Source organism: Streptomyces sp. HNM0645, from assembly GCF_030056615.1.
In the GTDB taxonomy this organism is placed as follows: Bacteria; Actinomycetota; Actinomycetes; order Streptomycetales; family Streptomycetaceae; genus Streptomyces; species Streptomyces marianii.
Window position 1 is genome coordinate 1 of the sequence record NZ_JASHLT010000006.1, and the last position, 115,343, is coordinate 115,343.

Annotated in this window: 93 protein-coding genes, 2 tRNA genes and 4 pseudogenes; 39 read left to right on the plus strand and 60 right to left on the minus strand. The window is 69.4% G+C overall.

Features of this window, described 5'->3' with window-relative positions; all coding sequences use genetic code 11:
- Both QMZ92_RS36270 and QMZ92_RS04995 read right to left on the minus strand, forming a co-directional pair.
- The coding region (locus QMZ92_RS36270) for a transposase (RefSeq protein ID WP_502961999.1) at nucleotides 1-108 on the minus strand (108 nt) is incomplete at its 3' end.
- 148 nt (nucleotides 109-256) lie between these two features.
- Nucleotides 257-502 carry a hypothetical protein gene (locus tag QMZ92_RS04995; RefSeq protein ID WP_283296019.1) on the minus strand — a complete coding sequence of 82 codons (246 nt, stop codon included), beginning with the start codon at nucleotides 500-502 and terminating at the stop codon, nucleotides 257-259.
- 1,405 nt (nucleotides 503-1,907) lie between these two features.
- Here QMZ92_RS04995 and QMZ92_RS05000 point away from each other — a divergent pair.
- From QMZ92_RS05000 to QMZ92_RS05010, 3 genes are all read left to right on the plus strand, one after another.
- On the plus strand, nucleotides 1,908-4,172 hold the full coding sequence (locus tag QMZ92_RS05000) for an NACHT domain-containing protein (RefSeq protein ID WP_283296020.1): 2,265 nt from the start codon (nucleotides 1,908-1,910) through the stop codon (nucleotides 4,170-4,172).
- Between the two features lie 88 nt (nucleotides 4,173-4,260).
- Nucleotides 4,261-4,404 carry a hypothetical protein gene (locus QMZ92_RS05005; RefSeq protein ID WP_283296021.1) on the plus strand — a complete coding sequence of 48 codons (144 nt, stop codon included), beginning with the start codon at nucleotides 4,261-4,263 and terminating at the stop codon, nucleotides 4,402-4,404.
- Entirely contained in the window at nucleotides 4,401-4,595 is a 195-nt protein-coding gene (locus QMZ92_RS05010) for a hypothetical protein (RefSeq protein WP_283296022.1), read from the plus strand. The genes QMZ92_RS05005 and QMZ92_RS05010 overlap by 4 nt, the downstream gene beginning before the upstream one ends.
- Here the strand turns inward: QMZ92_RS05010 and QMZ92_RS36275 are convergent.
- Both QMZ92_RS36275 and QMZ92_RS05015 read right to left on the minus strand, forming a co-directional pair.
- Nucleotides 4,564-4,704: a transposase gene (locus tag QMZ92_RS36275; RefSeq protein WP_502961991.1), complete on the minus strand. Its 141-nt coding sequence runs from the start codon at nucleotides 4,702-4,704 to the stop codon at nucleotides 4,564-4,566. The genes QMZ92_RS05010 and QMZ92_RS36275 overlap by 32 nt on opposite strands.
- 154 nt (nucleotides 4,705-4,858) lie before the next feature.
- Nucleotides 4,859-5,038, minus strand: a complete 180-nt coding sequence (locus tag QMZ92_RS05015) for a hypothetical protein (RefSeq protein WP_283296023.1) — start codon at nucleotides 5,036-5,038, stop codon at nucleotides 4,859-4,861.
- Between the two features lie 213 nt (nucleotides 5,039-5,251).
- Here QMZ92_RS05015 and QMZ92_RS05020 point away from each other — a divergent pair.
- Nucleotides 5,252-6,252, plus strand: a pseudogene (locus tag QMZ92_RS05020) (tyrosine-type recombinase/integrase); the annotation flags it as partial.
- A 47-nt stretch (nucleotides 6,253-6,299) separates the two neighbouring features.
- Here the strand turns inward: QMZ92_RS05020 and QMZ92_RS05025 are convergent.
- The 11 genes from QMZ92_RS05025 to QMZ92_RS05075 all read right to left on the minus strand — a co-directional run bounded on the left by QMZ92_RS05025 (nucleotide 6,300) and on the right by QMZ92_RS05075 (nucleotide 23,593).
- A tRNA-Thr gene (locus QMZ92_RS05025) sits at nucleotides 6,300-6,376 on the minus strand.
- 141 nt (nucleotides 6,377-6,517) lie between these two features.
- The gene (locus QMZ92_RS05030) at nucleotides 6,518-8,080 is read right to left on the minus strand and encodes an alpha/beta hydrolase (protein ID WP_283296024.1); all 1,563 of its coding nucleotides are present in this window, start codon (nucleotides 8,078-8,080) and stop codon (nucleotides 6,518-6,520) included.
- 185 nt (nucleotides 8,081-8,265) lie between these two features.
- On the minus strand, nucleotides 8,266-9,471 hold the full coding sequence (locus tag QMZ92_RS05035) for a DNA polymerase III subunit delta' (RefSeq protein ID WP_283296025.1): 1,206 nt from the start codon (nucleotides 9,469-9,471) through the stop codon (nucleotides 8,266-8,268).
- Between the two features lie 618 nt (nucleotides 9,472-10,089).
- Nucleotides 10,090-13,218, minus strand: a complete 3,129-nt coding sequence (tmk, locus tag QMZ92_RS05040; protein WP_283296026.1) for a dTMP kinase — start codon at nucleotides 13,216-13,218, stop codon at nucleotides 10,090-10,092.
- Nucleotides 13,219-13,383: 165 nt separating this feature from the next.
- A complete protein-coding gene (gene topA, locus QMZ92_RS05045; RefSeq protein ID WP_283296027.1) occupies nucleotides 13,384-16,236 on the minus strand; it encodes a type I DNA topoisomerase in 2,853 nt (950 codons plus the stop codon).
- Nucleotides 16,237-16,472: 236 nt separating this feature from the next.
- Nucleotides 16,473-16,670 (minus strand): hypothetical protein, encoded by a 198-nt coding sequence (locus QMZ92_RS05050; protein WP_283296028.1) that lies wholly within the window; start codon nucleotides 16,668-16,670, stop codon nucleotides 16,473-16,475.
- A gap of 549 nt (nucleotides 16,671-17,219) precedes the next feature.
- The gene (locus QMZ92_RS05055; RefSeq protein ID WP_283296029.1) at nucleotides 17,220-18,737 is read right to left on the minus strand and encodes a DUF7059 domain-containing protein; all 1,518 of its coding nucleotides are present in this window, start codon (nucleotides 18,735-18,737) and stop codon (nucleotides 17,220-17,222) included.
- Between the two features lie 340 nt (nucleotides 18,738-19,077).
- Nucleotides 19,078-19,752 carry a small secreted protein gene (locus QMZ92_RS05060; RefSeq protein ID WP_283296156.1) on the minus strand — a complete coding sequence of 225 codons (675 nt, stop codon included), beginning with the start codon at nucleotides 19,750-19,752 and terminating at the stop codon, nucleotides 19,078-19,080.
- 233 nt (nucleotides 19,753-19,985) lie between these two features.
- Nucleotides 19,986-22,382: a sodium-translocating pyrophosphatase gene (locus tag QMZ92_RS05065; RefSeq protein ID WP_283296030.1), complete on the minus strand. Its 2,397-nt coding sequence runs from the start codon at nucleotides 22,380-22,382 to the stop codon at nucleotides 19,986-19,988.
- A 272-nt stretch (nucleotides 22,383-22,654) separates the two neighbouring features.
- Nucleotides 22,655-23,104, minus strand: a complete 450-nt coding sequence (locus QMZ92_RS05070; protein ID WP_283296031.1) for an ATP-binding protein — start codon at nucleotides 23,102-23,104, stop codon at nucleotides 22,655-22,657.
- Nucleotides 23,105-23,239: 135 nt separating this feature from the next.
- Nucleotides 23,240-23,593 (minus strand): STAS domain-containing protein, encoded by a 354-nt coding sequence (locus QMZ92_RS05075; protein ID WP_003967428.1) that lies wholly within the window; start codon nucleotides 23,591-23,593, stop codon nucleotides 23,240-23,242.
- 78 nt (nucleotides 23,594-23,671) lie between these two features.
- Between QMZ92_RS05075 and QMZ92_RS05080 the strand changes: the two genes are divergently transcribed.
- A complete protein-coding gene (locus tag QMZ92_RS05080) occupies nucleotides 23,672-26,287 on the plus strand; it encodes a DEAD/DEAH box helicase (RefSeq protein ID WP_283296032.1) in 2,616 nt (871 codons plus the stop codon).
- A 142-nt stretch (nucleotides 26,288-26,429) separates the two neighbouring features.
- On the opposite strand, the gene QMZ92_RS05085 is transcribed toward QMZ92_RS05080, so the two are convergent.
- The 7 genes from QMZ92_RS05085 to ssd form a co-directional block, all read right to left on the minus strand.
- Nucleotides 26,430-26,807: an Rv3654c family TadE-like protein gene (locus QMZ92_RS05085; protein WP_283296033.1), complete on the minus strand. Its 378-nt coding sequence runs from the start codon at nucleotides 26,805-26,807 to the stop codon at nucleotides 26,430-26,432.
- The gene (locus tag QMZ92_RS05090; protein ID WP_283296034.1) at nucleotides 26,804-27,220 is read right to left on the minus strand and encodes a TadE family type IV pilus minor pilin; all 417 of its coding nucleotides are present in this window, start codon (nucleotides 27,218-27,220) and stop codon (nucleotides 26,804-26,806) included. Before QMZ92_RS05090 ends, QMZ92_RS05085 begins: the two co-directional genes overlap by 4 nt.
- On the minus strand, nucleotides 27,207-27,344 hold the full coding sequence (locus QMZ92_RS05095; RefSeq protein WP_283296035.1) for a DUF4244 domain-containing protein: 138 nt from the start codon (nucleotides 27,342-27,344) through the stop codon (nucleotides 27,207-27,209). Before QMZ92_RS05095 ends, QMZ92_RS05090 begins: the two co-directional genes overlap by 14 nt.
- Before the next feature lie 272 nt (nucleotides 27,345-27,616).
- Nucleotides 27,617-28,408 (minus strand): type II secretion system F family protein, encoded by a 792-nt coding sequence (locus QMZ92_RS05100; RefSeq protein WP_283296036.1) that lies wholly within the window; start codon nucleotides 28,406-28,408, stop codon nucleotides 27,617-27,619.
- Nucleotides 28,401-29,252, minus strand: coding sequence for a type II secretion system F family protein (locus QMZ92_RS05105; protein WP_283296037.1), 852 nt, complete (start codon nucleotides 29,250-29,252; stop codon nucleotides 28,401-28,403). Before QMZ92_RS05105 ends, QMZ92_RS05100 begins: the two co-directional genes overlap by 8 nt.
- Nucleotides 29,249-30,397 (minus strand): TadA family conjugal transfer-associated ATPase, encoded by a 1,149-nt coding sequence (locus QMZ92_RS05110; RefSeq protein ID WP_283296038.1) that lies wholly within the window; start codon nucleotides 30,395-30,397, stop codon nucleotides 29,249-29,251. Before QMZ92_RS05110 ends, QMZ92_RS05105 begins: the two co-directional genes overlap by 4 nt.
- Complete coding sequence (ssd, locus tag QMZ92_RS05115) at nucleotides 30,394-31,464, minus strand: septum site-determining protein Ssd (RefSeq protein WP_283296157.1); 1,071 nt, start codon at nucleotides 31,462-31,464, stop codon at nucleotides 30,394-30,396. The genes QMZ92_RS05110 and ssd overlap by 4 nt, the downstream gene beginning before the upstream one ends.
- A gap of 621 nt (nucleotides 31,465-32,085) precedes the next feature.
- Here ssd and QMZ92_RS05120 point away from each other — a divergent pair.
- Nucleotides 32,086-32,931, plus strand: a complete 846-nt coding sequence (locus QMZ92_RS05120) for an HAD family hydrolase (RefSeq protein ID WP_283296039.1) — start codon at nucleotides 32,086-32,088, stop codon at nucleotides 32,929-32,931.
- A gap of 368 nt (nucleotides 32,932-33,299) precedes the next feature.
- On the opposite strand, the gene QMZ92_RS05125 is transcribed toward QMZ92_RS05120, so the two are convergent.
- Nucleotides 33,300-34,124: a Fic family protein gene (locus tag QMZ92_RS05125; protein WP_283296040.1), complete on the minus strand. Its 825-nt coding sequence runs from the start codon at nucleotides 34,122-34,124 to the stop codon at nucleotides 33,300-33,302.
- A 102-nt stretch (nucleotides 34,125-34,226) separates the two neighbouring features.
- On the opposite strand from QMZ92_RS05125, the gene QMZ92_RS05130 reads away from it, so the two are divergent.
- A complete protein-coding gene (locus QMZ92_RS05130; protein WP_283296041.1) occupies nucleotides 34,227-35,222 on the plus strand; it encodes an ATP-binding protein in 996 nt (331 codons plus the stop codon).
- On the opposite strand, the gene QMZ92_RS05135 is transcribed toward QMZ92_RS05130, so the two are convergent.
- Entirely contained in the window at nucleotides 35,200-36,681 is a 1,482-nt protein-coding gene (locus tag QMZ92_RS05135) for a polysaccharide deacetylase family protein (protein WP_283296042.1), read from the minus strand. The genes QMZ92_RS05130 and QMZ92_RS05135 overlap by 23 nt on opposite strands.
- A gap of 497 nt (nucleotides 36,682-37,178) precedes the next feature.
- Here QMZ92_RS05135 and acs point away from each other — a divergent pair, with 497 nt between their 5' ends.
- The 5 genes from acs (at nucleotide 37,179) to QMZ92_RS05160 (ending at nucleotide 42,605) form a co-directional block, all read left to right on the plus strand.
- Entirely contained in the window at nucleotides 37,179-39,134 is a 1,956-nt protein-coding gene (acs, locus tag QMZ92_RS05140) for an acetate--CoA ligase (RefSeq protein WP_283296043.1), read from the plus strand.
- A 212-nt stretch (nucleotides 39,135-39,346) separates the two neighbouring features.
- A complete protein-coding gene (nhaA, locus tag QMZ92_RS05145; RefSeq protein WP_283296044.1) occupies nucleotides 39,347-40,744 on the plus strand; it encodes a Na+/H+ antiporter NhaA in 1,398 nt (465 codons plus the stop codon).
- Between the two features lie 39 nt (nucleotides 40,745-40,783).
- Entirely contained in the window at nucleotides 40,784-41,287 is a 504-nt protein-coding gene (locus QMZ92_RS05150; protein ID WP_502961992.1) for a phage holin family protein, read from the plus strand.
- Complete coding sequence (locus QMZ92_RS05155; protein WP_283296045.1) at nucleotides 41,284-42,246, plus strand: alpha/beta fold hydrolase; 963 nt, start codon at nucleotides 41,284-41,286, stop codon at nucleotides 42,244-42,246. The genes QMZ92_RS05150 and QMZ92_RS05155 overlap by 4 nt, the downstream gene beginning before the upstream one ends.
- A gap of 179 nt (nucleotides 42,247-42,425) precedes the next feature.
- Nucleotides 42,426-42,605, plus strand: coding sequence for a hypothetical protein (locus QMZ92_RS05160; protein WP_093653883.1), 180 nt, complete (start codon nucleotides 42,426-42,428; stop codon nucleotides 42,603-42,605).
- A gap of 413 nt (nucleotides 42,606-43,018) precedes the next feature.
- On the opposite strand, the gene QMZ92_RS05165 is transcribed toward QMZ92_RS05160, so the two are convergent.
- The 3 genes from QMZ92_RS05165 to nth form a co-directional block, all read right to left on the minus strand.
- Complete coding sequence (locus tag QMZ92_RS05165) at nucleotides 43,019-44,218, minus strand: MarP family serine protease (RefSeq protein ID WP_283296046.1); 1,200 nt, start codon at nucleotides 44,216-44,218, stop codon at nucleotides 43,019-43,021.
- 115 nt (nucleotides 44,219-44,333) lie between these two features.
- Nucleotides 44,334-45,029 carry an NUDIX hydrolase gene (locus QMZ92_RS05170; protein ID WP_283296047.1) on the minus strand — a complete coding sequence of 232 codons (696 nt, stop codon included), beginning with the start codon at nucleotides 45,027-45,029 and terminating at the stop codon, nucleotides 44,334-44,336.
- A 210-nt stretch (nucleotides 45,030-45,239) separates the two neighbouring features.
- Nucleotides 45,240-46,283, minus strand: a complete 1,044-nt coding sequence (gene nth / locus QMZ92_RS05175) for an endonuclease III (RefSeq protein WP_283296048.1) — start codon at nucleotides 46,281-46,283, stop codon at nucleotides 45,240-45,242.
- A 325-nt stretch (nucleotides 46,284-46,608) separates the two neighbouring features.
- Here nth and QMZ92_RS05180 point away from each other — a divergent pair, with 325 nt between their 5' ends.
- Nucleotides 46,609-47,283, plus strand: coding sequence for a Crp/Fnr family transcriptional regulator (locus QMZ92_RS05180; protein WP_017947815.1), 675 nt, complete (start codon nucleotides 46,609-46,611; stop codon nucleotides 47,281-47,283).
- 226 nt (nucleotides 47,284-47,509) lie between these two features.
- Here QMZ92_RS05180 and QMZ92_RS05185 read toward each other — a convergent pair whose 3' ends face one another.
- From QMZ92_RS05185 to sp36, 5 genes are all read right to left on the minus strand, one after another.
- Entirely contained in the window at nucleotides 47,510-48,394 is an 885-nt protein-coding gene (locus QMZ92_RS05185) for a prohibitin family protein (protein ID WP_283296049.1), read from the minus strand.
- A gap of 270 nt (nucleotides 48,395-48,664) precedes the next feature.
- Nucleotides 48,665-49,495: an MBL fold metallo-hydrolase gene (locus QMZ92_RS05190; protein ID WP_283296050.1), complete on the minus strand. Its 831-nt coding sequence runs from the start codon at nucleotides 49,493-49,495 to the stop codon at nucleotides 48,665-48,667.
- The gene (locus QMZ92_RS05195) at nucleotides 49,492-50,379 is read right to left on the minus strand and encodes an NUDIX hydrolase (RefSeq protein WP_283296051.1); all 888 of its coding nucleotides are present in this window, start codon (nucleotides 50,377-50,379) and stop codon (nucleotides 49,492-49,494) included. The genes QMZ92_RS05190 and QMZ92_RS05195 overlap by 4 nt, the downstream gene beginning before the upstream one ends.
- 233 nt (nucleotides 50,380-50,612) lie before the next feature.
- Nucleotides 50,613-51,083, minus strand: a complete 471-nt coding sequence (locus QMZ92_RS05200) for a RidA family protein (protein WP_138053938.1) — start codon at nucleotides 51,081-51,083, stop codon at nucleotides 50,613-50,615.
- Nucleotides 51,080-51,238, minus strand: coding sequence for a Sp36 family protein (sp36, locus tag QMZ92_RS05205; RefSeq protein ID WP_017947820.1), 159 nt, complete (start codon nucleotides 51,236-51,238; stop codon nucleotides 51,080-51,082). The genes QMZ92_RS05200 and sp36 overlap by 4 nt, the downstream gene beginning before the upstream one ends.
- Before the next feature lie 137 nt (nucleotides 51,239-51,375).
- Between sp36 and bagA the strand changes: the two genes are divergently transcribed.
- Together bagA and bagB are read left to right on the plus strand one after the other, a co-directional pair.
- A complete protein-coding gene (bagA, locus tag QMZ92_RS05210) occupies nucleotides 51,376-52,368 on the plus strand; it encodes an ATPase BagA (RefSeq protein ID WP_283296052.1) in 993 nt (330 codons plus the stop codon).
- A gap of 13 nt (nucleotides 52,369-52,381) precedes the next feature.
- Entirely contained in the window at nucleotides 52,382-53,671 is a 1,290-nt protein-coding gene (gene bagB, locus QMZ92_RS05215; protein WP_283296053.1) for an ATPase BagB, read from the plus strand.
- A 532-nt stretch (nucleotides 53,672-54,203) separates the two neighbouring features.
- Here the strand turns inward: bagB and QMZ92_RS05220 are convergent.
- Complete coding sequence (locus QMZ92_RS05220; RefSeq protein ID WP_171052979.1) at nucleotides 54,204-54,548, minus strand: WhiB family transcriptional regulator; 345 nt, start codon at nucleotides 54,546-54,548, stop codon at nucleotides 54,204-54,206.
- A 361-nt stretch (nucleotides 54,549-54,909) separates the two neighbouring features.
- On the opposite strand from QMZ92_RS05220, the gene QMZ92_RS05225 reads away from it, so the two are divergent.
- Nucleotides 54,910-57,153: a transglycosylase domain-containing protein gene (locus QMZ92_RS05225; protein WP_283296054.1), complete on the plus strand. Its 2,244-nt coding sequence runs from the start codon at nucleotides 54,910-54,912 to the stop codon at nucleotides 57,151-57,153.
- Nucleotides 57,154-57,471: 318 nt separating this feature from the next.
- On the opposite strand, the gene QMZ92_RS05230 is transcribed toward QMZ92_RS05225, so the two are convergent.
- Nucleotides 57,472-57,936, minus strand: coding sequence for a GatB/YqeY domain-containing protein (locus QMZ92_RS05230; protein WP_283296055.1), 465 nt, complete (start codon nucleotides 57,934-57,936; stop codon nucleotides 57,472-57,474).
- Nucleotides 57,937-58,624: 688 nt separating this feature from the next.
- Here QMZ92_RS05230 and QMZ92_RS05235 point away from each other — a divergent pair.
- The 8 genes and pseudogenes from QMZ92_RS05235 to QMZ92_RS05270 form a co-directional block, all read left to right on the plus strand.
- Nucleotides 58,625-59,281, plus strand: a pseudogene (locus QMZ92_RS05235) (polyprenol phosphomannose-dependent alpha 1,6 mannosyltransferase MptB); the annotation flags it as partial.
- A 194-nt stretch (nucleotides 59,282-59,475) separates the two neighbouring features.
- The gene (locus QMZ92_RS05240) at nucleotides 59,476-60,828 is read left to right on the plus strand and encodes a glycosyltransferase 87 family protein (RefSeq protein ID WP_283296159.1); all 1,353 of its coding nucleotides are present in this window, start codon (nucleotides 59,476-59,478) and stop codon (nucleotides 60,826-60,828) included.
- Nucleotides 60,711-61,652, plus strand: coding sequence for a metallophosphoesterase (locus tag QMZ92_RS05245; protein WP_283296056.1), 942 nt, complete (start codon nucleotides 60,711-60,713; stop codon nucleotides 61,650-61,652). Before QMZ92_RS05240 ends, QMZ92_RS05245 begins: the two co-directional genes overlap by 118 nt.
- 260 nt (nucleotides 61,653-61,912) lie before the next feature.
- Nucleotides 61,913-61,986 (plus strand) — tRNA-Pro (locus tag QMZ92_RS05250).
- Between the two features lie 243 nt (nucleotides 61,987-62,229).
- Complete coding sequence (locus tag QMZ92_RS05255; protein ID WP_283296057.1) at nucleotides 62,230-62,910, plus strand: DUF488 family protein, N3 subclade; 681 nt, start codon at nucleotides 62,230-62,232, stop codon at nucleotides 62,908-62,910.
- 86 nt (nucleotides 62,911-62,996) lie between these two features.
- On the plus strand, nucleotides 62,997-63,815 hold the full coding sequence (locus QMZ92_RS05260) for a DUF8758 domain-containing protein (protein WP_283296058.1): 819 nt from the start codon (nucleotides 62,997-62,999) through the stop codon (nucleotides 63,813-63,815).
- 164 nt (nucleotides 63,816-63,979) lie between these two features.
- On the plus strand, nucleotides 63,980-66,652 hold the full coding sequence (locus QMZ92_RS05265) for an ATP/GTP-binding protein (RefSeq protein ID WP_283296059.1): 2,673 nt from the start codon (nucleotides 63,980-63,982) through the stop codon (nucleotides 66,650-66,652).
- Between the two features lie 56 nt (nucleotides 66,653-66,708).
- Entirely contained in the window at nucleotides 66,709-67,605 is an 897-nt protein-coding gene (locus tag QMZ92_RS05270; RefSeq protein WP_283296060.1) for a phosphorothioated DNA-binding restriction endonuclease, read from the plus strand.
- A gap of 224 nt (nucleotides 67,606-67,829) precedes the next feature.
- Here QMZ92_RS05270 and QMZ92_RS05275 read toward each other — a convergent pair whose 3' ends face one another.
- The 4 genes from QMZ92_RS05275 to QMZ92_RS05290 all read right to left on the minus strand — a co-directional run bounded on the left by QMZ92_RS05275 (nucleotide 67,830) and on the right by QMZ92_RS05290 (nucleotide 70,852).
- Entirely contained in the window at nucleotides 67,830-68,282 is a 453-nt protein-coding gene (locus QMZ92_RS05275; protein ID WP_283296061.1) for a hypothetical protein, read from the minus strand.
- 303 nt (nucleotides 68,283-68,585) lie between these two features.
- Nucleotides 68,586-70,103, minus strand: a complete 1,518-nt coding sequence (locus tag QMZ92_RS05280) for a LacI family DNA-binding transcriptional regulator (RefSeq protein ID WP_283296062.1) — start codon at nucleotides 70,101-70,103, stop codon at nucleotides 68,586-68,588.
- 39 nt (nucleotides 70,104-70,142) lie between these two features.
- The gene (locus QMZ92_RS05285; RefSeq protein ID WP_247192272.1) at nucleotides 70,143-70,469 is read right to left on the minus strand and encodes a helix-turn-helix domain-containing protein; all 327 of its coding nucleotides are present in this window, start codon (nucleotides 70,467-70,469) and stop codon (nucleotides 70,143-70,145) included.
- Between the two features lie 125 nt (nucleotides 70,470-70,594).
- Complete coding sequence (locus QMZ92_RS05290; RefSeq protein WP_283296063.1) at nucleotides 70,595-70,852, minus strand: helix-turn-helix domain-containing protein; 258 nt, start codon at nucleotides 70,850-70,852, stop codon at nucleotides 70,595-70,597.
- A gap of 475 nt (nucleotides 70,853-71,327) precedes the next feature.
- Here QMZ92_RS05290 and QMZ92_RS05295 point away from each other — a divergent pair, with 475 nt between their 5' ends.
- The 6 genes from QMZ92_RS05295 to QMZ92_RS05320 all read left to right on the plus strand — a co-directional run bounded on the left by QMZ92_RS05295 (nucleotide 71,328) and on the right by QMZ92_RS05320 (nucleotide 77,007).
- Nucleotides 71,328-72,182 carry a helix-turn-helix domain-containing protein gene (locus tag QMZ92_RS05295; RefSeq protein WP_283296064.1) on the plus strand — a complete coding sequence of 285 codons (855 nt, stop codon included), beginning with the start codon at nucleotides 71,328-71,330 and terminating at the stop codon, nucleotides 72,180-72,182.
- A 7-nt stretch (nucleotides 72,183-72,189) separates the two neighbouring features.
- The gene (locus tag QMZ92_RS05300; RefSeq protein ID WP_283296065.1) at nucleotides 72,190-72,876 is read left to right on the plus strand and encodes a zinc finger domain-containing protein; all 687 of its coding nucleotides are present in this window, start codon (nucleotides 72,190-72,192) and stop codon (nucleotides 72,874-72,876) included.
- A gap of 310 nt (nucleotides 72,877-73,186) precedes the next feature.
- Nucleotides 73,187-74,104 carry a DUF2637 domain-containing protein gene (locus QMZ92_RS05305; protein WP_283296160.1) on the plus strand — a complete coding sequence of 306 codons (918 nt, stop codon included), beginning with the start codon at nucleotides 73,187-73,189 and terminating at the stop codon, nucleotides 74,102-74,104.
- Between the two features lie 325 nt (nucleotides 74,105-74,429).
- Complete coding sequence (locus QMZ92_RS05310) at nucleotides 74,430-74,834, plus strand: plasmid mobilization protein (protein ID WP_283296066.1); 405 nt, start codon at nucleotides 74,430-74,432, stop codon at nucleotides 74,832-74,834.
- A 4-nt stretch (nucleotides 74,835-74,838) separates the two neighbouring features.
- On the plus strand, nucleotides 74,839-76,503 hold the full coding sequence (locus QMZ92_RS05315; RefSeq protein WP_283296067.1) for a relaxase family protein: 1,665 nt from the start codon (nucleotides 74,839-74,841) through the stop codon (nucleotides 76,501-76,503).
- A gap of 111 nt (nucleotides 76,504-76,614) precedes the next feature.
- Nucleotides 76,615-77,007: a hypothetical protein gene (locus QMZ92_RS05320; RefSeq protein WP_070204410.1), complete on the plus strand. Its 393-nt coding sequence runs from the start codon at nucleotides 76,615-76,617 to the stop codon at nucleotides 77,005-77,007.
- Nucleotides 77,008-77,130: 123 nt separating this feature from the next.
- Here the strand turns inward: QMZ92_RS05320 and QMZ92_RS05325 are convergent, their stop codons facing one another.
- The 3 genes from QMZ92_RS05325 to QMZ92_RS05335 form a co-directional block, all read right to left on the minus strand.
- The gene (locus QMZ92_RS05325; RefSeq protein WP_283296068.1) at nucleotides 77,131-77,829 is read right to left on the minus strand and encodes a hypothetical protein; all 699 of its coding nucleotides are present in this window, start codon (nucleotides 77,827-77,829) and stop codon (nucleotides 77,131-77,133) included.
- Between the two features lie 96 nt (nucleotides 77,830-77,925).
- On the minus strand, nucleotides 77,926-78,384 hold the full coding sequence (locus QMZ92_RS05330) for a hypothetical protein (protein ID WP_502961993.1): 459 nt from the start codon (nucleotides 78,382-78,384) through the stop codon (nucleotides 77,926-77,928).
- Nucleotides 78,385-78,489: 105 nt separating this feature from the next.
- Nucleotides 78,490-79,176: an SPDY domain-containing protein gene (locus QMZ92_RS05335; protein WP_283296069.1), complete on the minus strand. Its 687-nt coding sequence runs from the start codon at nucleotides 79,174-79,176 to the stop codon at nucleotides 78,490-78,492.
- Between the two features lie 614 nt (nucleotides 79,177-79,790).
- Between QMZ92_RS05335 and aspS the strand changes: the two genes are divergently transcribed.
- On the plus strand, nucleotides 79,791-81,101 hold the full coding sequence (aspS, locus tag QMZ92_RS05340; RefSeq protein WP_283296070.1) for an aspartate--tRNA(Asn) ligase: 1,311 nt from the start codon (nucleotides 79,791-79,793) through the stop codon (nucleotides 81,099-81,101).
- A 47-nt stretch (nucleotides 81,102-81,148) separates the two neighbouring features.
- Here aspS and QMZ92_RS05345 read toward each other — a convergent pair.
- Nucleotides 81,149-81,295: pseudogene (locus tag QMZ92_RS05345) on the minus strand (flavoprotein); the annotation flags it as partial.
- Between the two features lie 99 nt (nucleotides 81,296-81,394).
- On the opposite strand from QMZ92_RS05345, the gene QMZ92_RS05350 reads away from it, so the two are divergent.
- Complete coding sequence (locus QMZ92_RS05350; RefSeq protein WP_283296071.1) at nucleotides 81,395-82,252, plus strand: hypothetical protein; 858 nt, start codon at nucleotides 81,395-81,397, stop codon at nucleotides 82,250-82,252.
- Here the strand turns inward: QMZ92_RS05350 and QMZ92_RS05355 are convergent.
- The 5 genes from QMZ92_RS05355 to QMZ92_RS05375 all read right to left on the minus strand — a co-directional run bounded on the left by QMZ92_RS05355 (nucleotide 82,240) and on the right by QMZ92_RS05375 (nucleotide 85,436).
- On the minus strand, nucleotides 82,240-83,097 hold the full coding sequence (locus tag QMZ92_RS05355) for an aldo/keto reductase (protein ID WP_070204405.1): 858 nt from the start codon (nucleotides 83,095-83,097) through the stop codon (nucleotides 82,240-82,242). The genes QMZ92_RS05350 and QMZ92_RS05355 overlap by 13 nt on opposite strands.
- Nucleotides 83,031-84,227, minus strand: coding sequence for a JmjC domain-containing protein (locus QMZ92_RS05360; protein ID WP_283296072.1), 1,197 nt, complete (start codon nucleotides 84,225-84,227; stop codon nucleotides 83,031-83,033). The genes QMZ92_RS05355 and QMZ92_RS05360 overlap by 67 nt, the downstream gene beginning before the upstream one ends.
- Nucleotides 84,228-84,312: 85 nt before the next feature.
- Nucleotides 84,313-84,480: a hypothetical protein gene (locus QMZ92_RS05365; protein WP_167307964.1), complete on the minus strand. Its 168-nt coding sequence runs from the start codon at nucleotides 84,478-84,480 to the stop codon at nucleotides 84,313-84,315.
- Nucleotides 84,481-84,627: 147 nt separating this feature from the next.
- Nucleotides 84,628-84,900: a hypothetical protein gene (locus QMZ92_RS05370; protein ID WP_283296074.1), complete on the minus strand. Its 273-nt coding sequence runs from the start codon at nucleotides 84,898-84,900 to the stop codon at nucleotides 84,628-84,630.
- A 44-nt stretch (nucleotides 84,901-84,944) separates the two neighbouring features.
- The gene (locus tag QMZ92_RS05375) at nucleotides 84,945-85,436 is read right to left on the minus strand and encodes an ATP-binding protein (RefSeq protein WP_070204403.1); all 492 of its coding nucleotides are present in this window, start codon (nucleotides 85,434-85,436) and stop codon (nucleotides 84,945-84,947) included.
- A gap of 252 nt (nucleotides 85,437-85,688) precedes the next feature.
- On the opposite strand from QMZ92_RS05375, the gene QMZ92_RS05380 reads away from it, so the two are divergent.
- Together QMZ92_RS05380 and QMZ92_RS05385 are read left to right on the plus strand one after the other, a co-directional pair.
- On the plus strand, nucleotides 85,689-87,032 hold the full coding sequence (locus tag QMZ92_RS05380; RefSeq protein WP_283296075.1) for an NsdA family TPR-like regulatory protein: 1,344 nt from the start codon (nucleotides 85,689-85,691) through the stop codon (nucleotides 87,030-87,032).
- A 72-nt stretch (nucleotides 87,033-87,104) separates the two neighbouring features.
- Nucleotides 87,105-88,277, plus strand: a complete 1,173-nt coding sequence (locus tag QMZ92_RS05385) for a serine hydrolase domain-containing protein (protein ID WP_283296076.1) — start codon at nucleotides 87,105-87,107, stop codon at nucleotides 88,275-88,277.
- 78 nt (nucleotides 88,278-88,355) lie between these two features.
- Here QMZ92_RS05385 and QMZ92_RS05390 read toward each other — a convergent pair whose 3' ends face one another.
- The 3 genes from QMZ92_RS05390 to QMZ92_RS05400 form a co-directional block, all read right to left on the minus strand.
- Complete coding sequence (locus QMZ92_RS05390; protein WP_283296077.1) at nucleotides 88,356-90,041, minus strand: TIGR04141 family sporadically distributed protein; 1,686 nt, start codon at nucleotides 90,039-90,041, stop codon at nucleotides 88,356-88,358.
- 109 nt (nucleotides 90,042-90,150) lie between these two features.
- On the minus strand, nucleotides 90,151-90,531 hold the full coding sequence (locus QMZ92_RS05395) for a hypothetical protein (protein ID WP_283296078.1): 381 nt from the start codon (nucleotides 90,529-90,531) through the stop codon (nucleotides 90,151-90,153).
- On the minus strand, nucleotides 90,528-93,002 hold the full coding sequence (locus tag QMZ92_RS05400) for an AAA family ATPase (protein ID WP_283296079.1): 2,475 nt from the start codon (nucleotides 93,000-93,002) through the stop codon (nucleotides 90,528-90,530). Before QMZ92_RS05400 ends, QMZ92_RS05395 begins: the two co-directional genes overlap by 4 nt.
- A gap of 315 nt (nucleotides 93,003-93,317) precedes the next feature.
- Between QMZ92_RS05400 and QMZ92_RS05405 the strand changes: the two genes are divergently transcribed.
- Both QMZ92_RS05405 and QMZ92_RS05410 read left to right on the plus strand, forming a co-directional pair.
- Nucleotides 93,318-93,974 (plus strand): DUF433 domain-containing protein, encoded by a 657-nt coding sequence (locus tag QMZ92_RS05405; protein ID WP_283296080.1) that lies wholly within the window; start codon nucleotides 93,318-93,320, stop codon nucleotides 93,972-93,974.
- Entirely contained in the window at nucleotides 93,964-94,350 is a 387-nt protein-coding gene (locus QMZ92_RS05410) for a PIN-like domain-containing protein (protein WP_283296081.1), read from the plus strand. Before QMZ92_RS05405 ends, QMZ92_RS05410 begins: the two co-directional genes overlap by 11 nt.
- Before the next feature lie 39 nt (nucleotides 94,351-94,389).
- Here the strand turns inward: QMZ92_RS05410 and QMZ92_RS05415 are convergent, their stop codons facing one another.
- The 4 genes from QMZ92_RS05415 to QMZ92_RS05430 are packed head-to-tail and all read right to left on the minus strand — an operon-like array spanning nucleotide 94,390 to nucleotide 102,710.
- The gene (locus QMZ92_RS05415; RefSeq protein WP_283296082.1) at nucleotides 94,390-97,650 is read right to left on the minus strand and encodes a type I restriction endonuclease subunit R; all 3,261 of its coding nucleotides are present in this window, start codon (nucleotides 97,648-97,650) and stop codon (nucleotides 94,390-94,392) included.
- Complete coding sequence (locus tag QMZ92_RS05420; RefSeq protein ID WP_283296083.1) at nucleotides 97,647-98,858, minus strand: restriction endonuclease subunit S; 1,212 nt, start codon at nucleotides 98,856-98,858, stop codon at nucleotides 97,647-97,649. The genes QMZ92_RS05415 and QMZ92_RS05420 overlap by 4 nt, the downstream gene beginning before the upstream one ends.
- Complete coding sequence (locus QMZ92_RS05425) at nucleotides 98,851-100,491, minus strand: class I SAM-dependent DNA methyltransferase (protein ID WP_283296084.1); 1,641 nt, start codon at nucleotides 100,489-100,491, stop codon at nucleotides 98,851-98,853. The genes QMZ92_RS05420 and QMZ92_RS05425 overlap by 8 nt, the downstream gene beginning before the upstream one ends.
- 41 nt (nucleotides 100,492-100,532) lie before the next feature.
- Nucleotides 100,533-102,710, minus strand: coding sequence for a hypothetical protein (locus tag QMZ92_RS05430; RefSeq protein WP_283296085.1), 2,178 nt, complete (start codon nucleotides 102,708-102,710; stop codon nucleotides 100,533-100,535).
- Between the two features lie 423 nt (nucleotides 102,711-103,133).
- Between QMZ92_RS05430 and QMZ92_RS05435 the strand changes: the two genes are divergently transcribed.
- The 3 genes from QMZ92_RS05435 to QMZ92_RS05445 are packed head-to-tail and all read left to right on the plus strand — an operon-like array spanning nucleotide 103,134 to nucleotide 107,305.
- On the plus strand, nucleotides 103,134-104,645 hold the full coding sequence (locus tag QMZ92_RS05435; RefSeq protein WP_283296086.1) for a hypothetical protein: 1,512 nt from the start codon (nucleotides 103,134-103,136) through the stop codon (nucleotides 104,643-104,645).
- Nucleotides 104,638-106,308 carry a phospholipase D-like domain-containing protein gene (locus QMZ92_RS05440; protein WP_283296087.1) on the plus strand — a complete coding sequence of 557 codons (1,671 nt, stop codon included), beginning with the start codon at nucleotides 104,638-104,640 and terminating at the stop codon, nucleotides 106,306-106,308. Before QMZ92_RS05435 ends, QMZ92_RS05440 begins: the two co-directional genes overlap by 8 nt.
- A 37-nt stretch (nucleotides 106,309-106,345) precedes the next feature.
- Nucleotides 106,346-107,305 (plus strand): hypothetical protein, encoded by a 960-nt coding sequence (locus QMZ92_RS05445; RefSeq protein WP_283296088.1) that lies wholly within the window; start codon nucleotides 106,346-106,348, stop codon nucleotides 107,303-107,305.
- Nucleotides 107,306-107,463: 158 nt separating this feature from the next.
- Here the strand turns inward: QMZ92_RS05445 and QMZ92_RS05450 are convergent, their stop codons facing one another.
- The 6 genes and pseudogenes from QMZ92_RS05450 to QMZ92_RS05475 form a co-directional block, all read right to left on the minus strand.
- Nucleotides 107,464-111,225, minus strand: coding sequence for a CHAT domain-containing protein (locus QMZ92_RS05450; RefSeq protein WP_283296089.1), 3,762 nt, complete (start codon nucleotides 111,223-111,225; stop codon nucleotides 107,464-107,466).
- 133 nt (nucleotides 111,226-111,358) lie between these two features.
- A complete protein-coding gene (locus tag QMZ92_RS05455) occupies nucleotides 111,359-112,294 on the minus strand; it encodes a hypothetical protein (protein WP_283296090.1) in 936 nt (311 codons plus the stop codon).
- Nucleotides 112,294-112,689, minus strand: coding sequence for a hypothetical protein (locus tag QMZ92_RS05460; RefSeq protein WP_283296091.1), 396 nt, complete (start codon nucleotides 112,687-112,689; stop codon nucleotides 112,294-112,296). The genes QMZ92_RS05455 and QMZ92_RS05460 overlap by 1 nt, the downstream gene beginning before the upstream one ends.
- Before the next feature lie 516 nt (nucleotides 112,690-113,205).
- Nucleotides 113,206-114,168, minus strand: a complete 963-nt coding sequence (locus QMZ92_RS05465; RefSeq protein ID WP_283296092.1) for a site-specific integrase — start codon at nucleotides 114,166-114,168, stop codon at nucleotides 113,206-113,208.
- A 24-nt stretch (nucleotides 114,169-114,192) separates the two neighbouring features.
- Nucleotides 114,193-114,585, minus strand: a pseudogene (locus tag QMZ92_RS05470) (replication initiator); the annotation flags it as partial.
- A gap of 27 nt (nucleotides 114,586-114,612) precedes the next feature.
- Nucleotides 114,613-115,005 carry a hypothetical protein gene (locus QMZ92_RS05475; protein WP_283296093.1) on the minus strand — a complete coding sequence of 131 codons (393 nt, stop codon included), beginning with the start codon at nucleotides 115,003-115,005 and terminating at the stop codon, nucleotides 114,613-114,615.
- Nucleotides 115,006-115,343: the final 338 nt, after the last annotated feature.

Genomic DNA, 115,343 nt, shown 5'->3' on the forward strand with positions numbered 1-115,343 from the left:
CTCCCGGGCCACCTCGGTGACGGTCCTGCCGGAGGAGCGGACCAGCGCGACCGCGTCGCGCTTGAACTCCTCCGAGTACCGCCTGCTGCGGTTGCTCTTGCTTCCCACCTGGCACTACTTCCTCTGGAACCTCACGTCCCAGTCTCCAGGTGTCCAACATCAAGGGGAAGCTTCACAACGACGGTCCACCGCGGAGTGGTGCAATCTGAGTCCCCCAGAAGGCGCGAGCCTCCTGGGGGCCGGACCAACTGCTCATTCACATGCGGCCGTTGGTGACTTCCTCATTAACTGCCTCGACTGAGGCGCAAGCGGTGATCACCTCGGCGCGATGCTCTGCCCGGACGCCGTGCAGTGCAGTCCTCAGCCGCACTGTGCGCCCGCGCTCGGCTGCGACCGCCCGTCGATACTGGAACCATGCCTTTAGGACACTCGCCGCAGGCAGGATCAGTAGCACGCCGAGGATCCGTGCGTCCTCCAAGATCGTCATCAAGTCCGGTCCCATGCTGGCGTTCCCTCCCCACTGCCCCCGGTTGGGAGCGATGTAAGAGAAGCGTCACGCAACCGGGCAGTTTCCCTCTACGGTGAAGAAACTCGGTGAAACTCGACTTACTGGAGGACCCGTGCCAGGAGGACGCCCGCCGCGTACCCAACGCGGGAGCTACCCCGAACTGGCCGAACTGGCCGCATGGTTCCACCAAGCCCTCAGTGAGTGTGGCCACTCCAGCATCAACGCCTTCGTACAGCAGCACACGCTGGACAAGAACAAGGTCTACGAGGTCTTCAACGGCACTGTGCTGCTCTCGTTGCAGTCCACTAGAGCGCTGGCGCAGCTCCTCAGACGGGATCCCGCGGAGGTGGAGCCAATCTGGCTACGTGCTCGCGAGGCCATGGACCTTCGACTCATGGCGGACGAGGACGGGGGACGACCAGCCGTCACATCGTGGGCTGAGATTCCTAGGCCCGAACTTGCTCTCCGTAACGTCCTGGATGCTCTTACAAGCGCGGTGGAACAGTTGCCATACCGACTGCTTGGTATCGCGCCACCCCCGCTTTCCGCAGTATACGTGCGCCAACACCTCCGTAGAGGTTCAGCGGAAGCTGACCCTAACTCGGATAAGAACCGAGATCGAGAGGAAGTTAGGCACGACCGCGTGGAATCATCCGGCGCCGACATGCCAGTTACCGTAGCGGAGGCCCTGAACCACAGTGAGCACCTTCTGATTACTGGTGAGGCTGGTGCCGGAAAATCAACGCTCGGACATCAGTTGATTCGGCAGCTCGCTCAAATTTGGCTCCGGCGGGAAAGCGCAGCGAATCCTCCCCTGTCTGAGCCCGTGGTTCCGCTGCGAGTGTCGGCCCGATCCCTAATAGGCGAAGGATCTTGGAGTACCGTACTCGCTGAAGCGACGCGTCGTGCACTGGGTCCGTACCTAGTGACGGAACCCAGTCAACACCTCTTCGCTGGCCGCACCCACGGAGCCAGATGGTTGATCGTGGTAGACGGACTTGACGAGATCCTTGATCGACCCACGAGAGCTTCAATCATTCGTGCAATTGGTCAACATACGCGACCAGGAGGCGACTACCGGTTCGTTGTAACGAGCCGTCCACTCCCGGACGAAGAACTGGCTCCTTTGCGAGGTGGACATATCGGAGTATGTCGAATTGAGCCTTTCAAAGAGGAAGAGTTGAGGCTTTTTGCCGAACGTTGGTTTATGGCCCAGGATCCAATCACAGCTCAGCAGAGAGCTTCTCAGTTTATCCGCCAAGTAGAAGACAGCAGACTGAAGGATCTGGTCCGTAACCCGCTTCTCGCCACAATCGCCGCCCTAGCTGATACTCGAGAGCCTACACGAGCGCTCCCCACCAACAGAGTCGACCTCTACCAGCGATTTTACGAGTACCTGGTGACCGACGAAGAAGCCAGCGGGCGTGCCACCCTATCGGAACTTCGCCGCCTACGAGAGGAGCAACCCTCACGATATCGGCTCTTCGAATGGATCCATAGCCGGCGGACGGAAATCATCGAGACAATGGCCGAGGAGCGTCTATCGACAGAAAGTTCTTTGACCGAAGTGGCATACGCATGGGTGCAAAACAATGCACCTGAGGGGGTCGAGCTGCCCCCTGGGTGGGAAAAGGATTTTGATCGACTCCTAATCGACACTGGCTTGTTTGTTTATGAAAGCTCCGGGGTCCGATTCCTGCACCACACCTTTGCGGAGTTCATCGCAGCACGCACATACGCTGTGAAGATCCCTCCAGACTTCCCAGACATGGAGGACTGGATCAATCGCGGTATTAAAGAGACCCAGCGAAACTTCGCCTTACTCACCATGGTGCTGTGGGGGCGAGTGCAAGGGAACGACGTAGCGCTCATCCTGGCGCGCCTCGTCGATGGTGACACTAAACAAGCAATTCTCGCCGGACAACTCCTGGCGGAGAGCGACGCGGCGGAAGATGTTGAATCCCGAGCAGTAGTAGACAGACTGATTAACCTCGGCCTGGGAAATTGCCGAGAGGGACGAGAATCGATTTTCTCGCAGCAATCCGTCTTGCGTCGACCTATCTCCCGTTTCTCGGCCGCCGAGGACACATTCGAAGTACTTGGGGTGCTCACAGGTAACCGGTACGCAGAGGAACGACTGCGTCGTATACTCGCAAAATCGGAAATTCCCTTCGAGATCCGCGCTTTGGCACTGGAGGCCCTGAGTCGCATAATCCCCGACACAGAGGCGCTGTCACTTCTCAAAGATCTCTCAAAATTCGCGTCAGACTCAAGGGACATCGCAATCTTCGCGGCTGGATGCGTCGAACTTGAAAAAGAGATGTCCGAGGAGACGAGGTCAGTGCTGCTGCATGTCGCCTCCGACCCCCTGACTGACGCAGAAGCCAGATCCGCTATTGCAGAGAAGCTGTTCGAAGCAGGCGAAAACACCGCTGCCACGGCAGCGGCTTTCAGAGTTCTTGCGGATCCCGATTCAGACAACTTCGATTTGCGATCCGCAGTCAAGCTCATCCTCAAGAATTCCGTCGGCGCTCATAGCGTGAATGAGCTCATCGGAGCATTGCCCGATAGCGCTCCCGACAAGATGGCGGAGGTCGCAAAGGAGCTTCTCAGCGCTGGTTACACAGAAGACGCTGCACGCATTTTGCGTGGTATTTTGGAAAATCCCAGAACCATGTCGGACGCTCTTTCGACCGCAGCCGAGGTGTGGCTCAATTGCAGCGAGCTGGGTGGTGCGACCGAGTTGCTCAGCGTACTGAATGGCCGGGGAACGTGGAAGCCGTCAGAGCAGGCGGTAGTCGCCAAACGGCTCTTCGACGCTGGCCACACACAGGAAGCGAAGGAACTTGCACATGTGATTTTCTCTAGACCGGAGGCGAATGGATACGCGATCGAGGTTGCGGCCGACCTCCTGGTCAAGAGCAGCGCGAGCAGGACGGAGCTTCTTCAAGCAGTGCGAAACCGGGAGCAGTGGGATGCCTGGGCTCGTTCGGCAGTGTCCGAGGTCCTGGCGGAAGCGGGTCTGGCGGAAGAGGCGGTCGATATGGCTCGGCTGGTTTTCTCTGACGAACAAGCCGATAGATACGACCTTCGGCGAGCGGCTAAGAGCGCTGTACTGGCCGACAGTTCGGCGATCACGGAGTTTGTGGACATCGCTTCAGCCATGAAGGAGGATACGTATACAGAAGCCGAGTTGAAGGCAACCGCACTCATGGCTCTGCAAGTGAAGGAACCTGCGGAGGATCTCATACTATCCCTCGCCGTGAACGCTCAAATCGGTCAGCACCAATTAAGGCATGTCCTAACGGAGGCAACCTCGACGGGCGGAAGCCGCCTGGCAGCAAGGTTGACGGAAGCACTAGACCATGAAGGTGTGCCCGACGTGAACCGATTCGTAGTAGCCGATTCCCTTGCTGCGGCTGGCTATCTTTCTAGTGCCTCCAAATTGTGGTGCGACTTGCTATTGTCCACTGCCGTGACACCGTCAGATTCCATACGGGTACTTTCGAGACTCCTGAACACAGGAAATCGACAGAGCGCAATTGATAAGCTGCGTGAGGCTCTGAGCAATTCGAGTGTCAATCCCGCATCCTACGTCCGCCTCAGGTCACTTCTCGCCTGGGCTATCCTGAGCGAATTCGGGAATCATGAATGCAGCTTGTGAATAACTCACTGCACTAACAGGAAATTTCCCATTTTCTGTACCAGTCACTGCCTTTTTAGGTAGCCGGGGAGAGACAGTGGGTACGGTCATGCTGGCTTCCGTCGTCGATAGGATGACGGCGACCGAGCGTGAAGAACTGCGCCCGCTGCGAAGGGTGGCCGCCGAGCAGGCGGAGACGATTGAGGCGCTGCGAAAAGCGGCGGTTTTCTTCGCGAAGGAGAGCGATCGATGAGCGAGGTGTACACGTTCATCGAGGCGGAGAAGAGCACCCACAATGTTGCTCTGCTGTGTCGGCTGCTGAAGGTGGCCCGCTCCTCCTTCTACGCGTGGCTGGCCGGCGAGAAGACCCGGCGGGCGAAGCAGGCTGCGGACGATACCTTGGCGCACGAGATCACTGTGCTGCACCCCAGGACTCCGAGCTGATCCCGAGCTCCCGTGCCACCGCGGTGACCGTCCTACCCGAGGAGTCGACGAGCGCAATCGCGTCCCGTTTGAACTCTTCGGTGTACCGCTTCGTGTACTTGCTTCCCACCTGGTGCTACTTCCTCTGGAACCTCACGTCCCAGTCTCCAAGGGTCCATGATCAAGGGGAAGCTTCACATGTCGCTTGGGTGAGCGCTCGAAGAGGGCCGGTGCCTCTCTTGCCTGCTGCGATGGTCTGCAGGTGTGTGCAGGTGTCCGCCATCTCAGTCCACCGTTGGGCCAGCCCCATGGCGTTCGTAGAGCTGCTTCACTTGCTTGACCCAGAAGCCGAACTTCTCATCCGCCGACGCGCTCATGGGGAGAAGCTGGAGCTCCTTGGCCAACTGATAGAAGCCAGAGCCGGCGTCGTTGGCACCCAGGTAGTTCACCAGGGCCGAGAGCATGAGAGGCGGGTCTGAGGGGGTGATCTCCTGGTCTCGTTCCACGTCAGTCCGAGCAGATGCCCCATCGCGGCCCGCTCGTCAACACGCTCGAAGTCGAAGGGACGGCAGCCTGTTCGCCTGGCTAGGGTCACGTTGAGCTCGGTATACGAGGTGAGCTTGCCCAGCTTCGCTCGCTCGATGAGGAACCCACGATCGGCATGCACCAACTCGGTCCATTCGCTGTCGCACGTCGTGAAGGTGCACCGCATCCTGTCCCGCGCCCTGAAGATCGCCCACCGCCGCCGCATCGTCGGCGAGAACGTCGCCACTCTCGTGGATCCGCCCAGCATCGACGAGATCGAGGCCAACCCCTTCTCACCAAGGCGTTCCTCGAGGCCGCTTCGAAGCGCCCCACCTTCATGCGGTGGATCGTCAGGGTCGGCATGGGCTTCCGGCAGGGCGAAACGCTCGGCCTGCGGTGGCCGTACGTCGATCTGGAGGCCGAGCAGTTCCGCCCCGAGTGGCAGCTGCTGCAGCGCCTCACCTGGCGGCACGGCTGCCACGACCCGCACGCCTGCGGCGAGCGCCTGCACCGCTTCGAGCCGTGCCCGCCGGACTGCACCACGCACAAGGGCTACAAGCGCGGCTGCCCGAAACCATGCACCAAGACGTGCACCAAGCACGCGAGCACCTGCCCGGACCGCAAGGAGGGCGGACTCGTCTTCACCCGTCCGAAGACCAGGAAGAGCCGGAACGCCGTCCCGATCCCACCCGTCTTCGTGCCCTTCCTGCACGACCACAGGGCCCAGCAGGAAGCGGCGCGGGCCGCCGCCGGGGAGCTTTGGCAAGAGCACGACGTCGTGTTCTCTCGGCCGGACGGGCGCCCGCTCGACCCGCGCGCCGACTACGCGGAGTTCAAGGAACTGCTCAAGGAAGCCGGCATCGACGACCGCCGCCTGTACGACGGCAGCCGCCACACCGCCGGCACCATCCTGAACGAGCTGGGCGTCGACATGCCCACGATCATGGAAATCCTTCGGCACACCCAGATCAGCCAGACCCGGCGATACGTCAAGGGCCGATCCCACCTGTCCAAGGACGCCATGCGGCGCATGGGCGAGTTCTTCGTACCGCCGCCTTCGCCTCCGTCGGCCCCGATTCCGGCCCCCACTGAGACCACGACTGAGACCGCCGACACCCGTACGACTCGCTCCCTGCGCCGCCGTCGCATCCGCCGAACGAGAAAACCCCAGGTCGGATTGGATCCGACCTGGGGTTTCAGTGGAGCCGCCTTCGGGATTCGAACCCGAGACCTACGCATTACGAGTGCGTTGCTCTGGCCAACTGAGCTAAGGCGGCAAGCTGCGGATATGACTGTTCCGACAGGAGCAGGCTGGCATCAGCAGCGGCGCTAAGTCTACAGGGTTATTCGGGGTGCCCCCGACCAGCCCGGCGATCACTCGTTCCGGGCCGGTCGTACGGGACGCCGGGACCCTCGCGTCACCGGCAGCGGGTGCCGTCCGCCGGCGGAGTCCCGGTCAGCAGGTACTTGTTGATCGCCCTGTCGACGCAGTCGCTGCCGCGGCCGTACGCCGTGTGCCCGTCGCCGTCGTACGTGAGCAGGGTCCCCGACTCGAGCTGGCCGGCGAGGGCCTGCGCCCACTTGTAGGGGGTGGCCGGATCGCGGGTGGTGCCGACGACGAGGATCGGCGCGGCGCCCTTGGCGTCGATGCGGTGCGGGGAGCCGGTGGCGGGCGTGGGCCAGTAGGCACAGCTCAGGGAGGCCCAGGCGAAGTTCCTGCCGAAGACGGGGGACGCCTTCTCGAAGTCGGCAGTGGAGGCCGTGACCTCGTCGGGCGTGGTGAAGGCAGGCGGCAGGTCGAGGCAGCTGACCGCGGAGTAGGCGGACATCAGATTGGAGTACGAGCCGTCGCTCTCGCGCTCGTAGTAGCTGTCGGAGAGGGCCAGCAGTCCCGCGCCGTCGCCGTTCATGGCCTCGGTGAGCCCTTCACGGAGCTGCGGCCAGGCGCCCTCGTCGTACATCGCAGCGATCACGCCCGTGGTGGCGAGCGACTCGGTGAGTTCGCGGCTCTCCCCGGTGGACACCGGCTGGGCGTCCAGCTTGGCGAAGAACGCCTTCATCCGGGCCGCCGCGTCCGAGGTCGACTTCGTTCCGAGCGGACAGTCCGAGCGCTTCGTGCAGTCGGCGGCGAAGGACTTGAAGGCCGTCTCGAAGCCCTCGGTCTGGTCGCGGTTCATCTGACGGGCCGGGAGGGACGGGTCCATCGCCCCGTCGAGCACGAGCCGACCCGCCCGTTCCGGGAAGAGTTCGGCGTAGGTCGCGCCGAGGAACGTGCCGTAGGAGGCGCCGACGTACGACAGCCGCTCGTCGCCCAGCGCGGACCGGAAGATGTCCATGTCCCGGGCCGCCTCGACGGTGGAGACGTGCGGGAGGACCGAGGACGACCGCTCCTTGCAGCCTGCCGCGAAGCCCTTGAAGGCGGTGCTCAGCTTGTCGACCTCGGCCGGGTCGTCGGGGGTCTGGTCGCTCTGGGTGTACGCGTCCATCTCCTTGCCGTCGAGGCATGTGACGGGCTCGCTGCGGGCGACTCCGCGCGGGTCGATGGCCACCATGTCGTACCGGGCCCGCACCGGAGCGGGATAGCCGACGCCCGCGTACGCCTGGAGGTAGCCGACGGCCGAGCCGCCCGGACCCCCCGGATTGACCTGGAGCGAACCGATCCGCTTGCCCGGGCCGGTGGCCTTCACCCGGGCGACGGCCAGCTTGACCGAGGGCCCGTCGGGCTTGGAGTAGTCGAGCGGGGCCTTGAGCGTGGCGCACTGGAAGCCCGGGGCGCCGCAGTTGCGCCAGTCCAGCTTCTGGTCGTAGTACGGCTTCAGCGCGGCGGTCGACACCGGGGAGGGCGCTGCCGCTCCCGGCACCGAACCCGAGGGCTCGGACGCCTCCGATGCCGGGCCGCTGCCGCTGCAGCCCGAGATCAGCAGCCCCAGGGCTGTGGTGAACGCGATGGCGGAGGTCCTGAGGAACTGCCTGGTGTCCATCCCGGGAGCCTATAGGCACGAAGCCGGATCATGCCCCTTCGCGCCCGTATGGGTGATTCGCCCGGAAAGAAGCTCCGGCGGTAGCCGGGTGATGCGCGTGCGCGGAGGATCTCCCACGCCGAGAGCCCGGCCACGACACCGTCCGTCGGCCGGTTCTGCGCCGGCGGCTCCGGAGCGCCCGGGAGTCACCCCGTGCGCAGCGCCATCGTCATCGCCTCCACCGCCAGCAGCGGGGCCACATTCGTGTCCAGAGCCTCTCGGCAGGCGAGGACCGCCTCCATCCGGCGCAGGGTCCCCTCGGGGCTGGAGCCGCGCGCCACCCGGTCGAGGGCATCCCGCACGTCCTCGTTGGCGAGGGCGACCGTCGAGCCGAGCTGGAGCGCGAGCACGTCCCGGTAGAAACCCGTGAGGTCCGTGAGCGCGAGATCGAGGCTGTCCCGCTGGGTACGGGTGCGACGGCGCTTCTGCTTGTCCTCCAGCTCTTTCATCGCCCCGGCCGTGCCCCGCGGCATCCGCCCACCCGCCGCGGCACCCAGGGCGGCCTTGAGTTCCTCGGTCTCCTTGGCGTCGATCTCCTCCGAGACCTGTCTGGCGTCCTCCGCCGCCGCGTCGATCAGCTCCTGCGCCGCTCTCAGGCAGCCGCCGACGTCCTCGACCCTCAGCGGGAGCCTGAGCACGGTCGCGCGGCGGGCGCGGGCCGCCTCGTCGGTGGCGAGCCGTCGGGCCCGGCCGATGTGCCCCTGGGTGGCCCGGGCGGCGGACGCCGCGGTGTCGGGCTCGATGCCGTCCCGCCTCATCAGCACATCGGCGACGGCGTCGACGGAAGGTGTGCGGAGGGAGAGGTGGCGGCAGCGGGAGCGGATCGTGGGCAGCACGTCCTCCAGGGAGGGCGCGCACAGCAGCCACACCGTGCGTGGGGCGGGCTCCTCCACGGCCTTCAGCAGCACGTTTCCCGCGCCCTCGGTGAGGCGGTCGGCGTCCTCCAGGACGATGACCTGCCAGCGGCCGACCGCGGGCGACAACTGGGCGCGGCGGACGAGGTCGCGGGTCTCCTTCACGCCGATGGACAGCACGTCGGTCCGGACCACCTCGACGTCGGCGTGCGTGCCGACCAGGCTGGTGTGGCAGCCGTCGCAGAAGCCGCAGCCCGGTGCGCCGCCCAGCGCCCGGTCGGGGCTGGTGCACTGCAGGGCCGCGGCGAAGGCGCGGGCCGCGGTGGAACGGCCCGAGCCCGGCGGTCCCGTGAACAGCCAGGCGTGCGTCATCCTCGACGCGGCGGGAGGCGGTTCCCCCGCCGCCTCGGCCGTGACGAGCGCGTCGGCGTCCCGTGCGGCGGAGGCGAGCTGCTCCTGGACACGCTCCTGGCCGACCAGGTCGTCCCACACGGCCATCTGCCGCCACCGCCTCACTCCGTCGTACGAACTGCGGGCTCCGGACCACGTGTCACGAACTGCGCGCCACGTGCCGTGAGGTCCTGCACCGGTCTCCCATTGTGGGGCAGGGGTCGGACACCCCTCACCGCCTGTGGACAACCGGGCCCGCCGGCGACCGGGCGCGCGGTCCGGCCGTGGCCCGAGCCCGGCCGGACCGGCGGGGATCCGCCCTGTGCCGTGACCGGACGGTCCGGCGGCTCGCGGCGCCCCTCGCACGCCCACCCACTGTGCCGCCGCACCACCCGGGTAAATCCGGACGGGGGCGATGGGGGCGCTGCTCCCCGGTGGGATGCTCGCTACGAGGACGACTCTCCGCGCGGCGTACCGCGCCGGACGCCGCGAGCCTCCCGGTAGGCCTTCCCGGTCACAGCGCACGCACCGGCTGGAGCCGTGCCAGGCGGGGTCTGCCCGTCAGGGAGCGGCGTCCGGTGCACGGGGTCTCCCCCGGCCCCGGGCCGAGGGGGAAGGATCGCAAGGCGCCGGATCGACCTCGTGGTGGGCCCACTCGGTCGATCCGGCAACGCCGCGAGTCACCGTGCCGGGCGCCGCGACGGGGCGAACGGCCTGATTGCGGCACTAGCTTCCCCGGCGCCGGTCATCCCCGTCGTCGTGCGGCCCCAGCAGTTCGTCCGCCAGGGTCGGCAGGTCGTCGAGCGGGGTCTCCTCCGCCCAGTCGGAACGGCGGCGCGGCCGGCCCTCCTCGTCGACCTGGGGCAGCTCGCGCGTACGTTCCTCCTCCGCGGGGGCGGACGGCTCGTCACGGAAGAGACCCGGCGGGACGCGATCCGCGGGGCTCTCGCCCCGCACCGGCGGCAGCACCGCCGTCTCGTCGGCCCCGGCGGTCCCCGGCCGGTCGCCCCGCACCGGCGGCAGCACCGCCGTCTCGTCGGCGGGATCCCGCCCCGTCGCGTTGCCCGGAGCCGCACCCCGCGTGCTGCTCGTGGTTCCCCCTGGAGGCGGCGGCACCTGAGGAAGGACCGTGGTCTCCGCGTCCTCCTTGGTCATGTCGATGCGCGGGCGCGGGGTCTCGACCGTCTGCGTGACGTCGTTCGCCCCCACCACGGGAGTGGGCACCGTCGTCTCGGCGGCCGAGGACTCAGCGGCGGCCGCGGCCGCCTCCGCCGCCCGGCGCGCCTCCTCCGCCCGCAGCAGGGCCTCCTCGGCCTTGCGCTGCTTCTCACGACGGCGCTCCTCGGCCTCGGCCCGCAGCCGGGCTTCCTCCTCCGCCTGCCGGCGGCGGCGCTCCGCCTCCTCTCGGCGGGTCTTCTCCTCGGCGTCGCGCCGGCGCCGCTCCTCCTCGGCCAGCCGCCGTGCCTCCTCGGCACGCAGCCTGGCCTCCTCCGCCTGCCGCTCGGCCTCCTGACGACGCGCTTCCTCCAGTTCGCGGCGCTTGCGCTCCTCCTCCTCGGCGCGCAGCCTCGCGAGCTGCTCCTGGCGCTCACTCTCCAGGCGCTCCTCCTCGGCCTTGCGGGCGGCCTCTTCCTCGGCCTTGCGCCGGGCCTCCTCCTCGGCTGCCTTCCGCGCCTCCTCCCGGGCCTTCACCTCGGCCTCGGAGAGCGGCAGCATCTGGTCGAGCCGATGCCGTACGACCGTGGTGACGGCCTCGGGCTCCTGGCCCGCGTCCACGACGAGGTACCGGCCGGGGTCGGCGGCGGCCAGGGTGAGGAATCCGGCCCGGACGCGCCGGTGGAACTCGGCCGGCTCGGACTCCAGCCGGTCCGGGGCCTCCGTGAACCGCTCGCGCGCGGTCTCCGGGGAGACGTCGAGCAGCACGGTCAGATGCGGTACCAGCCCGTCCGTCGCCCAACGCGAGATCCGGGCGATCTCGGTCGGCGAGAGGTCGCGACCCGCTCCCTGGTAGGCCACGGACGAGTCGATGTAGCGGTCCGAGACGACGACGGCTCCGCGCTCGAGCGCGGGTCGGACGACGGTGTCGACGTGCTCGGCGCGGTCGGCGGCGTAGAGGAGGGCCTCGGCTCGGTGGGACAGCCCGGCCGACGAGACGTCGAGCAGGATGGAGCGCAGCCGCTTGCCGACGGGCGTGGCGCCGGGTTCGCGGGTGACGACGACCTCGTGCCCCTTGGCGCGGATCCACTCCGCGAGCGCCTCGACCTGCGTGGACTTTCCGGCACCGTCGCCGCCCTCGACAGCGATGAAGAAGCCGGTGGCCGCGGGTGCCTGGGCGGGGTCCGCACCGCGGCGGACCGCGTCGGCCAGATCGCGGCGCAGCGGCACGCCGGACCGGTCGTCGATCCTGGCGAGGACGATCACGGCCACGGGCAGCAGCAGTGCGCCGACCAGCATCAGTGTGAAGGCGGCGCCGCCGTGAGCGAACACGAACTCTCCGCTGGCCAGGCGGTGCGGACCGATGGCGGCGGCGAGCAGCGGGGCGCCGACCGCGCCGAGCCCGATGGCGACCCGGACGACGGCCTGCAGGTGCTCGGTGATCCTCGGCCGCCGGAACTCCTCGGTCTCCTGGTCGATCAGCGCGTGCCCGGTGTGCGCGGCGACGCCTGCCGAACCGCCGGCGAGGGCCGCGAGGAACAGCACCGTCGCCGTGTCCGGGACGAGCCCCATCGCCAGCAGCGCCACGCCGCTGACGGCGATCACCAGCGCGAGGAGCCTGCGGCGGGACAGTGCGGGCAGCACGCTCGGGGCGCCTCGGACACCGAGCACCGTGGCCCCGGTCAGGGCGAGCACGAACAGGGCGAACGCGGCCGGGCCGCCGCCCAGGTCACGTGCGTGCAGGACGGACACGGCGGACGCGGAGGCGACCGCCCCGGCGATCGCGGCACAGGCCAGGACCAGCAGCGGGACGGCACCGGTGCGGCCCTTGTCGAGGCCGCTGCCTGTGGACGGACGGCGCAGGCCCTCCAGCGGGGAACGGGGGCGCGGCGTCGGGGTGCCCGGGAGTTCGACGGCGGCCAGGACGGACAGCGAGGCGGCGAAGAGGCCCGCCGCCACGTACGACCCGAGCGCGGCCTGGTGCACCGTGAACCACTCGACGCCGGTGCCGAGCAGATTGCCGATCAGCGTCGCCGCGAGCAGTGCGGCGGCGCCGGCGGGAATGACCGCGAAGGAGGTGCGGAGGGACAGCCTCCGAAGAGCGTCCTGGTGGTCCGGCAGCGGGCGTACGGCCGCGCCTTCCAGCGGCGGCGGGGGCAGCAGCGCGGGAGCGGCGCTCTCCCGGGCGACGGTCCAGAAGCGTTCGGCGACGCCGACGACGAAGACCGTGGCGAGCACGTACGCCACGGCACTGTCCGGGGTCCAGTCGATCCACAACGGGGCGATGACGAGCAGGGCGATGCGGATGCCGTCGGCGCCGATCATGGTCCAGCGGCGGTCCAGCGGTCCGCCCGGCGCGGTCAGTGCGGTGAGCGGGCCGAGGAGTACAGCCCCGAAGAGGAACGTGGCGAGTATCCGGACCCCGAAGACGGCTGCGACGGCGAAGGCGGCGCCCCGGTATCCGCCGCCGAAGGCTCCTTCGGCGACCGCCGTCTGGAGCGCCAGCAGGACCAGCACCAGGAGGGCGAGGGCGTCACCGATTCCGCCGACGACTTGCGCACTCCACAACCGGCGCAGGGCGGGTACACGCAGGAGCGACCGTACGGCGCGCTCGCGTGAGTCCGCGGCCAGTGCGTCGGCGTCACGTGCTTCGGGTTCAGAGGTGGGGCTCTGGGCCGTTGGCTGCTCGGCTCGCGTCATTCGCCCAGCCTATCCGGAGGTGATTGCTCCCCGGAGGCCCCGCCCGAACAAACGGGCGGCGGCACCCCGGAACGGCGGAGGGGCGCCCCGTGGTCCTCCGCAGGACGCCCCTTGCCGGACGCTGGTGACGCCGGAGCCGCGGCCGCTGGCGATACCCGCTACGCGTTACTCGTCCGAGGACGACGTCTTCGCCGCCGCGGTCCTCCCGGCCGTCGTCTTCTTCGCGGCCGACTTCGCCGTGGTCGTCTTCTTCGCCGTGGTCTTCCTGGCGGCCGTCGTCTTCTTGGCGGCCGTCGTCTTCTTCGCCGCGGTCTTCTTGGCCGTCGTCTTCTTCGCGGGAGCCTTCTTGGCGGCCTTCTTCGCCGGGCCCTTGGCGCGCTTCTCGGCGAGCAGCTCGTAGCCGCGCTCCGGGGTGATCGTCTCGACGCTGTCGCCGGTCCGCAGGGTGGCGTTGGTCTCGCCGTCGGTGACGTACGGGCCGAAGCGGCCGTCCTTCACCACGACGGGGCGCTCGCTCACCGGGTCGGTGCCCAGCTCCTTCAGCGGCGGCTTGGCGGCCGCGCGGCCACGCTGCTTCGGCTGGGCGTAGATCGCCAGCGCCTCGTCGAGCGTGATGTTGAAGATCTGGTCCTCGGCCTCCAAGGAGCGGGAGTCCGTGCCCTTCTTCAGGTACGGACCGTAGCGGCCGTTCTGGGCGGTGATCTCGACCCCTTCGGCGTCCTTGCCGACGACGCGCGGCAGCGACATCAGCCTGAGCGCGTCCTCGAGGGTCACCGTGTCGAGGGCCATCGACTTGAAGAGGGAGGCGGTCCGCGGCTTGACCGCGTTCTTGCCGGTCTTCGGCGTGCCCTCGGGCAGGATCTCGGTGACGTACGGGCCGTAGCGGCCGTCCTTGGCGACGATCTCGTGGCCGGTCTCGGGATCCTTGCCCAGCTCGAAGTCACCGCTCGGCTTGGCCAGCAGTTCCTCGGCGAGCTCGACGGTCAGCTCGTCCGGCGCGAGGTCGGCCGGCACGTCGGCGCGCTGGTGGCCCTCCGCGTCCTTCTCGCCTCGCTCCACGTACGGTCCGTAGCGGCCGACGCGCAGCACGATGCCGCTGCCGACCGGGAAGGACGAGATCTCCCGGGCGTCGATCGCACCGAGGTCGGTGACGAGTTCCTTGAGTCCGCCGAGGTGGTCGCCGTCGCCGTTCCCGGCCTCGGCGGCCCCGCCGGTCCCCGTGCCCTCGCCGAAGTAGAAGCGCCTCAGCCACGGCACCGCCTGGGCCTCGCCCCGCGCGATGCGGTCGAGGTCGTCCTCCATCTTGGCGGTGAAGTCGTAGTCGACGAGCCGGCCGAAGTGCTTCTCCAGCAGGTTGACCACGGCGAAGGAGAGGAAGGACGGCACGAGTGCCGTGCCCTTCTTGAACACGTAACCCCGGTCGAGGATGGTGCCGATGATCGACGCGTATGTCGACGGGCGGCCGATCTCTCGCTCTTCCAGCTCCTTGACCAGGCTGGCCTCGGTGTAGCGGGCCGGGGGCTTGGTCGCATGCCCGTCCGCCGTGATCTCCTCGGCGGTGAGCCGGTCCCCCTCGGCGACCTGCGGCAGCCGTCGCTCGCGGTCGTCCAGCTCCGCGTTCGGGTCGTCCGCGCCCTCGACGTACGCCTTCATGAAGCCGTGGAACGTGATGGTCTTGCCCGAGGCCGAGAACTCGGCGTCCCGGCCGTCGGAGCCGGTGCCGCCGATCCTGACGGTGACGGAGTTGCCGACCGCGTCCTTCATCTGGGAGGCGACGGTCCGCTTCCAGATCAGCTCGTACAGACGGAACTGGTCACCGGTCAGACCGGTCTCGGCCGGGGTGCGGAAGCGGTCGCCCGAGGGGCGGATCGCCTCGTGCGCCTCCTGGGCGTTCTTGACCTTCCCGGCGTACGTGCGCGGCTTCTCGGGCAGGTAGTCGCCGCCGTACAGCTGGGTGACCTGTGCCCGGGCCGCCGTGACGGCGGTGTCGGAGAGCGTGGTCGAGTCCGTACGCATATAGGTGATGAAGCCGTTCTCGTACAGCTTCTGCGCGATCTGCATCGTCGCCTTCGCACCGAAGCCGAGCTTGCGCGAGGCCTCCTGCTGGAGCGTCGTCGTACGGAACGGGGCGTAGGGGGAGCGGCGGTACGGCTTGGACTCGACCGAGCGGACCGAGAACGCGGCGTTCTCGAGGGCCGCCTTCAGGGCGCGCGCGTTCGCCTCGTCGAGGTGGAGCACCTGGTCCGACTTGAGCCGTCCGTCCGGACCGAAGTCGCGGCCCTGGGCGACGCGCCGTCCGTCGACGGTGGACAGCCGCGCGGTGAAGGCCGCGGGGTCGGAGGCGTCACCTGCGCGGCCGGTGGAGAACGTGCCGGTCAGGTCCCAGTACTCGGCGGAGCGGAACGCGATGCGCTCACGCTCCCGCTCGACGACGAGACGGGTGGCCACGGACTGGACACGGCCCGCGGACAGTCGCGGCATGACCTTCTTCCACAGGACCGGCGAGACCTCGTAACCGTAGAGCCGGTCGAGGATGCGTCGGGTCTCCTGTGCGTCGACCATGCGCTTGTTGAGCTCGCGCGGGTTGGCGACGGCCTCCTGGATCGCGGCCTTGGTGATCTCGTGGAAGACCATCCGCTTGACCGGGACCTTGGGCTTGAGGACCTCCAGCAGGTGCCAGGCGATGGCCTCGCCCTCGCGGTCCTCATCGGTGGCGAGGTAGAGCTCGTCCGAGCCGGCCAGCTGCTCCTTGAGCTTTCTGACCTGAGCCTTCTTGTCGGCGTTGACGACGTAGATCGGCTGGAAGTCGTGCTCGACGTCCACACCGAGCCGCCGCACCTCACCGGTGTACTTCTCGGGGACCTCGGCGGCACCGTTCGGGAGGTCGCGGATGTGCCCGACGCTCGCCTCGACGACGTAGCCGGGGCCGAGGTAGCCCTTGATCGTCTTCGCCTTGGCAGGCGACTCGACGATGACGAGTCGGCGGCCGCCCTGTGCGGTCTCGCTGGTCGGGGACAACTTCGCTCTTCTCTCCGGTCGACGCTCGGTGGGCTCGTACGGCGTACAACGTACGGCGTACGGCCGTACTGCACTTTGCTGTCGCTGCGGAGTGTGACGGTACAACCCGCCCCCGTGTCAAACGGCAAAAGCTCGCAACGGCCACTCGAACGGTAACCCGACTCCGGGCATTCCTGCCGCCCGGACTCCCATCGCGGGCGCCGGGGAGTGGCAGCCGGACGAGGGGCGCGAGGCGTTCAGAGTCTGCCGAAGCACCAGACGCCGGCGAGCAGGAAGCCCGCGCCGAAGATCGTGGTGAGAGCGGCGGCCGTGGCGGGATTCACTCCGTGCGCGACCGGGGCCCGGTGCCGGACCCGCGCTCCCGTCCATATCAGCAGTGCGGCTCCGAACAGCGCGAACACCGCTCCCGCGAAGATCGCCGGACCGCTCTCCATACCCGTCTCCCATTTCTCGGCCTGCCCCGGGAGGCCCCACGGCCGAGGCTGGCACCTCCGGGCGTCCCCCACTCGAATTCCAGGTGAACGCGACACGGGTTCACCCGGGCGGCGCCGCCCGGGGCGATTTCCGGAGCAATGGCTTCCGGGAGGCGGGCGAGCGCAGGTGCACCCGGACGGCCGGGACCCGGAGCGGCCTATCCGCCGGCTCCGCCGCGGACTCGTCCGAGGTCCGTGCGGACATGCGCACAATGGCCGGTTCCGTGCGCAAGCGATGGCTGACGGACGCCGCCCGGCCCGGAGAAGGAGCAGTTCCGGTCCTGCGGCCGGAGCGAGCCGCTTCGACGGCCCGAGCGCCGGCGGGAAGGAGCCCTGCCGGGCCGACGGCTGGAGAGCGTCGGTCCGGCGGCCGCGCGGAGATGGGTAAGGAGCCGTTCCGCCGGTGGGGAGGTCCCGGTGGGCGGCCGGGCGGCGCACGGGCGGCCCCCGGTGGGCACCACCTCGTACGCCGGCGCGGACCGCTGAGGACGTCTGCGCCCGGCGCGTGGCTCAGCCGCGCGGAGCGGCGGGCTCCAGGAAGCCCTCCTGCACCAGCAGCCTGATCGCCTCGGGCGTGCGGTCGCGCAGCAGCACCGGATCCTCGCCGACCAGCTGGGCGATGGCGTCGAGGATCCTGCCCGCGCTCAGCGTGCCGTCGCAGACCCCGGCGAAGCCTGCGCCGACCGTGTCCACCTTCGTGGCCCGCCGCATACCGCGGCTCTGACGCAGCACGACGTGCTCGGGGTCCTCGGCGCCGGGCATCCCGACCTGCTCCTGCACCACCTCGTCCACGAGCACGAAGTGGTCGGCGAGCAGCGCCGCGTCGTCGTGCGTGCGCAGATAGTCCTGGCGGGCGAAGTGAGCCCGCACTGCTTCGCCGAGCGGCTGCTCGACCGGGTGGGGCCACTCCTCGACGACGACCGACGGCCGGTCCGAGTCCGTCTTCCGGAGGGTGATCCAGCCGAAGCCGACCGCCCTGGTCCCGCGCGCCTCGAACTCGTCGAGCCACTCGGCGTACCGCGCCGCGTAGGCGTCGGGAGCGGTGCGGTGGTCACCGCTGTCCCTGAGCCACAGCTCGGCGTACTGCGTCACGTCCTGCACCTCGCGCTGAACGATCCAGGCGTCGCAGCCCCGCGGGACCCAGGAGCGCACCCGCTCCTGCCACTCCTCCCCCTCCACGTGCTGCCAGTTGGCGAGGAACTGCGCGAACCCCCCTTCGTTCAGACGGTCCCCGGCCTGCTGAACGAGCGAGCGGCACAAATCGTCCCCGCCCATTCCGCCGTCCCGGTACGTGAGCCGGGCACCCGGCGAGATGACGAACGGGGGGTTCGAAACGATCAGGTCGAACGTCTCCGACCCGACCGGCGCGAAGAGGGAGCCCTCGCGCAGATCCGCCTCGGGAGCGCCGGACAGCGCCAGGGTGAGGCGGGTGAAGGCCAGAGCCCGTGGATTGAGGTCGGTGGCCGTGACCCGGGTGGCGTGCTGGGTGGCGTGAAGGGCCTGGATGCCGGAGCCGGTACCGAGGTCGAGGGCGGAGGACACCGGAGTGCGGACCGTGATGCCGGCGAGGGTGGTGGACGCGCCGCCGACACCGAGGACGACACCCTCGTCACGGCCGCTCGCGCCGCCGGCCCCGCCCACCGCGCAGCCGAGGTCGGAGACGATGTACCAGTCCTGCCCCTCGGGTCCGCCGTAGGGGCGGATGTCCACCGTCGCCCGGATGCCGTCGGCGGACTCGGCCACCCAGCCGTCCGCGAGCGCCACGTCCAGGGGCAGCGCCTCCCGGGCACGCTCGGGCGCCACCGGGCGCTGCAGCAGGAAGAGCCGTACGAGCGTCTCCAGCGGGGACGCGCCGCGCGTGGCGCGCAGGGCCGGGACGGTCTCGCTGCGGGCGAGGGCACTGTAGGCGGGTGCGCCGAGCAGTTCGAGCAGCCCGTCGGCGGTGAAGTCGGCGGCGAGCAGGGCGTCGCGGAGCCGGGCGGACTGGTCGGGAACGGGAAGGCCTGCGGCAAGGCTGGTCGTACTCACCCACCCATTCTCACCCGCGGCACTCCGCCTTCGCCGCCGCTGCCACGCGCACCCGAGCGACCGCGAGCCCCATCCGGTTCAGTGCACGGTCCGGTTGAAGCAGTCGGCTTCGCGGAGCAAGGTTCACGGAGCGCGGAGCGCGGAACCGGTCTCGCGGAATCCGGTTCACGTGGGTGGGGGGGGGACGCCGTCGAGGACCACGACGCTCCCGCCCCGCGGGACCGTGCCGTATCGCGGCCCGCACCGGCGCGGTCGGCCGACGGGAACGCGGACCACCGGCGTGGCGGGGCACCGGGAACGGTGCCGGGCGGTTCCTCCGTCGGCTGCGGCAGCGGCTCGACTACTCGGACGTCCCCTTTGACGCCTCGGGCTCGGCGGATCCGGCAGACTTCGACGGGCCGGCCGCGTTCGACGGCTTGCTGCCGGGCTCGGAGGCACCGTCGCCCGTGCCCGCGGGAGCGGTCGCCGACGGCTTCGCCCGCTGGCAGCCCTTCTGCTTCCCCATCGCCCGGCCCAGATCGCCGGACTGCAGCTTGCCGAGGGCGACCTGGTCCATCTTCTGGATCTTCTTCAGTCCGTTCGCGACGTCCTGCAGGCCGTCCGCGAACTTCTGCTGGTTCTTCGGGTCGAGCGCGTCGACCTTCTTCTTGAGGTCGAGGTACGCCGTCGCGGTCGCGTTGAGCTCCTTGACCGCGTCCTGCCGGAGCTGCTCCTGGCCCTCACCGGGCGGGGAACCGGCGGCCTGCACCGCGGAGGCCAGCGCCTTGTTGGCGTCGGCGATGTCCTGGAAGGCCTTGGAGTCGGCCGCCTGTATGTCGGCGGGCTTGCCGTCCACGGAGGTCGAGATGATCGCCTGCTGGGCGTCAGTCCGCTTCTGGATCTGCGGCTGCGCCTTGTCGCAGACACTCTTCGCCCACGCGTCCACCTTGTCGCTGTCGCCTTCGCCACTGCAGCCCGTCAGCGCGAGCACCAGCACCGCACCGCCGGACACGGCGGCCGCGAGCGTCTTGTTCACCTTCACCGGATCGGTCCCTTCCAAGGCTCTCGGCCCCGGAACATACACGGCCTCCGCACAACAATCCCGTGCCGAATGTCCGGCTTATCCATGTATCCAGTTGTTTGCCCCATGAGAGACAAGGCTCACCGGTCTCCGTTCCCGGCCTGCCCCCGGGTGGGCGAACGGGCGGGCATCGTGGTCGACCACGATGCCCGCCCGTGCTGTGAGCAGGCGTTTCGTCCAAGGGAGAGCTACTGCGAAACAACCGCCGGGTCCGGTGACTTCGACGACCGCTCGGCGGCGTTGTCTTCGTCACCCACCGCGACCGACCGCCTCTTCGAGATGTACACCGCGCCGACGATGACCAGGATCGCCAGCGTCGCGATCACCGCCCGCACGCCGGCGTTGGCGTCGTCGCCGTAACTGAACTGCACGACCGCGGGCGCGATGAGCAGCGCCACGAGGTTCATCACCTTCAGCAACGGGTTGATCGCCGGGCCCGCGGTGTCCTTGAACGGATCACCGACCGTGTCACCGATCACCGTCGCCGCGTGCGCCTCACTGCCCTTTCCGCCGTGGTGCCCGTCCTCGACGAGCTTCTTGGCGTTGTCCCACGCGCCACCGGAGTTGGCGAGGAAGACGGCCATGAGGGTGCCCGTGCCGATCGCGCCGGCGAGGTACGAGCCGAGGGCTCCGACGCCGAGGGTGAAGCCGACCGCGATGGGCGCCATGACGGCGAGCAGACCCGGTGTGGCCAGCTCGCGCAGGGCGTCCTTGGTGCAGATGTCGACGACGCGTCCGTACTCCGGCTTCTCGCTGTAGTCCATGATCCCGGGGTGCTCACGGAACTGGCGCCGCACCTCGAAGACCACGGAACCGGCGGACCGGGACACGGCGTTGATCGCCAGCCCGGAGAACAGGAAGACGACAGCGGCGCCGAGGACCAGACCCACCAGGTTGTTGGGCTGGGAGATGTCCAGACTCAGCCCCATCTCCCCGGCCTTGGCGCTCACCTCCGCGACCGCGGTGGCGATCGCGTCCCGGTACGAGCCGAAGAGCGCGGCCGCCGCGAGCACGGCCGTCGCGATGGCGATGCCCTTGGTGATCGCCTTGGTGGTGTTGCCGACGGCGTCCAGGTCGGTGAGGACCTGCGCCCCGGCACCCTTGACGTCGCCGGACATCTCCGCGATGCCCTGGGCGTTGTCCGAGACCGGCCCGAAGGTGTCCATCGCGACGATGACACCGACGGTGGTGAGGAGTCCGGTACCGGCGAGGGCCACGGCGAACAGCGCGAGCATGATCGACGTACCGCCGAGCAGGAATGCCCCGTACACACCGAGGCCGATCAACAGCGCGGTGTAGACGGCGGATTCCAGACCGAGGGAGATGCCGGCGAGTACGACGGTGGCCGGACCGGTGAGCGACGACTTGCCGATGTCGCGTACCGGGCGGCGGGTGGTCTCGGTGAAGTACCCGGTCAGCTGCTGGATCAGGGCGGCCAGCACGATGCCGATGGCGACGGCGACCAGCGCGAGGACGCGCGGGTCTCCCTCGTGGCCCCTGATCGCGGGCTCGGTGACTCCGCTCAGCTCGGCGTACGACGACGGTAGGTAGGCGAACACCGCCGCGGCCACCAGGGCCAGCGAGACAACCGCGGAGATGAAGAAGCCGCGGTTGATGGCGGACATCCCGCTGCGGTCGGCGCGCCGCGGGGCGACCGCGAAGATACCGATCATCGCGGTGACCACGCCGATCGCCGGAACGATCAGCGGGAAGGCCAACCCCAGATCGCCGAAGGCGGCCTTGCCCAGGATGAGGGCGGCGACGAGCGTGACGGCGTACGACTCGAAGAGGTCGGCGGCCATGCCGGCGCAGTCGCCCACGTTGTCACCGACGTTGTCCGCGATGGTCGCGGCGTTGCGCGGGTCGTCCTCGGGGATGCCCTGCTCGACCTTGCCGACGAGGTCCGCCCCGACGTCCGCGGCCTTGGTGAAGATGCCGCCACCGACACGCATGAACATGGCGATCAGCGCGGCGCCGAGGCCGAAGCCCTCCAGGACCTTGGGCGCGTCCGCGGCGTAGACGAGGACGACGCAGGAGGCACCGAGCAGGCCGAGGCCCACCGTGAACATGCCCACCACACCGCCGGTACGGAAGGCGATCTTCATTGCCTTGTGCGCGACGGCCGTCAGATCCTTCGCCGGCTCGCCTTCGGCCGGGGTCGCCTCACGCGCCGCCGCGGCCACGCGCACATTCGCGCGCACCGCGAGGCGCATGCCGATGTATCCGGTGGCGGCTGAGAACAGCGCACCCACCAGGAAGAAGACCGAACGTCCCAGTCTCTGCGACCAGTCGTCCGCCGGCAGCAGCATCAGCAGGAAGAAAACGATCACGGCGAAGATGCCCAGAGTGCGCAACTGCCGTGCCAGATAGGCGTTTGCGCCTTCCTGGATGGCTGCCGCGATCTTCTTCATGGACTCGGTTCCTTCACCGGCCGCCAGCACTTGACGCACCAGCAACTGGGCGACGACCAGCGCCGCGATCGCGACGACCGCGATGACAATTACGATCATTCTGTTGTCATCGGTGAGTACTGCGGCCGCAAGGGAAGTGGGTTCGGTCAGGGTTGGGTTGAAGAGCCCCGCCATTCGTCCTCCTTGACGTTCAGAGCTCAAGATGTGGACGGATTGTAGGGAGCGGAACCTGATCAAAACAGTGCGCGACAAATGGAATTGACCTTCGTTCGCTCCCCACCAAATGATCCCGCCTCGGGATTGCCCCCGAAAGCGGTAATGGGGCAAAAGCATTGACGCTTGATAAATGATCTAGGGAAATGAAAAAGGCCCTGCTCAGCAGGGCCTCTCAATAAGGTGGGTGCGGATGCCGCCGTCAGCGCGGCGCGCCAGGGGCGGTCATCGGGTCATGACACGATCGTGACCGGATTCGTCGGCCAGGTCATCCGGATGACACCTCCCTGCTCGCCCGTCGTCACCTCCACGTCGTCGACGAGACCGCTGATCACCGCGAGCCCCATCTGGTCCCGCCCGTCGGCGTCCTCGTGGTCGTCACCGGAACCGGAGCCGTGCTTCCCGGCCTCGGCTCCCGCGGGGACACCGGACACGGGCACCTCGTCGCCGACCTCGATGGAGAAGGACTTCTCCTCCTCGGTGAGCAGGACGCGCACGGGAGCCGTGACGCCGTGACTGCGGTGCAGCCCGACGGCACGGCTGCACGCCTCGCCGACGGCGAGCCTGACCTCGTCCAGCACCGCCTCGTCCACCCCTGCCCGCCGCGCCACGGCCGCCGCCACGAGGCGGGCCGTCCTGACGTGCTCGGGCTGAGCACTGAAGCGGAGTTCAACGGTGGCCATGCGGTCCCCCTCGACGTACGAGCGTGCGAGCGTGCTTCTCACGGGCACCGGGCCGACGCCCGGCACCCTGGCCTTCCTCCGGACTCCCCGGAGCCTCCGAACGCGCCGGAGTCCCCGGGGAACCCCCGCGGCGACTCAGTCGGTCGCCGCGACGGCCTCGTCGACCGTGGTGTGGATGGGGAACACCTTGGTCAGACCAGTGATCCGGAAGATCTTGAGAATGCGCTCCTGGTTGCAGACCAGGCGCAGCGAGCCTTCATGCGCACGTACGCGCTTCAGACCGCCCACGAGCACGCCGAGGCCGGTCGAGTCGAGGAAGTCCACGCCCTCCATGTCGACAACCAGGTGGTAGCTGCCGTCGTTCACCAACTCGACCAACTGCTCGCGCAGCTTGGGCGCGGTATACACATCAATCTCGCCACCGACCTCGACGACCGTGCGGTCGCCACCAGGGCCGGACACATTGCGAGTCGACAGGGACAGGTCCACGGATCCTCCAGCACCTTGCTATCGAGCGGTCGCCCCTCGGTCTCCCCGGCGGAGCCAGGGGACGGATCGCCAGCCGCGATGGCATTCAATCACTTACCAGCAGCCATGCACGACGCCTTGGGACCATTGTCCGTCACGCCGGTGACACACTCGGTCCCGATGGCCATGAATCACCGACCCAGACGACCCGCCGAGAGCGGGGAAACCAGCCCCTCCCCCGGTACGGTCCTCGACCGGCTCACCGCGGGGGCGGGCCGGGCTGCGCGCATCACTCATACGGAGCACTTGCCCCCCAGGCCGGGCCGCCATGCAGTCTGGCCGCACCGTATCCGCGCGGAAGTGATCAACGCCATCCAGCAGGCCGGAATCGAACACCCCTGGACCCACCAGGCGGCCGCCGCCGAGCACGCCCTGGACGGCGAGTCGGTCGTGATCGCCACCGGAACCGCGTCCGGCAAGTCGCTCGCCTATCTCGCACCGGTCCTCAGCACCCTGCTGGACGGCTCGGAGGCGCCCAACGGACGGGGCACCACCGCCCTCTACCTGGCCCCGACGAAGGCCCTCGCCGCCGACCAGCGCCGCGCCGTGAAGGAGCTCGCGTCGCCGCTCGGCAACCGCGTGCGACCGGCCGTGTACGACGGTGACACCCCCGTCGAGGAGCGGGAGTGGGTCCGCCAGTACGCGAACTACGTCCTGACCAACCCGGACATGCTGCACCGGGGCATACTCCCGTCACATCCCCGCTGGTCCTCCTTCCTGCGTTCCCTGCGCTACGTCGTGATCGACGAGTGCCACACCTACCGCGGGGTCTTCGGGTCCCACGTCGCCCAGGTGCTCCGCCGGCTGCGCCGGGTGTGCGCCCGCTACGACGCGCATCCGGTGTTCCTCCTGGCCTCGGCAACGGCCGCCGACCCCGCCGTCGCCGCCGGCCGTCTGACCGGTCTGCCCGTCACCGAGGTCTCGGACGACGCCTCGCCCCGCGGTGAACTCGTCTTCGCGCTCTGGGAGCCGCCGCTCACCGAGCTGCACGGCGAGAAGGGGGCCCCCGTGCGCCGTACGGCCACCGCGGAGACTGCGGACCTCCTGACCGACCTGACCGTCCAGGGCGTCCGCACGGTCGCCTTCGTGCGCTCGCGGCGTGGCGCCGAACTGATCTCGGTCATCAGCCAGGAGCGCCTCGCCGAGGTGGACCGGGGCCTCGCACGGCGTGTCGCCGCGTACCGGGGCGGTTACCTGCCCGAGGAACGTCGCGCCCTGGAGCGTGCCCTGCACTCGGGCGAACTGCTCGGGCTGGCCGCCACCACCGCCCTGGAACTGGGCGTCGACGTGTCCGGCCTGGACGCGGTCCTGATCGCCGGCTACCCCGGTACCCGCGCCTCGCTCTGGCAGCAGGCGGGCCGGGCCGGCCGCTCGGGACAAGGTGCCCTCGCGGTGCTGGTCGCCCGCGACGACCCGCTGGACACCTTCCTCGTCCACCATCCCGAGGCGCTGTTCCGGCAGCCCGTGGAGTCGACCGTCCTCGACCCGGACAACCCCTACGTCCTGGCACCGCACCTCTGCGCGGCCGCTGCGGAGCTGCCCCTGACGGAGCGGGACCTGGAGCTGTTCGGCCCGGCCGTCCCCGGGCTGTTGCCGCAGCTGGAGAGCGCGGGGCTGCTTCGCAGACGCACCGCCGGCTGGTACTGGACCCGCCGGGAGCGGGCAGCCGACCTCACGGACATCCGTGGCGCAGGCGGACGGCCCGTGCAGATCGTCGAGGCCGCCACCGGCCGCCTGCTCGGCACCGTCGACGAACCGGCGGCCCACACCGCCGTCCACGACGGCGCCGTGCATCTCCACCAGGGGCGTACGTACCTGGTGAAGCGGCTGGACCTGGAGGACTCCGTCGCCCTCGTCGAGGAGGCGAACCCGCCCTACTCCACCACCGCCCGGGACACCACCTCCATCTCCGTCCTCGAGACCGACACCGAGATCCCGTGGGGCGCCGGCCGTCTCTGCTACGGCTCCGTCGAGGTCACCAACCAGGTCGTCTCCTTCCTGCGCCGGAGGCTGATCACCGGTGAGGTGCTCGGCGAGACCAAGCTCGACCTGCCGCCGCGCACCCTGCGCACCCGTGCCGTGTGGTGGACCGTGACCGAGGACCAGCTGGACTCCGCCCGGGTGAACCCGGAGCAGCTGGGCGGGGCGCTCCACGCCGCCGAGCACGCTTCCATCGGGCTCCTCCCGCTCTTCGCCACCTGCGACCGCTGGGACATCGGCGGGGTCTCCGTACCGCTGCACCCGGACACCCTGCTGCCGACGGTCTTCGTCTACGACGGACACCCCGGTGGTGCGGGTTTCGCCGAGCGGGCCTTCCACACGGCCCGTGAGTGGCTCGGCGCGACCCTGGAGGCCATCGCCTCCTGCGAGTGCGAGGCGGGCTGTCCGTCCTGCATCCAGTCCCCCAAGTGCGGCAACGGCAACGACCCGCTCCACAAGCGCGCCGCCGTCCGCCTGCTCACCGTCCTCCTGAGGGATGCCCCGGGCGCTCCCGGTGCCGACTCCCCGGACCCGCGACGGGCCCCGGGCCGGGAAGCGGAGTCGACCGGGGGAACACCGGGCCGCCGGGGTGGCCCGGCAGCCACGCAAGACCCGGCCCGGGGCGCCCCGGCGAAGCCGGGACGCCAGGACCTACCGGGAGCGCCCGAGGCCTGACGGATCCCGCCGGGGCCGGCGCCCGGAGCGAGTCCGCCGAACGGGCGGGTCCGGCCGGGCCGCGTCCTCCGGACGGGCGGGACGGGTCAGGCAGGCTTGGCGAGTCCGACGGGCCGGACGGGTCCCGCAGTCCGCGAGGGCCCTACGAGCGCGCCCGGGCCGACGGAGCGGGCCCCGGCGGGCGGGGCGGGGCCGACGGGCCGGCCCGGGATCTGACCTCGGGCCGGTACGGGCCGAGGGCGGCCCCGGCCGTCACATCGGCGATCTCACCGGCAACCGCGCACCGCACGACCACCGCTCCCTGTGCCCGAGCCACGCGTGCCGCCCAGGCACATGCCGGTCCGGCGCCTTCAAGCGCCAGGTCGGCCGCAGCGAGCGCCGCGAGGTCGGCGGCGGCGCCCGCACGGTGACGGGCGACGACCGCCTGCCCCATGGCGAGCACCACGGCGAAGACCGCGCACATCGCGCACGCCGCCATGGCCACCCAGACGGTCGCCGAACCCCTGTCGCAGCTCCTCATGGTTCGCCGCCCCCCACCGCGTCCTCCGCGAGGGCGACGGCTTCGGCCGTCAGGGTGAGGGCCGCTGTCCCGGGACCGGGGCTCGCCGCCTCGACCCGCACCCGCCAGAGGTCCCCGTCCCTGCCCAAGGAGATCTTCGAGCCGGCCGGTGCCGCCGAACGGGCGGCGGAGATGGCCGCGGCCTCCGGCTCCGAACGGGCGGCCGCGCGAGCGCCCGCCCTGGCGGCGTCCACGCACTGGATCTGCGCCGACGCCGCCATCAGCGCCCAGACGAGCGCCATCGTGAACACCACCAGCGCGGGCACGGCCACCGCGGCCTCTGCCGTGACGGATCCCCGGTCGGCTGCACGGCAGGAGCGCCGAAGCACGGACGTCGCGGTGCCGGAGGCCCCGGAGGTGTCAGAACTGCCCATTGAGCGCCTTCCCGATGATCGACTCGAGTGCCGTGGAGACCGTGTCGCTGGTGATCACCTGATAGAGAGCCGCTGCGAAGGCGCATGCCGCGATCGTGCCCATCGCGTACTCCGATGTCGTCATTCCGGCATCGCCCCGAGGGAGTCGGCCCGACAGCCGGTCACGCGCCCTTGTGAGGATTTCCCTGGTCCGAGACGCAGCCCCGGTGCGTGCGAAGTCCGCGGAGTTCGCTCCGGTGAACACCGCTCCCTGGGTCTTCACATCGGTCACGCTCATGTCGATCCCCTCGATTCCGAATGATGTTGGTGCTGGTGCCGTTCGCTGCACCAGTGCCGCTGGTGCCGCTTCCGAGTGCCGCCGAGTTCCGGTCATGCGCTGATCCGGACCACCGCCGGTCAGTTGCCGCCGTTGCCGTGCAGCAGCCCCGTGGCGAGGCCGATCACGACGGGAGCCACTCCGATCGCGAGGAAGGCGGGCAGAAAGCAGAGCCCCACCGGTGCCGTGATCAGTACCTGGGCGCGCTGCGCCCGGGAGGCCGCGATGCGGGCCTTCTCCGCCCGGAGTCCCGCAGCCAGCCGGGCGACCGGTTCCGCGGCGGGAGCTCCCGTCGCGGCCGCCTGCTCGAGACAGCGGGCGAGCCTCGCCGCCCCCGGAATCTCCCCGAACCTCCCCCAGGCGCGGGCCGGTTCGCTTCCCAGCCGAAGCTCGGCCGCAGTCTGTGCCAGTCGCTCCCCGACCGGCCCGCCGAGCGACTGGCCGACCGCGAGCGCCGCCTCGCGCGGCCCGGCTCCCGCCGAGACACAGGCGGCCAGCAAGTCCGCGGCGAGCGGCAGTTGGTCGATCGCAGTCCTCTCCGAGGCGCCCGCCGCCCTGTCGCGTGCGCGGCCCCGCTGCCACCTCCGGAGGCCGTACGCTCCGGCAAGCCCCAGCAGACACCCGGTGATGCCCCCGGCGATGACCCAGCCGGTGACCACCGCCACGACCGGGGCCGTCCACGTACCCGCCCAGGCCGGCGCTCGAACAGGGCGCCGACGACGCAACGTCCCGTGCCGCACGGAGCCCGGCCCCAGGAGTGCGTGGAGCCGCCTGCGCGCCTGTCGGCGACGCAGCCGCCCTCTCACCATCCAGGCCGCCACCGCGGCCGGCGGAACGGCGATGCCCAGGCTCCTGATGAACTCATCACTCACGGCCGCTCCCCGCCCGTACGATGCGCGTCGCCCAGTACAGCCCGACGGCCTCCAGCAGACAGCCGACCAGCAGACAGCCCAGCCCTGCGGGGCTGTGCAGCAGGACGCGCAGGGGATCGGCGCCGAGCGCCCAGCCGAGTGCCAGCCCGATCGCCGGGAGCAGCGCCAGCACCACGACCGTCGACCACGCCCCCGCCAACCGCGCTCTCAACGAGTCCCGTTGTTCCTGCTCGGCCCTGAGGGCGGCCTCGAGCCGGTCGATTCCCGTCGCCAGACCCGCCCCGCTGTCCACGGCGACGAGCCAGCAGGCGGCCAACCCGGCCAGTCCTTCCGCACCCGGTTCACCGGACGCACGCCTCAGCTCCGCCGGCACGTCCCCGCCGAACCGGGCGGCCGCCAGCACCGCCGCCTCCGCAGCACCCAGCGCTCCGGTGGCCCGGCCGGCGGCCAGCAGTGCCCGTCCCGGCTGACTGCCGGCCCTCAACTCGCCCGCGACAAAGCCGCACAGAGCGATCACCGCGCCGGCTCTGCCGTCCCTCGTCCTTCCGCGCTCGAACGCCCTCAGCCGCCGCCCCAGCAGGGGGACCGCCACCGCACCCACGAGGAGCGGCAGCACCGAACCGCCCAGCACGGCCAGGAAAGCGCCCGCCGGCAAGCACAGCCATTCGCGCCGAAACCGGTCCAAGGGGCGCCGCCAGCGCTCCCAGGGCCATCGGGTGTCCGGTCGCACGGCGCCGCCGGACGCCAGCACCAGCCGCGCCCTCCGCAGCCCTTCGTCCCGGCCGGCCGTCAGGCAGACGGCAGCTCCGGCGCACACCGCCGCATACAACGCCGCCGTCGTCATCGAGGACCCCCGATCAGGGACCGCAGTCGCTCCCAGCCTCGTTCGCGGACGAAGTGCGCCGCGCCCCACCGCAGCGCCGGCACGGTGACCACGAGCCCGGCCGCGTCACGCTCCAGCACATGGATCTCGGCAACCCGGCGCCCGCCGTCCCGCCGCCGTACGAGATGCACCACGACCGACAGGGCGGCGGCCAACTGGCTGTGCAGCGCGGCCCGGTCGAGACCGGCGGCCGTCCCGAGCGCCTCGAGCCGGGCGGGGACGTCCGCGGCCGTGTTGGCGTGCACGGTTCCGCAACCGCCGTCGTGTCCGGTGTTCAGCGCCGCCAGGAGATCGGTCACCTCGGAACCGCGTACCTCCCCGACGACCAGCCGGTCCGGACGCATTCGAAGCGCCTGCCGCACCAGGTCGCGAAGAGTGACCAGACCCGCGCCCTCCTGGTTAGCCGGGCGGGATTCCAGGCGCACGACGTGCGGATGGTCGGGACGCAGTTCGGCGGAGTCCTCCGCGAGCACGATGCGCTCGTGCTCGCCCACCAGTCCCAGCAGGGTGGACAGCAGCGTCGTCTTGCCGGAGCCGGTGCCACCGCTGATCAGATACGAGACCCTGGCCTCGATCATTGCAGTGAACAGCCGGTCGCCGCCCGGCGGTACCGTGCCGGCCGCCACCAGCTCGTGCAGCGAGAAGGCCCTCGGCCGGACCACCCTCAGCGACAGACAGGTGGATCCGACAGCCACGGGAGGCAGCACCGCGTGCATCCGCGTGCCGTCGGGCAGCCTGGCGTCCACCCAGGGGCGGGCGTCGTCCAGTCGCCTTCCCGCCACCGCCGCGAGCCGTTGCGCCAGCCGGCGCACCGCTGCCGCGTCGGGGAAGCACACCTCGGTGAGCCGGAGTCCGCAGCCCCGGTCGACCCACACCCGATCGGGCGCCGAGACCAGCACATCGGTCACGGCGGGGTCGGCGAGGAGTGGCTCCAGAGGCCCGGTGCCGACCAGTTCGCAGCGCAGTTCCTCGGCGGCGCCGAGGACCTCCGCGTCACCGAGCAGCCGTCCCTGCGCCCGCAGCGCCGCGGCCACCCTGGCCGGGGTGGGCTCGGCCCCGCTCTCGGCGAGCCGTTGCCGTACCGCTTCCAGAAGTACCGACGTCACGCCGCACCTCCACCGGTGAGCGCCCGTGCCCAGAAGGCGGAACAGAACCTGGCCAGCGGGTCCCGCTCTGCCGCGCCCGGCGGAACTCCCGCGTCGAGATCGGCGGACAGTCCGGCCTCCAGCGGGAGTTCACCGGCCAGTTGCAGTTCCAGCGCCTCCGCCACCCACCGCTCGTCCAGCCCCGGGCCCCACGGCCCTCGGACGACGAGCCGCAGATCGCCCAGCACCATGCGGACGGTCGACGCGACCCGACGTGCGGCGGCCACCGCACGCAGGTCGCCCGGCACCACGAGGAGCCCGACGTCCAGCTGCGCCAGCGCCTCCGCCGTCCCTTCGTCGACCCGGCGGGGCAGATCCACGACGACGACTCCACCGCGTCTGCGCGCCGCTGCCAGCACCGACCGCATGGCCTCCGGCGGAATCGTCACCGTCTTGCCCCGGTCCCAGCTGAGCACCCGCAGTCCGTGCACCGATGGCAGCGACTCCTCCAGCGCGCCGCCGGCGACCCGGCCTCTGGACGCCGCGAAGTCGGGCCAGCGCCGGCCTTCCTGCTGCTCTCCGCCGAGAAGGACGTCAAGGCCGCCGCCGAGCGGATCCCCGTCGACGAGCATCGTGCGCCTGCCCTCACGGGCCGCGGTCACGGCGAGCGCGCAGGCCAGCGTGGACGCACCGGCCCCGCCCCGTCCACCGAGCACACCGACGGTCAGCGCGGGCCGACCCACGCCCTCCGCGACATCGGCGATCCTGTCGACGAGCCAGCCCTCGGCGTCGGGAAGCCGCAGCACACAGTCGGCGCCGATCTCCACAGCCCGGCGCCACACCTGTGGATCGTCCTGGTCGCGCCCGACGAGGAGCACACCGCGTCTGCGGGTGGCCCCCAGACACCGGGCGGCCGCATCGTCGCCGACCAGGACCAGTGGGGCCGCTTCCCAGCCGCCTCCGTCCTCCGGCACCGCGTGGTGGACCTGCGGCTCGGCGCCGGCGGCGGCGCACAGTCTCAGCAGGTCGTCCAGGAGCGGCGGATCCTCCGTGATGATCAAGGGTCCCGTCCGGTGCTCGGCGGACAATCCGTCCCCGCCTGCGGCCCCGGCCGCGCCCGGTGGCGCGGTCCTGCCGAACGCGCCGGACGTGCTGTGTCGCACCACGATGCCTCCCCTTTCGCCGCGCTGCCGCGGCGCCTCCCGCGGAAGCCGGCCGGCCCCGCATGTGTGGCCGCACCACTCCCGTCGGAGGCGGGATCGATGCGGGATCAGTGATTCCTTCGGCCCGTGAACTTCGCGGACGTAATCACCGTGCGGGGCAGCGGAAAATCGTGTGGATCTTGCTCCAAAACTGTGGACAACTCACCGCTTGTGAATATCCCGTTAGCCCATACCGGTGACTTCCGGCATGACATCCGCAGCGCAGCGCAATAATCACGCAGAGTGACGAAGGATGGAGGGCGGCGGAGTGCCCCGTTCCAGGCATACGGAGGTAAGGACGATCAGCAACAGAAGGCGAAAATGCGTCCGGACATGCGACGACCCCCGCCGGGGGGGAGAGCGGGGGTCGTCCCCACGGCCGACTCGGGGGGGGAGGAGTCGGACCGGGTTAGCACGGTCGCGAACGATCCGTGACTTCCATGGTGTACCCGAGAGCCTTCTCAGGCAAACCCACGCGCCCCACCTTACGCCGAATGGAGGGCGCATATGCTCTGCGTCGTGGAAAACCACTCCTTGCCGCGCACAGCAGCCTTCTTTGACCTGGACAAGACGGTCATTGCGAAGTCGTCGGCGCTGACCTTCAGCAAGTCCTTCTACCACGGCGGACTGATCAACCGCCGCGCCGTGCTCAGAACGGCGTACACCCAGTTCGTCTTCCTCGCGGGCGGCGCCGACCACGACCAGATGGAGCGGATGCGCAAGTACCTGTCCGCGCTCTGCAAGGGCTGGAACGTGCAGCAGGTGAAGGAGATCGTCGCCGAGACCCTGCACGATCTGATCGACCCGATCATCTACGACGAGGCGGCCTCCCTGATCGAGGAGCACCACACCGCCGGCCGCGACGTCGTCATCGTCTCCAGCTCGGGCGCCGAGGTGGTCGAGCCGATCGGCGAGCTGCTGGGCGCCGATCGCGTGGTGGCGACGCGGATGGTGGTAGGCGAGGACGGCTGCTTCACCGGAGAGGTGGAGTACTACGCGTACGGACCCACCAAGGCCGAGGCGGTGAAGGAGCTCGCCGCGTCCGAGGGGTACGACCTCGAACGCTGCTACGCCTACAGCGACTCCGTCACCGACGTCCCGATGCTCGAGGCCGTGGGTCATCCGTACGCGGTCAACCCCGACCGGGCGCTGCGCCGTGAGGCCTCCTCACGCGGGTGGCCGACCCTCGTCTTCAACCGCCCGGTGCGACTGAAGCAGCGCATCCCGGGCTTCACGATGCCCGCGCGCCCCGCACTCCTCGCGGCCGCGGCGGTGGGAGCGGCGGCGGCCACCGCCGGCCTCGTCTGGTACGCCAACCGGCGCCGCAGCACCGCTGCCTTTGCCCGCACTTGAGATTGAAAGTAAAAAGTGCGGTCAGGGGTTCCGCTTGTCGTACCGCTGGAGTACAAATGAATTAACGGCCCGCGAGACCTGGGACATCCGAGAGGATCACCTTCTACGCAACAAAGGCCCCACGGACCGAGCATGGACGCTGAGCACCCACGCGACGTCGACCCGTCGATTACGGGCCAGCCGCACCAGGTGACGGGCAAAGTTCCCGACCTGATGGGCAACATCTCGAGGACGCTTGGTAACTCGGCCGACATGCCAGCGGCGGTACCGACCGGTACCGCCGCAACCCTTTGGTCCGGCGTCTCGCCGCGTTCAACACCCTTCGCGAACAGTGCCCTTGGCCCGGCCGGACGGCGCCCGGCCCAAGGTCACGCCGCTCCCCGCTGGAGCGCCTCGCACACGGCCGTCGACTCCCGCACACCGAGTTCGACGGCGCGGCCGCAGTGGGTGATCCAGGCGCCCATGCCCTCCGGGGTCCCGGACAGATAACCGTCGAACGCCTTGAGGTACTCCGTACGGCCGAGTTCGGCGTGACCCACCTCGGTGGGGCAGATCGACTTGGGGTCCAGTCCGCTGCCGATGAGGACGATGCGCTCCGCCGCCCGTGCGACCAGTCCGTTGGCCGAGGAGAAGGGGCGCAGGGCGAGCAACTCGCCGTGCACCACGGCGGCCATGACCAGTGCGGGGGCCGCACTTCCCGCGATGACCAGCCCCGACAGCCCGTCGAGCCGCCCGGCGACCTCGTCCGCGTCCGGCAGCGGTGCCTCGATCAGCGGCTCGTCGACCTTCTCCCCCGCGAGCCGCGGCCGGCCGACCGACTCCTCGGGAGCGACACCGCCCTCCGCGACCAGATGGAGCCGGGCCAGGACGCGCAGCGGGGACTGCCGCCAGATGGACAGCAGCTGCCCCGCCTCAGCGGTCAGCCGGAGGGCGGCCCCCACGGTGCGGGCCTCCGTCCCGCTCCCGAAGTCGGTGCGCCGGCGCACCTCCTCCAGCGCCCAGTCCGCGCCCGAGAGCGCGGCGGACGCCCGGGCCCCGCGGAGCGCGGCCTCCGAGGTGACCTCGTTGCTGCGGCGACGCATGACGCGGTGCCCGTAGACCCGGTCGACGGCCTTCCGCACCGAGTCCACGGCATCCGCCACCCCGGGAAGATCACCCAGTGCGGCCAAGGGGTCAGAGGCGTTCGTACTCATAGGTAAGGAGGCTACGCGCACCGGGCTCGCGCCCCACGTTGGAGTGGTCTTCTTCACGCACCACGGAAACCCTGGGCGACGATGCCGCTACCCTAGGTGAACATGAAGATCGCTTTCGTGGGAAAGGGCGGTAGCGGCAAGACGACGCTGTCCTCGCTCTTCATCCGTTACCTCGCCGCGCAGCAGGCCCATGTCATCGCGGTGGACGCCGACATCAACCAGCACCTGGGCGCGGCGCTCGGGCTCGACGAGCAGGAGGCGGCGGCGCTGCCCGCGATGGGCGCGCACCTGCAGCTCATCAAGGAGTACCTGCGCGGCACCAACCCGCGGATCACCTCCGCGGAGACGATGATCAAGACAACACCGCCGGGAGAAGGTTCACGGCTGTTGCGCGTCCGCGAGAACAATCCGGTCTATGACGCCTGCGCCCGGACGGTACGGCTCGACGACGGGCAGATCCGGCTGATGGCGACCGGCCCGTTCACCGAGTCGGACCTCGGGGTCGCCTGCTACCACTCCAAGGTCGGGGCGGTGGAACTGTGCCTCAACCATCTCGTCGACGGCCCGGACGAGTACGTCGTGGTCGACATGACGGCGGGCTCCGACTCCTTCGCCTCCGGCATGTTCACCCGGTTCGACATGACGTTCCTCGTGGCCGAGCCGACCCGCAAGGGCGTCTCGGTGTACCGGCAGTACAAGGAGTACGCCCGGGATTTCGGCGTCTCGCTCCGGGTCGTCGGCAACAAGGTGCAGGGGCCGGACGACCTCGAGTTCCTGCGTGACGAGGTGGGCGACGACCTTCTCGTGACCGTCGGGCACTCGGACTGGGTGCGATCGATGGAGAAGGGCCGTCCGCCGCGGTTCACCCGGCTGGAGGAGCCCAACCGGGCCGCGCTGCGCACGCTGCGACGGTCCGCGGACGCGTCCTGTGCGCGGCGCGACTGGGTGCGGTACACGCGGCAGATGGTGCACTTCCATTTGAAGAACGCGGAGAGCTGGGGCAATGCGAAGACGGGGGCCGACCTGGCGGCCCAGGTCGACCCCGACTTCGTGCTCGGCGGGCAGACAGCGGGGGTCAGCGCGCCGCAGCCGGCCTGATCGCCGCGGGTCCGTCGTGCGCCAGCCGGTCCGGGACGGACCCGCCGGCCGCGGCCGGCCAGACCAGACTCGTCCGGCCCGCGGCCGGGACGTCGTCCGCGGCGGATGGACCGGTGGCGGCCCTCACGCCGAGGGCGGACTTGGCCTCCGGTGCGCTCCCTGCCCCGCCGACGCCGGATTCGGCCGTAGCGGATGCGGAAGCGCCGGATCGGGCCGGCCCCGCCCCGGCCCGGGCCGGCGTGCTCCCGCCCGGCTTGTCGGACCCCGAGGAGGCGGCGGTCAGGAAGTCCTTCCAGCCGCTCCTCGGCGCCCGGCCGACGGGCAGGGTGCGCAGTCGCCTCAGCACCTCGGGATCCTGCGCGTCCAGCCAGTCGGCGAGCTGACGGAACGACACGCAGCGCACGTCACGCTGCACACAGACGAAACCGATGGTCTGCTCGACGGCGCGCATGTAGGCGCCGCCGTTCCACGACTCGAAGTGGTTGCCGATGACGAGCGGCGCACGGTTGCCCATGTAGGCCCGGTTGAAGCCCTTGATCAGCCCGTCGCGCATCTGGTTTCCCCAGAAGGTGTGCATGCTGGGGGCGCCCTTCGCCGTGCCCGACTGATTGACCATGAAGTTGTAGTCCGTGGACAACGTCTCGAAGGCGCGGCCAGGCACCGGGACCAACTGCAGGGAGAGGTCCCACAGTCCGTGCTTCTTGTCCGGCCAGATCTGCTCGCTGATGCCGCTGCTGTCATAGCGGAAGCCCTGCTTCGCAGCGACCCGGAGAAAGTTGTCACGCCCCTCCAGGCAGGGCGTACGGGCTCCGACGAGTTCCCGGTCGTAGTCGAAAGGCAGCGACTGCTCGCGCGGCAGGCCCGCGTTGGTCCGCCACTTCTTCACGAACGACTTGGCCTGGACGAGCTCGCTCTTCCACTCCTCGGGCGTCCAGGTGGCACCACCGCCCAGGGGGCCGCAGAAGTGGCCGTTGAAGTGGGTGCCGATCTCGTTCCCGTCCAGCCAGGCACCCCTCAGTTCGCGAACGGTGGCCTTGATGCCCTTGGTGTCGTTGAAGCCGATGTCGGAGCGGCCCCGTTCGTGCCGGGGCGGGTCGTACAACTCGGCCTTCGACTCCGGGAGCAGGTACACGCCGCTGAGGAAGTAGGTCATCGTGATGCCGTGCTTCCTGCCCACTTCCCGGAAGTGGGAGAAGAGCTTCGTGTCGTCCTCGCCGGCCCCGTCCCAGGAGAACACCACGAACTGCGGCGGTTTCTGCCCCGGCTTCATCCGCTCCGGGCGCGCCTGCCCCGGTTGCGCCCCGGTGTACGAGGTCGAGCCGTCGCCGATCTGACCCAGCCGGTTCCCCAGGGCACCGGAGAGCCCCGACCCTCCGTCACCACCGGAACATGCGGCGAGGCCCATGACGAGCGCGGTGGCCACGGCACCGAGGACAGCCTTCCGTGCGGCGGGCAGCATCCGTCCACCCTCTTTCGACGTGTGCGGTGAAGTGCGATCGATACGCCCATACGACTGCGAACCAGAACAAAGTCGCACCAAGGGCCATGGAGCAGGGGAGACAGGCCGAGCCGGGAGGATCAATCACCGGATCGAATGAGTCCGTCCCGTCACTCGCCGACGCCTGCCGGCCGAGCGGGAGGCCCTTCCCGGGCAGGTGACTCGATCACCCGCCCTACCGCAGGGGGCGGGTGATCGACGGGGACATCCCGCCGAACCGCTCACCCGGGGTGAACCGACCCGGTGCGGCATACGTGAGTACGAGTGGCCCCTTCCCCCACCGCCCGGGGCGAAGGGGCCACTTGTCCGGGACGGCGGACCGGGCGTCCCACCGGCCACTTCAGCCCTCGACAGGTCTAAACCAATTTCTTGAAGGCCCTTGTCACCCGGCCATCCGCCTGATGAGCTATGGCCTGGGACACATAGGCACATAGGACGCCCTGGGAAAGGGAGATGCCGTGAGCAACGAGAGCCTGGCCAACCTCTTGAAGGAAGAGCGGCGGTTCGCACCGCCGGCCGAGCTGGCCGCGCACGCCAACGTGACGGCGGAGGCGTACGAGCAGGCCGCGGCGGACAGGCTTGGCTTCTGGGCCGAGCAGGCGCGACGGCTCAGCTGGGCCGAGGAGCCGACCGAGATCCTGGACTGGTCGAACCCGCCCTTCGCCAAGTGGTTCGCCGACGGCAAGCTCAACGTCGCGTACAACTGCGTGGACCGGCACGTCGAGGCCGGTCACGGGGACCGCGTCGCCATCCACTTCGAGGGCGAACCGGGCGACAGCCGGTCCCTCACCTACGCCGAACTCAAGGACGAGGTCTCCCGGGCCGCCAACGCCCTGACGGAGCTGGGCGTCCGCAAGGGCGACCGGGTCGCGGTCTACCTGCCCATGATCCCCGAGGCCGCCGTGGCGATGCTGGCCTGCGCCCGGATCGGTGCGGCGCACTCGGTCGTCTTCGGCGGATTCTCGGCGGACGCGGTCGCGTCCCGCATCCAGGACGCCGACGCCAAGCTGGTGATCACCGCCGACGGTGGCTACCGCCGCGGCAAGCCCGGCGCCCTCAAGCCCGCCATCGACGAGGCGGTCGCCAAGTGCCCGCAGGTCGAGCACGTGCTGGTGGTCCGCCGCACCGGCCAGGACACCGCGATCACCGAGGGCCGGGACGTGTGGTGGCACGACGTCGTCGACCGCCAGCCGGCCGAGCACACCCCCGAGGGTTTCGACGCGGAGCACCCGCTTTTCATCCTGTACACGTCCGGCACCACGGGTAAGCCGAAGGGGATCCTGCACACCTCCGGCGGCTACCTCACCCAGGCGGCGTACACCCACCACGCCGTCTTCGATCTCAAGCCGGAGACCGACGTCTACTGGTGCACGGCCGACATCGGCTGGGTGACCGGCCACTCGTACATCGTGTACGGGCCCCTCGCCAACGGGGCGACGCAGGTGATGTACGAGGGCACGCCCGACACCCCGCACCAGGGCCGTTTCTGGGAGATCGTCCAGAAGTACGGCGTCACGATCCTCTACACGGCGCCGACGGCGATCCGCACGTTCATGAAGTGGGGCGACGACATCCCGGCCAAGTTCGACCTGTCGAGCCTGCGCGTCCTCGGCTCGGTCGGCGAGCCGATCAACCCCGAGGCGTGGATCTGGTACCGGGAGCACATCGGAGGCGGATCCGCGCCCATCGTGGACACCTGGTGGCAGACCGAGACCGGGGCCATGATGATCTCGCCGCTGCCCGGCGTCACGGAGACCAAGCCCGGATCGGCCCAGCGCCCGCTGCCCGGCATCGCCGCGACCGTCGTCGACGACGAGGGCCGCGAGGTGCCCGACGGCGGCGGTGGCTATCTGGTCCTCACCGAGCCGTGGCCGTCGATGCTCCGCACCATCTGGGGCGACGACCAGCGCTTCATCGACACCTACTGGTCGCGGTTCGAGGGCCGGTACTTCGCGGGCGACGGAGCGAAGAAGGACGACGACGGCGACATCTGGCTGCTGGGCCGCGTCGACGACGTCATGCTGGTCTCCGGCCACAACATCTCGACGACCGAGGTCGAGTCTGCCCTGGTCTCGCACCCCAAGGTCGCCGAGGCCGCCGTCGTCGGCGCGGCCGACGAGACGACCGGCCAGGCCATCGTGGCGTTCGTGATCCTGCGCGGGACCGCGAGCGAGGACGAGAGCCTCGTCGCCGAGCTCCGCAACCACGTCGGTACGACGCTCGGGCCGATCGCCAAGCCCAAGCGCGTACTGCCGGTGGCCGAGCTGCCCAAGACCCGGTCCGGCAAGATCATGCGCCGGCTGCTGCGGGACGTTGCGGAGAACCGCCAGCTCGGTGACGTCACGACACTCACCGACTCCTCCGTGATGGATCTCATCCAGTCCAAGCTGCCGACGGCGGCCTCGGAGGACTGAGTCCGCAGATCACCGCCAGGGGCACCCGGAGCGAACGCGCCGGGTGCCCCTGTTGCGCCTAAGGTGAAGATCAGCTGTCCCGACGTACCCCCCACCCAGGTCATTAGGTAGGGTAAGGAATCGCGTCAACGACGCGGCAGGAAACCGAGGTGCGCCGGGAAGTCTGGTCGGCATGTGCCGTGCCGTGCCTATCCGACCGGAGGTCCCCACTCGTGGCAGCGCCGACCCCCACCCCCCGCAAGTTCCTCGGACGCCCCTCCCTCCCCGAGCGAAACTTCGTGGCGGACGCCCTGCGCACCGAGACCGTCGGCGGGATCCTGCTCCTGGCCGCCGCCGTCGCCGCGCTCCTTTGGGCGAACACCCCGCTCGGCCGCAGCTACGAGGCCGTGGCCGACTTCCATCTGGGCCCGGCGTCCCTCGGGCTCGACCTGTCCATCCAGCACTGGGCGGCCGACGGACTGCTGGCGATCTTCTTCTTCGTCGCCGGTATCGAGCTCAAGCGGGAACTCGTCGCAGGCGAACTGCGCGACCCCAAGGCCGCGGCGCTCCCCGTCATCGCCGCCGTGTGCGGTATGGCGGCCCCCGCACTGGTCTACACGCTGGTCAGCACCGCCGGCGGCGGCTCTCTGGCGGGCTGGGCGGTGCCCACGGCCACCGACATCGCCTTCGCCCTCGCGGTGCTGGCGGTGATCGGTACGTCGCTCCCGTCCGCGATCCGCGCCTTCCTCCTCACGCTCGCCGTCGTCGACGACCTCTTCGCGATCCTGATCATCGCGATCTTCTTCACCAGCGATCTGAACTTCGCCGCGCTCGGCGGGGCCCTGGCCGGCCTCGCGGTCTTCTGGCTGCTGCTGCGCAAGGGCGTACGCGGCTGGTACGTCTACGTCCCGCTGGCCCTGGTCATCTGGGGACTCATGTACAACAGCGGCGTCCACGCCACCATTGCCGGCGTCGCCATGGGCCTGATGCTGCGCTGCACCCGGCACGAGGGCGAGGAGCAGTCCCCCGGCGAGCACATCGAGCACCTCGTGCGGCCGATCTCGGCCGGCCTCGCCGTACCGCTGTTCGCGCTGTTCTCGGCCGGGGTCAGCATCTCGGGCGGCGCGCTGCACGCCGTCTTCACCCGTCCCGAGCCCCTCGGGGTCGTGCTCGGCCTGGTGGTCGGCAAGACCTTCGGCATCTTCGGCGGCACCTGGCTGGCCGCCCGCTTCACCAGGGCCGAGCTCAACGAGGACCTTGCCTGGCCGGACGTCTTCGCCGTCGCGTCGCTGGCCGGCATCGGCTTCACCGTCTCCCTGCTCATCGGCGAGCTGGCCTTCGCCGGCGACGCCGTCCTGACGGACGAGGTCAAGGCGGCCGTGCTGCTCGGCTCCCTGATCGCCGCGGTGATCGCCTGTGTGCTCCTGAAACTACGGGTACGCAAGTACCAGGCGCTGTGCGAGGCGGAGGAGCGCGACGAGGACCAGGACGGCATCCCGGACGTGTACGAACAGGACAACCCGGAGTACCACCTGCGGATGGCCGAGATCTACGAGAAGAAGGCCGCGGAGCACCGGCGCAAGGCGGAAGTCGCGGGTGCGTCGCGCGCCGACGGCGACAGTCCGGCATGATCTGACAGCAGATCCGAAGCAGAGATGAGGGAGTCACCGATGAGCGACCCCGGCAGCACGACCACCGCCGTCGAAGCCGCGGGCGACGTGGTCGGACCGGTTCGGCTGGCCGGCGCCGACAAGACCATGGGGCAGTTGGTCGCGACGGCGACCGCCGAGATGTCCGCCCTGGTGCACGACGAGATCGCGCTGGCCAAGGCCGAACTCAGGCAGGACGTCAAGCGGGGGGTGACGGGCGGGGTGGCCGGCACGGTCGCCGGGGTGCTCGCCCTGTTCTCCCTACCGGTGCTGAGCTTCGCCGCCGCCTACGGCATCCACAATCTCGGTCTGGGACTCGCCTGGTCGTTCCTGATCGTGGGAGCGGCGTTCCTGCTGCTCGCGGGCCTGGCGGCGCTGCTGGCCATGACCAGGTTCAAGAAGGTCAAGCCGCCGGAGCGCTCCATCGCCTCGGCCAAGCAGACGGCCGCCGTGCTCCAGAACGCCAAGCCGCACCCCCGAGGGGCGAAGGACCCGTCCACATCTGTGGCACGCTCGTCCGCATGACGGCACCCGATACGCCCTCTGTCGGCAACGGAAGCAGCACCGGAAACGGAAACGGCGGCCCCGTACGGATCGATGGGCCCTGGACCCATCGTGACGTGGCGGCCAACGGTGCGCGCTTCCACATCGCGGAACTGGGCGACGGGCCGCTGGTGCTGCTGCTGCACGGCTTCCCACAGTTCTGGTGGACCTGGCGGCACCAGCTGACCGCGCTGGCCGACGCGGGCTTCCGCGCGGTCGCGATGGACCTCCGCGGCGTGGGAGGCAGCGACCGTACGCCCCGGGGCTACGACCCGGCGAACCTCGCGCTCGACATCACCGGCGTCGTACGGTCCCTCGGCGAGCCCGACGCGGCCCTCGTCGGGCACGACCTCGGCGGCTACCTCGCCTGGACGGCGGCCGTGATGCGGCCCAAGCTCGTCCGCCGGCTCGCGGTCTCCTCGATGCCGCACCCGCGCCGCTGGCGCTCGTCGATGCTCGGCGACTTCGCACAGAGCCGCGCCGGATCGTATGTGTGGGGCTTCCAGCGGCCGTGGCTGCCGGAGCGTCAGCTCCTCGCGGACGACGCGGCCTTGGTGGGCCGGCTGATCCGGGAGTGGTCCGGTCCGCGCCCTCCCGAGGAGGACACACTCGACGTCTACCGCCGGGCCATGTCCATCCCGTCGACGGCGCACTGCTCGATCGAGCCGTACCGGTGGATGGTGCGGTCGATCGCACGTCCGGACGGCATCCAGTTCAACCGCAGGATGAAGCGCCCCGTCCGGGTGCCGACGCTCCATCTCCACGGCTCACTGGACCCGGCGATGCGTACGCGCAGCGCGGCGGGCTCGGGCCGGTACGTCGAAGCCCCGTACCGCTGGCGGCTGTTCGACGGACTCGGCCACTTCCCCCATGAGGAGGACCCCGCGGCGTTCTCCAACGAGCTCGTCAACTGGCTGAAGGACCCCGAGCCCGACCGCTGACCGCGGCCGCGGCGCGCCCCTGCCCGGCGGCCGACTCCGACGACGGGATCACCGGACGCCGACAGGGGAGACACCCTCCCGCGAACGGGTGTGCGACGAACGGGGATTGCCCGGCGCATAGGCCAATTGGCGGGCCCAGACGCGGTTACCGACCTTGGGGCACGGGCACACGTCGGGGTATGGGCTGGACGCACGACTACAGTGACACAGCACGCAACTCCCGCTCGGCCTCCGCGCCGGTAGCGGACGAAAGGGGCGGCCCCCAGGGGCGGGGGCATGATCCCCGCCTCGGGATTCCGCGCATCCTCCGCCGTCGGGCCCGCTGGGTCTCGGCACGACTGCGCCATCCTCGCGGCTGACGCCGTCGCAACGGCGTCCGCGTCACCTGCTCACGCACGTCTGCACAGGGGCGGACGCTCCTGTGGGCGCGCACACCTGCGCAGCGGCTCATACCTTCCCGGGGCAGCCGTCCGTCCGGGGCGCTGCTCTCCGGGGTGCGCCACTCATCCGGACCGGCTGTTCCCCGGCACGGGTCATGCCCGGGCACATGGGTGCCCGGACCACACGGAGCTCCCGACGTCGGCGTCAGACGGCACAGCGGGGTCCGTGTCCGGACCGTACCGGCAGGTGCCGTGTGCCCGGACCGGACGGCGCACCTGCACACGGGCGAGGTGCCTCCTCACGTACGCCGTGTGCCCGGGCCATGACACGCGTCCGCGACCGACGTCCGGGCCGGGGGGTGCCGGTCTTCGGCACCCGTCGGCGGCGCCTGTCAGAGCGCGCAGCCCTGGCTGTCGACCTCCTGGTTGGCCTTGCGGCCGAGCCTGATGTCGTCGCGGATCTCGTCCGCCGTCAGCGCATAGCCGGTGTCGGCGTCGTCGAGGGACCGGGCGAAGATCACTCCGTACACCTGTCCGTCGGCCGTGAGCAGTGGGCCGCCGGAGTTGCCCTGGCGGACCGTCGCGAACAGCGAGTAGACGTCGCGGCGCACCTCGCCGCGACGGTAGATGTCGGGCCCCTTGGCGTCTATACGGCCGCGGACGCGCGCCGAGCGCACGTCGTACGACCCGTTCTCCGGGAAGCCCGCGACGATGGCGCTGTCACCGGTGCGGGCGTCACCGTCGGTGAAACGGAGGGGCGGTGCCTTCAGGTCGGGGACGTCCAGCACGGCGATGTCGCGCTGCCAGTCGTAGAGGACGACCTTGGCGTCGTACCGCCGGCCTTCGCCGCCTATCTGCACGGTCGGCTCGTCCACTCCGCCCACGACGTGCGCGTTCGTCATGACCCGGCGCTCGGCGAAGACGAAGCCGGTGCCCTCGAGCACCTTGTTGCAGCTCTGCGCGGTGCCGACGACCTTGACGATGGACCGCTGGGCGCGGGCCGCGACCGGGCTGTCGACCAGCGCCGGGTCCGGCGGCCTGACCTCGGTGATGGGCTCGTTGGCGAAGGGGCTGAAAACCTGCGGGAAGCCGTTCTGCGCGAGGATCGACGAGAAGTCGTCGAACCACGTGTCCGCCTGTGGCGGCATCACCCGGTCGACGCCGAGGAGGATCTTGGAGTTCCGGACCTCCTTGCCGAACGGCGGCAGCGTGGTGAAGGCGAACAGGGAGCCGATGATCCAGGCCACCAGCAGCATCGCGAGGACGTTCACGAGAGCGCCGCCGGTCGCGTCGAGCGCACGCGCCGGGGTCCAGGTGATGTACCGGCGGAGCTTGTTGCCGAGGTGAGTGGTGAGGGCCTGCCCGACGGACGCGAAGACGATCACGATCACGACGGCGACGATCGCCGCTGCCGTGGACACCTCCGTCTCGTTCGTCATCCGGTCCCAGAGGAACGGGAGCAGATAGACGGCGACGAGTCCACCGCCGAGGAACCCGATCACCGACAGGACGCCGACGACAAAGCCCTGACGGTAACCGACGACGGCGAACCACACGGCGGCGAGCAGCAGCAGGATGTCCAGCACGTTCACCGTCACTAGCCTCGCAGTTTCGTCGTCCGGCACTCCGTCCGGCAGGAAGGTCCCGGATCAGCTCCCGGTGACGCCGGACCGGCCACCGGAAGAACACAGCACGTGGGCAACGGTCTCATGTGCGCCAGTCGAGCGGGACCTGCTTGGCCCGGTCCCATGGGCGTTCCCAGCCGGCGAAATGAAGGATGCGGTCGATCACTCCGGCGGTGAATCCCCAGACCAGAGCCGATTCGACCAGAAATGCCGGACCGAGGTGGCCGCTGGGGTGGACGCTCGTGGCCCGGTTCGCGGGGTCCGTGAGATCCGCCACGGGCACCGTGAAGACCCGGGCGGTCTCGGCGGGGTCAACGGCGGCGACCGGGGAGCGCTCTCGCCACCAGCCGAGGACGGGGGTCACGACGAAGCCGCTCACCGGGATGTACAGCCGGGGCAGCACCCCGAAGACCTGGACGCCGGACGGATCCAGACCCGTCTCCTCCTCCGCCTCCCGGAGGGCCGCGCGGAGCGGCCCGGTGGTGGCCGGATCCCCGTCCTCGGGGTCGAGGGCGCCGCCCGGGAACGACGGCTGGCCGGCGTGGGAGCGCAGGCTGCTCGCCCGTTCCATGAGCAGCAGCTCGGGGCCCCGGGCGCCGTCCCCGAAGAGGATCAGCACGGCGGACTGCCGCCCTCCGCCGCTCTCGGGCGGGAGGAACCGGCTGAGCTGCTCGGGAGCGATCGTCCCGACGGACCGCTCTACGGGCCGCAGCCACTCGGGCAGGCCGTGGCCGCTCACGACCACATCGCCGTCGTAAGTCTCATGTGTGCGTGTCATGGGCACCCCCGTGGTGTGCAACGCGTGCGGTGGCCGGGATCGTTCCGGCCGGCTCGGGCAGACCCGGGACCCGGCGCGGCTCGGGAGACCCGGCAGGAGGACGGGACGACGAGCCCGACAGGAACGACGGCGCCGGCCCCGGGCACAGCGGAGCCGGGCAACCGGGGCCCTGCAGCGGACGTCCGGTCCGGCGGCGGGCGCTCGGAGGGATCACCCGGCCCCCAGCGGGGACGCGGGCTTGCCCGGGTAGTCGGGCGGAGGGTTGAGACGCTGTCCGGGGAAGCCGCCCTTCTCGTACTTGAGGAGCTTCTTCGCCTTCTCCGGGTCGGTCTCGCCCTCCCCGTACGAGGGGCACAGATGCGTGATGGGACAGGCGCCACAGGCGGGCTTGCGGGCGTGGCAGATCCGACGGCCGTGGAAGATCACCCGGTGGGAGAGCATCGTCCACTCGCTCTTCGGGAAGATCTCGGCGATCTCCGCCTCGATCTTGACCGGGTCCTCCTGCTCGGTCCACTTCCATCGCCGGGCGAGCCGCATGAAGTGGGTGTCGACGGTGATACCGGGGACGCCGAACGCGTTCCCCAGCACGACGAAGGCCGTCTTGCGCCCCACGCCCGGCAGCTTGACCAGGTCCTCCAGCCGCCCCGGAACCTCTCCGCCGAAGTCGTCCCGCAGGGCCCTGGAGAGGCCGAGGAGGGACTTGGCCTTCGACCGGAAGAAGCCGGTCGGCCTGATGAGCTCTTCCAGCTCCTCCGGTACTGCCGCGGCCATGTCCTCGGGCGTCGGGTACTTCGCGAAGAGGGCGGGCGTCGTCTGGTTCACCCGCAGGTCCGTGGTCTGGGCGGACAGGACCGTGGCGACGAGCAATTGGAAGGGGTTCAGGAAGTCGAGCTCGGGATGCGCGTACGGATACACGTCGGCCAGCTCACGGTTGATCCGCCGAGCACGGCGCACCATCGCAAGCCTGGACTCGGGCTTGCCGGCCGGCGCCTGGGCCGCCGTCCGGGAGGCCACGGCCTTCTTCGCGGCGCCCTTCTTCGCGGGGACTGCCCGCTTCGCGGTGGCGGCCTTCTCCGCGGTGGCCGTCTCGGGCGCGGCCGCGGCCTCGGAGGCCGTCGGCTCCGCGGCGGAGGACCCGGCCACCGCCGGGCCCCTCCGGGCGGCACTCTTCTTGACCGCGGTCTTCTTCGCGGCAGCCGTCCTCGCCTCCGGCGTCTTCCGCGCGGCCGACCGCGGCGTCTCCGGGGAAGCCATGGAGGTAGCCCCATTCTTCGCTTTTGCTACTTCTGTCGGTAGGGACGAATCGTGTTCGCCCACAGCGGAATCCTGCTCCCCTGCCACTCTGATGGCCCCCTCGGCCTGTGCTCTCACCGGCGAATTGGACACCCGGCCAGCCTAAGGGCCGTCACGGACATCCGCCCCGGCCATGGCGGATCACCACTCGAATCGGCCCCTGCCTCACGGCAGGAGGGGCAGGTACGTCAAACTTGTGTCGGGCCCTTGTGATCGATCGCACTGTTTTGGCGTGCGGCATCATGGGGACCACCGTCCCCTGAGCAGGTCGACAAGGAGAGAACTCGTGGACGACGTTCTGCGGCGCGCCCCGCTCTTCGCGGCGCTCGATGACGAGCAGGCCGCGGAGCTCCGCGCCTCGATGAGTGAAGTGACGCTCGCCCGCGGCGACGCGCTCTTCCACGAGGGCGACCCCGGCGACCGCCTCTACGTGGTCACCGAGGGCAAGGTCAAGCTCCACCGCACCTCGCCCGACGGCCGGGAGAACATGCTGGCCGTACTCGGCCCCGGTGAGCTGATCGGCGAACTGTCCCTCTTCGACCCGGGTCCGCGCACCGCGACCGCCACCGCCCTCACCGAGGTCAAGCTCCTCGGCCTCGGCCACGGCGACCTGCAGCCCTGGCTGAACGCGCGCCCCGAGGTGGCCACCGCCCTGCTGCGCGCCGTCGCCCGCCGGCTGCGCAAGACCAACGACCAGATGTCCGACCTGGTCTTCTCCGACGTCCCCGGCCGTGTCGCCCGGGCGCTCCTCGATCTCTCGCGCCGCTTCGGCGTGCAGTCGGAGGAGGGCATCCACGTCGTCCACGACCTGACCCAGGAAGAGCTGGCCCAGCTCGTCGGCGCCTCCCGCGAGACGGTGAACAAGGCGCTGGCCGACTTCGCACAGCGTGGCTGGCTCCGTCTCGAGGCCCGTGCCGTCATCCTGCTCGACGTGGAGCGCCTCGCCAAGCGTTCCCGTTGACCCGCCCGGCCCGTTACGGCCGCGCGCACGAGCCCGTACGACCCCGCACAGGGCCGTGAGGCGGTCGGACGCGGACGCCGGGCCCGGCGTCCGACAGCACGGCGGGGGCACACGGCCACCCCGCACCGCACATGCGAAGGGGCCGCCCGGCGGATGGTCGCCGGGCGGCCCCTTCGCACGCCCCGGGCGTCCTCCCGGGCGCGTCGAGACACTCCCGTACGGTCGGTCAGCGCTTGCCGCCGTCCACGATCAGCGGGTTTCCGGTTCCGCCGCCACACGGAACGGCGTACACGGGGTTCTTGGCCGCAGCGTCCTTGTAGGCGTCGATGCACTGGTTCATCAGGACCTTGTCCGTCAGCGAATCGTTGAGGATCTTGTTCGCCCGGGCGATGCCCTCGGCCTCGATCCTGCGCCGCTCGGCCTCGGCCGTCGCCGTGCGGGCCGCCTCGGTCGCCCGCTCCGTGGCCTGCTGCTGCTGGATCTTGCGGTCGATCTGGTCCTGCAGGCGGTCGGACGGCTTCACATTGCGCAGGTTCACCGTGGTCACGTCGATGCCGCGCGGAGCCAGCCGCTCCTTGACGAGGCGGCCGATCTCGGAGTTGATCTTCTCGCGCGCCGAGGTGTAGCCCTGCTCGCTGGTGTAGCGGGCGAAGACGTTGCGAACGATCTCGCGGCTGTCGGGGTAGACCAGTCGCTGCTGGATGGCGTCCTCGCTGCCGGCCAGTTTGTAGAGCTCCACGGCCTTCGCCGGCGTCACGGCCCACTTGACCGTCACTTCCGCGTACATGACGCCGCCCTGGCTGGAGCGCACCTCGATCACGTCCTTGTCGGACAGGTTGAGGTCGACCGGCCGGGTCGAGAACGTCGTGACGCTCGTGAAGGGCGACTTGACGTGCATACCGGACGTCATCGGCGATCCGACCTTGCCGAAGGCGACCGGGACGCCGACCTCGTAGGCGCTGATGACGTACACCATGCTGGAGATACCGGCGAAGAGGCCGGCGACGAGCGCGGCGGCGGCACCGGTCCTGAGGCCGCGTGGCCCGCCGCCCCGGGCGACGAGGAACATCACCACGGCGGCGACGACGAGCAGGATGGACAAGACGAGCACGGTTTCCCCCCATGTACGAGCACGCACGGAACTCTGAAAGCAAGCGGAGCGTAAAGCACACGGGTCGCTGGCCCCGGGGCGGGGTGGGACATACGGACCGCGGTTTCGCCCTCCCTCCCGGGCGCGTCCCGCCTCGCCGGGCAAATCTCCCCCTCCCGCCCGGGAAGAGCCGGAGAAGCACTGGAGCACTGCTCCGGGCGAGGCTCGGACGACGGCCAGGGGCGAGGGCTCAGCCGGCGGGAAGCCTCAGAGCGGGCCGGGGCGGGGACCCTAGATGAGACCGTGCTCCTGCAGGTACTCGAGCTGCGCTCGCACCGAGAGCTCCGCCGCGGGCCACAGCGACCGGTCGACGTCCGCGTACACGCGTGCGACCACATCGGCCGCCGAGCGGTGGCCGTTCTCCACGGCCGTCTCGACCTGCGCGAGCCGGTTCGCACGGTGGGCGAGATAGAACTCCACCGCGCCCTGGGCGTCCTCCAGCACCGGTCCGTGTCCCGGGAGCACCGTGTGCACACCGTCGTCCACGGTCAGGGAGCGAAGCCGGCGCAGCGAGTCCAGGTAGTCGCCGAGGCGGCCGTCGGGATGCGCGACGACCGTCGTGCCCCGGCCGAGGACGGTGTCGCCCGTCAGCACGGCCCGGTCGGCGGGCAGATGGAAGCAGAGCGAGTCCGCCGTGTGCCCGGGGGTCGGCACGACCCTCAGCTCGAGGCCCCCGGTACGGATCACGTCCCCCGCGGCCAGCCCTTCGTCGCCGAGCCGGAGCGCGGGGTCGAGGGCGCGCACCCTCGTGCCGGTCAGCTCGGCCAGCCGGCCGGCTCCCTCGGCATGGTCCGTGTGTCCGTGGGTGAGCAGGGTCAGGGCGATCCGCCTGCCCGCCTTCTCGGCCGTCGCGACGACGTTCCGCAAGTGCGCCTCGTCGAGCGGACCCGGATCGACGACGACGGCGAGGTCGGAGTCTGGCTCGGCGACGATCCAGGTGTTGGTGCCGTCCAGGGTCATCGCGGACGGATTGGGTGCCAGGACGTTGATCGTGCGGGAGGTCGCGCGCCCCGACACCACCGCGTCGCGCGGCTGCCCCGGCAGTGCCGATGCGTTCGTCATGGCGTGCCTCCCGTCGGTCCGGCCGGTCCGGCCCGGCCGACGTGCTTGGTGAACTCCTCGTGGCCGGGCCAGCTGAGCACCAGTTCCCCGTCCTCCAGGCGTGCCTGGGCCAGGATCGGCGCGAGATCCTGCCCGGCAGCCGCCGCGAGGGCCTCCGCGGCGGTGGCGAACCGTCCCAGGACCCGCAGTGTGGCGATCGTCGGCGGCATCATCAGCAGTTCACCCTTGTCGTACCCGGCGGCGGCGTCCGCGGGCCGGATCCACACCGTGCGGTCCGCCTCGGTCGAGGCGTTCCTGGTCCGCTGTCCACGCGGCAGCGAGGCGACGAAGAACCAGGTGTCGAAACGGCGCGGCTCGAACTCCGGGGTGATCCAGCGGGCCCAGGCCCCCAGCAGGTCCGACCGCAGCACCAGGCCCCTGCGGTCGAGGAACTCGGCGAACGACAGCTTCCGGTCGACGAGCGCGGCCCGGTCGGTCTCCCAGTCGTCACCCGTGGTGTCCTCGACGACGGAGTCCCCGGTCTCCCCCGCCAGCAGTACCCCGGCCTCCTCGTAGGTCTCCCGGACCGCCGCACAGACGATGGCCTGCGCGGACGCCTCGTCCTCGACACCGAGCCGCCGCGCCCACTCGGCCGGCGAGGGGCCCGCCCAGCACACCGGCCGAGCATCGCGCTCGTCCACTCCGCCGCCGGGGTAGACGTACGCACCCCCGGCGAAGGCCATGGAGGCGCGGCGGCGCAGCATATGGACGTGTGCACCCTCGGAGGTGTCCTTGAGCAGCATCACGGTCGCCGCCCGCCGGGGGACGACAGCGGTGATCTCGCCCGCAGCGAGCGCCCGGATCCGGTCGGGCCATTCCGGTGGGTACCACTGAGCATTGGACATGGCCGGATGCTATGCGTTCACGCGCGGATGTTCGAGGGGTGGCCGGTCCGCGGCGGCGGGTCGGCCGGCCGCCGGTTCCCGCACACGCCGCGGTTCCGCCGGTGACCGGCCGGGGGACGCGTTCCCGCCGGCCCTCCCCGCCTCGCGGCGGCTCCGGGCCGCCCTCCCGCGAGGGTCCGGTCCTCGGCGAGGTCCCGGAGCTTCCGCCGACGGAAGCTCCGGGCCCCGTCACATCAGTCCTGGACCAGCTCCACCTGGATCTCGACCTCGACGGGCGCGTCCAGCGGCAGTACGGCGACGCCCACGGCGCTGCGCGCGTGTACGCCCTTGTCGCCGAGGACCGCTCCGAGCAGCTCGCTCGCGCCGTTGACGACGCCGGGCTGTCCGGTGAAGTCGGAGGCGGATGCGACGAAACCGACCACCTTCACGACCCGGGCGATCCGGTCCAGGTCACCGGCGATGGACCTCACGGCGGCCAGCGCGTTCAGCGCACAGGTGGCGGCCAGCTCCCTGGCCTCCTCCGGGGTGACCTCCGCGCCGACCTTGCCGGTGACCGGAAGCTTGCCCTCCACCATCGGGAGCTGCCCCGAGGTGTAGACGTACGGGCCGGATTGCACGGCCGGCTGATACGCCGCCAGCGGCGGGACGACGGCCGGCAGCGTCAGCCCGAGTTCGGCGAGCTTGGCCTCGACGGCACCGCTCATGACTTCTCCCGCTTGAGGTAGGCCACGAGCTGCTCGGGGTTGTTCGGCCCGGGGACGACCTGGACGAGCTCCCAGCCGTCCTCGCCCCAGGTGTCCAGGATCTGCTTGGTCGCGTGCACGAGAAGGGGCACGGTCGCGTATTCCCACTTGGTCATGGAGCCGACTGTAGCCGCACCGGCGGGCGGCCCCGCGCCACAGGTTCGCGCGGCACGCGAGACGCCCGGTGCGCCGAACCCGCGCGACGCGACCCGGGGTCGCTTAGCCCGCGGGCCGACTGGTTAGGCTCCAGGGCGTGAGCAGGCTCCAGGTCGTCAGCGGCAAGGGCGGTACCGGTAAGACGACGGTCGCCGCGGCCCTCGCGCTCGCCCTCGCGACCGAGGGAAAGCGCACCCTCCTCGTCGAGGTCGAGGGCAGGCAAGGCATCGCGCAGGTCTTCGAGACGGAGGCGCTGCCGTACGAGGAACGCAAGATCGCCGTCGCGCCCGGCGGCGGTGAGGTGCACGCGCTGGCCATCGACGCCGAGCGCGCCCTCCTCGACTACCTCCAGATGTTCTACAAACTCGGGTCGGCCGGGCGGGCCCTGAAGAAGCTCGGCGCGATCGACTTCGCCACGACCATCGCACCGGGTGTGCGGGACGTGCTCCTGACGGGCAAGGCCTGCGAGGCCGTGCGCCGTCGGGACAAGCAGGGCCGGTACGCCTACGACCACGTCGTCATGGACGCCCCTCCGACCGGCCGCATCACCCGCTTCCTGAACGTCAACGACGAGGTCGCGGGGCTGGCCAAGATCGGCCCGATACACAATCAGGCCCAGGCCGTGATGCGCGTCCTCAAGTCCGCGGAGACCGCGGTGCACCTGGTGACGCTGCTGGAGGAGATGCCCGTTCAGGAGACCGCGGACGGCATCGCCGAGTTGCGCGCCGCGGACCTCCCCACCGGCAAGGTGATCGTGAACATGGTGCGGCCGCACATCCTCGACGAGGAGGCGGTCCGGACCGCCGCGACCGCCGGACGCCGGAAGGACATCGCCAAGGCGCTGACCGGGGCGGGCGTCAGCGGCGCCGCCAAGCTGGTGGGACCGCTGCTGGAACAGGCCGCCGAGCACGCCCAGCGCGTCGAGCTGGAACGCGAGCAGCGTGCCGCGCTGGAGGCGCTGAAGCTGCCGGCGTACGAACTCCCGCTGCTGAGCGAGGGAGTCGACCTGGCGGGGCTCTACCAACTGGCGACCGAGCTGCGAAAGCTCGGAGTGGACGCCGAAGCCGATGCCGGGACGGATGCCCAATGACCGGAGTGAACGGATGACGTCGTCGATGACGCATGGCAGCACCCTGCGGGACACACCGCTGCTCGAGATCGATCCCCTGCTCGACGACCCTGGGATCCGCATCGTCGTGTGCTGCGGCGCCGGTGGTGTGGGCAAGACGACGACCGCTGCCGCCCTCGGGGTACGGGCGGCGGAGCGCGGCCGCCGGGCGGTCGTGCTCACCATCGACCCCGCACGCCGCCTGGCCCAGTCGATGGGGATCGACCTGCTGGACAACACCCCGCGCCGCGTGGAGGGCATCAAGGGCGAGGGCGAGCTGCACGCCATGATGCTCGACATGAAGCGCACCTTCGACGAGATCGTCGAAGCGCACGCGGATCCGTCACGGTCCCGCGCCATCCTGGAGAACCCCTTCTACCAGTCCCTGTCGGCCGGCTTCGCGGGCACGCAGGAGTACATGGCGATGGAGAAGCTGGGGCAGCTGCGGGCGCGCGACGAGTGGGACCTGATCATCGTGGACACTCCCCCCTCGCGGTCGGCGCTGGACTTCCTGGACGCTCCGAAGCGACTGGGGTCCTTTCTGGACGGCAAGTTCATCAGGCTGCTGATGGCTCCCGCGAAGATGGGCGGCCGGGCCGGGATGAAGTTCCTGAACGTCGGCATGTCGATGATGACCGGCACGCTGGGGAAGCTGCTGGGCGGTCAGCTGCTGCGTGACGTACAGACCTTCGTTTCCGCGATGGACACGATGTTCGGCGGGTTCCGCACCCGTGCCGATGCCACGTACCGGCTGCTGCAGGCGCCCGGAACGGCGTTCCTGGTGGTCGCCGCCCCGGAGCGGGACGCACTGCGCGAGGCGGCGTACTTCGTGGAGCGCCTGGCGGCGGAGGAGATGCCGTTGGCCGGGCTGGTGCTCAACCGAGTCCACGGCAGCGGCGCCGCCCGGCTGTCGGCCGAGCGGGCGCTGGCCGCCGCGGAAAATCTTGACGAGGGCCGCATTGTCGATCAGGAGGCCGGGAAGGCTGCTGGGCGTGGCTCCACGCGGTCCTCTCCCACCCCTTCCGCGGTGGAGCCGGATTCCGAGTCCGACCGGCCCTCGGCACCCCCGACCTCACAACTGACCGCCGGCCTGCTGCGCCTGCACGCCGAACGGATGCAGGTGCTTTCGCGGGAGCAGCGCATGCGTGACCGCTTCACCACGCTCCATCCCGAGGTGGCCGTGGCCGAAGTGGCCGCGCTGCCGGGCGATGTGCACGACCTCGCCGGCCTGCGGGCCATCGGCGACAAGCTCGCGGGCGGCGCCCTCCCGGCCGGAGCCGCGTAGGCCGGAGCACGACGCCGCCTGCCCGCTCGGGCATCCGGGCGCACGGCGGAGCGACACGGCCCGTCGCCCGACCGCGGAGCGTACGCCGAGCCGCGTGGCTTCCAGGGTCGCACCGGCATACGTCGGAGCGACACGGTCGCCGACCGTACCGCGTAGTGCCCGCGCACAGACGACCGCGGGCACGCCTCTGCCGGGGACCGGTACCCGACCCTGTCCGCTGTGTGACGGCTCACATCCGGGTGGAGCGCGCCAACACCGAGACCACACACGGCACGCGGCGGACCGGGCACGGCGTACGGCGGCTCACTCCCCGGCCACCCAGGACGGCACGGACCGGAGGTACGACCGTCGGGCCCCGTCAGTCGGCGAATCCGACCGGCCACGGCTCGGCGGAACACGCTTCACAGGGCGCGACACCGAGCCCGACGGACCCATGAGCCCGCGGAACGGCCGGAGGCCCCTCGGACCCCCAGCCGCGGAGGGACACGATGTGGCGTGATCGGGCCGGACCCGCGGCCGCTTCGGCCCCGGTTCAACCCACGGCGGCGAACGTCTCGTAGGTCTCGTCGTCCTCGAGGCCCACGGGCAGGATGCCCGCGCTCCGCTCGTACTCCGTACGCGCGGTCTCCAGCAGGCGACGCCAGGAGGTGACAGTGGGGCGCCGGCGCAGCAACGCGCGCCTCTCCCGCTCGGTCATGCCACCCCACACACCGAACTCGACACGGTTGTCGAGCGCGTCGGCCAGGCACTCCGTCCGCACCGGGCATCCGGTGCACACCGCCTTGGCCCTGTTCTGCGCCGCTCCTTGTACGAACAGTTCATCCGGATCGGTAGTGCGGCAAGCTGCCTGCGCACTCCAGTCGGTTACCCAGCCCATGCCGGCGCCGTCCTCTCCCGAATCGAGGCTCCCCCACGGCGGCAGCAGCATATTCACCGCTGCCAGTTGAGGACGTTACGGAAGGTGGGCACAGCGCAACACCCCCTTCGGGCCCAATCTTGAATGGTCCGAACGGACTATGCGTAAGCGGCAGATCACCCGGGGGAGTGAGCTGAGGGCATACGTCACAAATCCGGCATGTCGGCCAGACAAACGGAACGGCCGGAGGGAGGACGTCGCTGCGGAGCGACTCGGGGATGGCGCGGGGTCTTGATACACAACCGCACTGCTGTGACAGTTGGGAGCAGCTTAGGCCAAGGCATATACGCGTGTCCGGAGAATGAGAACGTAGGCTGCCCCTATGTCGAAGAAGCGATCGGGCGGTGGTCTGACCGGGACCCAGCAGGCCGCCAAGTTCCTCGGTGTCAGTGTGCTCGCGGGAGCCGTGCTGGCGGGCCTCGCCCTGCCGGCCGCCGGCGCGCTGGGACTGGCCGCCAAGGGCACGGTCGAGGGATTCGACGAGATCCCCGCCAATCTCAAGACCCCGCCGCTGAGCCAGCGCACGACGATCCTGGACGCCGACGGGGGCCAGATCGCGACCGTCTACTCGCGTGACCGCACGGTCGTCCCGTTGAAGGCCATCTCGCCGTACATGCAGAAGGCCATCGTCGCCATCGAGGACGCGCGCTTCTACGAGCACGGGGCGATCGACCTCAAGGGCGTGCTGCGCGCCGTCAACCGCAACGCGCAGGAGGGCGGCGTCACCCAGGGCGCGTCGACCCTCACCCAGCAGTACGTCAAGAACGTCTTCGTCGAGGAGGCCGGCGACGACCCGGACAAGGTCGCCCAGGCCACCCAGCAGACCATCGGCCGCAAGGTCCGCGAGCTCAAGTACGCGATCCAGGTCGAGGAGGAGCTCGGGAAGAAGAAGATCCTCGAGAACTACCTCAACATCACCTTCTTCGGCCAGCAGGCCTACGGCGTCGAGGCGGCGTCCAAGCGCTACTTCTCGAAGTCGGCGAAGGACCTGAAGCTGGAGGAGGCCGCGCTGCTCGCCGGCATCGTCCAGTCGCCCAGCCGCTACGACCCCGTCAACGACGCTGAGGAGGCGACCAAGCGGCGCAACACCGTGCTCCAGCGGATGGCCGACGTCGGCGACATCTCCCAGTCCGAGGCCGACGCGGCCAAGGAGACGCCGATCACGCTGAAGGTCAGCAAGCCCAAGAACGGCTGCATCACGGCCGTCGACGGCGCGGGCTTCTTCTGCGACTACGTGCGCGAGGTCTTCCTCACGGACCCGGTCTTCGGCAAGACGCGCGAGGAGCGGGCCAAGGTCTGGAACCAGGGCGGCCTGACGATCCGTACGACCCTGGACCCGCAGGCGCAGAAGTCCGCCCAGGAGTCGCTGAAGGACCACGTCTACCAGGACGACAAGGTCGCGGCGGCGGTCACCATGGTCGAGCCCGGGACGGGCCGGATCATTGCGATGGGCCAGTCCAAGCCGTACGGCTTCGGCGAGAACGAGACGCAGATCAACTACTCGGTCAACGCCAAGATGGGCGGCTCCAACTACGGCTTCCCGGTGGGTTCGACCTTCAAGCCGTTCGTGGCCGCGGCCGCGCTGGAGCAGGGCCGGCCGCCGACGCAGTCGTACCCGGCCCCGTACAAGATGCCGTACCCGGACTCCATCTCGAGCTGCTCCGACCGGCCCTGGCGGAACCGCGGCGGCGACACGGTGGAGAACGAGAACGAGAAGGAAGTCGGGCCCTACGCCCTCCGCGAGGCGATGGAGCTCTCCGTCAACACGTACTTCGTGCAGATGATAGGAGACATCGGCCTCTGCCCCGTGGTGGAGATGACCGACCGCCTGGGCGTGGTGCAGGGCAACGGGAAGAAGCTCCCGGCCAGCCCCGCGCCGCTGACCCTCGGCTCGACCGGTATCTCGCCGCTCACGATGGCCAACGCGTACGCGACGTTCGCCAACCGCGGCACGCACTGCACACCGACGGCGATCGAGTCGATCACGACCGCCGACGGCAAGAGCCTCAGGGTGCCGCGGACCGAGTGCGGCAAGGTGATGTCGGAGCGCACCGCGGACACCGTCAACACGCTGCTGCGCGGCGTCGTCGACTCCGGTACCGGCCAGGAGGCCGGTCTCACGGACCGTGACAACGCGGGCAAGACGGGTACGACGGACGAGCGCAGGAACGCCTGGTTCGTGGGCTACACCCCGAACCTGTCCGGAGCGGTCTGGGTCGGCAGCGCCACCCAGAAGGTGAAGATGGTGAACATCCGCATCGGCGGCCGCTACCACGCCAAGGTCTTCGGCGGTCAGGTCCCCGGCCCGATCTGGAAGGACGCGATGGCGGGGGCGCTGGAGGGCAAGGAGGCCCCGGGCTTCAACACCGTCAACGTGCCCGACACGTCGAAGGACGAGGGCGGGGAGGACGAGGGGCGCCCTGACGACGACCGCGACGACAAGCCCGGCAGGAACGGCGGCCGGGACCCGTTCCCCGACATCTCGCTCCCGCCGGACTTCATCGGCGGCAACGTCACCCGCGGCCAGGACAGCGGCGGCGGGAACGGAGGCCGGCAGCGCGGGTGACCCCGGCACCGACCGCGGGTCCGCACACCGTCCCGGCCCCGGTCCGACGTGAGGCGTCCGGCCCGGACATGTGACTGGACGGACCGCGCGTCCGGTGGTCCGCGACGGATCCGGGGGCCGACCCCGGCTCACTCGGCGCGTACCGCCGGACCGGGCAGGGGGTCCCTGGCCCGGGACAGTGGCTCGGTCCCGCGGGTCACCGCGACGCCACGGGCGTGAAGCAGTACGGCGAAGGATCCCGGTGCGGATGGCACCGGGACCCTTCGCCGTACGGGGGCGGCGCGGCACGCGCGCCGTGCGCGAGGCCGGCCCGCGGAGTCAGCCGGCGAGGAGCTTCCTGACCGCCGCGGCCACCCGGCCGCCCTCGGCGCGGCCCGCCACCTTCGGGTTGACGATCTTCATGACCGCACCCATCGCCCGGGGGCCCTCGGCGCCGGCGCCCCTGGCCTCCTCGACGGCCTGGGCCACGATGCCGTTCAACTCGTCGTCCGTCAGCTGCTTGGGCAGGTAGGCGTCGAGGATCTCGCCCTCCGCCTTCTCACGGTCCGCCTGCTCGGCGCGACCGCCCTGGGCGAAGGCCTCGGCCGCCTCGCGGCGCTTCTTCGCCTCCTTGGCGATCACCTTCTGGACCTCGTCGTCGGAGAGTTCGCGCGCCTCCTTGCCCGCGACCTCCTCCTTGGTGATCGCGGAGAGGGTCAGCCGGAGCGTCGAGGAGCGCAGTTCGTCGCGCGCCTTGATCGCCTCGGTGAGGTCTTCCTGCAGCTTGGACTTGAGCGTGGTCATGCGTCGATTGTGGCAGGCGCGCGCCCCGACGTGCCCGCGCATTTCCCCGGCGCCGGCCCGGACCCCCTGCCGGGCCGCAGGCCGCGGCGGGCGGCGGCCTGCGGCCCCCTCGCCCCCCTGACGTCGGTCACGGCCGTCACCTCTGTCCGGCCTTCACCACCGCCCGGCCTTCACCTCGGCGTGGCCGCCAGACCGCCCATCCGTCAGACCGGCCCGTCCGTCAGACCGGCCCGTCCGTCAGACCGGCCCGTCCGTCAGACCGGCCCGTCCGTCAGACCGGCCCGTCCGTCAGACCGGCCCGTCCGTCAGACCGGCCCGTCCGTCAGACCGGCCCGTCCGTCAGACCGGCCCGTCCGTCAGACCGGCCCGTCCGTCAGACCGGCCCGTCCGTCAGACCGGCCCGTCCGTCAGACCGGCCCGTCCGTCAGACCGGCCCGTCCGTCAGACCGGCCCGTCCGTCAGACCGGCCCGTCCGTCAGACCGGCCCGTCCGTCAGACCGGCCCGTCCGTCAGACCGGCCCGTCCGTCAGACCGGCCCGTCCGTCAGACCGGCCCGTCCGTCAGACCGGCCCGTCCGTCAGACCGGCCCGTCCGTCAGACCGGCCCGTCCGTCAGACCGGCCCGTCCGTCAGACCGGCCCGTCCGTCAGACCGGCCCGTCCGTCAGACCGGCCCACCCATCACCTCTGCTAGTCGGTGCCGTACTCGTCACCCTAGCCGCGCTGGTGAAGGCCCCGGCCGTGCTCGGCCTGCCGGCCGTCGCCCTGCTCCGGGCCCGACGCCGGTCCGGCAGGAGCCCCCGGCTGCGTGCCGTCCTCGTCACCGGCGGCACGGCGGCGGCCACCACCGTCGCCGCGACCGCGCTGACCGGCACCGGCTACGGCTGGGCGGCCGCTCTCGACCACCCCGGTGGCACCGGGGAACTGGTCGCTGACCTCGACGCTCGGCCGCCTGACCGGGGCGGCGCTGCGGAGCGCGGGCAGCGGGCTGGGCGAATTCGCCGTACCTGCCTGGCACTTGGCCGACCGCGCCGCCTCCGCTCTCGCCGTCCTCGTCTGCTGGAGGCGCCACCATCTGCGTCGGCCGGTGTGCGCGGTCGGACTCAGCCTGGGCGCTGTGGCCGCCCTGGGCCCGGCGACCCGTCCGTGGTACGTCTTGTGGGGCGTGTTCCTGATCGCCGCCGCGACGCCCAGGGGTTCGGTGGGCGCGGCGCGTGGCTGCCCTGGTGAGCGGACTTCTCGCTCTCATGGTGATGCCGAGCGGGTTCGCGCCCGACCATAATCAGCTGTTGATCGCAGTTGGCGGAAGCACACTGGGGGGTACTGGCGCTGTGGTGCGCATACAGACTGGCGGCACGAGCGGCAGACCGGGCTCCCCGCCCGGAGGCACCCCCTCCGGCGGCTCTCCGTCCGAAGGAACCTCGTCCGGCGGCCCCGTACCCGGAGGACCCACCGCCCCCGGCAGCAACCCGTCCCCCGGATCCACCCCCACGACGCGACGCCCCGGCACGGGACCCGCACCGTCCACTGGGGAGCACAGCGTGAGGATCCCCGTGACCACGCGGGGCCGGGTCCTGGTGGCCCTCGGCATGTCGGCGGTGGTGATCTTCTTCCTCGGGACCGTGCCGTTCCACCGGCACTGGTTCGACCTGCACGTCTACTACGGGGCGGTCGAGCACTGGATCGGCGGCCACCCGATCTACGACTACCTCCGGCCCGGAACCCGCTACGGCTTCACGTACCCGCCCTTCGCGGCGCTGTGCATGCTGCCGATGACCCTGGTCGGCTGGCACAGCGCCCTGGCGATAAGCCAGCTGATGAACGTGACGGCAGCCGCCGTCATCCTCTACGTCTGCCTGGACGCGACGATCCGGCGGGAGAGCCGGCACAGATGGTTCGCGTACGCCGTGGCGGCCTGCATGTTCGCCCTGCTGGAGCCCGTGCGGGACACCGTGAGCTTCGGCCAGGTCAATCTCCTCCTACTGGCGCTGGTCCTCGCCGACTGCTGGCTGCTGACGGCCGGGCGCGAGCGCTTCCCGTCGCTCGGCCGGCTCGCCGGTCTCGGCATCGGCCTCGCCGCCGCGATCAAACTCACCCCGGCGATCTTCGTCTGCTACCTGCTGGTGACCCGGCGGTGGCGGCCGGCCGGGGTCGCCATCGGCACCGCGAGCGGTGCGACCCTGCTCGCCGCGTGGGCGGCGCCGACGGCATCGCGCACCTTCTGGACCGAGGCGATGTGGAACACCGACCGGGTCGGTTCGCTCTCCTACGTCTCCAACCAGTCCTTGCAGGGCATGCTCGCCCGGCTCACCGAACCGTTCGCCGAGCCCAGCCGCGCGGTGTGGGCCGTGGGCGTACTGCTCCTGATGTGGCTGTGGGCCCGGCGGGTACGGCAGGCCGTCGCCACGGGGAACGAGCTCGCGGGCTTCGCCCTGACGGGTATCGCCGCGTGCCTGGTGAGCCCGGTCACCTGGGTGCACCATCTGGTCTGGCTGATCCCGGCCCTCGCCGTCCTCACCGACGAGGGGCTGCGGGCCGCGCCGGGCGGGGAGCGGCGCCGCCGACTGCTGACCTGGGCCCTGGCAAGCTACGCGATCCTGTGCAGCAGCATGGTCTGGCTGTGGCGGTGGAACGACGGCGGTGCGCCCGGATTCCTCGGTTCCAACGCCTATGTGTGGATAGCGCTGCTGCTGCTCCTGCTGCTGCCGCTCGGGCGGCCGGGCACGGACGGGGACGGGCCGTGTGCGGAGAGCGGACCGTCTGCGACGATGGGCGCATGCGCGCACGCTACGGCCTCCCCCTCAAGATCGGTGCCGGTGTCACGGCTTTCGGAGCAGTCGGCCTCGCCTACGCGGCCGGGTTCGAAGCCCGCTCCTTCCGGCTCCGGCGGGTGACCGTCCCGGTTCTGCCGAGAGGGATGCGCCCCCTGCGCGTGCTGCAGGTCTCCGACATCCACATGGTGTGCGGGCAGCGCAAGAAGCGGGCCTGGCTCCAGTCACTGGCGGGGCTGCGCCCCGACCTCGTCGTCAACACCGGCGACAACCTGTCGGACACGAACGCCGTGCCCGAGGTGCTCGACGCCCTCGGGCCACTGATGGAGTACCCGGGTGTGTACGTCTTCGGATCGAACGACTACTACGGCCCGAAGCTGCGCAATCCGGCCCGCTATCTGATCGAGAAGTCCCAGGGCCGCCACGGGCTCAACGGCAACGCCCCGGCGGTGGGCGCCGTGCACAACCCGTGGGAGGGCCTCCGGGACGCCTTCGAGGCAGCGGGCTGGGTCGGTCTGAGCAACGCGCGCGGCCGGCTGAAGCTCGACGGCGGCCTCGAGCTCGCCTTCACGGGGCTGGACGATCCCCACATCAAGCGGGACCGCTACGAGAGGGTTGCCGGCGGGCCCGACAAGACCGCCGACTTCTCGATGGCCGTCGTCCACGCCCCGTACCTGCGCTCGCTGGACGCCTTCACGACCGAGGGCTACCCCCTGATCCTCGCGGGCCACACCCACGGCGGCCAGCTGCGCATCCCCTTCTACGGGGCCCTGGTCACCAACTGCGACATCGACACCGACCGGGCGAAGGGTCTTTCCACCCACGAGTCCGACAGCCTCGTCTCCTACCTCCACGTCTCCGCGGGCTGCGGCACCAACCGCTACACCCCGGTCCGTTTCGCCTGCCCTCCGGAGGCGACGCTGCTGACGCTGGTGGCACGGGACTGAGCTGATCGCCGACCGTGCCATGACGGCGCGGCCGTCGCGGGGCGACGTGGGCGAGCTCGGACGCGGATGCGCGCCGGGCAAGGAGCCGACGGTACGGGTGTGACGGCTGAGGCTCCCTCGTTCGCACGATGCCTACCCGGCCGGCGTCCGAGACACGGCCCACGCCGCTCCACCCCTGGTGAGGGCCCCGTAAAACCGGATTTCGTCTCCGGGCGCCGGTGGGCTAAAGTAAACGACGTCGCCGCGAGAGCGAGTGACATCGGGGTGTAGCGCAGCTTGGCAGCGCGCTTCGTTCGGGACGAAGAGGTCGTGGGTTCAAATCCCGCCACCCCGACAGTGAAGTACCAGGTCAGGGGCCTGATCCAGCAACTGGATCAGGCCCCTGAGTGGTTCCTGGAGATCGCTTGGGAGAAATCTGGGAGAAGATCTTGATCGGGTTCTCCCAGTGGGTGACTGGTGAGGCCGTCTGAAGTGCGGCGGCTTAGGGCACTCGGACCTGCGCGTTCGCGAATCCAGCCTAGTAGTCGGCCGGGAACACCATGCCCGCCCGCCTCAACCGCCCTTAGGATCACGACACATGGCAAGCCATCACTCAGCGCGTCCCCACGACCACGCCCGAGCACTCGCCCAGCGCGTGCGAGCGATGCGGGAGGCTCGAGGATGGTCGCGGGAGCGGCTCTCCAAGGAAGCTGGCATCGCCGTAGGAACGCTGGCCCGTCTGGAGAGCGAGGGAGCGATCCAGCCAGGTTTCTTCACCGTCGGAGCAGTCGCCGAGGCACTTGAAGTCTCCCTCGATGAACTCTTCCAGGAGACCAAGGTCGCTCCCGGCCTCTGGTCCGCCGGGTACGAAGGCCGGGACATCGACTCGTTCGTCTCCTCTCTCCTCGACAACCGTATTGATGTCGTGGCGGACGTACGACTTACGCCGATCAGCCGCAAGAAGGGCTTCAGCAAGACTCGGCTCGGGCAGGCACTCGCCGAGGCCGGCATCGAATACACCCACCTGCGTGGCCTGGGCAATCCCAAGGACAACCGGGCGCCGTTCTGGGAGGGCCGCCTCGACGTGGGCCGGGCTCGGTTCCGTGGAGTGCTGCGGTCCGAGGAAGCGCAAACCGATCTTGAGCGCCTCGCAGAGCATGCCCGGCAGTCCCGGGTCGCGGTGCTGTGCTTCGAGAAAGACGAAAGCCGCTGCCACCGACAGGTCGTCCTGGAGACGGTCCGCAAGCGGGCCGCCGTGCCCGTAATTCCCCTTGCCTGACTTCGCCCCTCGCTCCTGTACGCGCCCTTGCCGCTGGCGCATGCCTCTCCTCCAATCGGATCGGGAGATCAGTGGAGGGGGCAACCATGGGATCGGGGATTTGGCAGCGCGCACGGATCATGATCACGGTCAAGACCTATCCGGAACTGTCCGCGAAGTACCACGAGACGAGCTGCGTGGCCGGCATACGGCTCGACCAAGGGGCGCCCCAGCATGTGCGGCTCTTCCCGGTTCCGTTCCGGCTGCTGAACGAAGAAAGCCAGTTCGCCAAGTACTCGATCGTCGAGGTCGATGTGCAGCGACACCATGGGGACCGCCGTCCCGAAAGCTTGCGCCCCAACCTGCAGAGTCTCAAGGTCATCGAGCGCCTCGGGACAGCGGACGGCTGGCGCGAACGCTTCTCGCATGTGCAGCCCCTCGTAGCGCCGTCCCTGTGCTCCATAAAGCGGGACCAGGAGCTTCGGGGAACGTCGCTTGGCGTCTTCCGCCCAGCGGAGTTCACCGGCTTCCGCTTCGCTCCTGCCGAGCCCTGGCCAGCTTCGAAGGCGGCCCTGGCAGATCAGTTGGATCTACTCGCACAGGACCTCCGCCAACTGGAGTGGGTGCCACTTGAGTTCCGGTACAGCTTCCGATGCGCGGATCAGGAGTGCGCTGGTCACGACATGGGGCTGAGGGACTGGGAGGCGGGCGAGTCGTACCGCAAGTTCTTTCGCCACTACGGGAAGGACGGCGTGGAGGAGAAGCTTCGCGAGCGTTGGTTCGACCGGATGGTCACTGCGGAGAAGGCCGTGCACTGCTTCGTCGGGAACGTCGCGGCCCGCCCCAAGACGTTCCTGCTGCTGGGCCTGTTCTACCCGCGACGGGATGTCGTCGAGAACTTCCAGGAGAGCCTGTTCGACCTGTGAGGGTGAGTACGCAGGATGGGGAACCCATGTCACCGTCCCCTGACCGAGGCCGTCGGCTGAACTGCCGCGTGCCGGATGCGGCCTGCGGACCTGTCTGGATGCGGGCATGCCATGCTGTCGTCAACGGAGCGTCGCTCGCGTTCAGTTGATCGTCAGGGGGAGCTGTGGCAGGGCGGGATCTTCGCACGTTGTTCAGCTCGAACGACCGGAGCATCGCCGCCAGCGAGGCGTTCACGAACCGGCAGGCACAGTGGCAGGCCGTAACGGCCGGCCTCGCCGAGCACATACGGCACGTGACCCGTGCGGACTTCGACGTGGAGGACCTGGAAGCTCCCCGCCACAACATCCTCGTGTTCCACGGTGTGGGCGGGATCGGCAAGTCCACGCTCTCCCGAAAGATCGAGGCATCGCTGGCCCGCAGCGAGCACCGCCCGGCGCAATGGGAATCGCCATCCCACCCCGAAGAGCAGACCCTGCCAGTTCGTATCGATCTCTCGCGCGCCGCGGGTATGGATTTCGAGCGCGTCATCCTCACCATCCGTCTTGCCGTCGCCGCGCTCGGCCGGCCACTGCCCGCCTTCGACCTCGCCCTGCGCCGCTACTGGGAGCACAACCACCCGGGCGAATCGATCGAGGACTACCTGCGCCGGGGCGGGCTGCTGAGCCGCTTCAGCGCCGCTGCCGCCCTGCCGCAGCAGATGCAGTCCGCCCTCAGCGATGTCGCCCAGGCCCTGCTCCTGCCCGGCACAGTCGGCAGTGCGCTCGGGCACGGGGCCGGAGCGCTCATCAAGGCGTTACGCGAACGGCGCCAGTCTGTACGCGCCCTCGCCGGCTGCTCACGCCTGGCCGACCTCCTGGAGGCCGAGCCCGACCTGGAAGCCCTGAGCTTCTACCCGCACCTCCTCGCCTGGGACCTGGCCCAAATCCCCGTCGGCAAGAGCGCACTGCCCGTGATCCTGCTGGACACCTTCGAGGACACCGGCGACCGCACGCACCGCGACTTCGAGCGTCTACTCCAACGCACCGTGTGGTTGATGCCCAACGCGTTCTTCGTCGTCACCGGACGCAACCGCCTCCAGTGGGGAGAGACGAGCCTGGAGGGGCAGGTCGACTGGACCGGGCCGCACGCGTGGCCCGGTCTCGCAGCCGACACGGCACATGTGGGGCGAGCTATATCGGGCCGTCAGGTCCTGATCGGCGACTTCTCTCCCGAAGACTGTGAGGACTACCTGGTCCGCAGGCTGAGCCGCGACGGGCAGCCGCTGATCGACGAACCGGTCCGCCGGATCATCACCGAGCGCTCGCACGGGTTGCCTCTCTACCTGGACCTGTCGGTCATGCGCTATCTGGAACTCCGGCGCGGCGGCAGACAGCCGCAGGTCACCGACTTCGACCACGACTTTCCCGCCTTGATCGCCCGTACCCTCAGCGACCTGACCGCCGATGAGCGCCACGTGCTCCGCTCGGTCAGCCTGCTCAGCGCGTTCTCCGTACCCCTGGCCACCCAAGCCGCCGGAATGGACCACGACGCGCCCGCCCTACGGCTGACCGAGCGCCCCTTTATCCGGGAGTCCTCCTCCGGTGTGTGGCCCTTCCACGTCCACGACCTGATCCGCTCCGCCATTCGCAACGCAGACGACAGCAGTGACGACCGCTGGTCGGAACAGGACTGGCGGCGCGCGGCCCAACGAGCCTTCCACGCACTGGAATCACAGTGGCGCCAGGACCTGCGACACGATCGCGCAGTCCTGGTCGGCTGTCTCCAGCAAGGACTGCTCCTCGCACGGGACTTCCGTCTCGATCTCGGCTGGCTCGCCGATGCCGCATTCCAGTACGTGGGGGACTCCGTCTGGGAACCGCTGGCGCTTCCCGCCGCCGATGCCACGTCATCAGGTGGTCTGCAGACCTCGGCAGATGCCCTGGTCGAAACGCTGAGCGCCATCGCCCGGCGCCAGCACGAGCACCGTGAACGCACGTCCAGTCGGCTCTCGGCCGTCCTCGCCTCGGAGCTGCTCCCCGATGACCTGGTCGAACTGGCCACGTACTACCTGGCGAAGGCCCAGCGAGACCTCGGTCTGACCGATGATTCGCGTCGCGGGATGCAGCGCGTCGCTTCAGCCGGGGGTCGGCTCTCTTCCGCGGCTCGGCGCGGCCTGGCACACCTGAGCCGCCTGTCCGGAGACTTCCCGACCGCGGTCGAAGCCGCGGGGAGACTGGGCTGGGAGGGGAGGCACCATCGGGTGTTGGGAGACGTGTGGTGGGTGCAGGGTGACATGGAGCGAGCGGTAGCCGCCTACCTGGCAGGCCGGAGCGAAGCCGAGGAGCACGGTGTGGTCGGCGAGACCGCCATGGTGCAGGCGCATCTCGCCTTCGCCGTCTCCTTCTCCGATCAGCTTCGGGCCGATGACGAACTCGATCTAGCGGAACGGCTGTTGTCCCACCTCAGCCTGCGCTCCAGCGAGATGACCGCTCGCATCGCCGTGCTCGTACGCGACGCCGGGTTCGCCGCCGACCTGCCCGGCCGGGCGGCCGTACTGCTCGCCGAAATCGGTGTCTCCGGCATTGCCTACGCCGCGGCGAAACTGCAACTGGCCCTGTGCTTCCACCACGCCGTCCTCGACGCCCAGGACGGCCTCGCCACCGCGATCACCCGCCTGCGCGAACTCACGCAGAGCGGCGACTACGCCTACTACGTCGACATCGCCCACTTCATGGCCGGCCTTCCGCTTCCCGAGCACACCGCGCGAGCACGGTGGATCGACGGAGAACAACAGACCCGCGAACGATGGCGCCACCTGGTGACGACACGTCGCGATCAACTCGCCACGGCTCGTTAGGCTTTCCCCACATGCGCAGATCGCCGGTCGACGTGGCGCGACTACGATCGCCTGTCATGGACTGGCTGGAGCGCACCGCGGAACTGAGGCAGTGGACCAGAAGCGGGACCCGCGCTCCGCACAAGCCGTTGCTGTTGCTGTACGCCCTCGGTCGGTTCCAGCAGGAGGCCGCAGACGAACTGCGGTACAGCGCGGTGGAGGAGGATCTGCAGCGGCTGCTGACCGAGTACGGTCCGCCGAACAGGACGACTCCGGCCTACCCGTTCCACCACCTGGTGAGCGACGGCGTGTGGGAGGTGCGCACCGATCGCGGACCGGGCAGCCCCGGCAGCGGGGTACGGGAGCTGCGGGCCACGGGGGCCGCGGGGCGGCTGGCGCCGGAGCTGCGGGCGGCGCTGCGGAGTGAGCCGGAGCTGCTCGGCCGGATGGCACGGGTCCTGCTCGACCTGCACTTCCCGCCTTCGCTCCACGGCGACCTGTGCGAATCCGTCGGCCTGGAGCTGGAGCCGGCGGAGACCGGACAGCTCTCGGCCGCCGTGCGGAGGCGGCGGGATCCTCGGATGCGGGAGCGGGTCCTGACGGCCTACGAATACCGGTGCGCATTCTGCGGCTACGACGGCAGGATCGGCGCGGTGCCGGTCGGGCTGGAGGCGGCGCACGTACGCTGGTGGGCGTTCGACGGCCCTGACGACGTCGACAACGGGCTGTGCCTGTGCTCGCTGCACCACAAACTCTTCGACAAAGGCGTCCTCGGTGTCGGCGACGGCCACCGCATCCTGGTCTCCCAGCGCTTCGTCGGCCACAGCCCAGCCGCCCGCGAACACGTCATCGCGCTCGCCGACCGCCCACTCATCGGACCTCAACCAGGCGCCCACCCCGTCGCCGCGATCCACCGCTCCTGGCACACCAGCCAGGTCTTCCACGGCAGCCCACGCCCCGCCACGGCCGCCTGACCGTCGAATCGTCGACCGCGACCCACTGGTAAGGAGTGCATCGCCACCCGCCGAGGATCCTCCGTCAGATGCCGTTGATCTTGCGGCCGTTACTGCCGACGCCCTGGCTAAAGCTGTCGTGTGCGCAGGATCTCGAAGGTCCTGCGCACACGATGAAGCACCCGTGGAAGACCGAGCCCTTTCGAGGCCCGTTCACCTGGCCGGAGGGATCCGTTCTGGGGTGCTCAGTTCATCCGCTTCAGGTCCCGGGCGCTCATGCCGAACAGCACATTCGGCTGCTCGTACTTGAAGGTGTAGCCGGCGACGAGAGCGGCCGCGATGAACACACCATTGGTGACGTACCTGCCGGTTGCCCGCTGCATCACGTGTTTCACGGTGTAGCTGCTGACGGTAGGGGTCTTGATCGGCGTGATGTTCTCGCGCAGCCACGCTGCGGTCTCCATCACCATGACCACGCCTCCGGCCAACTCCAGGCGGCCGAACGCGAGTTCGGTCCGACGCTGCTCGGCCGTTTTGCGAAGCGGATTGAAGACGCCGATGCCGAAGGAGTTAAGCCGCGGATGCTGCTGCATCACCTCGGCCAAGGCAGCGATCTGTCGGCGGGCCACCAGATACGCCGCTCCGGTGGTTGCCTGGTGGGCGTGAATCTCAGCCTTGCGGCGACGGTCCCTAGTCATCGTGTGCTCCATCTGACGGGACGCCCCACGTCCACCCCGCCGCGGATACTTGGATGACCTGGCGGAACGCTGCTGCGCGATTCGGGGAACCTTGTCTTCGCCGCCATGATGGACGTGGGCCATCATGACTCGGAGCGGGCAGGCGCGATCTGCCATGCACAGCGTACGCCCCTTCCCAACCCGTCCCGGCAAATCGGGGAGATCCGCCGCGCCATACCAGTACCACCGCCAAGACCACCGAACCGCACACGTCGCGCGCTAGAGGGGCTCCATTCGAGGTAACCGGAGCCCGTCTCCCGACCATCAGGCCATCGTCGTGGCGCGAGCGCGCAGCAGCCGATCGAGTACGGCGACCGACGATCGCGGGTGCAGGCCACGCCGGGCATCGAGCGCCGCATCCCACTGCTCGGTCAGGCCGGCCTTGAGACGCTCGCGCATGCCAGGGGTCACGTGGGCGTAGCGGGCCGAGACCGAGCCGTCGATGTGGCCCATACGCTCGTCCATCAGCACCTTCTCGGTGCCGAGGTCTTCCATGTGCGTGCGATGGGAGTGGCGCAGGCCATGCGGGGTGAGTCCTCTGGCGACGGGCAGCCAGCAGGCGTCGGCCCGGCCACGGGCGTTGCGGCCTCGGACCGGGATGCCGGGCCAAGGCTCGCCGAGCAGCGGGACTGGGCGGGCCTCCTGAGGCGCCTTCTTCGGGTACCAGCCGGAGGTGGCCGGCGCGAACAGCCAGGTGGCGAAGCCGTTGCGGCGCCAGTGGGCGGCGTTCTCCGCCGGGACGCCTCCTCGGACGAACTTCAGCTCGGCTATGGCGCGTTCAACCCGGACGCGGGTGTCCTCTCGTACCCGCTCGGGGTGGTTGAGGACATTGGACACAGTGCCGCTGGAAACCTCCGCGCGGCGAGCGACGTCCACGAGCTTGGCGCCCGTGTGCCCACCGGTGCGAGCGGTGCCCTGGCCACGGAACACGTACCTCTTGCCGTGGCAGGCGCACGGCGTCGGCTTCGTACGGGCGATGTGGTCGGCGACCAGGGCCGACAACCAGTCCGTCACGTCGATGCTGCGGTAGCTGTCGTCCTTGGGCGGGCAGCGGATCAGCTCGCCCGAGTCCAGCTCGTACAACTGGTGCTCCACCCGTACGGCGTCAGGTCGTGCGAACTCGGTTTCCAAGCCCACGATTTCGCCCCACCGCATGCCCGTGTATCCCTTGAGGATCACGGCGACGAACTCGTCGTCGCGCCCGGACAGCAGGGCCGCGCGTTCGGCGATGAGCAGCAGGCCGAGCGGATCGGTGATGACCTTCTCGGGTCCCCGGTCACGGGAACGGCCGGCGCGCTTGCCGCGTCCGCGTCGTTTGGTGGCCGGGTTGGCGGCGATGAGGCCCTCATCCACGGCGTCGGCCAGGATGAGGTGGAGCGTCGAGCGCCAGGTCTTGACACTGGATGCGGCGTAGACGGACTTCTCCCGCTTCTCCCAGGTGTCCACGTCTGTGCGGAGAATGCCAGCGAGGGCCTTGTCCTCGAACTCGGGGAGCAAGTGCTCCTCGATGTGGCGCCGGTAGTTCTGCATGGTGGATGCGGCCAGGTCCTGGGCGTCATACCAGCGGCTGGCGTACTCGCCGAAGGTCTCCTGTCCGGCGGACGGGTCGCGCCAGGTGCCGCGCCGGACCTTGGCCTCTTCCTCGTCTGCGGCCTGCTTCGCCTCGCGCTTCGTGGCGAATTTGACCACCGCACCCGTCGGGTCGGCGACGGTGCCGTACTTGCCTTCGCTGGCCTTGTACCTGCCGCGCCAGTAACTGCCGCGTTTCTCGGCGAAGCCCATGCCTCGTGCTCCCTCCTTCCTGTGGTCTGCCGTGTCGTGCTAGGCCGCAGTGCCGTACTGGGACCTGCGGGGTGGTCGGGCCTGGAGACGTTGCGCGGAGGGCATCGGGGACTGGGGCAGTCGCCCCGTACGCGATGACGTAGTTGTCGGCGCAGGCTGAGGCGTCCGGGGAGGGTTGCGCTGCGCAGACTGCGGGGCCAGCTCTTCGTGGATGCGGATGATCTCGGCGAGGTGTCCGGCGGTGAAGCGGTATGCGCGACCGACCCGCGTGTGCGGGATCAGGCGCCTTCGCGCACGGTCCTTGACCCACCAGGCAGAGCAGCCGAGCGTCTCGGCGATCTCTTCGGGGCGGTAGAGGCGGGGCAAGGATGCTTCGCCCTCAGCCCGGGGAAGCGGGCGTGGGAGAGCAGGTGGCGTTGCGGTGTGGTGCAAGAGGGGTGGGTCCTTACTCGGCTGTGGGATGGGGCGAGCCTCGGCGGGGCGAAGGCGGTTCAGACTGCGCGGAGGCTGGGCAGAAGCGCAGGTGCCGGAACGTGGAGGGCCTCGGCGATCGCGACGAGGTCGTCGACGTCACATCGGCGCTGGGCGCGCTCGATACGGGACAACATGGTGTTGGACATCGGGTGGCCGAGGGCTGTCACACGGTCCGCCAACTGCCTTTGTGACAGGCCGCGTTCGGCACGGAGGATTTCGATGGCACGGGCCGCCTGCATTCCTGCCGGCCCGATTTCCAATGAGCGTGGGGGCATGGCTCTAATTGAAAGGCTAGATCGCCGGTTTTGGTAACCGGCGATCGTCGGCTATGTTGCCCTCCGCGCCGTACGCTGCAGAGGGATTTCCGGGGGTCGGGAGGGGGAGCGGACGGGTGCGTCGATCGATGCCCTGACGTGCGGTGTTGTGTTGTAGCTTCCCCGTCGGCGGTGCGTCAACGGCTTGCCGATGTGATGCTTCTGGCTTCGCCTGACGGTCCGTTATTTCGGCAGCGGCGGATTCGGGTTTATAATTTTGGGAATGCCTGGCTCGTAGTAAGCGTTCGCCGTCAGCTGTCTGGTTTCTCGGCGGGAATACTGGACTTGTGCGGCATGGATGTGGCTGTCTTGGCTATACGACGCCACCAGCCCTCCCCCGCGCCTTCGGCCGGGGCGGTGGGCCAACCCCTACCCTGTGCACCGCCCGACAAGGGCCGACTGCACTCCCATGCCCTGACCTAGGAGCCGCCGCCCGATGAGCTACGACGCCCGCGAATGGGTGTGGGACCACAGCCGCAGCAAGGGCACCGCCCGCATGGTTCTCGCCCTGATCGCCGACCGGTGCCGCGACCGGCACTGCGTCGCGTACGCGTCCGTGCCCACCCTCATGAAACGCGCCAACGCCTCCCGCACCGCCGTACGCGACGCGCTCGCCAAGCTGATCGCCGACGGTGAGCTGGTGCCGCTCCCCGACCGCAAGGGACCCCGAGGCGAGACCTACTACCGCCTCCCAATCGCCGCCGAATTCCTGGCCGATGAGCGCCGAGAGGGGGTCCGGAATCCGGCACCTCAAGGGGGTCGGAATCCGACCCTCGGGGGGTCTGAATCCGACCCTGCCGAGCCCGTCGAGGGGGGATCGGAATCCGACCCCGGGGAACAGATTCCGACCCCCAGGGGGTACGGATTCCAACCCGAGGGGGGTGCGGATTCCGACCCCCAGAACAGAAGAGAACCGAAGGTGAACGGTAGTAAGAGCAGCAGCAGCTCTGCTCCGCTCATCTCCGCCATCGAGTGGCAGATCGACGCGAGCGCCCGTGCCTGGCTGCAACGTGACGGGCATCTCGATCGGCTCGGCAAGCAGGGCCTGGACGCCGCCGACGCGAAGTGGCGCACCTTCAGGAGCTCGTGGGATCCCCGCACCGCCGACGCGTGGGCCGCCGACTGGCGTGCGTGGATCGCTCGGGAACGCACCCCCGCCCCCGGCCGCCCGAACCTCTACGCCCTGCCCGGTGGCACACCCGCCCCCGCCTCGTCCACCGGCATGACGCGCTCCGAGGCGCACATGGCCGCCCTGCTCGCCGCCCTCGACGAACCGACCGGAACGGAGTAGACCGCCTTTGGACCGACGCGAAGTCGCCGCCGTCCTCGCCTACATCGGGCGCCTCGATCCCCGCACCATCCCCGCCGGCACGGGCGATGCTCGTGACCAGATCGTCCAGTGGCAGGAGCTGCTCGACGACGTGCCCTTCGCCACCGATCACGGCTGGGACGTCCGCGAGGCAATACGGGCCCACGTGCTCGATTCCCCGTACCCGATCCTCCCGGTGGACGTCGCCCGCAAGTGGCGCGCCTATCGCCGCGACCGTATCGAGCGGCACACCGATCCCACTCCGGACGCTGATCCGGACGACCCCGCCGCCTGGCGCACCGAACTCCTCGGCACACGGCACGCCGTCGCCACCGGTGTGGCCGCGCCCTCCTCGCACCGACAGCTCGCCCAGGGCCCGCGCCGGGACATCGAGGCCCGCCTGGCCGTCGTCGGATCGTCCATCCCGCCAGCCGTCCGCGCGGCACTCGCCCCCTACCGGCCCGCGCGTGCCGCCCGCGAGGCTGCCGTCGCGGCCGGACAGCCCGACGCGCTCAGGGTCCCCTGCCGGTGGTGCCACGCCGACAAGGGCGAGCCCTGCCGCAGTCGGCGCCTCGGGCTCGACGGTCACGCCCGGGGCAACGCACCTCGCACGAGGCCGCACCCCACCCGTATGGACCTCGCTGTGGCGGAGCTGGCCCGGCAGGGCATCGCGTGACCGACGGCTGCCGTATCGGCGCCGGCGCCTGACCAACGCCCTCTCCGCCGCACCCCGCTCCCGCCCTCACCGCCCGTCGGCAGCGCCGATGCCATGCCCGGTCGGCTTCCTTGGCCCCCCCCTCATGCCCACCCTGGAGATATCTGACTTGCCCTCCCCCACCCCGATAGCCTCGGCCGCCTTCCCCAGCTCCGACACCCATCGTTCCCGCTACACCCGGCTCCGCACTCGCCTCGGCCGCCGCAGGGTCGCACGTGCCGAGGGCCATCGCGCGAACCGCGGTGCACGATTCACCCTCGTCGTCGGCCTGATGGCCGTGGTCCTCATGGCCTTCCGAGTCTCCTGGAACGCCTTGTCCGACGTGGCCCGCGCCATCGGCGCCGACCCAACCGCCGCCCTGCTCTACCCGGTCGTGGTCGACGGGCTGATGGCCCTCGCGCTGATCGCCACACTCGTGCTGCCCGATGCCGACCGGAAGTTCGCACTGCGGGTCCTGGCGACCTACACGATCGCCAGCCTCCTGCTGAACTACGTACACGGCCTCACCCCGGCCCTGCACACCATGCCGACCCAGTGGGGCCGACTGACCGACTGGGACCCGGCGAACTGGGCCCTCGTACTGCTGGCGACCTCGCTCCCGGTCGGGTCGATCTACTTCGGGTCGGACCTCGTCGCGAAGGTGCTGCACCACAACCCCGAGTCGGCCGACTCTGCCGAAGCGGTCGGACGGAAAGCCGCACGGTCGGCCTCTGACCAGGCCGAATCGGCACCGAGGCAGCCGACCGAGTCGACCTCCGATAAGGCTGCCAGGACGCCCGCGCCGAAGCCGACCGAGGCCACCCAGGCGGCCCCCACTACCCGACCGCTCCAATCGTCCGGCGCGGTTGAGTCGACCGAAACCGCCCCGCGCCGTGCGAGACGTCGGGCCCCCGCCACTGCCGAGTCGGCCGCCGACCGCCCCCGCACCGACGACGAAGTCCTCGCCGAGGCCCGACGCCTGACCACCGACTGGAGCGCCGACCAGCTGACCGCACAGAGCCTGCGCACCAAACTACGGATCAGCCAGAACCGCGCCCGCGTCGTGCGTGACCAGCTGAAGGCCGAACGCACCGACTGGCCGGACCCCGTCGCCCACGACGACATCAAGGCCGAACCTCTCGACGGACCCGACGAAGCCGCCTCCGAACACCAGAGGCATCTCGACGTAGCCCCCGTCGGCGTCGCCTGACCCCCGCAAACGCGCGCACCGCACCGCCCTTCCTGCTCACCCCGTGCCCAGGGCCAGACCAGTCCGGGGCACGGGTTGCGCAGCGCGAAGATCCTGACAACAGCACCCCACGGAGCACCGATCCATGCACGAACCGAACTACCGACTCCCCACACCCCAACCGGAGATGACCACCAGCCTGAACAGCCCAGCAAGTTGTCGGATAAGGAGTCCTTATCCGGCCTCCACCCCGCAGGGGGTGGAGGCGTCCGGCGCCGAGGCGGCACCGGAGTCGGCCGGCCCAGGGGGGCCAACCGGGACAGGGGGAGCCGAGTCGTCGTCGAGCGTGCCGCAGCAGCAGTCTGCCCCGCGTCGCCGTCTGCGTGACAAGCAGCTGCGCGAGCGCCGCGTCCACCCTCGCTACAACGACGACGAGTTCGCCCTCGTCGTGAATGCCGCTGCCCTGAGCGGCATGGCCCTTGGCGGCTACGTGGCCGAGTGCTCGCTCGCCGCCGCCCGCACCGACGACCCCACCGCAGCGGTCGCCGACTACCGCGCCATGGTCAAGGCGCTGATGGCCGCCAACGGACGGCTCGGCATGATCGGCAGCAACCTCAACCAGCTCACATGGCACCTCAACAAGGACGGTGCCTGGCCCCACCCCGACGTCGTCCAGCGGCTCCTGGCGCGCGTCGAGGCATCCATCGCCGAACTGGACACCGCCGTAGCCCAGGTCACTGAAGGGCGATGAGCGGGTGATACCCAAGATCATCCTCAGCGCCGGCCCGCATGCTACGCGCCGTACGATCGGCTACCTCTTCGGCAAGGGCCGGGCCAACGAACACATCGACCCCCACCTGGTGGCCTCCTGGAACGGCTTCGCCCCCGACCCCGGCCGCAGCCCCCACCGCGATCCGAAGGACGCGATGGCCCAGCTCGTCGCCCAGCTCGACCAGCCCGTGAAGATGCTGGGGGACAAGGCACCCAAAGACATCGTGTGGCACTGCCCCGTCCGCGCCGCCCCCGAGGACCCGATCCTCACCGACGCCCAGTGGGCCGACATCGCCCGCCGGATCGTGGCCGCCGCCGGCATCGCCCCCGCCGGGGACGAGCACGCCTGCCGCTGGGTGGCCGTCCGCCACGCCGACGACCACATCCACATCGCCGCCACCCTCGTACGCCAGGACGGCCGCCGTCCCGAGCGCGGCTACGACCAGCGCGCCGTCCAGCGCGAGGCCCGCAGGATCGAAATCGATGACGGGCTCAGGCGGTTGAAGCAGGGGGATGGCACCGGTGCCAAGCGGCCCACCAGCAAGGAACACTTCAAGGCCAGGCGTCTGGGCCAGGACGCCGCCACCCGTGACGTGCTGCGTCTGCGGGTGCGTCGCGCGGTCGCCGCCGCGGCCGACGAGGCCGAGCTCTTCGCCCTGTTGGAGGCGACGGACGTGATCGTGCGCCTCAAGCTCGGCCCCTCCGGCGACGCGCTGGGCTGCAACTTCGCCCTGCCCGGTGACACCAACGACAAGGGCGAGCCGGTGTTCTACGCGGGATCCACGCTCTCCCCCGACCTGTCCCTGCCCAAGATCCGCAAGAGCCTCGCAATCACCGGCTCCGAACCGGCCACCGCCCGGCCGGGCAACCCGTGGCACCAGGCCACCGCCGCCGCCGAACGCATCCCCCACCACCTCACCCACGACGACGACCACGCCGCCCAGGGCCAGCTCGTTGCCCTCGGTGCGACGCTGGACCTGCTGCCGGTCGCCGCTCCGGCCGCGCTGAGGGCTGAACTCGAACGCGCCGCAGCCGCCTTCGAGCGAGCCACGCGCTCCCGCATCACCGCCGACCTCGCCAGCACCCGCGCCCTACACCGCAGCGTCCAGGTGATCTGGCGCGACCGCCCACAGGAGCGTGACGGCACGGGGTTGGCGATGCTCCTCGACTCCGTCCTTACCGCCGTGGCGTTCGCCGTGCACTGGCACCGCACCCGCCAGCACGCCCAGCAGGAAGCCGCCGCCGCACAGGCACTCGTCCACCTGCAGACCGTGTACGGGCAGGTCGCCGAGCCGGTCCTGGCGGGCCTCGCCCAACGCACCCCAAGTGACCAGACCAAGCGTCGCTTCGCCCATCACCTCCAGGAGGCGGTGCCGGAGCACGCCGAGCGCATCCTCAACGACGTCTCCTGGGACGCGCTCGCCACCGTGCTCGCCGAGGCGGAGGCCGCCGGGCACAACGCGGCCACCGTCCTGGACCAAGCCCTCGGACAGCGCACGCTCGACGACGCCCACAGCCCGGCCCGCGCGCTGACCTGGCGTATACGGCGTCTCGGCGAGCGTCACGTCCCCAGCCCCCGCGCCCAGGCAGCAGCCCACCCCACAGTCGGCGTTCCGCTCCAGCAGCGGCCTCCCGCGCGGCGGCGCTGACCCGCAGGCGCGCGGACTGTAGCCGACGATCCCCGGCTACCGAAACCGGGGATCGTCCGGAGCATTCGTGCCCCAACCCCGACTCCCACTTCCCGGAAGGAACCCCCCTGCATGGCCCAGACCGAAATCCGCCCCCGCGTCGTCATCCTCCTCGCCGACGTGGATCCCTCCCGCTGCGATGAACTTGGTCGTCTGTACCACCGCGACGGCCGCCCGCTCACCGGCATCGAGCACGACCTGCTCTCCACCAGCACCTCGGACGAGATAGACATGGCGGTCGTGCACGGCCTGCCTGACGAGGCTGGCTGGATGAGCGAAAGCACCCTCGTGGGGAGGGCCCTCGTCAGCCTGTACATGAAGTACGCGTACCTGCTGCCCGACGACTCCCTGGACAGTGTCTACGACCTCATGACCGACGAGGACTACGCGGAGTTGGAACGCCTGTCCGACATCCACAGCACCCTGCGCGCGCCCGAAGGGCACGCCGAACTCGAAGAAGACTGACCACACACGGGCGGCACTTCAGGACTCCACCCACCGGCCGACACCCTCAGACCACGAACCCTGGCCCCACATGCCGAAGGCCCGACCGGAGACACCGGCCGGGCCTTCGGCATGCACGCGAACTCACGTGGTCACACGGGCTTTCGCCACCGCCTCCTCCACATGGGCATCGACCAGCGCGGGCGAACCCGAGACCACCGCAACCACCATCCCCACACGAACAGCTGTCTGCTTGACGACCTGGCTACGTCCTCCCGCCGTGAAGGTAAGCAGTTGGCCCCACTGCTCGTCACCCAACCTCGGGGCGGGCACCTCGTGGGCGGTGACCGTGACGGCCGTGCTGCCGGCGAGGACCCGGTAGCTGGAGCAGGAGGTCATCGCCTCGAAGATCCGGCCCACGCCACTGGAGAGCTCGGCCGCGGTGCCGCTGTACAACTCCTCAGAGACCTCCGAGCCGATGCCGCTTGCGTAGGTGAAGGAGACCTTCGCCCGGCGCGGGAAGCCGAGGCTGCCGCCGGCCGCAGTGTCAGCGTCGAGTTCCTCCAGCGCGGGACAGCCGGTCACCTTGACGTCAGCGTGCCGACCGGGCAGCTCTGCCTTGCGGGCGTAGCCCTCGCCCAGGTCGCCCTCGTCGAGAAGCCGCTTGGCCAGCCCGGCTGAGGACAACGGCCCGGCAGCCGGGGTGTTCCTGCCCTCCTGGCGTCCGGAAACGGAGGCGGAAGACGTCGGGTCCGTGGCGCGGGTGCTGTCGTTGGAGCAGGCCGTCAGGACCAGGACGGACACAGTGCCGAGGCAGAGCGCGGCTGTGGTGGGAAAACGCATGTGGAACCCCCATGTTGGTGCGGAGCGAACGGTCTGACCAAGCAGCTCTCCGGGGCCGGCGATGTGGAAGGGAAGGGAAGGGGGGTTTCGTGGGAGTCAGTGGCCGAGGTGGCGTAGCCCGTCCTCAAGGGTGGGGTGCCAGTGGTCGGCCGGACCGGAGTGGCGGTTGTACCAGGCCGCGTCCAGCCCCGGCTCCCGCGCCGTGTGGCCGGCACGGCAGCGTAGCCACACCGAGTCGTCGCGCAGGCAGAGGACAACCCAGTTCCGGTACGCGCCGCACGCGGGACACTCACGTACCTCGCCGTCGACGACGAGCGGCTGGTCCCAGCGCATCATGAACCCGGCGACGTCCTGGCGGGACGGCGCCCTGAATTCCGGCGGCAGGAAGTCGGCTTCCGGCGCAGCCTCCGCAGTGTCTTGGGTGGTAGCGGCGACCGGGTCGGGAGCATCGGGCCAGGGCATTTCGGTGTGCGTCTGCAGCAGCGCCTGGATCTCACGCTGAGCATCACGGAACTCACGGTCGGCGCGAACACGGCACCGAAACATTCGGAACATACGGGTCTCCATCTCTGCCGTCTGGCGAGTGCGGGGAACCGGCCGCTCAGGGAAATCTGCGGTCGGCAAGGAGCGGCACAACAGCCACCCCTGGGGCGCGGGCCGTCAGCTGCGGCGGACGACCATGAGCCGGCCCTCGGCGTCCTTGGGCAAAGTGCGGCGGGACACCACGGCCGGCGAGGCCAGCGAGGAGGCGAAGGCGGCGACCAGATCATGGGGGACACCGGCGCTGAAACTGGCGCACCACAGATACGGGGCGCCGAGAACGGGTTCCGTCCACGCCTGCCAGCCCATCAAGCCGGGGCGCGGATCGGCGTCCTGGACGAGCGGCGACTGCAGCCCCAGGGAGACGGTGGCGGAGAACCCGGGGTCCATGGCGGTGGTGTGGGGACTGTCCAGGTCACGGACCCAGCCCTGGGCGCCAAGCGCGTTCAGGACCGTCTCGGGCCCCTCGTAGCCGATGTCGGGCGCCTCGCGGGTGTCGACCGCAACGAGGAGGTCGGCGAGTGCCTCATACGGGATACCGGCGGTGAAGTACGCGTTCCACGATGTCATCACGGAGTCGGCATCCGGGCGGGCACTCAGTTGCCAGGCCACCGGCAGCCCGCCCAGTTCGAACGGGTAGGCCGCGAGGACCCACTCGGCACCGCACAGCCCGTCCGGGCTCACGTACAACAGGGTGTCGCGGGAGGTGGGCCACATGCGCCAGCCGAGACCGGTCAGGGCGGACCCGATCTGCTCGGCGAGTACGCCGTCGTCACCAGCCAGGTGCCGAGGGGTGACCCAGTACAACGGCTCCTGCGAGTCGGGGCGGAGGGGGTCGCTGGGGTGGTGCGGGTACAGGGGCGCCTCCGTGGGTTCGGGGGTGGGTGTTCTGGCGGGGGTGTGTACGTTGACATGGCTTGCGGCCGGGCACCAGTCATTTCCGGGGATTTCCTGTCTGCCAGTGGCGAACTGGAAAGAAGGCGGACAAATTTGCCCTAGCACGTAGGGGCCAGCCCCCTCGTCCTGCCTGAGTACGGAAGGGGCAGACGGCATGACGACGAGCGAGTAAACCGCGTTCCTTCATGCGTCTCTGGCTGCACGCCCGTCTTTTTGATTGCTGCTGTCACTGCCCGCTCCGTATCCTGCTGGGCAACGCGTTGACGGAGACGAGTACCCACAGATCACGCGAGCAGAGAGAGCCGCCGGAAGCTGGGAAGGCGGTCTCGCGTCCTGTGGTGAAGACCCTCCTGAGCGCGGGGAGAAAAGACCCCGTTTGGTGGTTCAATGCCCCGCCGGCTGGCCCCCGTCACTGGGCCTGAACGAGGCCGCCACCTGGTGGCGGCGAAAGTGCGGTGGTACCGCGAGTTGCCCTTCTCGCCCGCACTCCCAAGGGATCATGACGACGTCCTTCGGAGGACCGAATGATCCACAGCCGCGTACCCATCTACGACCTGCGAGAACACGTTGGCCGTACCGTTTCCGTCTGCGGATGGGTGAACACGCTCCGCCTGCAGCGACACATGCAGTTCGTCATCGTGCGCGACCACACCGGTATGGTGCAGGTGACCCACAAACGCGACAACGGGCCGCTTGAGGCCCAACTCGAAGCTCTCACCTCCGAGTCCGCAGTCAAGATCACAGGACGCGTCGTCGACGCAGCCCAGGTCAAGCTCGGTGGCCTCGAAATTGTCCCCGAGGCTGTCGAGGTTCTGAACCCGGCCGCGACGCCGCTGCCCATCGACGAGCACACAGGGCTGGAGCAGAGGCTGGACTGGCGCTTCCTGGACGTGCGCCGCCGTCCTGCCACTCAGCTCCTGTTCGCCGTGCAGACCACCCTGGAGCAGGGCATGCGCGAGTACGCCTACGTGCAGGGCGCCACCGAGATGCACACCCCCAAGCTCATGGGCACCGCCTCGGAGTCCGGTGCGGAGGTCTTCGAGGTGGGCTACTTCGGCCGCAGCGCCTACCTGGCGCAGTCGCCGCAGTTCTACAAACAGATGGCCATCGCGGCTGGCATCGACAAGGTCTTCGAGATCGGGCCGGTCTTCCGCGCCGAGCCGTCGTTCACCTCCCGGCACGCCACCGAGTTCACCGGCGTCGACGTGGAGTTGGCATGGATCGACAGCGTTGAGGACGTGATGGCGTTCGAGGAGCAGATGCTCGCCCACGCGATCGCCAAGGTCGCCGACGCGCACGGCGAGGCGATCGCCGAGCACTTCGGCGTCGAGGTCACCGTGCCCACGACGCCCTTCCCCCGCGTCACCATGGCCGACGCACGGGAGATCCTGCGTAAGGGTGGCTGGGACCCGGCAGAGGAGAAGGAAGACCTGGACCCGGAAGGCGAGCGGAGCATCTCGGCCCACATCAAGGAGGCCACCGGGCACGAGTTCGTGTTCATTACGCACTACCCGGTCGGCATCCGGCCCTTCTACCACATGCGGGCTGCCGATGACTCGAGCGTGACCTTGAGCTTCGACCTGCTGTGGAAGGGCCTGGAGGTCACCACCGGCGCGCAGCGCGAGCACCGGTACGACGTGCTGCTGAAGCAGGCCGCCGAGAAGGGCATGAGCCCCGAGCCGATGCAGGACTACTTGAACGCGTTCCGGTACGGATGCCCGCCCCACGGCGGCCTCGGCATGGGTCTCGGGCGGGTACTGATGGTGATGCTCGGTCTGGACTCCATCCGCCAAGCCAGCTTCCTCTTCCGCGGGCCGAACCGGCTCACTCCGTAGCCAGCCGCACGGACAATCTGGGCTTGAGCAGTTTCCAGCGCCTCCTCTCAGCAGGGCCAGTCCGCCCCGCCCCCGGCCTTCGGGCGGTGGGGCTCGGACGAACCGATCAGGACGCCCATCTCGTGCAGCCGCTCCCAAACTCAGGCCGTAACGGGGTGGGCAGCCTGAGCAGAGTTCAGAAACGGTAGGAGGGCGGTGAGGACCCTGCAGTCGGATTATGAAGTGGCTGGTGGCTACCGCCCGTACTTCGGCAAACAGGCGCCTCTCACCGCGCCACTGCTACGGTCGCGTCCATGACGCTCTCGGTCTCCACGGGTCAGGCTGTCGACCTACGTGTACAGCCGGTTGGCGAGGTTCTTGATCGCGTCGAGCGGTCTCTCCAAGTGGGGTTGCTCCCGGAGACGATGGTGCGTAAGCGCCGATCTGTGGGGGCCAGAACCGACCGCGACACCTGGGTTCGGATCGAGCGGCGCCTGCTCGACAAGATCTCCGACCAGGGGTGGAACGGGACTGAGAGTGCCGCTCGTCTGAAGGGCATCGCCCAGCCCGAATGGCACGGATGTGTGGTCTGGCGGGCCCCGGACGGGTCGGTGATGTGGCGAGCCGATGAAACCGATCTCCTGCCAGGGGCTCCTGTCGGAAACGCCATCCTGAGTGAAGCCCCGGAGCTGCCGGACGACTGGTGGGGCGCACTGAACGCGTCGTTGGACGCGCTGGCGAAACAGAGCACGAGGCGGGTCGCCACGCCGGACACCGAGACCGTCACCCAGGCCCTCGTCACCGAGTCTGTCCGTGGTGTTTTCTCCGGCGATTTCGATACGACCATCGAGCAGTGGGTGCCAGCCCACGCGGACTTGAACTGGGCCAACATGACGGCTCCGGCGTTCAGTCTCTTCGACTGGGAGGACTGGGGTAACGCGCCGCTGGGGCTGGATGCGGCCTCGCTGTGGGCGAGTTCCCTTGCTGTCCCGGCTCTGGCCGATCGCGTATGGCACGAGCGCCGGTCCGACTTCGAGAGCCGGGACGCCAAGGTGATGACGCTGTTTGCCTGCTCGAAGATCCTCGGGCCGTACGCGCACCCGGAAGACCCTCGGCTGGAACCCGCCCGGCGCATCGCCGAGCAGGTCATCAAGGAGCTTCAGGCCGGCTGATCGTGTGAACGGTCTCGCAGGAGACTCCGGTACTCCTGGACCGTTCGTTCCTCGACCTCTCCGACCAGGGCGCCGACGAGTTCACCCAGATGGGCGGGCTCCTCAGTGCTCACAGCCACAGTGTCCACCCTTGGCAGGTGATAGGCGGCTATGAACGCCGCCTGCACACGCGAGAGTTGACGGCAGTCACCGAGGAAGACACGAGGGTCGATCTTGGCCCACACCGAGTCGCTGGTGCTGCCGCCGAAGGGGCTCATGCCCCATACCTCGCTGGGGTCCAGGTCCCACGCCTTGATGAGGGTGTCCGCGGCGTCCAGCGTTCTGACTCCGACGAGTAGGCCGGCGCGGACCATGAGGGTCGCTGACCTCGGTACGGCCGGGCCGATCAGTCCTACCAGGGGTGATGGATCCCAGGATGCGATGCCCCAGGCGGCGCACAGGCCCTTGCTCGTAGCGTCATCGAGGGCAGCGCATGCTTCTGCTAGCACCTCCTGGCCATGCAGGCCAGCCTCGCGGAGCGAGTGTTCCGGGTTGTGCAGGAACACCAGGTCCGGCTCCTGCCCCAGGTCCCCGGCCGCCTGTTCCACGGCCGCGTGCAGCCGTACGGGATCCAGGGAGTGCTCCGCCCCGCCCGGTCCCGGGAAGTAGCCCACCTTCGTGGAGACCGTGAACTTCGGCAGCAGGTCTCCGGCCGTCTGCGCCAGGACCTGATGCGAACGGAAGCCGAGGTAGTTGGTGCTGGTGTCGAGTGCTGTCACGCCGAGGTCGAGCGCCCCGGTCAGGAGCCGGCGTTCGTGACGAGACCGGTGTAGCCCGAGAACAACTCGGGGGTCAGCACCGCGCACAGCTCCTCCTTCACCAGGATCTCAGCGACCTCCATCACTTCGGCCCCGGCGACGGCCGCAGCCTGTTCCAGCTCGACCGGCCTACCGCTGAGCAGCAGACGCAGGGCAGGCAGTGCCTTGGCCGCGAGGGTGAGCTTCTTCCCCGAGGCCACGAGGTCGACGGTCTCTCCGTGCTCGTGAATCTGGGGCGGGAAATGGGTGGTGCACACCACGGCGTCGAGCGGCCCGAGTATCTCGAGGAACGGCACGTGCCGAGGCAGGGTCGTCGCCTGCTCGTATGCGTCCAGGAAGTCGGCCGGCGGGCGCTCGCTGACCAGTTGGGTGGCGGCCTCGGTCAGGGCGTCGGTGCCGGTTCCGTGCTGGCGGTCGAGGTCGTGGCGGAAGATCTCGTGTTCGCGGCACCAGTCGCCCAGCCACGCGAGCCAGCTCGCCCCTGTGCGTTTGGTGATGCCGAACGTGACGTGAAGGCTCTTGCCGGAGCCGCTGCCGGTCCGTGTCGCCTGATGCCAGTGGCCCCGCGGAATGTGCATGACGTCGCCGGTCCGCATCAGACCGGACCAGATGATCTCGTCGCTCGGAGTGCTGTTGGGGTCGGCGTCCCGGTACATCGGGACCGGACGGGAGGTCGCACGCACCTCCCACTCCTTCTCACCCGCCAGCTGGACGATGACGACATCGTGGTCATCCCAGTGCAGGGGGAAACCGGAGGCGTCGTTCGTCGTCAGGTACGCGTTGACCTGGACTCGCTCGCGGGACCACCACTGCAGGGCCCGGCAGGCGGCCTCCATCGTCGGATCGAAGACGTTGGCCTGGTCCATGATCACCGTCGCGCCTTCGCCCAGGAGCCTGCCCAGGCTGCGCATGTTGACCATGGAGATGCTCTGGCCACGGGGGCTGACGCTGTCGGTGTAGTAGATGGCCGGGTGGACCTCCTCGCCCTTCTGGAAGCACCGGAACTGCGGGCGGTTCAGACTCCTGCGCATCGCGATGTCGAGCAGGCGGTTCGGGGTCATGATGCGGGAGACGAGTGCGGGGTCGTCCATGCTCCCGCGTACGAAGTCCTTGCCCAGCTCCTCGGCCCCGCTCCAGCCGAGCGCTGCCTCGATGGCGCTGATCAACCGGTGTTCCATCGTGCGTCCTCCATGGGTTCGACCACTGATGCGGACACGGTGAGGGCCGGCGCGGCCGACCACGCCGGCCCTCACCGCTTGGTGCCTACTCGCTGTCGTGCAGGTTGCCGTCGCCACCCGGCCATGGCGCGTCGCCGGAACTGCCCTGGTTGTCCGACCGGAGGCTGTCGTACCGGTCGTGGACGGCGGTCAGCTCTTGCACCGCCACCAGGAGGCCACTCCGGGCCGGAGGCGGTGTCGTGGGCTCTGCCACCTCGTACTCCTTCCTCTTCGGTTCTCCCGTCAGGGCTCCGACGGGAGGTCTATGGCCGCCCCACGGCGGTGGGAGACGTGGGTTGCGGTGGGGCGGCAGTCATTGGCAGCTCGATGAGCGGCAGTCCGAGACTGGGGACAGGGCAGGTCAGCGGTGGTTCGGCAGGCCGCCGACGTCCTCGCGCATGTTGATCTCCAGAACGCGCTGGTCCAGCTCATACAGACAGGCACGGCAGGCGTAGAGAGCCGCGTGCATGCCGCTCGACCGGACGGGCCCGATCCACGTCACTTCGACGTCGTCACGTCCGCACCACAGCCAGCACTCGCCTCGCGCCTGCCACTCGTGGCGGTCCCATAGCGCGTAGTCAGTGGGCTCTCTGGTGACGGGGTCGATGTCTCGGCGGGTGGGCCGGAAGACCACGTCGGGATCAGGAAGCGGATTCGCTCGTAAGGTGTGCCGTCCCATCACGCGACCGCCAGAGTGAGCGACTCGGGCTCAGCTACCACGCCGCGCTTCGGCCGTAGCGCGAATAGCCTGCGCAGAACGGCAGCTCGGATGGCAGGCGCCGCTTTGGGAAGCGCGATCTCCGCCCATACGCGTTTGCCCTGGCCGACGGGTTCCCAGGCACACCGCGAAGCGAGAAGCTCGACCAGCGCCAGGCCGCGCCCGCTCTCGTCGTCGGCCTGGGCACAACTCATCTGCGGAGCAGCAGGGTTGTCGTCGAGTACGTCGATCACCAGGCGGCCGGGCCGGTGGTACAGCGTGACGGTGACGGACCCTTCCCCATGGACCACGGCGTTGCTGACGAGCTCGGAGGCGACGAGACGGATGGCGTCAGCCGCGTCGTCGTTCAACGGCACACCCCACGCACGCACCTTGTCGACGACCGTGCGCCGGGCGAGGGAAACTTCCCTCTCCTCACCCGCGAGGACGAACCGATGGACGAGCGTGGGCATGGCGGACGCCTCCGAGGAGTTGGAGAGCGGCTCCGTCCCCTGACGGGGAAACAGGGGCGGAGCCGCCGATCTGAGAACCGTTCCGGAAGCTGCACCCTGCGCGGGCTCCGTGGACGGCTGATATTCAGTCAACGGCCCCTGACGGCAAGGCGGAACGTTTCTAGGGGGTTCCTCATGGGGACGCCCTCCCCGTACGCGGCCACGCGAAGTAGCCTCCCCACTACGCCTTGAGGGGATGACGGGAGTGATGACATGCCTGGTGAGCCGTTGGCAGTCCACCCGCTGAGCTTCCTCCGCCAGACGCGTGGATGGGGGAAGGCCGAGTTCGCCCGGCTCATGCAGGCGCACGGGCGGTCGCTCGGAATCGCGCTCGCGACCAACCGGACCACCGTATGGAAGTGGGAGCAGGGGCAGGAGCCGGACGCGGACGCCCAGCGCGTACTCGCCGACCTGCTGCGCGTCCCGTACGAGCAGGCCCGGAGGGAAGGTTGGCCCCGGTGGCTGCCGGTCTGGGAGGTCACGGGACTCACCGCCCCGTGGACCGAGGCCGGTACCGTTGAGGCGTTGTCCGAACTCGTGGGGAGTGGCCGCATGGATCGCCGGGGCTTTCTCACCGTCACCGGCGCCGCCTTGACGGGCCTCGCGGCGAGCTGGGTGGACGCGCCGTCCGCCTTCGCCTCGGCTCTGGGCGGGGATCAGGTCACGGACACGATGGTCTCGACGATCGAGCAGCGCATCAGCACGCTCCGTACCCTCGACGACCAACTCGGCGGCGCCACACTCCTGGAGCAGGCACGCGGCGATCTCGCCCTCGTCACCGGCCTCCTCAGCACCGGCAGGTACACGGAGAGCATCCGAACCCGCCTCTACGCCCTGGCCGCCCGGGTGTCGCACCTGACCGGCTGGATGGCCTACGACGCCGGTCTGCGGTCCGCCGGCCAGCGCTACTACGTCGGCGCCCTGCGCAGCGCCCGTACCGCCGGAGACGACGCGTTCGGCGCCTTCATCCTCGCGGAGATGGGCGTTCACGTCTCCGAGGCCGGACGGACCGCCGAGCGCGTCGCTCTCATCTCCACTGCCATCGACAACGCCCCTCGAACGCTGTCGCCCTACACCCAGTCCTTCCTCTACCTGCACAAGGCCGAGGCGCTGTCCCGCGACGGCGACCATGCGAATGCCGGTACAGCGCTGAACCGCGCATTGTCCCACTGGGAGCACCACACGACGGAGGAAAACCCGGACTGGCTCAACTGGTTCGGCGAGGCGCAGCTGAAGTCAACCGAGGGCAAGGTCCTGCTGCGGTCCGGGCAGGTGGAGCACGCGACCGGTTCCCTGGAGACTTCGGTGAAGAGCGCGGCTCCTCGGGACAAGGCCGTACGCTCCAGCCGCTTGGCCGAAGCCCGGCTCGCCGGCGGCGACCTGGACGGGGCGCTTGACGCCGCGAACTACGGCACCGAACTCCTGGAGAGCAGTGTCAGCTCCGTAAGGGCTCTGGACCGCCTGAAGGAGTTCTCCGCACACCTCGAACCGCGCAAGTCCGTCCCCGCTGTCCGTGAGTTCCGCGAGCGGCTTCAGGCCGTGCCCGTCGCGGCGTGACCGTCACCTCTCGGGTTGAGAGGCCGAGCCCGCCCCCTCAGAGCAGGCTGTCGTAATGCCAGGATGGACGGCATGACGACGATCTACGGTGAGGTCGCGGCTGGGTTCGAACCGGTGCGTGAGGCGTTCGCGGCGAACTTCGCCCAGCACGGGGACATCGGCGCGGCGGTGTGCGTCTACCAGTACGGCCGACCGGTAGTGGACCTGTGGGGCGGTGTCGCCGACCCCGAGACCGATCGTTCGTGGACACGAGACACGCTGCAACTCGTCTACTCGGCGACCAAGGGGGCCACCGCGACCGCGGCACACATGCTGGCCGAGCGCGGTGCGCTTGACCTGGACGCGCCGGTGGCGAAGTACTGGCCGGAGTTCGCCGCGAACGGCAAGGCGGACATCCCGGTGCGCTGGCTGCTGTCCCACCAGGCCGGCCTGATCACACTGGACCAACCCGTCCCGCTGAACGAGGCGTTGGCCTGGCACCCGATGGCAGCCGCACTGGCCACTCAGCGCCCCCTGTGGACTCCGGGCACGGCGCACGGCTACCACGGTCGGACCTGGGGTTGGCTCGTCGGCGAGGTGATCCGCCGGGTGTCCGGTCGGACACCCGGCCACTTCTTCGCCGAGGAGATCGCTGCTCCCCTCGGGCTCGACTTCTTCATCGGTCTCCCGGCGGATCAACGCGACCGGGTCAGCCGCATGGTGTACCAGCGACCGGCCGTCGACCTCACCACCGTGCCCGCCGAGTCGGTTCCCGAGGAACTCCGCGAACAGGTTGCCGCGTGGCGGGATCCGGAGTCATTCAGCAACAGGGCGTACGCGGTCACCGACCCCGCGGCGATCGACTTCGACTCGCCGGAGGTGCAGGCGGCAGAACTCCCGGCTTCGAACGGCATCGGCACCGCACACGGGCTGGCGCGCATGTACGCCGCGCTGATCGGCGAGGTGGACGGCGTGCGCCTGCTGGCCTCGGAGACCCTGGCCTCGGCGACCAAGGAGCAGGCCAGTGGGAAGGACCAGGTGATGCTGATCCCGAGCCGATTCAGCACCGGATACATGCTGCCTACCGAGACCAACCCCATGATCGGGCCGAACTCCTTCGGTCACACAGGCAGAGGCGGCTCACTTGGTTTCGCCGACCCGGAGCACGGCATCGCCTTCGGCTATGCGATGAACAACATCATCGGGGGCCTCGACGACCTGCGTGCGACGTCACTGGTCGACGCGGTGCGAAAGTCGCTGGCGTAACAGCTGGCGTCGCTGTGGCCCCGAGATCCGGAACGGCTCGCCAGCCGCGTCGGTGTACGTCGTTATGGTGCGCGGCGGCTACGCCGCCAACCACCGAGTCCCAGTCGAGGTGACGGCCGACGGAGTGGAGGCGATGCCGATGACCTCGACCTGGACGCCCCATGTTTCGAGCGTCCTGGCGGTCTGCACCAAAGTGACCTGCGAGAACGGGAACAGGGTGTCGGCGGTGAGGTCGGTTCCGTCCTTCAGCAGGATTGCGAAGACGACCTTCGAAGGCCGGAAGTCTTCCGGGAGACCGTGCCCTTGCCGGGCGGCGGCCACCTTCTCGGCGAACCGTTCCCTCCCCTCCGGGGAGTTCCGCAACGTCTGTACGGCGACGAGCGCCTGACTGAAGAGATGGCTCAGCGCGTCGGAACCCTTGGCGCGCTTCACCATGATCAGGACATCATCCGGGCTCAGCAGGTCGCAGATCTCCACGCCGTTCCCGCGGTGCAGCGCGGTCTGCACGTTGTCGCGGTCGAAGCAGACGTACCCGGGCCGCTGGTCCGGCACGGACGCGTTGTAGGTGCGCTCCTTCTCCCCCCGGACCCACGGGGGCAGGTCGACGGACGGGGCGTCGGAGATCAGCCGCTCGGCATGTGAGCGGATCGCCTTCAGATACTCCTGGTCGATCTCGTACCAGTGCTCGTCCATCAGGAAGAACCGGCGAGAGTCGAGAAACACCTCCGCCTCGATCCACCGGAGAGCGCTGGACGTCCAGATTTCGTCGGCCCGGTCGGCGCGGTCGTGCCGATAGAGGGTGACTGTTCCTTCCCGGAGCGCGGCCACGCGGCTGCCCGCACGCTGGATGCGCGCACGGCAGAGGACGTACTCAAGGTCGAAGTCGTCGGTCGACCGGCCGGCCGCGTCGCTGTTGATCCTGGCCCTGAACGCCCGGGCGGCCATGTAGTCGTCCCAATGGTCGGCGGGGACAGCGACGTTGATTCTCCCGCCAGCCCCCTGTCCCAGAAGGTCGTCGAGGACGGCCTCCAGGCGGGTGACAAGGCTGGGATCGTCGACGGGCACGACGTGTTCGACGAACTCCAGCTCCGGACTCGGCTTCTCCTCGCGCAGCACGCGGGCGATCGCACGGATGTCGGCGATCAGGTCGACGCCCTCCACACCGAGCCGCATGCGCAGGCCGGCCCCGCCCTCCGCACTGGAGATCTTCCCCGGGTTGTCCCGGGAGATGGTGAGCGGGATGTTGTCCAGGTGGCCGCCGAGGCGGCGCACGATCTGCGCGTGCTCGACGATGCCCAGGCTCCACACCGAGGCCCCGCTCGGGATCAGGGTGATGTCGGTGCGCCCTCCGCCCGGGGTGTGCGACACCAGATCCCGGATCTTCGCGGGGTCCACCCGGCGGGACGCGAAGCTCAGGCCGAAGCGGTGGTCCTTGAGGCGGTCGGGCACCAGGCGGAAGCCCTGGTCGTAACCGATCGCGTACACCTCACCGTCGACGGCCAGCATCAGCAGGCCGGCCGAGCGGTTGACGGGCCGTGACACCTCGATACCTGTCGTACGGAAGATCTCGTCGCACCAGCTCGCGACGGGCTGCTCGAAGCTGCCGGTGACCAGGACCGCCGGTACACCGAGGTTCTCGGGGACGTCGAAGTCCGCGTGGACCCTTTCCAACTGGTCCGCGTCCAGGGCGTCGAACATCGCGTCGGCAGTGGGAGGCACGCCCCTGAGTCGGTACAGGGTTCGCTTGGACGTACGGGCCGTCATGGTGCTGCTCCTCGTTCCGATCTTTGTGGACGGTGGCGATAACCGCCCTCGTGGTTTCGTTCTCATGCGTGTCTTCTCCTGGCAGCGCCTTTCCTGGCGCCAATGCGGATCAGCGGGCCAACAGGGCAACGAGCACCGCAACTTCGGTGTGCCACGCGCGGACCTGGTCCTGCGTGGGACCGATCTCGTACTGGTGGTAGTGGCATCCCAGGCAGAGCTGGCTCCACACGGCCTTCGCGCGGCGGGCCGCTCCTGCTTCGGCGCAACCGCGGAGCCAGAGGAACGCGGCCCGCTGGGTGCCCTCCCGGATCGCGCGAGGCGCCCGGTGGGCGGTGAGGCGGTCGGCGACCGCGCTCTCCAGCGCGACACGGAGGGCGAAGGTGGCACCTCGACACCGGCTCGCCGTGGCGGCAGTGGACGTGGCGGGCTCGCCGGTGTCCGTGAGCAGCAGGTCGGCGGTGTCGAGCAGTTGGCGAATCGTCTGGTTCACGGCCCCTCCTCGGGCTTGCGTACCGTCAGGGCGACGGCCTTGATGTCGTCCACGAACCGCTGGGGGTCCGGCATCGAGGTGCCCGACGGGTGGGCACCCTCCTGGCACTGCCGGACAACGTCCACCGCCTTGGAGCCGCACCGCCTGCGCAGCTCGCGGTAGACGTCACTGGCCCTCTTCGTCGGGTCTCCGAAGAGCCCCAGGACGGCGATGTCCATCAGCGTGACGGCCCTCGCGACGGTCTTCTCCGCCTCGTGTTCGGCCACCCCCGCCCGGTGCAGCCGAAGCCATGCGGCCTCGGAGAAGGACCGTTCCAGGACGGCGCGGCAGAGGCTGGGCAGCACATGGGTCATCGCGACCATCGGGAGGCTTCGCGTGCGGATGAGGGCGCGTGCGTCGGCCAGTGCCTGACCGACCGGATCGGTCACCCGGTTCACGGTCACCACGGACCGGCCCGCCCGCTCGACCTCCAGTACGGTCACCGGGAGTTCCTGGTTGATGAAGGCCCGCTGGAGTCGCGTGTCGTGGGTGAAGACCACGACCTGCCGGGTCTCCCCGAGGTCGTGCAGCACCTTCGCGAGGCCGTGGACCTTGGCGGGATCCATGGACTGCACCGGGTCGTCGATGACGACGAACCCGAAGGGGCTGTCCGGCGCGGCGGCGCGCGGCAGGAAGAGCGAGAGCGCGAGGGAGTGCAGTTCGCCCTGGCTCATGACGCCGAGGGCCGCCGCCTCGGTGCCGTCGACGGACACGTCCATCACCAGCTTGCGCACGGTGGCCTTCTCACTGCCGGTCAGGCGTACGGAACGCAGGTCCACGTTGCTCTGCTGGCGCAGTTCCTCCCAGATCCGCTGCGAGTGGTCCTCGAACGGCCGCAGCCGTTCCTCGCGCAGCTCGGCACGCGCCTCCTTCAGCCACTTACGGGCCGCCCTGACCTGGCACAGCCGGGGCCTGCCGGCGTACGCGGGCCGGGCCCGGTCGAGCCAGCCCGCGAGGCGGGTGACACAGGAACGCCACTCCTCGTCGAGCTTCTCCAGCTCCCGCAGCGCCTCCTCGCGCAGCGCGGCGCAGGCGTCGGCGAGGACGAGCGCGGCGGTCTCGGCGCGGGCGGCGAGCCGTTCGGCGTCGTCGATCGCCCGGCACGCCTGCCACTCCTCCCACGGGTCCACGAGCGGGGCGGGCAGCCACTCGGGGACCGGCATGACCAGGTAGCGGACGGCGTCCACCGCATCCCGCAGCCCGGTGCGGGCCTCCCGCGCGGTCGCGGCCTCCTGTCGCAGGCTCGCCACCTGCTCGGCGGCCCGCTCGGCCCACGCCTCGTCGAGCGCTCGGTCGGACCCGCACACCGGGCAGGTGTCCTCGTCCTCGTGTCGACGGCTGTGCTCCAGGGCCTTGGCCAGCAGTTCCGCGCGCTGGTGGGCGTCCTCGGCGCCCGACGCACGTACGTCGTCGAGTACGGCGACGGCCTCGCGCAGCCGGTCCACGGCCGCGCCGACCACTCCGAGGTCCGGTCCGGTCAGCGCGGCGGTCGTCCGCAGTTCCCGGAGACGGCCCTCGTCCGCGTCGGGCAGCGCCGTCACGAGGGCGTCGAGCTCGACGAAGTCGGGGTCGCCCGCCTTGCCGACGACCGTGAGCGCGCGTACCGCCCGCGGGTCGTCCAGCGTGGACAACGCCTCGACGAGTACGGGCCGTTCAGCCTCGGCCTGCTTCAACGCGGAGTCGAGCGCCTTCTCGATGCCCTGGAGCCACTCGTCCGCGTCGGTCAGTTCGCCGAGTCCGAGGATGGCGGCGACCGAGTCGTACTGCTCGCTGGGCCTGCCGTTGAGGACCTTGTCGAGATCCGCGTACGACAGAAAGGGGCTGTAGTCGTTCAGGGCCCGCCCCCAGCCGATGCCGGCGAAGGGCCGACGGCCGTGGCCCGGCCGTCTGAACTCGACCTCGGGGGCGGTGACGTCGTCGCCGGGCCAGGTGCACGTCAGAGTGGACAGCCGGGGGTCGCCCGCGATGGCGAGGCGGACCTCGACCTTCGGGTCGGCCCCGTCGTGGAGGTTGCGCCAGTGCCGACGCCACACCTCTCCCCGCTGCTTGTCCAGGCGGGCGGTCCGGCCCGTGAGCGCCGTCTCGGCGCCCTCGGCGAAGCTGGACTTCCCCGAGCCGTTGCGTCCCACGACGAGGGTGACGCCGGGCTTCGCGGTCAGCGGCAGACGCGCCTTGCGGCCGATGCCGCGAAAGCCGTTGACGCTGATGGAGTCGAGGAACACCCGCTGGTCCGGGTGCGGAGCGGCGGGGGTACCGGAGGACTCCGTCGCGGTGGCGCTCAGTACCTCTCGCAGGAGTTCCCGGGGTGCCTCGGCGAGCGCCGAGCTTTCGAGACGGGCGGTCAGGCGGGAGAGCGTCGAGGAGGCGCCTCGGCGGTAATCGACCTGATGATCGGATGCGTTCGGCTCGTTCTGTGCGAGGTGTTCCGTCATGGTGCTCTCCGCCCTCCGTGGTCGGTTCCGGGGCCGGACTCGTGCGGTGGGCGAGAGGGGTGAATCTCTCGCTTTGCGCGAGCCCGGTGTGACAGAACCGACGGTAGAGGTGGAGAAGTTATTGAATCCAAGATTTGAGTGATAACCCAGGTTATCGAGAATTACACTCTTAACGGCCTGAGCTCTGCCGGGACTGCCAAGCCCAAGACCGACTCCCTGCGGCTGGCTGAGCCGATGACTGGGTGTGCGGTCCACCTGCAGGTGGGAGGCTTGATGTGGCACGATGCGAAATCCGGTGCCAAGAGGAGGTGGGGCATGGTCGACAGGTTCAACGACGGGCTGCTGACGCCCACGGAAACGGCCTCCTACCTTGAGATCCCGCAGTCGACCCTCACGTCGTGGCTGAAGGGCAGGGCGGCGGGAGCGCCACTGGTCCACCAGGTCGAGCCGGTTCGGAGGGGGCAGCCTTCGGTGCCGTTCATCGCGGTGGCCGAGGCGCACGTTCTTCGTTCTCTGCGTTCCCTGGGGCTTCGCATGAGCGAGATCAGGGAGGCCGCCGCCGCCGTACGGGACGCCTTCGACACCCCCTACGGCCTCGTATCGAAGCGGATCGCCACGGACGGCGTGGACATCTTCATCGAGCACGGTTGGGGCGATCTCCGCAGAGCCCGCGACGGCCAGGTCCCGATCCACGAAGTGGTCTCCGACTATCTCCGATACCTCACCTGGGAGCCGGGCGACGACTTCCCCTCCAGCCTGCGGCTGAGGCAGTACCCGGACTCTGTCCCCGTCGTGATCGATCCGAGGTTCGGCCACGGTCTCCCCGTGGTGGCCGCCAACCGAGTCACGGTCCAGGCCATCACCGACCTGTGGGAGGCAGGGGAGACCGTCGAGGACATCGCCTACGACTACGACATGACACCCGCGCAGGTGGATGCGCTCTGCCGGGCCGTGGTGCACCTTGCCGCCTGAGTTCTTCCTCGACCGGAACCTCGGTCGCCGTGTCGCGGAAGGGCTGAGAACCTGCGGGTGGACGGTTCACCGCATCGGGGACGTCTTTCCTGACGACGGGCAGGACGTTCCGGACGAGGAGTGGATCACTTACGGTCTCGACCGGTCCTGGGTCCCGCTGTCGAAGGACGGGCGGATCAAGACCCGGGATCTGGAGATCCAGCCCGTCTTGGAGCGCGAGGCGGTGCTGTTCTACCTGGACAACCAGCAGCTTCGCAGCGCCGAGATGGTCGAGCGGCTCGTCGCACGTCGTGACGCCATCCACCGGGCCGTCGAGAAGGGCGGCCCGGCGGCTTACGCCGTACGGCACGACCGTGTCGAGCGCACCTGGCCGTGACGGGCAGGCGCCCCTGGTGGTGCCCTCCCGCATGTGTTGCTACTTCGCAGCGGGCGCCCACAGGGCGGCCACGATCTCCATCTGCTTGAGGACCAGGTCGATCGCCTCGCGCTCCTCTTCCGGCGGATAGTCGAACATCGCCAGCACGCGGCGAATGCGGGTACGGAGCTTCGCCCGGACGGGTTCGCGGGAGAGCCAGTCGACGGAGAGGTTCTTCTGGATGTCCTTGACGAGGGCACGGGCGATCTTGGCGAGGGTGTCATCGCCGCCCTCCATCACCTCGGCCATGTCACGGTGCGCTACGGCGTCGTAGAAAGCCAGCTCGGCGTGGGTCAGCGGCGGGTCGAACCGTTCGCCGCGGCGGGCCTCCGCCGACACCTCCCTTGCCAGGGCGGCGAGTTCGGCGATGACCTGGGCGCTGGTGAGTTGCTGGAGCATGTACCGCTTCATCAGGTCGTTCAGGCGCTCGGTGAAGCTCTCGTTGCGGACGACGTTGTGCTTGGTCACCTCACGCATCTTCTGCTGGATCATGCGGCGCAGGGCCTCGGTAACCAGGTGGGGGGTCTCGGAGTTCTCCAGCTTCCGCAGTTGAGCCTCGTTGAGGCGGGTGATGTCCAGCCGGCCGATCCCGGCCTCCGCGTACAGGTCGGTGATCTCGTCCGCGTCGACGACGGAGGCTGCTAGTGCTTGCAGGTAACGCTGGACCTCGGCGCTGAGTGGCTCCCCGCTCGCCTCGCGCTGGGCGGCGTCGAGCTTGATCATCCAGGCCCGGACCTCACTGAAGAAGGAGATGTCACGACGCCAGTCGTCCAGGTCCTCGCAGCGCTCGGCGATCTCCTTGCTCATCGCGCAGACTCGGTAGAAGCGGTCCAGCCGGGCCGCGCTGTCCTTGAAGCGGACGGAGAGCGGCTTGGCGGGGGGCTCGACCTTGTTGCCCGGGTTCTTCGGGTCGCGCAGGAAGTCGGCGGTCAGGCGCAGCGCGCGCTTGCGGGTGTCGGGGCGGCTGGTGTCGGCAAGCCATCCTTTCCAATGGCTCCCGGCCAGTAGCCCCTTGATGGTGGCCAGCTCGTTCTTGACCTCGGTGACGGCCCGTTCGATGTCCGCGCCGAGCGTCTGGTCCTTGCGGTCCTGGTCCGAGTACTCGCGCAGGGCCTTGGTGAGGTTGTCAGTGAGGGGCGCGTAGCCGACGAGCAGACCGTCCTGCTTGCCGCGGAAACGGCGGTTGACGCGAGCGAGCGCCTGCATCAGGTTGGCGCCTTGCATCGGGCGGTCCATGTACAGGGTGTGGATGGGCGGGGCGTCGTAGCCGGTGAGCAGCATCGAGTGGACGATGAGCAGTTCCAGCTCGTCATCAGGGTCCTTGGCTCGCTTCTGGACGACCTTCTGCTGGGACTTGCGCAGCGAGTGCTTGCGCATATGCTCGGGGTCGGAACGGTCGCCGTGAAAGACGATCTTCATGACACCCATGTCGACCTCGTCATTGACCCAGCCGGGCCGCCGCTCGGCCAGCGCGTCGAAGACCCGTACGCAGATCTCGCGGGTCGCGCACACGATCATCGCCTTGCCGGGGGCGCCGATATCGGGCTTGACCAGCTCGCGGCGCTGCTCCCAGTGGGCGATCAGGTCGTCGGCGAGCTTCGCTATGCGGTCCTCGGAGCCGTAGATGGTGTTCATCGTTGTGGCGTACTGGATGGCGCGGCGGCGTTCGGCGTCGTCCATGCCCTCGGTGAGCGTGTTGGCCTGCTCGTCGAGCGTGTTCGGGTCGACACCTTTGGGCAGGTCGACCTTGATGACACGCGGCTCGTGGAAGACGCGGACCGTGGCCCCGTCGTCTACGGCGCGCTTCAGGTCGTAGATGTCGATGTACTCGCCGAAGACGGCACGGGTGTCGGCCTCGGCCTTCGAGATCGGCGTACCGGTGAAGGCGAGCAGGGTGGCGTACGGCAGGGCGTCGCGCAGGTGGCGAGCGTAGCCGTCGAGGCTGTCGTAGTGCGAGCGGTGCGCCTCATCGACGATCACCAGGATGTTGCGGCGCTCGGAGAGGAGCGGGTGCGACTTGCCGGCGTCCTTCTCCTCCTTGCTCAGGCCGAACTTCTGGAGGGTGGTGAAGACGATCCCGCCGACGTTGCGCCGCGTCAGCTCGGTACGCAACTCCTCGCGCGTGTCGATCTGGTGGGCCTTCTGCCCGAGCAGGGTCTCACTGTCGAGGAAGGTGTCGTAGAGCTGGTCGTCGAGGTCGTTGCGGTCGGTGATGACGACGATGGTGGGGTTGTTGAGGGCCGGGTGGCGGGCGACGAGCGCCGCCGTCTCCACCATCTCCTCCGACTTGCCCGCGCCCTGCGTGTGCCAGACGACGCCGGCCTGGCCGTTCGTCCGCGACGCCTCGACGACCGCGTCCACCGCCTTGTTCACCGCGAAGTACTGGTGCGGTTTCGCGATGCGCTTGCCGGAGAGGGGCTCGCCCGGCTTGGGTGGGGGGAAGTTGACGAAGTTGCGGGTGAGGGAAAGGAACCGGTCCTGCGTGAACAGGCCGTGCAGGGCCAGGTTCAGCGCGTCGAGGCCGTCGTAGCCGGGCTCGTTGGTGTCAACGCGCTCGCCCTCGTGGTCGACGTTCCAGGGCGCGAAGTGTTCGTACGGCGTGAACGCTGTGCCGTACTTGGCGGTTATGCCGTCCGAGACGAGGCACAGGACGTTGTAGCGGAACGCGATCGGGAACTCCGAGACGTACGTCTGGAGTTGGGCGTGCGCCGACTTGAGGGTCGCGTTCTCGTCGGAGGCGCTCTTGAGCTCGATGACGGCGAGGGGGAGACCGTTGACGTACAGGACGATGTCGAAGCGGCGGTGGCTGCCGTCGGTGTCCCTGACCGTGACCTGGTTGACGGCGAGGTAGCTGTTCGCGTCGGGGTCCGTGAAGTCGACGAGGCGGACGGTGGGGGTCTGCTCGGCGCCGAACTCGTCGGTGTAGGTGAGGCGGATGCCGGTGGTCAGTAACTCGTGCGCCTGCTTGTTCTCCGGGTACGCCTCGCGGGAGGTGGGGTCGGTGGCGATGCGTGTCGCCTCGTGGACGGCGGTGGAGGTCAGCTCCGGGTTCAGCTTCTCGATGGCGAGCTGGATCTCGTCGTGGAGAAGCAGGTCGTGCCAGTCGCGGCGGTGGCCGGTGCCGGGGGCGAGGTCCTTACCGGGCTTGGTCTGCCAGCCGAGTTGCGCAAGTTCGTCCAGGGCCAGGTGCTCCCAGGTGGACTCGGTCATTTTGGCGTCGAGGTGGGCGGGAGTGTGCTCGCTGCTGCTTCCGCTGGTCATACGGCGTCCTCCACGATCTTCTCGGCGTCTCGGACTCGGAGCTTGCCGGACATTAGTTGGGGGAGGAGGGTGTCGCGGAGGGTGGCGAGGGCACTGTTTTCGTTCGCGACCTGCGTTACGCGGGCATGCAGCAAATCAAGCTTCGCGGACAGGCGCTCCCGCTCGGCCTCGGCAGGTAGTGAGATGGGCCAGCCGGGCATCTCCTTCAGCGGCAGCCGGTCGACGGTCGCGCCATGGATGGTGCGGCGCTTAATCTCTTCCTGGAAACTGGGACTGAGGTACGCGTGTAGCAGGAGCGCGCCGCTAACAGAAGTGGACTTACTGCGCAGCAATGCCATTCGCCGCCCCAGGCTGCCTCGGACGCCGGGCGGCATGAGGGCTGCGTCGCCGAGCCGCGTTTCGTACGAAAACAACACGTCCCCGGCCTGGGGTTGCACGCGTCGAGTCCAACGTGGGAAATCTTCCTCCGACAGGTGGGCTGACTCCTCGATTTCCAGGTAGCCGTTGTTGAGACTGCTGATACTTAGAAACCAAGGTCCCGCCTCAGTTTTCCGGGGGGTGGCATGAGGGCCGTCGAAAAGCGTTGCAAGGTCACCGATCCGCTCGGGCTCACAGGTCGTGCTCGCGGCCTCGTAGCAGGCGTGGGCAAGGCTTAGTGCGGTGCCACGGATGCGCTCGTTGGCCGCGATCTTGTCGTCCAGTGCCCCGAGGACACCAACTACATTGCTTTGCTGAGTTCGAGAGGGGACCCTCAGTTTAAGCGACAAGATGTCACCCAAACTGATAAAATCCGCCATGTCGGTTTGCCCCTTTAGGGCATTCGCCTGAATCCAAAAATCGGCACCCCTGAACCAGTAGTAGAGGTATCGCGCGATCAGTTGACCACCCGTGCGCGGCCGGAAATAACACAGCTGCGGGCTGTAGGCGAAGCGTGGGCCTTCGCTCGGCATCAAAGCAACCCGGCCCACAGTCCCCTTGACGGTAAGGACAACGTCTCCGGGGCGTGAGACCTTTGGGCCAAGGTCCCGAATTTGGCTCTTCAGGGATGAGCTGAATTCGGATGACCCAATCTTGCCATCCAAGACATCTGCAACCCTCAAAATGGGGAGTGGATCCCGATCCTGGTTGACCGATCGAGGCCGTCCCGCACCGACTTCAATTTGATTCTCGTCGACCAACTCTGCGAGCGACACCGTTCGTTCAGCCACCGATCCTCCCCAACTGCTCCCGTACCACAACATCCAACCGGGCCGACTCATCCAACTGCTCGAACAGCCCCTTCGTCAGCCGAGCAATCCGCTCCCCCACCGGTTCCGCGTCCGGATCCTCCGCAACCTCCGCCGCCCCCACGTACCGCCCCGGCGTCAGCACATAGTCGTGCTTCTCGATCTCCTCCAGCGTCCCGCTGAAGCAGTACCCCGGCACGTCCTCGTACGAAAGATCCTTGTCCCGCGCCGACTTCGTGCCCCGCCACGCGTGATACGTGTCGGAGATCTTCTCCAGGTCCTGGTCAGTGAACCTGCGCTCGGTCTTGTCGACCATCGTGCCCATCGCGCGCGCGTCGATGAACAACACCTGGCTCCGTCGATCCGTCAACGCCGCAGCGCCCTGAGGGGACTTGTCCTTCGTCAGGAACCACAGGCACGCCGGGATCGCTGTCGTACGGAACAAGTTGCCCGGCAGCGCGATCATGCAGGAGACCAGGTCCGCCTCGACCATCGCCGCGCGGATCTCGCCCTCGCCCGACTGCTTGGACGACATCGACCCGTTGGACAGAACCACGCCCGCGCTGCCCCGGTCGCCCAACTTGGACACGATGTGCTGGAGCCACGCATAGTTGGCGTTCGACTGGGGCGGAGTGCCGTACCGCCAGCGCCGGTCATCCGACTTCCTCGCCCAGTCGGACATGTTGAACGGCGGGTTGGCCATGACAAAGTCGGCCTTGAGGTCGGGCAGTTTGTCCTCGGCGAAGGTGTCGCCCCAGCGGTCGCCGACGCCCTTCGGGTCCATGCCGTGGATGGCGAGGTTCATCTTGGCCAGGCGCCAGGTGCGCTCATTGGCCTCCTGGCCGTAGATCGCGATGTCGTGGGTGTGGTCCTGACCCTTCCACTTCTTCACGAACTTGCCGCTCTGCACGAACATGCCACCCGAGCCGCACGCCGGGTCGTAGACCCGCCCGCCATATGGCTCCAGCACCTCGACGATCAAGCGGACGACGCTCTCAGGGGTGTAGAACTCGCCGGCCCGCTTGCCCTCGGCCCGCGCGAACTTCTCCAGGAAGTACTCGTACGTCTCGCCCAGCACATCCTGCGCCGGACGGTCGCCGTGACCCGTGAAGCGGGCGTCGCTGATCAGGTCGACGAGTTCCTTCAGGCGCTTCTGGTCGACATTGTCGCGGTTGAAGATCTTCGGGAGGACACCGGTGAGGGCCTTGTTGGCCTTCATGACCTCGTCCATGGCCTCGTCGAGGAGCTTGCCGACACCGCCCTCCACACTGGCCGCGTTCTCCGAGATGTAGTCCCAGCGGGCAGCCGGCGGCACCCAGAAGACGTTCTTCTCGGTGTACTCGTCCTTCTCCTCCAGGAACGCCGCCCGGCGGTGCTCCGGGATCTGGGCCAGCTCGGGGTCCGCGGCCAACTCCTCGCGGCGTTCGGCGAAGGCATCCGAGACGTACTTCAGGAAGACCAGGCCGAGCACGAACTCCTTGTACTGGGCGGCATCCATGGAACCGCGGAGCTTGTCCGCGGCCTTCCACAGGATGTCCTGGATCTCCTGGGTGCTGGAGACACTGAGCAGTTCGCCCTGTCCGGCGGCTGCCGCGGCTCGCTTGCGGGGAGGCATCGTTCCTTCTTCCGACTCGTCAGCGGGTGGGTCTGGATGGGTTACGTGCGGTGCATGGTTTGGGTTTCGCCGAGGGCGAGGGTGCCGTCTGCCAAGCCCGCGATCGTTAGGCGGCGAGCCTCGGCTAGGGCGCCGGCCTGGGCACGCAGCAGGCGTTCCCGGCGTTCCGTCTCGGCCAGCAGGGCGTCGAAGCGCAGGACCTCGTCCTGCTCGAGGTCGGGGAGCTGGTAGTCCTCGATACGGCGGGCGGGTCGTACGGCGCTGGGGCTGCGCGCGGTGCCACGGGCCGCGCCGAGCAGGGCCGCCAGGACCCGGGGAGTGAGCGGACGCATGGCGTCGGCGTTGACCCGGAGGATGCGCGCCGGGAACGCGACGACCGAAAAGCCGTCGTCGTCGACGTACACACCGAGGCGGGGCGCCAGGGTGTAGACGACGTCACCGGGCTCGGTGAGCGCCACCCGTTCGTACGCCGTGGCCAGCAGCAGGCGGTCGATGCGGCGGTCGCCCACGGGCCGTTCGCCGGCGATCTCCTCGGGACCCAGGACGGTGTGGTGCCCGTCCCGGGTGAGGTGCCTCTCGTCGATACGGTGGCCGGGGAGCCGTGTCACCCTGCGTGCGGCGATCAGCTTGCCGAGGGTGGTGCGCCTGGGCAGGCGGCCGACCCTGCGCATTACGGCCCCGTGGTAAGGGCCTCGCTCGTCCTCGTACGCCCGGGTGTCCGCTGTCGCACGCTCCAGGCGGGCCTCGGCCTCGGCGATCAGGGCGGGGCGTTCGGTGACCTTGTCCGACCAGATCGCCGAGGCGGGCGGCGCGGGCGGGGTTAGGGGACCGCCGAAGGCCCGGTCCAGGTCGGCGACGGGGACCACACGGCCGTAGCGCGGGTCGTGACCGTCGAGTCCCCGGAAGCCCTCTGCCCGCCAGAGGAGGACGTCCTCGGCGAGCCGCATACGCACACTCGGCGTGAGCTGTTCCGAGCTGATGTCGGCCAGTAGGACCTTGCCCTCCGCCTCCCGGACGGGACCGCGCGTGAGCGTCCAGAGCGCGGGACGGTAGCCAGGGCGGAAGGGAAGGACCCCACCAGGAAGGGCGATGACCGACTCGACGATGTTCTCGCGCAGGAGAGCCGAGCGGAGCTGGGCGGCCTCCGTGCTCTTCAGTTCGTCGACGAGCGCGTCGGCTGGTCCGAGGACGAGGGCCGTGCAGCCGGGGCGGAGGAGGTAGGCGACGCGTTCGAGCTCCGTCAGGGCGGCGAGCACCGAGCGGTCCTCGCCCGGACGGTATGGGAGCTGGGTGACGACGATGTCCGGGTCCGCGAAGCGTTCCTCCAGGTCGGAGCCGGTTTGCACGTCCAGGTCGAGTTCGCTTACGCCCGCCAGCAGGAAGCGGCGGCGGGTGATGCGGGTGAGCCGGTCATCGGGGTCGGCGGCGAGGATGGTGACGCGGTCGCGGTCCTCCGTGTCGTCGAGGAGCGCGGCGAGCAGGTCGCCGGCGCGGGCGTGCGGGTCGGCGAGGGTGAGGGACTCGCCTCGCTCAAGACGGACACGGAGGTCGGTGAGCTGGGTGAGCAGACTCCGCAGCTCCAGGGTGACCGCGTCGGCAGCGAGGGAGTCCAGTCCGAGCCGGGAGCGGGCGGCGAGCAGCCACTCGTACGCGCCGCGCTCGTCGTAGGCGGATTCGACCAGGTCCTCGGCGAGGCGGGCGAGCGGGGCTGCCGTGGCGTCGATCGCGCGAAGCTCGCGGAGTACGAAATCGTCCTCGGCGTCGATCCGTTCGGCTCGGCGCAGCAGCGCGGACCAGAGGGCCTCGTCCGCTTCGGCGTCGGGCGAGGAGGCCGGGGAGGCGTTCGCGCCGTCGTCGGCCAGTGGCCGGCCGCCGAGCCGGCGCAGGCACAGCAGGCTGCCCAGCGTCTCGACCAGCTGCCACGGCGTGAAGCGGTCCCGCAGCGCGATGATGCCGAAAAGGGCCAGCTCGGACCGTAGCTCCTGCGGGGCGGCGTTGCCCAGGCCGGAGGCGATCAGCCAGTTCGTCACCTGTGCGCCGTCGAACAGCGGCCGTCCCGAGTTCTCGGACACGGCGGCGGGGAAGTCCGGGTGGCGTCGGCGCCAGGTGGACACGACAGGGCGCTTCACTCGGGCGAACGTCGCGATGTCGGACATCGACACCAGGAGGGGCAGCGGTGCTGGGGAGCGGAGTGCCGGGTTCGGCAGACCAGTGACCACGGTGCGCATCCCTCCCCCCCCTCGCTCATCTATCGTCACATCAGCCGCTTCGGCCATCAGGCCGGGCCTTGTCTTGTGTCACGGCTCCGCTTGCAGCGGATTCTCGCCGACGCCACAAGACGATACGCCGACCCCGGCTATGCGAGTGCGCCTTCATTTGATAATGGCGGTTATCAGGCATGGACGCAGGTTCACCCTCATCAGGCTGTCTCATCCGGCTGGGTGATTCACATCCGAAGTGCCGCTGCCTTCCGAGAGATGCGCCAGAATGGCGGATCAGTTTCCCGACTGAACTGCACTGAGGGGGGTGGCAGCGGGAAATGGTCGAGCACAGCCGCGGTCCGTCTTGCCGAACAGGGTTCACTGCGCGGCGCACCTACCGGCCAGCGGTGTTCAGCCGCTCCCGGTCCGATGGTTGAGCGCATGGCCGCCGTCGGCGAGAAGGGGCAGACACCGGAGCTCGTGGACGGACCCGGCTGGAGCCGTCCCGGACTGGATGTCGCCGCGGGCCGTTATCCGCTCTCGGTGGAGCGGCATGTGGGGCGCATGGTCGATCACCTGGTGCCAGGGGTGACCACGTTGACTCCGCATGCGCGTTACTACGCTCTGCACGGGCTGGTCGCGGCGCAAGCCGATGCGGAAGACCTGACGGTCCCAGCCGCCCAGACTCTGCTGCGCCGCGCGGAAGTGGCGTTGGCCGCCGTGTCGTTCGCGCATCATCCGCAGGCTCTGGACTGGCTGCCGCGTGCTCATGGGGTCGATGCCCTTGCCCGGCGGCTGCACTTTGGGACGGTCACCATGTCTGAAGCCGAGGTCCCGGGCAAGGACGGGTACGTGGGCAACTCGTGGGGGTTCTGGGCACCGTACGCCGGATCCGAGGTCGCGCTCGGCATCCTCGGTGCGGGAGCCATACCGGTTCCCGGGCCGCGGTTGGAGACCGCGGCACTACGAGCCGGGCTGGGCGGGCTGCTCGAACTGGCCGCGGAGGACACGCTGAACGTGGATGATCTCGCCCCTTTCGGGGACCGGCTGTGCGTGTGCGCGGGCGGTGAGCATCCTGACGGGGCGTGGCTGGCGAACCTTCTGTGCGAGCCCGGTGCACCGGCCGAAGCGGGCTCCCGCTCGGCAACACGGCGACAGACGATTCAGCTTCTGACTCGTGTGGTCGTCACACATCCCGTCCGGTATTTCACCCGCGATATCGGCCACGTGCTCGCTTTCGGTGACTTCCTGACCACCGATCCTGTGACCAGCGGCATCGACGCGGCGGGCGCCTGGCGCGGAGTGGTGCTGCGCAACTACTCCGTCGGAGCGTGGCGCCGCCTGTGGTCCTGGCTCGTGGAGCAGGTCGACGGGCTGGTGCCGATCGAGGAAGTGGCCGACCGCTTCGCCGCGGAGTTGCCCGACATGACGGTGGACGCGTTCCTGTCCTCCCTTCCTGCGACGCAGAGCACGGCCGGAGCGCCGTTGCCCGCTGAGCACGACCTGCGGTGGGCGGGCGATTCCTTGCCCCTCGCCGAACTGCGGGTGCTCGCCGCCAGTGCCCGTCGGGTGGACGAACTCACGGGTCGGGTCCGGGACGCGTTTCTGGGCCAGCGCGGTGTCGAGCTCGGCCCGGAATGGGTCCAGCGGCGGCTTGACGAGGCGCGGCCCATGAAACTACGCGATGTCGCCCGCCGACTCACCTACGACCTGGTGGCGCGGTCGCAGCGGATCGCGCTGGCCAAGGCCCGCCGACGCGCTGACGGCACACTGTGGTTACCGGCCCGGCTGCACGAACGGGGCGGGCTGCTGTACCGGACGAGCCAAGAGGGGCGCGGTGACGTCGGGCTACGGCTGGACCAGCTCGGGACCGTCCTGGCCACCTGCGGCGTACTGGACTACTACGACCAGCACTGGTCGGTGACCAGGAGCGGGAGGGCTCTCGTTGACTGAGACCGCACCGGCACCGGGGGTGGTGGAGCCACCGACCGCGTTTGCCTCTCCGTTGACCCTCATCCTCGACGAGGAGCGCACGGGCGGGCGGGGTCTGGAAGAAGCGCTCTTCCTCAGCTTCACCGCCGATCTCGGCTTCTTCGAGGAGGTCGCCCTCGGCGTCACTCAGGCCACCGGCGCACGCGTCACGGTGGCGGGAGACGTCTCCATGACCCGGAACGATCCCCGGTCCGTCCGGCGGGCCGGCCGCAGCTACCTCGCCGGTCTGGCCTACGCCCAGGGTGCCGCGTTCCATCCCAAGCTGATGGTCCTCGCCGGACCGGAGCACGCCACCATCGCCCTCGGCTCCGGCAACACCACGCTGGCCGGCTGGCAGGCCAACGCCGAACTGTGGACGGTTCTGCGGGTGGACGGCGAGCAGAGTCCCACGGCAGTTCCGGAGCTGTCGGCATGGCTACACGACCTCCCGGAAAGGGTGAGATTCTCCGCCGGAGTGCCACAGGCGCTGTGTCGGGTCGCAGCACTGCTGGACCGGCTCCACCGCGACAGGACACCTGCGGCGCCACGGGTCCGCGTCGTCAGCAGTCTGCGTTCGCCGATCATCGATCAGCTGCCGCAGGGGCCCGTCGACGAACTGGCCGTGTTCGCGCCCTTCTACGACCGGCGCTCGATGGCACTGCGGCGGCTGCTCGAACGGTTCCGGCCAAGCCGGTTCACCCTCGCCTACCAGCCCGGGCTCAGCGATCTCGACGGTCCGTCGGTCGCCGCCCTGGTGAAGGAGTACGACGGACGCGTCATCAGCGACGACGACCAGCGGTACCGCCACGGGAAACTCGTCGAGTGGGTCTCCGAGGGGCAGCGGTGGGCCCTGACCGGCAGCCCGAACCTCTCCGCTGCGGCCCTGCTGCTTTCCCAGAGCGACGGCGGCAACTGCGAACTCGGCATCATCGCCCCCATCACGGCCACCCTCCTTCCGGACGGCACCGACGAGCCCGCCGCCCGGCTGCACACAGTGCCGCCCCTTCCCCGCCCCATCGCCGGCAGTGGGCCGCTGCTGCTCGGGGCCCTACGCGTACCGGACGGCCTGGAGATCAGCGTGGCCCGGCCTCTCTCCGACACCGCTCACCTGGAGTTGTCTCAGGCCGCAGCGCCGCCGGAGGCGTGGGAGCGCATCGCCGACATCCCGCCCGGACAGGCCACGCTGACGGTGACGGCTCCGGCCGATGCGGGCAGCCGTGTGCGCCTGGTCGTAGTCGACAGCGACGGCGTACCGAGCTTCGGCAACATCGTGTTCGTCGTCGACCCTGACCGTGCCCTGCGCCGAATGACCCCGACCCAGTCCCAGGCCCCCACGACACGGCCTCCCGACCTGTTCGCGGATCCCCGGCTCGCCGAACGATTCCTGGGCGACCTGGAAACCCTCCGTACGGGACTGACCCCCACCCCAGCGGGCGTATCCGCAAGCAGCAGCACTGGCGGTGCGGTCACGACGGCCCCGCTGGACGGCGACGAGGACGGCTGGGAGCGCTATCTGGTACGAATGCGCCGGACGCGTCGGACATCCGCTCACGCGCTTCGCGCTGGGGCTCCCCCTGCCCACCGACATCAGCACGCCCTTTCAGGACCTGCTGCCCGTTTCCTGGGACGAGCGGTTCATCGATGACATCGAAGCCGCCCTCGACGATGACGACGCCGAGGCCGTGGCAGCAGAGCACGACCCCGAGGCAGCCGGTGCCGAAGCGAGCGGCACCGCCACCCTGCCCGACCTCCGGCAGGCCGACCAGGAAGTCCGCCGTAGATACCGGCGCTGGGTGGAGCGCCTCGTCGCCCTCGCTCCCCACCTGGGTCCTCCCGAGCACATGCTCGTCGTCCGGCTGACCCTGTGGACCGTCGCGGCTGGCGCTTGGCCTCCGGCACACACCGACTGGCTCCCGCTGCTCTCCCGGGCCGTCCGCGCACTGAACCGAAACGATCTTCCCGAGCGGATCGAGCCCCAGGTCGGTAGCCTCGCCGCAGTCGCCCTCGCCGTGCTCCGCAGCCACGCTCCGCGCTACGAGATCACACCGGAGACCATCGCCTTCAACGAAGCCTCCCAGGCAGTCGGCCACCTGCTTCCCGCAGTGGACTCTGCGTACGTCGCGGAGTACACGGCGCTGCTCGACACAGCCTTCGGCCCGGCCGTCGACCAAACCGCCGTGCTCGATGTCGCGTCGGACGTCGTCCAGGACGATCCCCTCGCCGACGCCGTATGGTCCCTCGCCGAGAAGAACCGCGACGTACACCGCCACGGGAAATTGCTACTCCACGTCACCGGCCGCTTCAGCAACCCCGCGCTGGTAGCACTCGAAGCAGTCGGCGCTGCCGAAGACGCGCCCCTGGTCGGAGCCTGGGCTGGCTCGGACTCCGACGGGGGAGCCTGGGCGCTGGTCATCTGGCGTCGGCCCGACCTCATCGTGGTCGATGCCCGCCGGCCCACTCCCCTCTGGCGGCACCACCGGCTCACCGGCCTGGTCGGGCCGAGAGCTCTCGCAGCACAACACAGCTTCGAATCCGCCGCCTCCATATCCCACGGTCCACGCAACCAGCCCTTCGAACTGGCCGGCCAAGTCCTATCGGACCTCAGCCTGGCCGGACCCCGTCCACCGCAGTGTGGGCCATAGCCTGGGAAAGGCTCCGCGTGTCCGTCTCGGAAGATCTGCGCACAACACGGACACCCGATCACCGCACACGCGCGTCCAGTCGTGGCCAAGGTGCGGGCTGCAACGGCAGCAATATCCACGTCGTTGCCGCGGCTCAGCAGCCGCGGCACCGCCCGCTTTCAGATCCCGGCGTGCAGGTGGGCCGCCCAGAGGTAGGGGGACTTGGGATAGCGATCACGGACCTTGCGCACAGTGTGGTGCAGAGCACAGGCTGCTGAATCCGTGTCGAGGCCACCATGCTGGTCGGAGATCCCGCCGAGCTCAGCATAGAAATCAGCTGCCATATGCGAGGCCACCTCGTCATTTATCTCCCAGAGGGTGCCGATGACGTGGGGAAAACCCGCGAGCTGAAAGGCCGACGTGAGATGGATGGCCTCGTCGATCAGCTCCATGGATTCCATGAACGCTGTTCGGCACGCTGACAGGTAGGCCAGTTGGGCCGAGTCCATCCTCATTTCTGCAAGGCTCGCCACCGTGAGCGGATCACGTTCGTGGTCGTGCAGAAGCAGCAGGCTCTGGGACGGGTCGTCGGGGCTGTGGGCACCGTGGCACGCGAAGTGAACAATCCCGCAATCGGAGAGAGTCTTCAGGACCCGAGCTTTGGTCGGTCGCGTCTCCGACTCGGGGGAGGTCATGCCATCAGCCTCTGCATCCGGCTCCATGAGGAGCGTCGGCTCAGGCAGCAGGTCGCACAGCAGTGCGACTTCTTCCGAGACGTGGCCCAGGCGGCCTTGGACGCCCGGAGTTGTGGGCATGGCCACGATCAGTGACCGGCTCACCGAAGGCGCGGAGGTGTGATGACGGCGTGCGTGGTGCAGTGCTCGGATAGTGGTGGTGTACGAGGAGACGACACGGTCCATGACTGTCGGCGGTTCCCTGTCTCTCAAGCCCGTCCAGGGCAGCTCGGAGTGACGCCCGGCAGCGTGCAGGGGTAGCAGTGAGAGGAGCCCGCCAGGTGCCCACCAGACGCGGGGCCACGACTGTCCGGGAGAGGGCTCACCGGTGAAACCGAGGCTACGCAAGACCGGTTCGGCCGCCGCGTCCCACAGCCACTCCAAGACAGCGTGAAGCGTCGCCTGCGCCTCTTTTCGAGTGAGGGGCGTCGTGCGCGGATCCGTAGCGGTTTCCAGGGCCCTGTGGAAGGTCTGTATCTGGTCGATGACGAGGTCGTACGTGAGGTCGGGCAGGTTCAGGGACTCGATTCCATCGGACGTCAACAGCAGTGCGTCGCTGCGGTAGTGGCTGACGTTGAAGCTCACCACCGGGCCGGAGGTGGCTTGTGCCAGGAGCTCGCTAACGGCGGGTGGACGAGCGAAGCTGGCGAATCCGTCCTGCGTTCGGATGTTGTCCAGCGTGGCCTGAAGTTGGTTGGCGCGGCTGCGTCGTTGCTCCTCGGCGTCGACCGCACGTACGGCGGAGCTGACTTGCTTCTCGGGCTCCGTGGGTGCAGCCTTTTCCATCGGCCGGTCGAGCTCGTCTCGAAGTACCTCGAAGCGATGGGCCAGCTCGGGATGGCACTCGCGAAGCTCAGCGAGGTCGCTCCGCATGTCCAGCGCCTGACTATGGAGGACGCTGCGGCCCACCTCAATCAACTGCAGTGCCCGCACTGCCCGATCGGCGGGTGTGCCTTCGTGAGAAGCAAGAACCAGTGCCGCAGCGTCTCCGGCCAGCCCGGACCACTTACCCATGGCGTGCTGCTGGTCACCACGGCTCAGCCGGCGGTCTGCCACTTCGGGCAGTAGGTGTACGGCACCGGCCAGGAGATCGGCTGCGAGATCAGGCTCCGGCCGTACGGTCATTGAGGCCGCTGCCTGAGCGGCCCGAATCCGAATCGAGGGCCTGGACCCGTCGGCTCGCGCGCCTTCCATGTGGGCGGCCAGGGCGCGATCAAAGTCGTGTCGCGAGTGAGTCCGCTGATACCGGCGATGCAGGGCAGTCCCGAGCTGGAACAGGTAGTCGGCGCGCTCTGGATGTTCCGCGGGCGAGATGTCGAGCGCGGCCTGGCACACAACCACCGCGTCATCGAGATCCGCTATCGACCCGGTCTTCTCGAACCTGACGGTCAGCACACCTCCCAGCATGGACAAGTACCTCGGGCGTTCAGGGTGATGGGACGGGACGGTGGCGGTCGCATCGTGTCCCGCCGCGACCGCGCCATCCAGGTCCTCAAATCCTCCAGTGCGCTGAAAGCGGGCGTGCAGGGCGGTGCACAGATTCGCGAGGAAACGAGGGCGGTCAGGACTGCTTGCATCCACAATGCCGAGGACCTCGCGGTTCCTTCGGATCACCTCGTCGAGATCTTGAGGGTCCCCGTTCCGTTCGTAACGTTGCAACAACACTGCGCCGAGATTGGACAGCATCGCCGCCAAGGCGGAGTGTTCACGGGGTGCCGTCTTCACAGCTTCGTGCGCGAACTCGATCGCGGCGTCCAAGTCCGACAACGCCCCGGTGTGCTTGAACCGAGTCCACAGCATCAGACCGACGTTGGACAGACGGGTCGGCCGGTCGACGTGACCGTCCCCGGTGGCCTGAGCGGAAGCGCGACTGGCGCTGATCGCCTCGTCCAGGTCGGCCATATGGCCAGTGCATTCGAAACGCTGCCCGAGAGAGATGGCCAGGTTGTTGAGGACCGCGTTGAACTCGGTCTGGTGCGGGGTGATTTCCCGGGAGGCAGCGCGGTTCATCTCGATCGCCGTATCGAGGTCAGATCTGTTGCCGCCGAGGCGATATCGCGCCAGGAGAGCTTGCCCCAGGCCGGAGAGACGAAGCCCACGAGCCCGGTGCCCCGGCGGGAGCATGTCCAGTGCTTCCCGGAACGCAATAACAGATCGGCCCAAATACGCTGTTTCACCCGTGCGTTGGAATCGAGTCAGCGTGACGGTGCCGAGCCCAGACAGGAACATGGAGCTCGCAGGATGTTCCTCGGGAGCCGCCTCGACTGCGGCCTGGCAGCACTCGATCGCGTTGTCCAGATCCGCCAGCGCGCCGGTGCTTTCATATCGGCCGTGCCAGGCGGTCCCCAGATTGTGAAGAACTCCCGCCTTCTCGTGGTCCTCGGTACAGAGGTCTGAGGCTTCCTGGAAGGCTTCGATCGCCGCGTCCAAGTCCGACAGGATGCCGCTCTCGGTGAACCTGGTCTTCAGCGCGGTACCCAGGTTGTTGAGCCCGCCAGCCCTGCCGACAGCGGAGCCCACAGAAGCTTGGACTGCCAATCGGCCGGTCTCGATCGCACCGTCCAGGTCCGCCGCCGCACCTGTATGAGTGAAGCGCGTCATCAGCACACCTGACAAGTTGGACAGCATGCCCGGCTGTTTCGGATGCCCTGTTGCCGTGCTTTCCACTGCGCCCAGGGCCGCGTCGATCGCCGCGTCCAGATCCGCCAGTTCGCCACCCGCGTCGAAGTGGGAACTCAGGATGACGGAAAGATTGGACAGCGTTTCCGCGTACTCGCTTTTTCCACGGGGAATAGCGGCCGCGATACGGCGCAGGAGATCGGTCACTCTTGCGCGCAGAGCCGGGCTCGGCGAAGCACTCATCCCTTGCTGGATCCTCCAGACGAAGCCGAGCGCGCGCTGGGCCACATCTGGAAGGAGTTCGTCCGGCAGATCCTCCTCATCTGCGCCGAACACGAAGCAGGGCGTGAACTTCGCGACGGCTTCCTCTCTGTCCCGCTGCCCAGCCCCTTCGGGAAGTGCCTTGTACCTGGAGACATGCAACCAACCGAGGAGGTAGTAACCTTCCAGATCGGACTCGTCATCGTGGAGTATCGAGGCAAGCTGACGGGCTTCGACCAGTGCTTCCGACTCCAGCACCACCCGAGGATCTTGTTCGCGGGCGAGCCGGTCCAGCCGTAACTCCACTACGGCAATGCGCTTCTCCACTTCGCTTTTCCTTGCGAAATCCTGCTCACGCCCCTGCATAAACCGTCCTGTCACTTCCCGATCTCCGTCTCCGGTAGATCTGATTGCCGCACCGCCCAGGACTGCCGAGGCGAGTCTCTGAATTCCACGGAGCTCACGAAGCCGGTTCCGTCGCAGGCGCCGGGCTGCTCAGCCGTCGCATGACCGCGCCACCGAGCGGAGGGCCCATCGGCTGTTCCTCGATGCGCAGCTTGTCGGCCAAGTCCGTCAGGTGAAGGCGCACGGATGCCTCCAGCAGCGTGGCGTAGGTGTCCGAGGCAGTACGGAGGCGACGTGCCGAAATGACCACCAGCGTGGCGGCGAGCGGCACCGCGGGCCACCACCACCAGGCCAGGGGCAGATAGAGCAGGGCCCAGCCACTGAGGACGGCAGCTCGCGTCAACGCGGCGCGGGCTCTGCCGATCTCGCCGCGTATCTCTTCCGGCAGCACGAGCCAGAGGTGTGGCCAGAGGACAAGGAGATTGACATTTGCGTATCGGTCCAGCCGAACAGCAGTGGCGTGGATCCGGTCACCACTCCAGGTCGGCCGTTCAGGCCGCTCCACGGAGATACGTTCGCACTTGTGGGCAGCACGGTGGCGCTCCCGGGGCCTGGGACGGTCGGCCGGTCGCGGAGCGCGTTCCAGTAGCCGTAGGGCTTCGTACTCAGCACGTGCCGCGTCCCAGCGACGCTGTCGGCGTGCCACGTGACGTTCGGCCAACTCGCCGAACAACCACGGCCATGTGCCCCAGTCGGCAGCCAGGGCCACACGCTCGACAACGGAGCCGAGGGACTGGGCGGCCAGACCGGCGGCGGCCGCACCGGCCAGGATGGCAGCGAGCAGCACGACCTGGCCGCCTACCGTGGTCACCTGGGGAGCCCGGGCAGTGTCCGAGATCGCGTGAGTGAGCCGCCCCACGTCCAGCGCGGCGCTCTGCCCAAGGGTGTGTCCGGTTGCGGCGACTGCCAAGTAGAGCGCGCCGGGGAGTACGAGGAGGGTCAGCCACCGCTCGGCCAGCTTCTTGCTGAGTTCACTGAGCAGCCCTCCCACTACGGGAGCCTCTCTCGGATCAGCGCCGTCTCGCCGGAAGCGAACTGGCAGCGCGGCACGTCGTCGTCCACTTCCTGACCGGATCGACCGATGCACAGCTGCAAGGGGCACCGGTACACAACGGCCAGATCAGCAACACCGGCCGGCATCACGCTGCGGCCCGTACCCCCATACACCCCGGACGGGTCGCCTGCGCGTCGAACCGCTGCATGCAAGGCGTCCAGAAGGGCAGTGAGCGAGACGTCATCCGCGGGCGGCATGCCGACTGCGGATTCGACAGCACGCAAGGCGGCGTCGTCCTCATCAAGCAGCGCGGCGAGTTCGTCCCGATGCCCACACACGTACGACAGCGCCTTGGCGATCCTCAGGCCGCCTACTTCCACCTGGCTCGTCATACAGAACTTCGCCCCCTGCGCCTTGTTGATCTACCAGGCCGCCATTCTTGCTCCAAACGTGCAGATACGCCCACGGGTTCAGCCAACTCCTCAGCCAGAGCAGAGAGACGTCGAGGTACTTGAAAGGACGGTTCAACCGATCCTCTGCGCAAGCAATGCATAGACGGTGGTACGCCATGCGCCGTGCTGCCGCTGACGGCGTACCGCAGCATGCAAATTCGCCTTCGTAACGCGACATCCTGAAGCAACTGTCACGCTGTCACCCCACCGCTTGGGAGAAATCTGGGAGAAGATCTTCTCCCAGAGCCCTCGCGACACCACCCGAGACCAACGGCCACCAACAGCCTGACCTGGGCATACATCCTTCGCAGCTGGTGGGCAACATGATCGGACCTAATTCGGGACGAAGAGGTCGTGGGTTCAAATCCCGCCACCCCGACAGTGAAGTACCAGATGAGGCACCTACTGAAATCAGTAGGTGCCTCATCTGTTTCGTCTGCGTGTCTATCTGCGTGACTACCGGTTCCCGCGTGTCCACGGCCGCTGCGGATCAGCGCCGAAGATCCCGTCCATGACCACGGCGCCGGTCTGGATCACGGGTCGGATCTGCCTCCGGTAGACCTCCTCGGTCACGGCGGTACCGGAGTGCCCGACGAGCCGGGAGATCTCCTCCAGCGGGACGCCCCGGTCAGAGAGCAGCGAGACGAAGCTGTGCCGGAGCTCCCGGGGCGTCCACTCCTCGGCGTCGACCCCGTCGATGTCCTTGAGCGCCTGGCGGAAGGCCCGACGGACGTTGGCCGCGTCGAGCGGCCTGCCCACGGCCGAGGAGAAGACGAGCCCGTGTTCCTCCCACTTCTCGTCGGCTGCGAGCCGCTCCCGGCCCGGGTCTTCGAATCGTTGCCGCAGGGCCTCGACGCAGCGCGCCGGTAAAGCGAGCGTCCGCCGCGACTTCCGGGTCTTGGTGTCGCCGCTCCGCCGGACCGAACGCAAGACGGCGATGTGCGGAGGCTGGGGCGGATCGAAGTCCGGCCGGCCCTTCAGAAAGACGTGATCCCAGGTGAGGGCCCGAAGCTCCTCGGTGCGGGCGCGGGTCAGCAGGGCGACGACGATGTAGGCGTGCATCGAGGTACCTGCGGCGCCCTTGAGCACGGCGTCTGCCTGGGCGAACGTGAGCGCCTTCGACGGTCGCCCTGCCCGGCCCTGGGGCACCAAGCACAGCTCTACGACGTTGCGCTTCACCTTGTCCCGGGCCATGGCCCGCCTGACCGCGCGGTTCAGGCACGAGTGGATCGTCTGGAGGGTCCGGGTGCTGAGCGCCTTGGCCTTGGTGGCGAGCCAGCGATCCACGTCTTCCGCGCTGAGATCACGGAGCTTCCGAGCACCGAGCGACGGAACAACGTGCTTCCGGCTCAGGAGAGTGGACGTCTCGACGGTGCTGGGGTCGAGGCCCGTCCGGCCGTCGGTGAGCCAGTCCGTCACCGCATCCTTGACAACAACTCCTCGTCACGCATGGGTCGGTTCTCCTTCCGTTCCGGGGGCGGGTTCGAGGGATGCGGCGAGCCAGGCTTCGCCGCGGGACAGGCCGGTGCCGGCGAAGACCCAGTGGGCGAGGACGAGCGTGGATTCGCCGTCCTGCGGGACCGGCGGAGCCGCTTGGGCACGGCGCCATTCGGCGCGAGCGTCGCGGAGCGCGCCGAGAGTGGTGGAGTAGCGGCGGGACTTGGTGGAGAAGTAGCCGCGGAAGCCGAGCATGTGGGCCCAGGCCCGCAGTCGGAGGTCCGCCAGCGCGGGGCGGGCGCCAAGTGTCCAGGCGGTGCGGATCATACGCCGGGCGTGGTCAGTGATCTGGGCTTGGGCCAGTTCGGCGAGGAACTTCAGCGGCCGGTCGGGTTCACCAGGCCCGAGATTGCCCCTGTATGCCTCTCAAAGGCCGTTCCGCCCCGCATCGACGATCAGCGCATAGTCGACGCTGACCCGGAGGCTGCCAGACCCACCACGAATCTTCAGGACGTGTGCGCCCGGCTCCAGAGGCGGCAACTGGACCCACAATCCGCACCCGGTGGTATTGAGACCACCGCCCACGCCTATGACGTGACGGCCCGCGAAAGATCTTATCTGAATCGTCTCTCCACGATAGGTCTCCGGATCCAGCCGCTTGCCGTCCAGGACGGCCCACCCGTTGGCGCTCGCCATGAAGTCCGCGCTTTCCTGAGAAGTACCCCATGCGTTCACGACAGGGAAGGCGAGCGGCCGCCCGAAGGGAAGAGCGCAGGCCCGCTCGGCCGACCCCCCGTACATGCCGGCAAGGAACCACACGTCGTCCGGTTGGTACCGAGCGCATGAGCTTCCATTCTGGTCTGCGATGGGATCGGTTTCGTCAGGTCCGGCCGTTGCCCATGATCACCACCGACTCTGCAGCTCCGCAGATGAGAGGACAGTAGGTGTCCCCCTGCTGCCGCACCCGACCACGGCCGTCCACACCGCGACGGCGAGTATCACCCTGCCTGCGCGCAACCTCATCTGCACCCCCCATGTCACACACACCAGATGTACGCGCCTACTGATCGGGATATCGCTCGATGCCGTTGTACAGCAGCGGAGTACAGCAACCCCCGCAGCCGTCAGTGCCCAGCACCCGCTCTCAAGGCCCTCTC

Coding starts and splice junctions, on each gene's coding strand:
- bagB (WP_283296053.1), top strand. CDS start 52,382: ATGACGTCGTCGATGACGCATGGCAGCACCCTGCGGGACACACCGCTG.
- QMZ92_RS05070 (WP_283296031.1), bottom strand. CDS start 23,104: ATGGCCACCGTTGAACTCCGCTTCAGTGCTCAGCCCGAGCACGTCAGG.
- QMZ92_RS05260 (WP_283296058.1), top strand. CDS start 62,997: ATGGGATCGGGGATTTGGCAGCGCGCACGGATCATGATCACGGTCAAG.
- QMZ92_RS05295 (WP_283296064.1), top strand. CDS start 71,328: ATGAGCTACGACGCCCGCGAATGGGTGTGGGACCACAGCCGCAGCAAG.
- QMZ92_RS05305 (WP_283296160.1), top strand. CDS start 73,187: ATGGCCGTGGTCCTCATGGCCTTCCGAGTCTCCTGGAACGCCTTGTCC.
- QMZ92_RS05255 (WP_283296057.1), top strand. CDS start 62,230: ATGGCAAGCCATCACTCAGCGCGTCCCCACGACCACGCCCGAGCACTC.
- QMZ92_RS05350 (WP_283296071.1), top strand. CDS start 81,395: ATGACGCTCTCGGTCTCCACGGGTCAGGCTGTCGACCTACGTGTACAG.
- QMZ92_RS05200 (WP_138053938.1), bottom strand. CDS start 51,083: ATGAGCGGTGCCGTCGAGGCCAAGCTCGCCGAACTCGGGCTGACGCTG.
- QMZ92_RS05380 (WP_283296075.1), top strand. CDS start 85,689: ATGCCTGGTGAGCCGTTGGCAGTCCACCCGCTGAGCTTCCTCCGCCAG.
- sp36 (WP_017947820.1), bottom strand. CDS start 51,238: ATGACCAAGTGGGAATACGCGACCGTGCCCCTTCTCGTGCACGCGACC.
- QMZ92_RS05010 (WP_283296022.1), top strand. CDS start 4,401: ATGAGCGAGGTGTACACGTTCATCGAGGCGGAGAAGAGCACCCACAAT.
- QMZ92_RS05425 (WP_283296084.1), bottom strand. CDS start 100,491: ATGCCTCCCCGCAAGCGAGCCGCGGCAGCCGCCGGACAGGGCGAACTG.
- QMZ92_RS05030 (WP_283296024.1), bottom strand. CDS start 8,080: ATGGACACCAGGCAGTTCCTCAGGACCTCCGCCATCGCGTTCACCACA.
- QMZ92_RS05095 (WP_283296035.1), bottom strand. CDS start 27,344: ATGACGACATCGGAGTACGCGATGGGCACGATCGCGGCATGCGCCTTC.
- QMZ92_RS05245 (WP_283296056.1), top strand. CDS start 60,711: ATGCGCGCACGCTACGGCCTCCCCCTCAAGATCGGTGCCGGTGTCACG.
- QMZ92_RS05080 (WP_283296032.1), top strand. CDS start 23,672: ATGGCATTCAATCACTTACCAGCAGCCATGCACGACGCCTTGGGACCA.
- QMZ92_RS04995 (WP_283296019.1), bottom strand. CDS start 502: ATGGGACCGGACTTGATGACGATCTTGGAGGACGCACGGATCCTCGGC.
- QMZ92_RS05130 (WP_283296041.1), top strand. CDS start 34,227: ATGAAGATCGCTTTCGTGGGAAAGGGCGGTAGCGGCAAGACGACGCTG.
- QMZ92_RS05275 (WP_283296061.1), bottom strand. CDS start 68,282: ATGACTAGGGACCGTCGCCGCAAGGCTGAGATTCACGCCCACCAGGCA.
- QMZ92_RS05125 (WP_283296040.1), bottom strand. CDS start 34,124: ATGAGTACGAACGCCTCTGACCCCTTGGCCGCACTGGGTGATCTTCCC.
- QMZ92_RS05280 (WP_283296062.1), bottom strand. CDS start 70,103: ATGGGCTTCGCCGAGAAACGCGGCAGTTACTGGCGCGGCAGGTACAAG.
- QMZ92_RS05435 (WP_283296086.1), top strand. CDS start 103,134: ATGGCCGCCGTCGGCGAGAAGGGGCAGACACCGGAGCTCGTGGACGGA.
- QMZ92_RS05400 (WP_283296079.1), bottom strand. CDS start 93,002: ATGACGGAACACCTCGCACAGAACGAGCCGAACGCATCCGATCATCAG.
- tmk (WP_283296026.1), bottom strand. CDS start 13,218: ATGACGCGAGCCGAGCAGCCAACGGCCCAGAGCCCCACCTCTGAACCC.
- QMZ92_RS05330 (WP_502961993.1), bottom strand. CDS start 78,384: ATGTTCCGAATGTTTCGGTGCCGTGTTCGCGCCGACCGTGAGTTCCGT.
- QMZ92_RS05385 (WP_283296076.1), top strand. CDS start 87,105: ATGACGACGATCTACGGTGAGGTCGCGGCTGGGTTCGAACCGGTGCGT.
- QMZ92_RS05050 (WP_283296028.1), bottom strand. CDS start 16,670: ATGGAGAGCGGTCCGGCGATCTTCGCGGGAGCGGTGTTCGCGCTGTTC.
- QMZ92_RS05195 (WP_283296051.1), bottom strand. CDS start 50,379: ATGTCCAATGCTCAGTGGTACCCACCGGAATGGCCCGACCGGATCCGG.
- QMZ92_RS05460 (WP_283296091.1), bottom strand. CDS start 112,689: ATGACGAGCCAGGTGGAAGTAGGCGGCCTGAGGATCGCCAAGGCGCTG.
- QMZ92_RS05135 (WP_283296042.1), bottom strand. CDS start 36,681: ATGCTGCCCGCCGCACGGAAGGCTGTCCTCGGTGCCGTGGCCACCGCG.
- QMZ92_RS05360 (WP_283296072.1), bottom strand. CDS start 84,227: ATGGAACACCGGTTGATCAGCGCCATCGAGGCAGCGCTCGGCTGGAGC.
- QMZ92_RS05090 (WP_283296034.1), bottom strand. CDS start 27,220: ATGGGCAGTTCTGACACCTCCGGGGCCTCCGGCACCGCGACGTCCGTG.
- QMZ92_RS05225 (WP_283296054.1), top strand. CDS start 54,910: ATGTCGAAGAAGCGATCGGGCGGTGGTCTGACCGGGACCCAGCAGGCC.
- QMZ92_RS05290 (WP_283296063.1), bottom strand. CDS start 70,852: ATGCCCCCACGCTCATTGGAAATCGGGCCGGCAGGAATGCAGGCGGCC.
- QMZ92_RS05015 (WP_283296023.1), bottom strand. CDS start 5,038: ATGCTCTCGGCCCTGGTGAACTACCTGGGTGCCAACGACGCCGGCTCT.
- QMZ92_RS05230 (WP_283296055.1), bottom strand. CDS start 57,936: ATGACCACGCTCAAGTCCAAGCTGCAGGAAGACCTCACCGAGGCGATC.
- QMZ92_RS05150 (WP_502961992.1), top strand. CDS start 40,784: ATGAGCGACCCCGGCAGCACGACCACCGCCGTCGAAGCCGCGGGCGAC.
- QMZ92_RS05170 (WP_283296047.1), bottom strand. CDS start 45,029: ATGACACGCACACATGAGACTTACGACGGCGATGTGGTCGTGAGCGGC.
- QMZ92_RS05415 (WP_283296082.1), bottom strand. CDS start 97,650: ATGACCAGCGGAAGCAGCAGCGAGCACACTCCCGCCCACCTCGACGCC.
- QMZ92_RS05270 (WP_283296060.1), top strand. CDS start 66,709: ATGGACTGGCTGGAGCGCACCGCGGAACTGAGGCAGTGGACCAGAAGC.
- QMZ92_RS05390 (WP_283296077.1), bottom strand. CDS start 90,041: ATGACGGCCCGTACGTCCAAGCGAACCCTGTACCGACTCAGGGGCGTG.
- QMZ92_RS05065 (WP_283296030.1), bottom strand. CDS start 22,382: ATGGCGGGGCTCTTCAACCCAACCCTGACCGAACCCACTTCCCTTGCG.
- QMZ92_RS05325 (WP_283296068.1), bottom strand. CDS start 77,829: ATGCGTTTTCCCACCACAGCCGCGCTCTGCCTCGGCACTGTGTCCGTC.
- QMZ92_RS05035 (WP_283296025.1), bottom strand. CDS start 9,471: ATGGCCGTGTGGGACGACCTGGTCGGCCAGGAGCGTGTCCAGGAGCAG.
- QMZ92_RS05105 (WP_283296037.1), bottom strand. CDS start 29,252: ATGACGACGGCGGCGTTGTATGCGGCGGTGTGCGCCGGAGCTGCCGTC.
- nth (WP_283296048.1), bottom strand. CDS start 46,283: ATGGCTTCCCCGGAGACGCCGCGGTCGGCCGCGCGGAAGACGCCGGAG.
- QMZ92_RS05220 (WP_171052979.1), bottom strand. CDS start 54,548: ATGGGCTGGGTAACCGACTGGAGTGCGCAGGCAGCTTGCCGCACTACC.
- QMZ92_RS05120 (WP_283296039.1), top strand. CDS start 32,086: ATGCTCTGCGTCGTGGAAAACCACTCCTTGCCGCGCACAGCAGCCTTC.
- aspS (WP_283296070.1), top strand. CDS start 79,791: ATGATCCACAGCCGCGTACCCATCTACGACCTGCGAGAACACGTTGGC.
- QMZ92_RS05155 (WP_283296045.1), top strand. CDS start 41,284: ATGACGGCACCCGATACGCCCTCTGTCGGCAACGGAAGCAGCACCGGA.
- QMZ92_RS05375 (WP_070204403.1), bottom strand. CDS start 85,436: ATGCCCACGCTCGTCCATCGGTTCGTCCTCGCGGGTGAGGAGAGGGAA.
- QMZ92_RS05160 (WP_093653883.1), top strand. CDS start 42,426: ATGGGCTGGACGCACGACTACAGTGACACAGCACGCAACTCCCGCTCG.
- QMZ92_RS05005 (WP_283296021.1), top strand. CDS start 4,261: ATGCTGGCTTCCGTCGTCGATAGGATGACGGCGACCGAGCGTGAAGAA.
- QMZ92_RS05405 (WP_283296080.1), top strand. CDS start 93,318: ATGGTCGACAGGTTCAACGACGGGCTGCTGACGCCCACGGAAACGGCC.
- QMZ92_RS05320 (WP_070204410.1), top strand. CDS start 76,615: ATGGCCCAGACCGAAATCCGCCCCCGCGTCGTCATCCTCCTCGCCGAC.
- QMZ92_RS05085 (WP_283296033.1), bottom strand. CDS start 26,807: ATGAGGAGCTGCGACAGGGGTTCGGCGACCGTCTGGGTGGCCATGGCG.
- QMZ92_RS05190 (WP_283296050.1), bottom strand. CDS start 49,495: ATGACGAACGCATCGGCACTGCCGGGGCAGCCGCGCGACGCGGTGGTG.